Raw genomic sequence first — 115,343 nt, forward strand, 5'->3', positions numbered from 1 at the left:
TTGTGCGGATCATAGCTGACATTTTTGACCTTGGTGAAAGGCTTGATCCAGTCAATGCGTTTGCCGTGTTCGCCCCAGAAGCCTTCCGGATCCTCGACCGATTGTTTGTACATGGCATCGTATTTGGCTTTGTCGATCAAGGCGCCTTTGGCGGTTTCCTCGGAGACGGGATAAACGTTCGCAGACATTGTTAAGCCTCTTGTTCGTTTCCTGTTGTCTATGCGTTCGCACCGCATACCCGCCCGCGAAGATCAGGGTATGTGCACCGGTGCGAAAATTCGGTGCGGTTCAGTTTCCCGCCTGGCTGTGCCTGACGGCCTTCCGTTACGGAATGCCGGTCAAACGAGACCTGTCGCTTGCGCCCTATGCTAGTGCGCAGAACATATTCAGGGAATACAACTTAAGACGGGTGCCGCAAGACAGCGAAAGCTGCCTTTCAACTTTGGAATGTGGTTGTGGTTACGCCGTTTAGGTGGACGGTCCGGAGCGTTTTGCACCCGCTGGCGTTTGTTGTTTTTAAAAAGCCGTTTCCTGAATAGATGCTTGAAGCATAGTCACAATTTTCGGGTTTCGCCAGTGGCGCGGGCGAAAATGGCATTCTTTTCCTTTTTCGGTCGCAAATCGTGCTTGCCCTGCGCTAAACCGGAAATAGTCCCACGAACAAGGTTTTATCATGACACCGGAACTTACCGCGCCTGTTGCCGTCTTTGATGCGGGAATCGGCAGTTATTCGATTGTTGCCAAAATTCGCGAAAAATGGCCGCAAAAGGATATCGTCTATTTCGCAGATCGCGCCAGTTTCCCCTATGGCCGTAAAAATGCAGCATCGTTGCTGGCCGTCATGCGCCAGACCATCGATTATCTGAATGGTTTTAACCCGTCAGGCATTGTTATTGCGTCCAATGCCCCCTCGATCATGGTGTTAAACGATGTGCAGAAGCTGACATCAACACCGGTTAGCGGGGTTTTACCACCCGTGCAGGCCGCCATCGCGGCATCAGCCAGCGGGCATGTTGCCGTGATGGGTGTGGCATCGTTAATTGATAGCGATATGTTTGCACAGTTTATCGCGCCATTTGCAGGCCGGGCGACGGTTACGGGCTTTAACGCATCGGGCGCAATTGACCATGTTGAAAACGGTGATTTCCTGTTCAAACCTGATGAAACTCGTGTCACCGTTGAAAAACTGATGGCTGATATTTTGGCCGTTGACCCGGAAATTGATGTGCTGACCCTTTCAAGCACCCATTTGCCGTGGTTGCGCCGATATTTTGAGGAAGCAGCCCCCAATTGCACCTTCCTTGATCCTGCAGATGACGTGGTAAATGCCCTTGATATTGGCCCGATGGGCAAGGGCATTACCTATGGCGTGGCAACTGAAGCCCCCGGTTTTGAAATTGCCGAATTTGAAGAAATGCTGCGCCAGATCGGCGTGGATTTGCCCATCCATAAAGCCGTCCTTTGACGGCTTTATCGGCCCTGCCGTTTGCGTGGCTGGATTTATAAGAACAAAACAGATACAACCGAATTGTCCTGTAATCAGATGGTGTGAATATGGATCCGGTTTCTTTGGCCGTTGGCGGCATTGTGGTTTTGGTGGTGTCGCTGGTTTTCAGTACGCAACTGGTGAAACGCGCGCGGGAATCGGCCCTGGCCGAGGCGGAATCGCACAATGCGTTAATCGCTGCGCAGCTTGAACAGGCCGAAGCCACGCGCCGCGAACTGGCAAGTGAACTGGCCCAGTTGCGTGACCGGTTTGATGGCGTTGCCGAAAAACGCGCCATTGCCGAAACCACGGCCAACCGTGTGCCGGGGCTGGAAACCGAAATTCGCGAATTGCGTGTTTCGCTGGAACACTGGCGCGAAAAAGGGGCGGAGCTTGAAACCGCGCTGGAAAAGGAACGCGAAGCTGCCCAGGAAAAGCTTCAGATGCTGGATGATGCGCGGGTCAAACTGCTTGATAGTTTCAAGGCGCTGTCGTCCGATGCGCTGAAGGTCAATAACGACGAATTCATGAAAATGGCGCGTGAAAGCTTCTCGCGTCTGCAGGAAGGGGCCAAAGGTGACCTTGAAAAACGCCAGCAGGCAATTGACGGGCTGGTAAAACCTATCCGTGAACGGCTTGAGGCCTTTGATGTAAAGGTCAATGAACTTGAAAATTCGCGTAAACTCGCCTACGGCGAATTGCGTGAACAGGTTGGGTCACTGGTCGCATCGCAGCAGCGCCTGTCGCGTGAAACCCAAACGCTGAGTTCCGCGCTGCGGTCCAGTTCGTCGGTTTCCGGTAAATGGGGCGAATTGCAGCTTAAACGCATTGTCGAACTGGCCGGGATGGTCAACCATTGCGATTTTGAAGAACAGGTTCATTTCAAAACCGATGAAGGCGACCAGAAACCCGATATGGTCATTCACCTGCCGGGCGGCAAAAACATTGTGGTTGATGCCAAGGCACCGACATCGGCCTATCTGGAAGCGATCGAAGAAAAATACGACGATGACCGCCGCGAAGCCCTGATGGGAACTTATGTTGCCAATGTTCGTAAGGTTATAGCTGGCCTTTCAAAGAAGTCTTACTGGAAATCTGTAAATTCACCGGAATTTGTTGTGTTGTTTCTGCCTGGTGAAAGCTTTTTTTCTTCCGCGCTGGAACGCGATCCCAGCCTGATCGAAGACAGTTTCCGCGATGGGGTTATTCTGGCAACGCCGACCACCCTGCTGGGCCTGCTTAAGGCGGTGGCCTATGGCTGGCGGCAGGAAGCCCTGGCCGATAATGCCCGTGATATCAGTGAAATTGGCCAGCAACTGTTTGACCGTCTGGGATCGCTTGCCAAAAACTTTACCGCCATGGGCAAATCCCTTGAAGGAACGGTAAAGCATTACAATAAAACGCTGGGGTCGCTGGAAAGTTCGGTCCTGGTGTCGGCCAAGCGGCTTAAGGAAAAGCATATCGTGGCCGATGACCGCGATATTGACCAGCCGGGGCAGTCGGAAACCCATGTTCGCCAGCTTAGCAAACCCGAACTGACCGCCCATATGCTTGAAGATCGAAGCTAAAGCACGTTGCGCCCATCTTGCCGCCATCTGGCTGCTATGCGACGGACTTCTTGACTCCCATAACTTGCGGTCTTATCTCCAAGCCCGACTTATATTATATTGAAGCCGTTCCAAGGGGGACGGTTTCTTCTTTTGACCCGGAAAATCTGACATGGCCTTGCGTGAAATTCTTATCGTTCCTGATCCCCGCCTGAAACAGGAATGCGAACCGGTATCCGAGGTGAATGACGAGATTCGCCAGATTCTGGATGATATGCTTGAAACCATGTATGACGCACCGGGCATTGGCCTTGCCGGCCCGCAGATTGGCGTGATGAAGCGCGTGATCGTGCTTGATGTATCCGACGACAAGGAAAAACCGGCACCGATGAAAATGGTGAACCCGGAAATCATCTGGGAGTCCGAAGATTTTTCGGTCTATCAGGAAGGTTGCCTGTCGATCCCCGATCAATATGCCGATGTCGAACGCCCTTTGGAAGTTGGCGTGCGTTACCTTGATGAAAATGGCACGGAACACGAGATTGAGGCCGATGGCCTTTTGGCAACCTGCATCCAGCATGAGATCGACCATCTTGATGGTGTGCTGTTTACCGATTATCTCAGCGCGCTGAAACGCAACATGATCCTGAAAAAGGTCATGAAATTGCAGAAAGCCAAAAAGTCGGCCTGATATAAAACCGCTTGATTAACCAGGTGGTTTCGACGTTTACCATTGCATATATTGCGCGCCGCGCCGGTAGCGCAACAAAGGGGCTGGTTTACCGGCCCTTTTTTATGGGCAATCGCAGGGCTTAACTGGCAGGCAGGTTGGCAAGCTGGCCAATAATCCAGCCTTCCTGATCGCGGATCATTGCCGTGTCTGGCAGGTTTTCCGCCCGTTTCCCCATTGCAATCATGATCAGGCCAATCACACCGATAAGCGCGTCAAAGGCATCATCCTTGCCATTGGCATTATCGATGCCGTTGGCAATGCGCTGGTAAAGCGATGGTTCCATCACAATGCCCCTGCTTTCAAGTATTGGCATTAACTGCGCAATGGCATCCCGGCGGGCGTCCTGCCGGGATTTGGCAAAGCGGCCCGATGGCAATGTCATCTCATGCAAGCCCAGCCAGCCATAAATCTCGGCCGGGTAGGTTTCGATCAGGGTGGTGCCGGGTGTTTGCGAAAGACGGGCAAGATCCCCATCAAACGGCCAGATGTGAAACCCGCGATCCCGACCGGCCAATAACAGGTTTTGCCAGCCATGCAGCATCGCCTTGCCCACCTGGTTTGCGCCTAATGTCCAAAAAGGGACGGCGGCTTCATTGCGGGTTGCTGTTGCCTTTTCACAGGCGCGGTGCAGGTCGGAAAAGGCATCAACGCCCAATCCACTGGCAAGATGGGCGCGTTTTACGCTGCCTTTCGCACCGGCACGTGCGGGGTAAAAGGGGCGGTTGGGGGTGATCTGTGTTTGGTCATCGCAAATATCAAAAAAGCCCTGTCCTTGCGGGGTTGAAAGCCAATCCAGCACCGATGCGAAATTTTCAAACCCGGACTTTTCATACCATGCCCGACATAACCCCAGCGGAAAATCCAGCCCCAGCCAGATGGTTTTTGTTTGCCCGTCCTGGCAAAGCTGGTTGATGAACGGGGCGATATCCCCCACGGGTGACATATCATCAATGCACCAGCCTTCATCACGATCATTGATGCGACGGGCATGTACTTTCCAGCGGCCCTTTGCCCCTACAGACCAGTCAGCATGGTAAATTTCATCAATATCAAAGGGCATGGTTTGGCATTCAGGGCTGTGTGGCTGGGCAGGGTGATGGCAGTTGCCGGTTTGCGGGTTGTATTTTCGCGATCATACCGCCAAATTGCGCAAACATCAGTTTGCCTCTTACGATGAAATGGTTTGGTCATGACGAAATTGCGAATTGCCTTTATGGGAACGCCGGATTTTGCCCTGGTGGCGCTTAAGGAACTGGTTAAGGCAGGTCATGACGTGGTGTGTGTTTATTCCCAGCCGCCGCGCCCCGCGGGCCGCGGGCACAAGGAAACACCAACCCCGGTTCATGCCTGGGCGCACGATCAGGGGATCGAGGTGCGCACCCCCGTTTCCTTAAAATCCGATGCCGAAAAGCAGGCCTTTGCCGATTTGAACCTCGATATCGCTGTGGTTGCCGCCTATGGCCTGATTTTGCCAAAGGCGATTTTGGATGCGCCGAAAATGGGCTGTTTGAACATTCATGCATCCCTGTTGCCACGCTGGCGGGGGGCTGCGCCGATTCAGCGCGCCATTCTGGCCGGTGATGCCAAAACAGGTGTCACCATCATGCAGATGGATGTGGGCCTTGATACCGGCGACATGCTGCTGATCGATGAAATTGCCATCACTCCCGAAACCTACGCCAGCGGGCTGCATGATGATCTGGCTGATATGGGCGGTCGTCTGATTGTTGATGCGCTTGAAAAACTGCCCGCCGGGCTGCTTACGGCGACTCCCCAGCCTGAAGATGGCGTCACCTATGCCGCCAAGCTGGAAAAGACCGAAGGCAAGCTGGACTTCACAGAAGATGCCGCGCTGCTGGAACGTAAAATCCGCGCTTTTACGCCCTGGCCGGGGGCCTATTTTGATTTGGGCAAGGAACGCATCAAGGTGCAGGCCGCCCAGCATATTGACAATACCGACGCCAATATCACCGGTCACCCCGGCGAGATTATTGATGACCAGCTGACCATCGCCTGTGGCAGTGGTGGTGCCCTGCGCCCAACCCGTATTCAGCGCCCCGGCAAGGCCGCGATGGATGCCGATGCAGTTTTGCGCGGTTATGACAAACTGGCAAAAGGCGTTATCGTTTCCTGATTTTGCCGCTATCGTGGTGGCAAAGCCTTAATGTGCCAATTGCCACCATCGGCTCCTGCCCCACAGGAACGCCACAGATACGCTACAGGAAGAACGCATGACGGAAATTCGCCTTGCCACCAATCGCGATGGTGACCAGATCAGCGATCTGATTGCCAAAGTATTTGCCGAATATCCCGGTTGTGTTTTTGACCGTGCGGCTGAGTTTCCCGAACTGGATGCCATTGCCGATGATTTTGCGCCACAGGGCGCGATCTGGGTGGCGGAAAATGCCGATGGGCAGATTATTGGCTGTCTGGGCATCAAACTTTCCGATGATCAAACAGTGGCCGAACTGCACAAGGTTTATCTGGATAAATCCAGCCGTGGGCAGGGCCTGGCCCAGCGTCTTTTGGCCCATGCGCGGGACTGGCTTTTGGCGCAATACCCCGCCTGCCAGGAATTGGTGCTTTGGACTGATACCCGCTTTGTTGCCGGGCATCATTTTTACCGGAAGTGTGGTTTCATCGAAACCGGCCAGACCCGCACGTTAGATGACCTTAGCAAATCGGCGGAATTGGCCTTTCGCGCCGAACCGGCAATGGTTCTGGCCGCAGCTTAACTGTTTGGCCTTGGTGGCCTAATTCACCTTGTTGAGACGGTTTTAACGCCAGATACACAAACAGCCTGACCAGCTTGATCAGGCTGTTTTTTATTATCCTGTGTCGAAAGTCCCGGCTTAGCTTGCCTGCCCTTTGGCGGCGGCTTCGGGGTTCAGGGCTTTTTGGTTTGTCTGGATCGGGCGGCCATCTTCGCGGCGGACCGAACGGGCATCGCGCATGCCCAGTTCCCATGGCGGGACCGGGGTGAATTTTTCGGCCAAAAAGTCCACAAAGGCGCGGACCTTGGGGGAAAGGTGCCGTTTATGCGGATACACCGCCGAAATCCACGCGCGGTCATGGATAAAGTCGGTCAGAACCGGGGTCAGGCGACCGGCACGAATATCTTCATGGACCAGATATTCCGCGAGGCGGGCCATGCCCAGCCCGGCAACAACGGCGGCATGCAATGCATCACCGTCATTGGCCGAAAAACTGCCCTGCGCGCGGAAGGACATATGGCCTTCAGGTGTTTCAAAGTGCCAGTCGTTAAAGCTTTCGCGCGATGACAGATGTAAACAGTTATGGTTCACCAGATCCTGCGGTTTGCGCGGAATGCCGTTTTTTTCAAGGTAATCGGGCGATGCGACGATAAAACGCCGGTTTACGGCATATTTGCGTGCAATCAGCGATGAATCCTCAAGTTCCGACAGGCGAATGGCCAAATCGTAGCCATCGTTGACCAGATCGGTGAATTTATCATCAAGTGTGAGTTCCACCCGCACATCCGGATACATATTGAGGAATTCCGGGATCAGTGGCACCACCTGGTATTTGGTAAAGGCGACCGACGCGTTAATGCGCAAGGTGCCCCGTGGTGCGGCATAAAGCTGGGTGACGACTTCTTCGGCTTCTTCAATTTCATTAAGAATGGTGCGCGCACGTTCATAAAAGGCGCGGCCTTCCTCGGTCAGGCTAAGCTGGCGTGTGGTACGCATCAGCAAACGTGCCCCCAGCCGGTCTTCGAGGCGCGAGATATATTTGGAAACCGCAGATGGCGACAGGCGCAAAGCCCGCGCTGCTGCCGAAAAGCTGCCTTCTTCAACAGCATAGACGAATATTTCCATTTCTGCAGCGCGATCCATCGGCGTTTCCTCAGACCAATTTGGTTATTTGTGATGGTTGTTCATAAGTAATGTGCATATTGAGGTAATTCCCCTTCGCAGTAAAGAGAATTAGATTGTTTTTCAGACGACGCGGCGATGTTGCCGCAGAAAACGAAATTCAAGGAGGTCCGATATGAGGACGTTTGCTGACATCAAATTGCTGACGATCGAAACCAGCGAGATCGAAGCTGGCGTGCGTAAGGGCCAGCAGCTTCGCGCTGAATTCATCAGTGGCTTCTTCCGTAACCTGTTCAAAGGTTCCGATGCCAAGTCCAGCCACGATGCGACCCCGGCCGGCACCGTTGGTGGTGCAGCCTGATCACTGATCAGAATTCAATCCGTGAGCGCGTCACCCGCGCTCCGGTATCTACCCGAGTTTTACTGTAGCGTCCTTCCTCCCAAGTTATGACGCTGTTTTCCCGACTGGCCCGGACACCTTTGTGTTCCGGGCCGTTTTTTTTGCCGATTTTACCCATTTATGCCCCATCAGAACAAATGGGTCGCATTTAATGTATCCCGGCATATTGTCCGGGATGCGCTGGTTGATTGGGTTGGATTACCCGGCTTAGCGACATTCCCGGGGTTATCCCTGCCGGATTGCGCTTAACCAACCCGCGCTGCTTGCGGCTGCGTCATATGCGGTGGGCGATAAAAACCCGGGCGTTCAGCCAGCCAGGATAGCAGTGTTGCAATTGCCATGGCGCTGACGGTGCCAATCAGGATACTGGGTAAATTGACACTGGCGGCAAACAGCCAGCCATATATGGGCGGGCCTGCCGATGATGCCAGCACCATAATCGCCGTCAGGCTGGATCGCACCGACCCGATTTCATGTAAAGGCACCAGTTCGGGCACAATGGCGGTGCGCAGCGTGGTGGCAAAGCCGGTAGTGAAGCCCGCCAGCGCCATATAAACCGGAATAATCTGTGCCGTGCTGGTCATTGCCAGCACGATAACGGCCATCATCAATGGCAGTAAATGCCAGGGGAACAGCCGCCTTGCGCCAAATTTATCAATCAGCGGGCCACTGCCAAAGGCCCCGATGACCGACGTAATGGCAAAAAGGGTAAAGCCCGCAGCAAACCAGCCAAGGTCGATGTTTTTCTGGCTGGCAATAACCGACTGATGAAAGAACAGCGCGGTTAACACCAACGGTTGTCCTGCCAGCATGGGAATCGAAAGCCAGATATAAACCGACCTGAACAGCTTGGGATGTGGCGATCCGTTGGTTTGATGCCTGTCTGCCTTTACCGCATCAGTCGCATTATTTGTGTGGATTGGTTCGATGTTATCTGCTGGCTGTTCTTTGGCGATGGAGGATGGACCATTGGTTTTGTCATCTGCCGCAGCGCTTTTGGCAGATGCACTATGCGCGGGTACGGCCCGAAAACCGGCATTGCCCCGCACCAGCCAGCTGGCCAGCGGTACCATGACCAGCAAAATCACAATCCCGGCCGTAACAAATGCACCGCGCCAGCCCAGCCCGGCAATCAGGGCCAGGAAAATGGCGGGCATGATAGCCTCGGCCATGGGAAAACCAAACGCGGCAATCGCCAGCGCCCGGCCGCGATTGCGATCAAAATATCGGGCAATGCTGGTCATGCTGACATGGCTCATCAGGCCCTGACCGGCAAATCGCAAAATAAACAGCCCGGCAATCAGCACCGGTATGTTTTCCGATGTCGAGGTAACAAAACAGCCCGCAGCAAGAAAGACCATCACCAAAAGGCTGTAACGCAGCATGTCGATCCGGTCGATCATTCGCCCGATAAAGGGCAGGGCCGCCGCACTGGCAATGGTGATGCCAGCATAAATATTGGCAAACCCGGTTTCGTTAATGCCCAGGCTTTGTGAAATGAAGGGAACAAATAACGCGATTAAAAAAGTCTGCCCAAAGGCCGAGCCAAAGCTGTGCAACGCACCAAACGCCAGCGGGCGGGGTGATTGCCGCAAAAGGTGGAAAAACTCCATTTTGAAACTTGCTGGTTTGAGTTTGAAAAAGAATACAAAATTGTATCGATTCAAATGGTCGCCGTCTACTGCGCGACTGGATAGGGGATGCAGGCCAAACGCCCAATGTCCAACACCAACCCACCATGCTGTTATCACCAAAAAAAACGGCACCGCCGAAACGGTGCCGTATCAAAGCCAATGACAGTGACATGCCTTTATCGCTTCCCGGTTAAATCGGGTTGGTCATGAAGGCTGTGCGCGTTGCATGAAAACCGGTTCACACAATCCCGCCGTACCATCGCGGCCACGGCACCTGGCGATGCTTAACCGTGGCTGTGTGTGGTAACCGTGCCTTCCGGCCCCTCAGCATCACAGGGGCGAACCTTGATGGCAGCCTGTGCCTGTTCGCCCAGATCAAGGCAATCCTTCATTTGCGGGCTGCAAACATGCCAGCCGCCGCCGGTTGCCCCGGATGCGGCAAGGTTAAGTTCGGGCAGCGCCCCCAGATGCGGGGTATAAACCCACCAGTCATTTTTCAGGATCGCGTCGGGCGGGGGTTCCATTCCGGCCCCGCCGCCCTTTACACGGGCTTCTACAATTTTAAGCCCGTCTGGCACGATATGGTAATCTTCCTGCCAGCCGGTATGTTCCACCGAATGCATCCACGACAGGGTAAATGCCGTGATGGCAAGGCTGATGGTTTTACTGGCTGTCAGTATGCAAAGGCCCATTGGATCAGGCCCCTGTTGCTTCTTTGATTTTGCGCAGCCGCAGCATATGCATGACAACAAACAGTGCAAACAGTGCAAAACCCATCACATCGGTAACCGGATAGGCCGCAATCAGGGTAAAAGCTGCTGCCACCGCAATCAGCCGTTCCGGAACGGTCAGGCGAATGTTCAGCGCACCAATCACCGCCATGCCCCACAGGCCAATGGCAATTGCCGTTTTGGTAAAGATATAGGCAACCGCCGGCACATAGCCGATTTCATCGGCCATCGGCCCGCCATCCTGAAGCATCAATGCCGGGGTATAAACCGACATGAAAGGAATCAGGAAGCCCGCTGCCGCCACCTTGATGGCTTCAAGCGAGATTTTAAGCCCGCTTGCCCGTGCAATTGGTGCTGCTGCAAAACAGGCAAGCGCGACAGGCGGTGTCAGATCGGCAAGGATGCCGAAATAGAACACGAACATGTGGCTGACAATCAGCGGCACACCAAGCTGCAACAGTGCGGGACCAGCAATAGATGATGTGATGATATAGTTGGGAATGGTCGGAATACCCATGCCCAGCACGATGCAGGTGATCATGGTCAGGATCAGCGACAGGAACAGGCTTTGCGATCCGACATGGACGATGAAGGCACCAAAGGTATTGGCAACACCGGTCAGCGTCATGGTGCCGATAATGATACCGACAACCGCACAGGCAACACCGACAGGCAAAGCTGTTTTTGCCCCTTCGGCCAGGGAATCCCGGCAGATCAGCAGGGTTTCGCGCCCGCCCTTGGAAATCGCATTCCATGCCATCAGAATGACAATCGCCGTGACGATAACGTGAATGCCAAATTCAAGAAACGCTGCCGAAACCAGACCAAGGCCGATCCAGAAAATGGTGCGGATAATGCCCTTGGGCAGGCCCAGCACGATCGAGCTTCCCAAAATCAGCAGCACGGTCAGCGACAGGCCGACAGTCCCGGCGAAAAGCGGGGTATAGCCGCTAAACAGCAGATAAACCAGCACCGCAAGCGGCAGCAGTAGATACCAGCCCTTGCGAATGGCAGCACGCGGCGAGGGCAGTTCGGATTTGGCAATGCCCGAAAGGCCGTATTTGCCTGCTTCCAGATGCACCATCCAGAAAACCGATGCAAAATACAGAATGGCGGGAATAAGGGCGGCCTTGACGACCTCGTAATATTCAACGCCAAGCGTTTCGGCCATGATAAAGGCCACAGCCCCCATCACCGGCGGCATCAACTGCCCGCCCATGCTTGATGTGGATTCAACACCACCGGCAAAGGCCGGGCGGTAGCCAAACCGTTTCATCAGCGGGATGGTGAACTGGCCGGTTGTGACGACGTTGGCAACACCGGAACCCGAAATGGTGCCCATCAGGCCCGATGAAATAACCGAAACCTTGGCCGGGCCACCGCGCGCATGGCCGACAAGGCCCATCGAAACATCGGTGAAAAGCTGGATCATCCCGGCCTTTTCAAGAAAGGCACCAAACAGGATGAACAAAAAGATATAGGTCGAAGACACATAAATCGGAATGCCGTAAATGCCTTCGGTTCCATAGGTCATATGGTCGATGACCTGGGTGAAATCATAGCCACGGTGATTAAGCGGCGACGGCAGATATTGCCCGAACAGGCAATAGGCCAGGAAACAGGCCGCAATAATTGGCAGGGCCGGGCCCATCAGAACATAGGCACCTGCAAACACCCCAATCAGCGCGACAATGCCAAAGGCAATATCGATGGTGTTGGGGTCCCCTGCGCGCAGGATCAGGTCGTTATATTCGACCCACTGATACCCCGCGACGGCAACACCGGCCAGGGCCAGAACCCACGCCAGCGTTTTACCCGGCAGGCCAGATTTGCGACCAATCGCGATTAACGGAAAAATCAGCACCATCAGGAAGCCGACATGGATGGCGCGGGCAACCTGGCTTGGAAAATCAATCAGGTGCGCAGCCGTGGAGATCTGGAAAACCGAAAAGGCAAACGCAATCCAGAACAGCAGGCGCCCTTCAAAATTGGGGGCAAAGCTGTCGACCAGCGGGTCATGAAGGGCCAGATCTGGGGAGTCGGCAGGGACATGGTGGGTGGAATGGTCTTGTGACATTTAGGTTCCCCGGCAATGTCGGCAACAGGCAAAGGAAGGGATTTCATTTGTCACGAAAGGCGTATTCGCCCTGTGCAAAAGCAAATCCCGGCCGGGGCGCAAACCCCGACCGGTGAGAAAAATGCTACGGGCAGATTGGGTTGTGGGTCGCAAACCAGCCCGTGCAGGGCAATTACATGATGCCTTTTTCTTTGTAGTAGCGTTCTGCACCCGGGTGCAGCGGCAACGGCATGCCTTTGATTGCGTTTTCGAGTTTGATTGCCTTTGCTGCATTGTGTGCAGCTTCAAGGGTCGGCAGGTTTTCGAAAAGCTGTTTGGTCATCTGATAGGCAGTTTCGTCCGAAACACCGGAATGCGAAACCAGGAAGTTGACGATGGCAACAGTCGGGACATCATCAGCCTGGCCTTCATAGGTGCCAGCCGGGATGTTACCGGCAACATACGGTGCGCCCAGCTTTTCGGCAACGTCAGCCGGAACCGAAACAATGGTGACTTCCATCGAAGAAGACAGGTCTTTCAGCGATGCAACGCCAAGACCAGCCGACTGCAGGGTTGCGTCAAGCTGACGGTTTTTCATCAGTTCAACGGATTCAGCAAACGGCAGATATTCGACTTTGCCCAGGTCCTCATAGGACATGCCGGCAGCTTCAAAAATCTTGCGGGCGTTGAGTTCGGTACCGGATTTCGGTGCACCGACGGAAACGCTTTTGCCTTTCAGGTCAGCCAGCGATTTGATGCCGGATTCCTTGGAAGCAACGATCTGAATGTAGTTCGGGTAAATCGCTGCAATGCCGCGCAGTTTATCAAGCGGCTTTTTGAAGCCGACTTCTTCGTTGCCTTCCCAGGCCAGTTTCACCGAATCGCCCAGTGCAAAGCCGATTTCCCCACGGCCAGCCTGCAGCAGATTAAGGTTTTCAACCGATGCCTTGGTGGACTGCACCTGGGTGCGTGCCCCGTCGATTTTCTCGCCATATACGTTGGCAAGCGCCGCGCCCAACGGGTAATACACACCCGAAGTACCGCCGGTCAGAACGTTGATAAATTCGTCAGCCTTGGCCATCGACATGGTGCCAAAGCTCAGTGCTACCGCCATTGCGCCTGCAAGTACGGATTTCGCACGAATGGATGTCATCAGGTCTTCCTCCCTTGAAGATATGAATTCGTCTGCGCCCGGCCGCCGCCTTGTTCACGGTTCTTTCTTCGCGCTTTCGTGAAGGCAGCTTAGGGGACTTCCAAAGAATAGGCTAGCCTATATCTGTGGTGGATATACATATTGTCGTACCGGAATCTGTTTGGCATCGCATTCAGTGCATTGCAACAGTGATTTGAGGGGGTGAAAAAATCTCAAATATGCCGCATCTGGTTATTTTTTCGCCACAAAGCAGTGTTTTTTGTATAGTCCACGTTAAGTAGTTCAATTTTTGAAACGAGGATCCAGGTGAGTAAAATAGCGCTTGTGGATGACGACCGGAATATTCTGACATCGGTTTCGATGGCCCTGGAAGAAGAAGGCTATGAAGTCAGCACTTATTCCGACGGGTCCGAAGCTCTGCACGCCCTGACAAAGGACGAGCCGGACCTGGCCGTTCTCGATATCAAGATGCCGCGCATGGACGGGCTGGAGCTTCTGACCCATTTGCGCAAAAAAACCCAGATGCCGGTTATTTTCCTGACCTCGAAAGATGACGAAGTCGATGAACTGACCGGTCTGCGTCTTGGTGCGGATGACTATATCAAAAAGCCGTTTTCACAGCGCCTGCTGATCGAACGTATTCGCACATTGCTGCGCCGTTCCGAAATTATCCGTGCCGGTGGCGTTCGCCCGACCGGGTCGGATGATGTGATCCAGCGCGGTGATCTGGTTCTGGACCCGTCGCGTCACATGTGTAGCTGGAAAGGCCAGCATGTGAACCTGACCGTGACCGAATTCCTGCTGATCCAGGCACTGGCAAAGCATCCCGGCCACGTCAAGAACCGCGACCAGCTGATTGATGCGGCCTATGGTGAACATATTTATGTCGATGACCGTACCATTGACAGCCACATCAAACGCCTGCGTAAAAAATTCCGCGAAACCGACAAGGAATTCAAGGAAATCGAAACGCTCTATGGTGTGGGCTATCGTTACCGCGACACGGCGGCGGCTGTTGTGGCCCCTGGCGCTGTTGTTTCGGAATAAGCAGGACTTCAACAACCCGGCATTCGGCAATCTGCCGGGATAAAGTACGGTTTGCATGAGCGATAAAGTTGCTACGGCACCCCAGCAGGGAGGAAACCAGACCGAACCCCGCTCCGGCGAGACGCGCTCTGTGCGTCTTGAGGAACGGCACGGCCTGTTTTCTCCGCTGACATGGCGCATTCTTGCTGTGAATGCACTGGCCCTGTTTGTGCTGGTGGCAGGTATTCTGTATCTGGGCCGCTACAAACAGGAACTGATCCATTCCGAGCTTGAGGCCATGGCCGTTCAGGCGGAAATGTATGCGGCCGCCCTGTCAACTGCGGCTGTTGGCCGCGGTGATGATGCAACCGAACGCGTAAAGCTTGAAACCGCACGCGAAATGGTGCGTCGCCTGGTGGGGATCACCGGCGCGCGCGCCCGCCTGTTTGGTGCAAACGGGCAATTGATTGCCGATAGCCGCAATATCCAGTCATTTGGCGCCGGTGCGGTGCAGGCCGAAGAACTCCCTGCACCGGGCGATGATGACGAGCTGGCCGAAATCATGCGCAATCTGACCGAAGGGGTTTTGTCACTGTTTGAAGGTGACCAGCCCCTTCCGCTTTATGTGGACCCGCCGATTGCCAGCGCATCGGATTACCCCGAAGTCCGCGCAGCCCTTGCCGGTTATTCGCGCGGCGTGGTGCGGGTTGACGGGCGCGGCCGCAGGGTTCTGTCGGTATCGGTCCCTGTCCAGCGTTTCAAGCAGGTGCTGGCCTCGATCATGTTGACCAAAAATGGGGAAACGATCGAATCTGCTCTGCATGCGGTGCGGCTGGATATCCTGAAAATCTTTGTTTTTGCCTTTGGCATTACGGTTTTGCTGTCGATTTATCTCGCAGGGGTGATTACCCGGCCGCTTAACCGCCTTGCCCGTGCAGCCGAACGGGTGCGGCGCAGTAAAAACCGCCAGTTCACCATTCCCGACCTGTCAGATCGCAATGATGAAATCGGCGATCTTTCCGGCACGCTGCGCGCCATGACGGAAACCCTGTGGGACCGTATGGATGCGATTGAACGTTTTGCCGCTGACGTGGCACATGAAATTAAAAACCCGCTGACATCCCTGCGCAGTGCGGTGGAAACGGCAACCCGCCTGAAAGACCCCGAACGCCAGCGCCGGTTGATGGAAATCATCGCCGAGGACGTGCAGCGTCTGGACCGTCTGATCAGCGACATTTCCGATTATTCGCGCATGGATGCCGAACTGTCGCGCGCGGAAACCGAAGAAGTTGATTTGCGCATTTTGCTGCAAACCCTTTCCGAACTTTATAATGCCGGTGAAGGTGGCCCGCCTGTAAAGGTTACCGCGCCTGAAAACCTTGTGGTGCCAGCCCTTGAAAGCCGGCTGGTGCAGGTTTTCCGCAACCTGATTTCCAACGCCCTGACCTTCAGCCCCGAACATGGCGAAGTGCGCGTACGGGCGTGGCGCGATAAAAACCAGGCCGTTATCACCATCGAGGATGATGGGCCAGGTATCCCGGCAGGCAAGGAAGAAGCGATCTTTAACCGCTTTTATACCGAACGCCCCTCAAGCGAGAAATTTGGTCAGCATTCGGGCCTGGGCCTGTCGATTTCGCAGCGAATCGTTTCGGCCCATAACGGCCATCTCAGTGCATCAAATCGCACCGTCGAAGGCGAGGTCAAAGGGGCGGTCTTTACCGTTCGCCTGCCGCTTGAAACCGGCAGCCGCTAACCGGCAAGGCATTTTTTGTGCAGTGCAGGCATTTTAGCGCAATTCCCCGTTTGACAAGCAGCCCTGCGCCGCGCATCGTTTTGCCGATATGACACAGCTTCACGCAAATTGTGTCGCATTTGACGGGCAGGGCATTTTGCTGCGTGGTCCCTCAGGTAGCGGCAAATCGGACCTTTCCCTGCGCCTTGTTTCGCGCGGGGCACAGCTGGTTTCCGATGACCGCACCGATATTTCCTTAAAAGATGGCCTTTTGCTTGCCAGCGCCCCGCAAACCCTTGCCGGGCTGATCGAAATTCGTGGCATGGGTATTGTTGCGGGAATGGCGCATTGCCGCCATGCAGAAATTCGCGTGATTGTCGATCTGGTCGAACCCGGTACAAATGATATAATTGAACGAATGCCTGACCCTGCAACCGAAACCCTGCACGGGATTGATGTGCCGGTCTGGAAGGTCAACGCATTTGAAACCAGTGCACCTGAAAAGATTGAAACGGCCCTTGCCGTGGCAACCGGGAAGATGCGGATTGTATCATGACAGACCAGCCCCAAAGGCCCGTGATGCCCGAAAATGATGACAGCCGGTTTTCGCCAGCGCCCCTTCCCGCCAGCGGCGATAATGCCCGTCTGGTGCTGGTCACGGGGGTTTCCGGTGCCGGGCGCACCACCAGTTTGAAAATCCTCGAAGATTTCGGCTATGACGCGGTGGATAACCTGCCTTTGCGCCTGCTGCCCAACCTTTTAAGTGGCGATACCGAATTAAAGGTGCCCGTCGCCATTGGCCTTGATATTCGCACGCGCGATTTTGGCGTGGACCAGTTTGCCGAAATTATTGCGTCCCTGCGCGCGCAGCCGGGCCTGGATTTGACGGTGGTTTTTGTCGATGCCGAAAGCACGGTTTTGCAGCGCCGCTTTACCGAAAGCCGTCGCCCGCATCCGCTGACCCAGGACCGCCCACTGGTCGATGCCATTGCCCATGAAAAACGCCTCATGGCACCAATTGCCGCCATGGCCGATATGCAAATTGACACATCGCGCCTGAAGGCAACCGAACTTCGCAAAATTTTGCAGGACCAGTTCGCCAGCCCGTCATCCGGGCAAATGGCGATTTTCGTTAAAAGCTTTTCGTTCCGCCAGGGCGTTCCCGGCGAGGCAGATCTGGTTTTTGACGTGCGCTTTTTGCGCAATCCGCATTATGATCCCGATCTTCGCAATCTTACGGGCATGAACCCGCAGGTGGGTGCCTATATTGCGCAGGATCGTGATTTCGCCGGTTTTATGGACCGGTTAAAGGCCCTGATCGGGCCGGTACTGCCCCGCTATGCCGAAGAAGGCAAAAGCTATCTGACCATTGCGGTCGGTTGCACTGGCGGGAAACACAGGTCCGTGTATATTGCGCGCCTGCTTAATGACTGGATATCAACACTGGGATATGACGTTCATCTCAGTCATCGTGACAAACCGGCCGAGCCGGATGAAACCAAGCCGGGGGAAATGATTTGATGGAGAAAACTGCATGATCGGGATGGTGCTTGTCACCCACGGCGATCTCGCACGGGAATTTGTCGCTGCTTTGGAACATGTTGTTGGCGCGCAGGACAATATTGCCGCCGTGTGCATCGGGCCGGATGACGACATGGAACAGCGTCGTGCGGATATCCTTGCGGCTGTTGAAAATGTCGATACCGGCAAAGGCGTGGTGCTGCTGACAGACATGTTCGGTGGAACGCCGTCCAACCTGGCCATTTCCATTATGGAACAGGCCCATGTCGAGGTAATTGCCGGTGTGAACCTGCCATTGCTGATCAAGCTGGCATCCGTCCGGGTTGAGGGAACCCTGGCGCAGGCAGTCAATGCCGCGCAGGATGCAGGCCGCAAATATATCAATGTCGCTTCGCGTCTGCTAAGCGGTGAAGAATAAGAACATCAAAGGCGCGGCAGGCAGGAAAAGTGGTCCTTCTGCCGACGGGGAACAGAATGTCGCAAACTGAAAAGCGTATTGTCACCATCGTCAACCAGCGTGGTTTACACGCGCGGGCGGCGGCAAAGTTTGTTAAACTGGCTGGCGAATTTGAATCCCGCGTTATGGTGCGCAATCGCGGCACCGAGGTTTCGGGTGTGTCGATAATGGGGCTGATGATGCTTGCTGCATCAACCGGCACCGAAATTGAAATCGAGGCGACCGGCAGTGATTGCCAGCAGGCAATTGCCGCATTGAGTGAACTGGTTGAGGCCAAGTTCCACGAAGAATAACGGTAAAAACCGATCAGGAAGCGTTTGCAAGTTACACCGCAGGACACGGACCAGAGCAAGGATGCCTCGGTAACCGGTCGGCGCATGATTGCCGGCCTGGGGGCATCTGGCGGCATCGTCATTGGCCGGGCCTTTGTTCTGGACCGTCAATATATCCATGTTATCCGTCAGACCATTCCGGCGGACCGCATTGAACAGGAAGTCACCACCCTGCATCGCGGGGTTGATGACAGCATCGAACAGCTTCGCCGCCTGAAATCGCAGTCAGGCGCGCTGGAGGCCTCTGCCTCCGACGAGCTGGGCTTCCTGCTTGATGCCTATATCCAGATGCTGACCCAGTCACGCCTGCTGCGCGGTGCCGAAGACCGTATTCGCCAGCAGAAAATGAATGCGGTATGGGCGGTCAGCGATGTTATTGACAGCATTGCCCAGCAATTTAGCGGCATCAAGGACCGCTATATTGCCGCGCGCGCCGCCGATATCCGCGAAGTTGGCCTGCGGCTGATGCGCTGCCTGATGGGCGAAACCGACCGGGCGCTGGATAATGCCCCGCGCGGCGCCATCCTGATTGCCGAAGAACTCAGCCCGGCTGATATGGCGCGTTTGCAACCCGGCAATGTCGGTGCCTTTGTGACGGCCATTGGCGGGGCCGAAGGGCACACAGCCATTATGGCGCGTGCGCTGGGTATCCCGGCTGTATTGGGGGCGGCTGATATCATCCGGGGTATTTCGGGTGGTGATACCGTCATTGTCGATGGCATTCGCGGCGAGGTCATTTTACGGCCCACCGATGCCGACCTGAAATTATATGGCAAACGCCGCGAAGACTGGCTTGCTGCACGGACCAAACTTTTGGGCCTGCGCAGCCTGCCATCGGAAACCAAGGACAAGGTGCAGGTGGACCTGCACGCCAATATCGAATTACCCGTCGAAGTCACGACCGTTTTGCAAAACGGGGCTTCGGGTATCGGCCTTTTGCGCAGCGAGTTCATGTTCATGAACAAGAACTACCTGCCCGATGAAGAAGAACAATATCAGGAACTGGCCGGCATCGTCAGCCAGATGAATGACCTGCCGGTAACAATCCGTACCCTTGATATTGGTGGGGAAAAGCTGGCTGTTGCCCTGCAAAATGAAATGGGAAGCGGCCCGAACCCTGCCCTTGGTTTGCGCGGTGTACGGCTGTCGCTGCGCCGTGAGGATTTGCTGGAAGCCCAACTGGCTGCCATTTTGCGTGCATCCCTGCATGGGCGGGTAAGGGTGCTGGTGCCCATGGTGGTGACTGTGGCCGAAATGGTGCGTGTGCGCCAGATATACAATCGCGTGGCAGATCGCCTGCGGGCCAATGGCCACAAAATTCCCAAAACCCTGCCGCCATTGGGTGCCATGATCGAAATTCCCGCTGCTGCACTTAGTATTGATGCGCTGGCGAGGGAATGCGAATTTTTTGCCATCGGCACCAACGATTTAACACAATATACCCTGGCCATTGACCGCAGTGATGACCAGGTTGCGCATTCCTATGACCCGTTGCATCCCGCGATTTTGCGCCTGATCCACGAGGTTTCTAAGGCATCGTTGCGCAATAATGTCCCGCTAAGTGTTTGTGGTGAAATGGCCGGTGATCCGCGCTATACGCCGCTATTTTTGGGAATGGGGCTGCGCAATCTGTCGATGTCGCCGGGCAGCCTGTTGCCAGTCAAGCAGCGGGTACGCCGCCTGGATAGCCGCACGTCGGAATATCAGACCCAGCAGATCCTGGATCAATGGGACCCGGCCCGCATTGCCGTGATGCTCGATGATTTCAACGACCTTGCCTGACATGCGTAAAAAACTAGCGGGGAAACCGGAATTTCCCCGCTGTTTCATATTGATCAATGTTGATCAATACATTAGGCGTGTGCCGATAACGAAATAGGTGGCATCCCGATCGCCGCCATCATCGCGGGCAAAATTGGCGGTATTGCCAAATTTGCGTTCATGGCTGATGCCGATATAGGGCGAAACGGCCCGATCAATCAGGTCGTAGCTTAGCCGCAGGCCAAGTTCGACCTTTGAAAGGCCCTGTCCGGTACCAATTTCCTGGTCATCTGAAAAGGCAACATTGGTTTCAAATGACGGTGTCAGGATCAGGCGGTTGGTCAGCAGCGCTTCATATTCGATATCCAGTCTTGCGCTGCTATCGCCGGTTTCGCTGACGAAAATATCAGCATCAATTTCAAACCATTGTGGCGCAAGGCCACTGATACCAACAGTGCCATACCAGCGATCGGTGCCTGTCGGGGTATCAAGCCGCACACCAGCCTTGGCATCGAAAAAGTCCGTGATCGGGGTTTGCAAAACCAGCCGGTTTTCCAGTGTGCCAAAGCTGTCATTGCGCAGGTCGCGTTCGCCTTTGCTTTGCCAGCGCAGCTTCAATTCATCCGTGCCGATAAAGGCATCACCGTCCCATGCGGCAGCTTGTTCGTTTTCATCGCCATAACGATATTCAAGCTGTTCGATTTGCACGCCGTAATAAAGGTTTCCTTCCATCGCCAGTGCAGGCAATGCGGCCAGGCCAACGACAAAGCCTGATGCCAGACCAATGGAAAGGGAAATCGGGTTCATTTTTGTTGGCATGGATCAGCTCCCTTCCGTACCGGTTGCCTGGGCCGATTGTGGGCCGCCTTCGACAATGACTTTGCGGAACATCCCCGATGCCATGTGATAGCTGAGATGGCAGTGGAACGCCCATTGGCCGGGTGCGTCGACTTCGGTTTCAAATGAAACGGTCGTGCCCGGATTAACATTGATGGTGTGTTTAACCGGGTTCCATTTGCCGTTGCCGTTATCAAGTATCGACCACAGGCCATGCAGATGCATGGGATGGGCCATCATGGTTTCGTTGACATAGGTGAAGCGGACCCGTTCGCCGTATTTCAGGCGGATCGGTTCGGCATCCTCGTATTTCACGCCGTTGATCGACCAGACATAGCGTTCCATGTTGCCCGTCAGGCGCAATGTGATTTCCCGCATCGCCGGGCGTCCCGGGTAACGGGGTTTCTGGGCTTTCAAATCGGCATAGGACAGGAATTTGCCGCCATTGGCTGCTTTGGGGGTAAGGCCGCTGCCCGGGGCATAAAACGGGTCGCTGCTGGCATCGGTGCCCATATTCATGGCTGCTGGGTCCATGTTGCCCATGCCCGGCATATTGCCATGATCCATGTTGGCCATATTGTCTTGCGCAGGCATGTTCATCATGCTGCCCATATCGCCCATTTTCTTCATTTGGGCCATGTCACCCATGTTGCCCATATCACCCATTTTTCCGGTGCTATTCATGCCCTTCATGTTCTTCATGTCCGGCGTGGTGTTTGTTTCGGCCATGCCCAGTTTTGTTGGCATATTCGGTGTCATGCCCGGCATGTTGGCGTGGTCCATGTTCATATTCATGTTCATGCCCATGTCGGCCATGGTCAGCAGCGGGCTGTCGGTGCGCAGGGCGGGCATTTCGGCGCGCATGCCTTCGCGCGGGGCAAGCGAGGCAAAGGCATAACCTGACCGCCCCATGGATTCGGCCATGATCCCATAGGCCTTATCTTCTTTGGGCTGTACGATCACGTCATAGGTTTCCGCAACGGCGATGCGAAATTCATCGACGGTAACGGGTTGCACATTGTTGCCGTCGGCCTGCACCACCGTCATTTCAAGGCCGGGAATGCGGACATCAAAATAGGTCATCGCCGATGCATTGATGAATCGCAGGCGCACACGTTCTTCCGGTTTGAAAATGCCGGTCCAGTTCTGTTCGGGTGATTTACCATTAATCAGGCCGGTAAAGCCCTGGATATCCTCGATATCGGTTGGCATCATGCGCATGCTGCCCCAGGCCTTGCGGTTAAACAGCGTGGCGGACAGGCCGTCGCGAGCAGCATCATCAATGAATGTGCCCAGGGTGCGCTGCTGGCGATTGTAATAATCGGGCATCATTTTCAGATTGCGCATGATGCGTGCCCCGGAATGGGGATGTTTGTCCTTCAGGACCACGACATATTCGCGATCATAGCGAAACGGGTCGCGGGTTTTGGGTTCAATGATGATGGAACCATAGGCGCCATCGGGTTCCTGAAAACCGGAATGGCTGTGAAACCAGTAAGTGCCGTTTTGCTGAACCGGAAAACGGTAGGTAAAGCTTTGGCCCGGTTCGATCCCGGGAAAGCTGATGCCCGGTACACCATCCATCTGATAGGGCAGGATCAGGCCATGCCAGTGGATGGATGTTGTTTCATCAAGGTTGTTGGTCACCCTGATTTCGGCTTCTTCGCCTTCGCGAAAACGCAAGGTTGGTCCGGGCGATGACCCGTTATAACCAATGCCCGTTGTTTTCATTTTGCCGGTATCGATATCGACATAATCAACGCTTAGGTCATAGGGTTTGGCCATTGCCGGCAAAGACAGCACAGCAACGGCAAGGGCAGCAACAAGCATGCCCCAGGCATTTTTAAACTTCATGACATGAATTCCGTTTGGCAGGCTGGCAGGAAACCCGGCTTGCCGTATGGTGGGGCCAGGTTTCCTGCTTTACTGCGTGCTGTTACTGAAACTTGACCTGGCCCATCATGCCGGACTCGTAATGGCCGGGGACGTTGCAGGCAAATTCAAGGTCGGCACTGGCCGGAAATGTCCAGATGATTTCGGCAGTTTTGCCCGGTTCGATCAGCGCGCTGTTGGGATCGTCATGTTTCATCGACATGCCATTGCCCATATTCATTTTCATGGCCTGCATGTTGATCCTGTCGGCCTCCAGCACCCCGTGTTCGACCATCAATTCCATTTCTTTCTGATGGGCGGCATGCATAGCCACGGTGCCGAGGTTAAATTCGTGAACGAAATCACCTTCGTTGCGGATAACAAACCGGACCGTTTCACCGCCCTTTACAACAACCTTTTCAGGCTCGAAAAAGTTGTCCCGCATAATGATTTCGACTGTTTTTTTCGCTTCAGCACGGGTGCCGGGTTTGCCGATATTGGCAGCGTGTGCGCCATTTTTGTGGCCGGCATCGGCATAGGCCGCGACGGGCGATATCATGGCTATCCCCCCGGAAATCACGGCAAGGGACAGGGCTTTGGCAATGGATGATTTAAAAGCGGGCATAAAATGCTCCTGAAAGAGAGAATATTTTCAAAATCTTCTCCCGCCGGGCATGAATAGCCGTCCTGCCTGAAACTTGCGGTATGCGCGTGTCAGGGTTGGGGTTTACCGGGTGTGATTACACCTGTAACCGGGCCGTCATGCAAAAAGCGGGAAGGGAAAATGGCCGGCACAAAGCCGGTTCTCTTTCAAAGGCGCGGAGGTTTGCCGCTGGGGTCTTCGTTAAGCGAGCGCACCAGGTCATTTGAAACCAGATAGGTTACCGGTTTCAGGTCCAGCTTGCGGGGCGATGCACCAAGGGCCAGGGGCATGAAAGGGCCACACAGGATCATGCCGCACATATCGGAATGTCCGGCACCAGGCATTGCAGCCTTGTGTGCTGAATGATCCATCAGGGGTGACTTTGCCGCATCCTGGTAAGCAATGCCCTGATCGGACATGCTGTGCGCTGGCATATGCGCCATTTCCATTGCCATACCGTCATTCACGCTGGTCAGAATAACTGCCAGTGAAAAAAGAACGCTTAGGAAAAGGGCGAGTGTCCGCACGGAAATGGATCCTTGGTGATTTCTCGCACAAGCGATATCCGAGACCGCGATGCGGATCAAGTGGCAAGATTGTGGCCTACTTCATATGCGCGTGATCAGCCGTGAGGCACTGGGAATATTTCCTGCGGGATCATGCAGTTAAACAAAAATGCATTTTTATGCGTGCAACGGACCGCCCCTATACCGATATGTGCGGTGGGCGCGGTCGTGGTTAAGGCGATACTGGTGTTTGTTGCAACACTTGTACCCGGGGATGTGTTTGGGCATTTGCGCTGCGGATCATGGCTGTTGCGTGACAAGTTTGCAGGAGGAGCAAGAAAACACTTGATGTCGATATAAACATATCTTTATATATGCGGCAGGCGAGGGTGGCAAAGCAGGCCACATGCACAAATTTCACGGCGGTTTCATTTCCTTTTTCGGCAACGTCCGGCAAAGGATATGAAAGCGCCATATCTGATTGATGGAGACGACATGTCGAACTTTACCGATTACAAGGTCGCAGACATTTCGCTGGCCGAATGGGGCCGCAAGGAAATTGCGATTGCTGAAACCGAAATGCCGGGCCTGATGGCACTGCGCGAAGAATTCGGCGCAGCCAAGCCGCTTGCCGGTGCCCGCATTGCTGGTTGCCTGCACATGACCATCCAGACCGCCGTTCTGATGGAAACCCTGATCGCCCTGGGTGCTACGGTTCGCTGGTCGTCCTGCAACATTTTCTCGACCCAGGATCAGGCTGCTGCTGCCATGGCTGCTGTTGAAATCCCGACTTTCGCCTGGAAAGGTGAAACCGAGGAAGAATTCTGGTGGTGCATCGAGCAGACCATCGAAGGTCCGGACGGCTGGAAGCCGAACCTGATTCTGGACGACGGCGGCGACCTGACCCAGCTGATCCACGAAAAATACCCGGAAATGCTGGCCGACATTAAGGGCCTTTCCGAAGAAACCACCACCGGTGTTCATCGCCTGTATGAAATGGCGAAAAAAGGCACGCTGAAGGTTCCGGCCATCAATGTGAACGATTCGGTTACCAAATCGAAATTCGACAACCTGTATGGCTGCCGCGAAAGCCTTGTTGACGGCATCAAGCGCGCAACCGACGTGATGGTTGCTGGCAAGATCGCCGTTGTTGCCGGTTATGGTGATGTGGGTAAAGGTTCGGCTGCATCGCTGCGCAGCCAGGGTGCCCGCGTTCTGGTTACCGAAATTGACCCGATCTGCGCGCTTCAGGCCGCAATGGAAGGTTACGAAGTTACCACGATGGAAGATGCCGCCCCGTTTGGCGACATTTTCGTAACCACCACTGGTAACATTGACATCATCACGCTCGACCATATGCGTGCGATGAAGGATCGTGCGATCGTTTGTAATATCGGCCATTTTGACTCTGAAATTCAGATCAATTCGCTGCGCAATTACAAATGGGAAAACGTCAAGCCGCAGGTTGACGAAGTCGAATTCCCCGATGGCAAACGTCTGATCGTTCTGGCCGAAGGCCGCCTTGTGAACCTTGGTTGCGCAACCGGTCACCCCAGCTTCGTGATGTCGGCTTCCTTCACCAACCAGGTGCTGGCCCAGATCGAACTGTGGAAAAACCACGCCAATTACGAAAACCAGGTTTATGTCCTGCCCAAACACCTTGATGAAAAAGTTGCAGCCCTGCACCTTGACCGTCTTGGCGTGAAGCTGACCAAGCTGACCGCTGCACAGGCTGAATATATCGCCGTGCCGCAGGCTGGTCCGTTCAAGCCGGATCACTACCGTTACTAATCCTGCCTTATTGGCATGATGATGAACCGGCCCGTGTTTGACGCGGGCCGGTTTTTTGTTTGCGCAATACGATATTCGCGGTAACGAGGAAGTATCAAAGACCATTCCTTACAGTCGGGGACGCACCGTGCCGCAAATCGAAATTGAATATTCCGCCGCCCTTCCCATTGCCGGTGCCCTGCCCAAGCTTGCCCTGGCGATGCACCATGCCCTGGCCCCGATTGCCGATACGGATGTTGCCAGTTTTAAAACCAGGCTATCGCCGCTTGCCAACCTGGTGATTGGCGATGGCAACGCGCGCGAAGCGATGGTGCATGTGGATGTACGGTTGCTGTCGGGGCGGACGGACACTGTCAAACAGGCGGTCGGGCAAAAGGTACAGGAATTGCTGCTGGCCCATCTGGCGGACCAGGTTGATGGATATTCGGTGCAGTTCACCACCGAAATTCATGATCTCGATCGCGGTAATTACCACAAAACCGTTCTGTGACCGTTCTTCGACCGGCGGGATAATTGCCGGTCAACCCGCCTTCAGGATGGAATTGGCAGTTTGAATATTTTACCCGCCGGGCCAAGGTTATGGACCGGCGTTTGGCCGATCCTGCCGCTTTGCCCCCAGGCCGCATGAATATGCCCGCATAAATGCAAAATTGGCTGTTTTTGCATGATGGCGGCATAAATGGCGTGGCTGCCAGCGTGAAAGCCGTTCTTTTGCTGGTCGGTAATGCCATGCGGTGGTGCGTGGGTGACCAGGATGGCCCGTTCCGGGCAGTTTGATAACATGATGTCGGCTTCGTCTTCATCCAATGCGCGGTTCCAGCTTTCATCGTTGGATACCGGGCATTCATAACCCAGTCCGAAAAACGCCAATCCCAACAGTTTGATGCCAGTGCCATGCAAAACATGGATATGGGGCTGCCCGGCACAATGATGGCGCAGGTCGTCAATATCATCGTGGTTGCCCGCCACGATGATCATCGGGCAGGGGATGGCGGCAAAAAATGGCATAAATTCCGCAAGACCCTCGCCCTTTTGGCCGAAATCACCCGCACCAATAACAATATCAGCCGATTGCGCCTGATGAATGATGTTTTCAGCTGCCTTTTGGTTCAAATGCAGGTCGCTGAATGCCAGGATATTCACAAAATCCGGGGTGGTTACAGCAGTTGCGGTGATGGATGACGCTGGCTTGGTGGTGTGGTTTTCCATGATGTTATCCTTGCAGTCCTAAACGGCTTTAGTGACCCAAGCGTGACAGGACAACGCCCGTTGCAATCAGCGATACGGCCAGCATGCGGTGGCGGGTGATTTCTTCTTTCAGGACAAAACGCGCGATCAAAATGGCAAACAGAATGCTGCTTTCGCGAAGGGCGGATACCAGCGCAATGGGGGCTTGCGTGCAGGCCCAGATGACAATCGCATAGGCGCAAAAGGATCCGGCCCCGCCAATGGCGGCGTTAAGGGGCGACACGGTACGTAATTCGCGAAACAGGCCGGGTTTGAAAATCGCCATGTAAATGACCATCAGCACGGCATTCAAAATGGAAAGCCAACTGTAAAAACCAAGGGCGGTGCCAGCAATGCGCGCCCCTGTGCCATCCACCAGGCTGTAACCCATAATGAAACAGCCCGTTGCAAAGGCCAGCAGGAAGGATTGCGCATTCTGGTTTTTCCAGGCTGATCGCGCCTGCATGGCAATGCCCGTGGCGATAATGGCAATGGCCGAAAGCTCGATCCCGTTTAGGGAAACATTTAAAAACAGCAGGGAAATGATGGTGATTAAAACCGGCGAAAGCCCGCGCGCCAGCGGGTAAATTTGCGAAAGATCGCCATGCATGTAGCTGCGCATTAAAAACAGCTGATAACCAACATGCAAAACCGACCCGGCGGCAAGATACCCCATACTCGCCATATCGGGTGTGGGCGACAGCATGATGCCGATAATGGCAACCGGCACATGGGCCAGCACAATTGAAAACGTCGCCAGATCCTTGCGGGCAGACCCTTTGACGAAACTGTTCCATCCTGCATGAAGCAGGGCAGAGCATAAAACGGCACTAAAAACGACAGGCGACATCATTCTCCCTTTCTGGCTGGCAGCAGGAGAATTGCACCCTTTTAAAAGATGGAATAATTTGTATTTCTAGTTTTATTCGTAAGGAAAATTATCGTTGGATACGCGCTTTCTGGAAAGTGTGATTATCGTTGCCGAATTGGGCTCGGTCGCGGCGGCGGCGCGCCAGCAGGGTTTGACGGCAGCGGCCATTTCACAACGCCTGAAAACCCTTGAGACCGAACTGGGTGTGGTGCTGTTTCGCCGGAATGGCAAAACAGTTCAGCCAACGGCGGAATGTTCGCGCCTGTTGCCCCATGCCCGCAAAATGGTGGCGCAGGCCGCATTGCTAAGCGGCGCACTGGATGAAGACAACCTTGCGGGGACCCTTAAAATCGGTGCGATTTCAACGGTTATGACCAGCCTGTTGCCGCTAACTTTAAAACATTTGCGCCAGGTTGCACCGCTTCTGGTGCCCGAAATTTACCCAGGCACGTCCGTAAACCTGCATGACCGCATCAGCAGCCAGGAACTGGATGTCATTGTCGCCATCGCCCCGCCGTTTGAACGGTCCAAATCGCTTGAAGCCCGTAATTTGCGTTCGGAACCCTTGATGTTGATGACGCCCGCCAGTGTCAAACCGGTTGGTGACAATGACTTTGCTGCCATTGCCGGTATTTTGGCGCAGATGCCCTATATCCGTTATGACCCGTCATCCTGGGGGGGGCGGTTGGCCGAACAGTTTTTGGCCCGGCACAATATGGTGCCGCAGCTTTTTTGCACCATCGATTCCCAGGAAACCATGGCCCGGATGGTACATGAAGGGCTGGGTGTATCGCTGGTGCCAGACTGGATGCGGGTTTACGATACCGGCCTCGACCTTAACTGGCACCGCGTTGCCGGGGATGATTTTAACCGCAATATCGACCTGGTTTATCCCGGTGTATCGCCCAAGGCACCGCTGATAGCGGCCTTTTGTCAGGCGATTACAAATATTCACGACCAATTATTGCCGAGTGGCGGTAACGGTTAAGGCACACCCTGCCTGCGTTACATCAACAATGCTTCGTGGATCGGATGATCCGGGCTGTAGCGATGTTTTAAAAGATCGATCAGTTCGCGTGAAAACTGTTTGCCATCATCAAGAAGGCTGCGCAATTCCGGGTGGTTGCGGTCATTCTGGTCAATTTTTTCCAGCCGCTGGCGCGTTTCCGGGTCATTCAGGCGCGACAGGAAATGGTCATAAAGCGTAAGTGCGGCCAGGCTTTTATCGCCAAATACGGTTTGCAGGCGTGTAATAGGCGGCAATTGCAGCAATTCCGAAAGTTTCGCCCGTTTGCCAACATAATCAAAGCCAGCCGTTTCTGCCGCGGCAATGATACCGCCGAAATAGAGCATCTTGCGCGAAAAAACCAGTTTCAGGCGGCGCGGCGCCCAGGCCTTGGCGCGGCCTTCGCGGGTTTTGATTTCAAAATCAACGCTGATGGTGCGGTAATAGCGGATAACGTCATTAACCAGAAAGCGCGCGATTGAATCGCGCGTGACATTTTCGGTGACGTAATTGGCGATCAGTTCGTCAAAAAACGCGCGTTTTGCCGGTTCGTTATACAGCCATTCACATTCCAGCAAAAACAGAAGCCTTCGTGTGGTAATGGAATTGGTATCGCCATCCAGGCCAATGCGATTAACCAGTTCTTCGGCGGGTACATAGGCCGAAAACGGGCCACCAATGGCAGGTTTTTTGGCAACCATCGCACCTAAAATATCGCCCACCGCTTCATAGGGGGCAAGGTTGCGGTCTGCCTCGCGGCCAATCAGAAAATAATCCAGATCGGACTGGTCCGATGCCTCGTGCCGGCCAAAGGACCCGGTTACCACCACACAAAAGGCGCTGCCATGCAAATGCCCGCCTAGGGCCTCGCGCATGTTTTGCAGGTGTTGGGCGGAATATTCCTGGTTTTGGCGAATGCAGTCAGGCAGCACAACCGGTTCCGTGTTGTTTTGATTGGTTTTACTTTTGTTATTATTGGCACAACCATCTGCAATAAAAAACCGGCATTCCTGCCTGTATGCGCGCATTTTTACGTAAAACAGCAATATTTCACTGCCAATGACTGGTTTTTAACCGGCTGGTGAATAGATTAAGCCCATAACACACAAACAGGACCGCCCAACGCGGCCTGAATGAAAAAGAAGTACCGCCAAGGCACACGGTACATGGTTGGTTGATCGCACAAGCAAACAAAGGATGCCTGTTAAAGTGCAGCTTCGTAAATTTTTGATGGTATTGCCCGTCATCGGCGGTTTGGGGGCAATGGCAACGCATGCATATGCCGAAACCGAACAGACCTTCAATGACATGTCGGCACAGGAAATTCGCGACCATATCGAAAACAAACACCCGGCTGCCTATTATATCCTGGCGCAAAAACTGTTTAACGATGAACAGCGCCAGGAAGCGGTTTTCTGGTTTTATGCCGGGCAGTTGCGCTATCGCGTTTATTTGACCTGCCATCCCGATTTGCCTGCGGATGGCGATCCGGCCCTGTTTGGATCGCTGACCGAACAAATCGGCCGTCCGCTTAATGTTTATGCCTTTGGCGATGTCGAAGCCCTGACCACGACCATTGATCGCGTTCTTGATTGGGACCAGCAAACGCCAAATGGCTATACCCCCAAAACGCAATGTGTTGATGCGGTAAAGCTGCAACGGGCGGGGCTTGATGACCTGCGCCGCATGGTCAGTAGCCGCGCAGATGACATTCGCGAGACCCGCCGCGAGAACGGATTGCCAAACCATTAGAATCCAATGGATTTTAACGATTCGTTCACATTTTGACCCCAGCTTTATCCACCGCGAAAATGCCTGATTTCCCGTCTTTTTCACATTTTATCCACAGGATTCTCCACATGCCCTGTTGGCAAAATGGGTAAATTTTACGGGTGAATCACAGGCTGTGCGGGGTGGTGTGGCATTCTATCTATGCTCATTAAGGCTGATCCAATTTTGCCTGCATAAACGCCCACAGGCCGGGAAATACCCCGGCCTGTGGGAATGGTGTGGTGTGTCGGCAGGTGTTTCGTCTTAAATTTAAAGCCGCTCAAGCCGTGAAATTGCGTTTACTTGGCAGCGCAGGTGGCATTGCGGCGGCGGATTTGCCCGGTCAGGGCAATGGCGGCAAGGGCGATCAGGATCATGCCATAGCCGTTTGCCGTATTGATCAACCCGGCGGCGCGGACCATTGTACCTGCCAGCAGGGCCGGGACACTGAATGCCAGATAGGACATGATATAAAAGGCCGCCATCAGGCCAGCGCGCTGATGGGGAGCGGCAAGCGGAACCAGCGTGCGGACCGCGCCAAGGAAGCTGGCCCCAAACCCGATACCGGCTACCAGAAAACCGGCAAAAACCAGCCATAACTGCGCGCTATTGATGGCCACCAGAATAAGGGCGATGCCCGTTGCCTGGGTGACAGTACCAAACCGCAAAACAGGTTCGGGGTTTTTGGTGCGGAAAATCATTACCGATGCCGCACCTGCCAGTGTCAGGACTGCAACCGCAATCCCGCCATTAAGGGATGATGTTGACCCCGTTGCCGTTGCAATCAGCGACGGTGCAAGCGACAGGGCAAAGCCACCCAGCGCCCAGGACGCAATATTGGAAGGCACAATTTCCAGCATGGCCTGGCGTGCGGCAACCGGCACCGATATGCGCGGCATCAGCGATTTCAGCGCGCCACGCTGGCGTTTTGCGGTTTCAGGCAGGCCCCAAACCATCAGCGCCTGAATGGCCATCAGGGCGCTTAGGCACCAATAGCTCAAATGCAGGGGCATCGGCGCATATTCGACCAGAATACTGGAAATCAGGGCGCCCGCTGCCAGGCCAATCAGGGGGGAAATGCTGTTGGCAAGCGGACCTTTGTGATGGTCACTGTCAAAAAGGGCCGCGGCCAGTACGCTGGTGGCAATGCCCGTGGCAAAACCCTGCACAACGCGCGCCAGTAGCAAATCGCTGACCGAACCGGCATTGATAAACAGGGCCATCGACAATATTTCCAGGATCAGGGCCGCAAAAATAACCGGTTTGCGCCCGATATGGTCTGACAGCGAACCAAGAACAAGCAACGAAATCAGAAGTGTGAAAGGATAGATGGCAAAAATCAGCGTCAGCATCGTGGCCGAGAAATGCCAGTCTTCCTGGTAAAGATGGTACATTGGCGTTGGCGTTGCCGATGCAGCAAGAAAGGTCACAAGAACCAGAGACAGAAACCACCGGACGGCAGGATTGGGCGCCTCTGATACAGGGGGATTTGCCGGGGTGCTCATATGCATCTCCATAAAAGCAAATTATTTGCGTTAGGCGCAGTGTGGTATAAAAACTCGCTTAACGCAAATAATTTGTGTTAAGGTATTTTTCATGACGATTCACAAAGGCATACGCACCGGTGGCCGTAGCGCCCGGGTTCAGCAATCCATTCATGACGCGGTGAAAGACCTGCTGGCGAGTCATGAGCGCTCGGATGTGACCGTGCCGATGATTGCGCAAAAGGCAGGGGTAACCCCGTCAACGATCTATCGGCGCTGGGGTGATCTGGCGACATTGCTGGCCGATGTTGCACTGGAACGCTTTGAACCCGATGAAAAGCTGGCCGATACCGGCAGTTTTCATGGTGATGTGCTGGCTTATGCCGAACAGTATTTAGATGAAATGGGTTCCAGCCTGGGCCGGTCGATGTTGCGTGATGTCACTGCCACCGACGATAACCAGTGTGCGCGGCGCTGTGCGGAAATGATTACCACCCGTTTGCAGGTACTGGCCGAACGCGCCACAGCACGCAATGAACCCTACCCGCCGATTGACCGGGTGGTGGATATTATTTTTGCCCCGATGGTTTATCGCATCCTATTTTCCGAAAAGAACCCCGATACCGATTATGTCCGCGATCTGGTGGATCGCTGTATGGCCGAAAATTCGGCCGGCTGACAACGGCATCAGGCGAGGGTCCGGGCAATGGACGATAAGGGTTTGGCAGATGAAACAGCCCGTCATGGTCAGAATGCCGATGGCCCCGCCATTGTTGCCATTGGTAATGGCGAATGGAAAACAGCAAGGCTGACATTGCGCGTCCCGCAGCAAGATGACCTTTCATTCCTTCAGGATATGTTTTCCCGCCCCGAATTAACCCGCCACCGACCAAACCCGACACCAGATGATGCCAGCACCACCCGCGACAGGATGGCGCGTGATAGGGCGCATTGGGCCGAACACGGTTTTGGCCGCTGGGCGGTCCTGGTGGATGGGCGGCGCATCGGTTTTGGCGGGGTGACGCAGTCCTTGCAATTTGAAGGGCTTAATCTTTCCTATCATCTGCATCCTGATTATTGGGGCAAAGGCTATGGTCTTGAAATTGCCAGGGCCGCCATTGCCTTTGCGATCAATGACCTTGCTGCGCAGCGGATCATTGGTCTGGCCCGGCCAGCCAACCCGGCCTCGCAACGGGTATTGCTTCGCGCGGGGCTGGTTTATCAGCGTGATGTGCCCCTGCATGGTGCCATGACCGGGCTGTTTGAACTGCGCTGCTAACCCGGTGTTGGCGCGAAGGAATGCTGGCCGCCTGTGAATAAGGTCACCGGTTTGGGGGCCAAACCTGAAACAGGGATCGTTTTATCGCCCCGGTTGGTTGACCCCTTCGCCGTTACGGGTTTCAATATATCCCTTGGTATAATTTGGGGCAAAAGCCAAACGGCATGGCATGGGGTGCCAGGCGTGGTTTGGCAGGGGGTATTCAATGCAGAAAACGGCTATTGGGGGGCTGTTGCTGGCAACGGCCATGTTGCTGGCGGGCTGTAGCGTTACGGGCGAAGAAGCACATCAAAGCCTGGTCGAAGAAATCCAGTATCGCGGGCATAACCCGTTCATCAAGGCGGCCGAGGTCAAGGAACTGGAAAAACGCATTCAGGCGATTTCACTGGCGCCAGACCTTTATGATGATCCGTTCGGGGTGCAGTTTAATCCGCGCAATATGGCCATTCTGGACAATTTCAAGGATCAGTATGATCATCCCGGCATGATGCGCGATATCAACCTTGCGCGGCAGGGTTTTGATGCGGCCGTTGCCGCCCATTATCCACGCATTGGTCTTGCCACGAATTGCGACCTGGCTTCGAGCGATGGTTATTTCATGAATAATGATGACCAGCCCCACCAGTTTGACTGGCAATTCATTCAGGGGGATTGCGAAGATGGTCTGGTGCAGGGTGTCGCCCGCGTAACGGCAACTAAACCCGCCAAAGCCGATTTTGTCGGCCGGTTTGACCGTGGCACCATGCTCGAAGGGGTGTTTACCACCACCCAGCCCGATGGCGCGCGTATCATCCAGATTGGTGGTGTCAGCTTTGATGGCCGGGTGGCGCGCCTGCTTTCCAGCAAATTTAATGTCAATGGCTATCAGTGGCATCGCTTTGGCGATTTTGCCGCCAATAACAAGTTTGATGGCTTTGGCATCAATGTCTGGGGCTATACCAATAAAATGATGGTTCGCGCCGTCGGGACCTTTGAAAATGACGAATTGGAAGGTTTTGCCGGAAAGCAGGAATTACGCACCGTTGGTGATGGTAAATTCTGGGCCACCTGGCTTGGCATGTATTCCAAGGGCACGTTAAATGGCCTTGGTGCCTGGACCAACGGCATCAGCCACATCAAGGTCGGCCAGTGGCAGGATGGAGAAATGAACGGTGTGGGGTATGGCCAGTTCGCATCCTATGAAAGCGACTATCACGAATTTTATGCGGGCCGCTTTGAAAAGGGTGAACGCCAGGGGGCGTTTCAGGTGCTGGCACAAAACAGTTTTGGTGAAGGCACCAAGGTCGAACAGTATCAGAACGGCAATTATATTGATGATTCCGAAGATGATTTTGATTTCGGGCAGCTTTTTGCCGTTGCGGCGGGGGCGGCGATCATTGGGGGGGCTGATATCCCCGATGCTGCCAAGGTCGATATTGGCACCGCCTTTATGGCCGATGTCATGAGCGATACCGGAACCACCAATATGCAGTCGCTGCAAAATACCTATCAGCAGCAATTGCAGCGTAACAATAATGTGCCCGCCGTTGCAGGAACGGCACAACAGGCAAGTGCCACCGCCAAACCTGCCGGGGGCTTGAAAACCTATAATGCCAAAATCACCTGCGAGGATACCGGCGTTACCAATACCATCCCGGTGCCCTATCGCACCGAAGCCTGCCGGATCGCGGCAATCGATTTCGCCCAGACCTTTGCCTGCAACAAACTTGACCAGGACCGCGTCACGCGTAATTGCCAGTCTGCCTGTGGCGACCCGCAATGTTTGCAGCAATAAGGGCCTGATGCCAGCAGCGCATCGCTTCGTGATGCGTTAAAGCAATGTAAAACCCGGCAGGTTTAACCTCTGCCGGGTTTTGTTTTGGGCGCATCAGGGGATAACAGATGCGGCCGTTACCCCAGGTAAATCTGGCTGGATGGGTAGCGAATGCGCGGTGGCATGCGGGTGGCAAGGAAAAAGCCCAGCGTTAAAGGCCCGACCCGGCCAATGAACATGGTGAAGATAATGACGGTGCGGCCAATGGTATCAAGCTCGGTCGTGATACCGCGCGACAGGCCAACAGTGCCAAAGGCCGATGCGACCTCGAATAACAGGTCCAGAAAATCGCCATCATGGGCGATCGTCATTAAAAACAGGGCGGCAGCAACAATCAGCATGCTGATCATGGTTAGTGCCAGCACCTTAAGGACTTCTTCAAGGCCAATGGAACGGCCAAAGGCATGAAGCTGCTGACGGCGTTTGAAAAAGGCCACCGTTGCCAGCAACAGAACAATAAAGGTGGTAACCTTGATGCCCCCAGCGGTGGATGTACTGCCGCCGCCAATCAGCATTAACAGGATGAAGGTTAGCGTGGTGCTGTCATGCATCCCCGCAATATCAGTGGTGTTAAACCCGGCTGTACGGGTGGTGGTGCCCTGAAACCAGCTGATTTGCAGCTTGTCGAGAATATCGGGCACAGCACCCAGCGTGGCGGGATTATTCCATTCCAGAATGGCAAATGAAGCAACCGACCATAAAATCAGCGCGGCACTACCGCTTAGCATTAATTTGCTGTGTAGCGAAAATTTTTGCCAGCGTCGGACATAGTAAATGTCAGACAGCACACTGAACCCCAAGCCCCCGATCAGCAACAGGCCCGGAATGGTGAAATTGACCAGCGGGTTGGTGGCATAACGTGTCAAACTGTCAGGAAACAGAGAAAAACCGGCATTGTTAAAGGCCGATACGGCATGAAACAGCGATAGCCAAATGCCTTCGGCCCAGCCAGCATCGGGGATGAAAACAAAACCCAGCAATATCGCCCCGATCAATTCGCACAATAAAACAACGCGCAAAATCACCTTCACCAGACGTAACAGGTCGCCAACGGATGTCTGGTTTAAATCTTCGCGCAGATAGGTGCGGTGGGGAATATCAATTGGCAGGCCCAGAACCGAAAGGACAAGGGCGGCAAATGTCATTAACCCTAACCCGCCCAGCTGGATCAGGACCAGCACCACGATCTGGCCAAACAGACTGAAATGGCTGCCAACATCCACCACCGACAGGCCGGTTACCGTGACCGCCGATGTGGCAGTAAACAGCGCATCAGACCAGGCCAGCGGTTGCGACACGCCAGGAATTTTCAAAAGGCAGGTGCCCAGAATGATCAGGATGGCATAGGTCGCAGCCAGGACCGCCGGGGGCGGAACCCGAAATTTTTGCGACGAAATACTGGGCAGCGAAATTTGCATGGGCGGGACTGTTTACCTGTGGGTCAACTGGCAGGGGTTCGGTGGTCGATAACGGGCGGGCAGCAGAATGGGCAATATCCTGCCTAAAGGGTATCGCCAAACAGGCGCAATTCGGTGCGCCGGCCCAGAACCATCATCTTGTCGTCTTTCTTAAGCGCGATATCATCCTCGCAGCCCAGAAATTCGCTGCCGCGCATCACACCAAGGCAGCGTGTTTCGTATTTTTCGCCAATTTTAAGTTCGGCCAGTGTTCTGCCTTCAAGTTCCTCGGGGATATTGATGTTGATGACATGGAAATTGTTCCCCAGGCTAAGGTAATCCCGCACCACCGGGTTATGGAGCATCTGGGCGATGTGCTGGCCCATTTCCTGTTCGGGCAGAATAACCCGGTCTGCCCCCATTTTGCTGAGGATACGGTGGTGGGTTTTGCTAAGCGCCTTGACCCAAACCGTTTTGATCCCCAGCAGCTTCACATTCATGGTGCACAGGATATTGGCTTCCAGATCCTCGCCAATGGCAACAACGGCAACGTCGTAATGGTCCGCGCCAGCCTGGCGCAGGGCCTCTTCATCGCGGCCATCGGCAATTACGGCTTCGGCAACGGTATCGGCGAGGTCGCTGACATTTTTTTCATTCACATCAATGCCCAGAACCCGGTTGCCAAAGCGGGCCAGTTCGGTGGCAATGGTGCCGCCAAATGTGCCCAGACCAATGATGACAAAGCTGCGTTTAATCTTGTCTTTGGTTTGTGCCATGAAAGGGACGATCCTGGTTTTGGGAAACGAACGGGACGGGCCATTTGCCACAAGGGAATGGTGCCATTGGCGAGTTTTGCCAATGGTATTTTAAGGGCCAAACGCACAACGCGCCGTTAAGGCGACTTGTTCCGTCCTGCGCGCCGGGCAGCGCGGGTGTTTCAGTTAATTTGCCAGTGGTTCAGTCAAACAGGCTGGCAGCAGCGGCCTGCTGTGCGGGGTCGGCCAAATTGCCAACGCGGCGCAGGAAGCTGTTTTTTTCTTCGTAATAGCGTTTGCCAAGGTCGGCAAAGCTGCCAACGGTGACATCGGTATTGATGTGAAATTCGCGTTTGGGAACCTTGGTGGCCTGGTCCGCCCCGGCAAGGTCCGGGCGGTCGCTGTCGATAACATCGGCAACGCCATCAAGTTCGATGCGGTTTTTCAGGCTGTACAGGAATTTGCGAAAGGCCGGATGGCGGCGCAAAAAGGCCGGTTCGGTCAGCAGGAAGTCATTGGCGGCAAAATCCGGCGCGTTATCGACAACAAATTCGCGACACAGATGGTCCGTGGCAAAGCACATCGGCCCGAAAATGAAATTGCGATAAATGTCTTCCTTAAGCTGCCAGAATTTATCAAGGCGCTGCAGGGATTCGTCATCAAGCTTTACGGCTGCTTCGAGCAGCAGGCGCGGATGGCAATGCACATAATGGGGATGCACATAAGTTTTGGTACGGCTGATTCCTTCAAGCGTGTCGATATTGACCGGCCCGGTAAACAGGCTTGCATGCGGGTGGTCGGATTTCTTGGATAAAATCGCAATCACGGCTTGCGGGTCAACATTATGCTTTTCCAGCAAATGCCGCACGGACAGGTCAAGGTCCACCTCGCCCAATATGATTTTATTGGTCAACTGATGGTGGTTCAGGTTAAAGCGCCGGGCAAATTCCGGTTCCAGGGTATGGGAAAAGGGCCCGTGCCCGATATCATGCAGCAGGGCCGCTGCGCCCAGCAGGTCACGATCGGATTCGGAAAGGCCCGTTAATCGGCAATATTGCTGCGACAGCAGGGCAACGCCAATGCTGTGGTCATAACGTGAATGGCGGATATTGGCCGGTTTACCATTGGGGTGGAACAGGTAATCAATGGCCCCAAGGAACGAAATTTCACGCAGCCGTTCAAAGGCATGTGATGCGATCAGGCGTTTATGCAGCGGCCGGTCAAAGGCCGAACTGATCTGCGCACGCTTGAAATGATAGCTGTATTGCGGGGCCTTGGGAAAAAGCTGGTTCCATTCCCGGATATCATCGGCGTTGAAGTCGCTGTCAAACAGGTCTTTCATGATCGGCGCGGCAGGGGATTGGGCAGGTGTCAGGGAATCCTTGTTCGGCGCGGCCGGCTTGGAAGCGGTGCGCGGTGCAAAAAGATCCAACTGCGGTTTGACACTCATACTGATACTAACTGCGTCGATTTCTGGTCACTGTAAAGGCATTGGCAGACATAGCCCGATTTCCCCCTTATGTCATTGCGGATTTTCCCAAAATCATCGAAACTGCGCCCAGGGTCAGGACCTGTTAATATGTTGGCAATGTTCGCCGATATGCAAAGAAAGACGCACCATAATCCTGCATGAAGCCACACTTCTGTCAGGATATTATGGCAGGGTTGGTCTTTGTGATTTGGGCAGATGGCCAGACAACAGTTTTGAGAGCGAAGTTATAACCCCGTTTCCGGCAGATTGACGGCGCTGTTAAAGTGCCAGGCGCCTTGGAAATTATGGTTTGTTTCGTTGTCATAATGGTTGTTGTCCCGGCTGGCAGGTGCGGGACCTGACCCTGTAACATGGTTTTTGGACCACGCGTAAACGCGCATAAATATAATTGGATGATTGGTTGTAAATACGTGGCAGGGGTTAGGTCTACATACCGCAAGGCATGTTGGCGGTTTCGTCGTAACGGGGCGATACGGAACCGTTTTCGCATGTCTGGATGGCGCGGTTTTGCTGCGTTTTTAGGGGGTGGCACGGCTCTTTCCGGGCTTTTTGCACCTGCTATTGCCTTTGCACAGGCCCAAAGTGCCGCCCTGCAGGGTGAGCCGGAAATTTCGGTACCGGGCAATGGCCTTTTTACTGCGATTGGCAATCTTGGCTCCCATGATTTAACCGTTATCGGGCTTGCGACCCTGGGTGGGGCGGCAATTGCCGGTGCAATTGGCTGGCGCCTGGCTGTGCGCATGCGCCGCCATCTTGACGAGGCAGAAGACCTCGAATCGCAGATGGAAGACACCGCCACCCTGTTTACCCACCTGTTTTATGCGGCACCGGACCCGGTTTATTACTGGGCGCATAAGGGCTTTGTCGATGGTGGCAGCCCGGCATTGATGCGCTGTTTTAATCTGGGTGCGGATGCGCGTTTTCCCGACCTGCTTGAACAATTGCGCGAGGAAGACGCCAAAACCCTGCAGGAACGGGTGCGGACCCTTAAATCCACCCATGACCGATTCGCAGTTTGGGTGACGTCGGTCGATGGGCGCAAATTCCATGTTACAGGCACGGTGGCACGGCGGGACCGTAAATCGTCGGTGCTGGGGCATGCCGTGTGGTTTCGTGATGAAACCCGCCATACCCGCGAACGCGAAAGCCAGATTGGCGATTTCGCCGCCTTGCGGCAGGATGTTTCCAGCCTGCGCCATGTGATGGATGAATTGCCCTTCCCGGTATGGCGTCGCGATAGCGATTTGAACCTGACCGATTGTAACGCGGCCTATATCGAAGCGGTCGAACAAAACACGATGGCCGAAGTGATCGAGGCCGGAAGCGAACTGGGCGCTGGCGTTATTCAGGACCAGGGGCGTGCCCTTGCGGCATCGGCCCTGCGCAATAGCGAAACGGTCACGCGTGATTACCATGTTGTCATGCATGGTGACCGGCGTTTGCTGCGCATTACCGAATCCCCGGTTTTTCATGGCGATGATGTCAGCGGGCTGGTCGGCTTTGCCATTGATTGCACCGAACTTGAAGAAAAACAGGCCGATCTTTCGCGCCATGTGCGCGCCCATGCCGAGGTACTGGAAAATCTGGGCACGGCGATTGCCATTTTTGGCGGCAATAAGCGCCTGATTTTCTTTAATGCAGCCTTTGCCGCCCTGTGGGACCTGGATGAGGAATGGCTGCTGACCGAACCGGCACTGGAAGATTTGCTGCGCCGGTTGCGTGATGAACGGAAATTGCCCGAAGTCACCGATTTTGGCCAGTATCGCGACCAGGAAAACCAGCGCTTTACCGATCTTCTCAAACCCATCGAAGACCTGATGCATCTGCCAAGTGGTGTGACATTGCGCCGGTTTGTCTCCCCGCATCCGTTTGGCGGGCTGATGTTTGCTTATGAGGATGTGACCGACAAGCTGGTTCTGGAAAGCAGTTATAACACCCTGATCGCGGTTCAGCGCGAAACGCTGGAAAACCTGCATGAAGCGGTGGGTGTGATTAGTGGGGATGGCCGCCTGCGCCTGTATAACCATGGCTTTGGCGACATGTGGGCGCTTGATGATGTGTTTTTGGCAGCAGCCCCGCATCTGTCCGATGTGATCGAAAAATCCCGCGATTTCTGGACGGTTTCGGACGATTGGGCAAAGTTCAAAAGCCGTATGGTCGCGCGCATCACCAACCATGAACCAATGTCTGGCCGGTTGGAACGCAGCGATGGCAGCATCATTGATTTTGCCGTTGTGCCACTGCCTGATGGCGCGGTGATGATGTCCTATCTGGATGTAACTGACAGCATCCGGGTCGAACGTGCCCTGCGTGAACGGAACGAGGCACTGCGCACCGCCGATCAGATGAAGTCCGATTTTATTTCGACTGTTTCACGCGAACTGACCCGGCCGCTGGACCATATCAATGGCCTTGCGGATCGTATGTTGCCGCATCTGCATGGCAATGTGTCGCAATCGGTGGAAATTATCCGTACCGAAGCCCAAAGCATGCTGGCGCTGGTTGATGACATGCGTGATCTGGCAACGCTGGGGTCAGGCCAGGTGGCGCTGGAACTTGATACCGTTGATCCAAGGCGTTTGCTGCGCTCGCTTGAGGCGCTGACCCGTGCACGGCTGGCAGAGCTTAACGTGTCCTTGCGGCTTTATTGTTCGCGCAATATCGGCTGGATGGTGGCCGATGAACGCCGCCTGAAACAGGCATTGTTCATTCTGGTCACCAATGTTTTGCGCACCGCGCCGGAAGGCAGTGAAGTATCCGTCGTGGCGCGGCGCCGGGGCGATGATATCGACATTACCATTGGTCTGACCGATGAAACCCCGCAGCCGATGCTGTTTGAAGGTTTGCGTGATGGCGAACCGGCATCGGCCCGCCGCGCCTTGGGGATGGCCATGGTGCGGGCTGTGGTCGAAATACATGGCGGGCGTGTGCGCATCAGCCGTGATGGCCGTGAAATTTCCTGCATTCTGCCAGCGGGTGAGGAAAGTGATCTGGGATAATCCTGATCTAGCCGGATAAACCACAACAAAGCCCCCAGTGCCGGGTGAAACGGCAAGGGGGCTTTGTTGTTTCAAACTGCCGTGTGATCAGGCGCCAACGGCAAAGGGCACGTCTTTGCCCGCCAGGCAGGCATCAATATTATCCAGCGCGCGGGTGCCCATGGCGGTGCGGGTTTCTTGCGTGGCTGATCCCAGATGGGGCAGCAAAAATGTGTTGGGCAGGCTGCGATATTCCGGTGCGATATTGGGTTCACCGGCAAAAACATCCAGCCCGGCTGCGGCAAGGGTGCCCGCCTTTAAGGCTGCAATCACGTCACCATCATTGACGACATCACCGCGCGCCGTATTGATCAGGATTGCGCCTTTGGGCAGTTTCGCCAAAAAGCTGCTATCGACCATGCCTCGCGTTTCTGCCGTTGACGGGCAATGTAACGACAGGAACTGGCAATGGGGCAGCAGGGCATCGATGCTGTCATGATATGTCGCGCCAAATTCCAGATCGGCAGAAAGGCGCTTGCGGTTGTAATAATGGACTTCCATGTCAAACCCGCGGGCGCGCCGTGCCACGGCCTGGCCAATGCGGCCCATGCCGATAATTCCCAGTTTTTTGCCGGTTACCTGCGTGCCGATCAGGTGGGTGGGGCGCCAGCCGCTCCAGCTTGCGGTGCGAATTTCCGCTTCGCCTTCGCTGGCCCGGCGTGCAGCGCCCAGCATCAGCAACCAGGCAATATCGGCGGTAGCATCGGTCAATACCCCCGGTGTATTGCCAATGACAATGCCCTTGCGTGCAGCAGCCTGAAGGTCGATATGGTCGGTCCCCACCGAAAATGTCGCAACAATTTTAACCGAAACGGGCAGTGCTTCAAAAAATGCTGCGTCAATCGGGTCCCCCACCGAAACCAGCACGGCATCGGCCCCTTCTGCCAGTGCCAGGATGGCGGCGCGGTCCAGCGGTTTGTCACCTTCATTGATGCGAACGTCATAATCGGCATGGGCGCGGGCTTCGATATCGGCGGGCAAGCGGCGGGTAATGGCAAGAACCGGTTTCATAAACTTATCCAGATGCAGGGAAACGAAACAGTTGGCGTGGCAAAGCCTAATCGTCCCCGCCCCCGAATGGCAAGCTGGTATTACCATTTTGCCATTTCGTGGTTTGATTGCCCAATCCGACCGGGTCGGCGCGGCGCGGCATGTTTATTGCGGGGGCTGTTTATTAGGGCGTCATGGTCCCAGGCTGCATCAGATCGGGCGGGCAGCAATTATCGCTGGTCGTGCGAAAAGGTCCTTCGCCGTTGTTGTAATCCGCAGTCTTAAAATAGCTGATGCATGGCAAGGCGCACGCCAATGACGGTGATGGTCAAGGACAGCAGAAAATCAAGCAGCACAATGCCAATGGCGGTGAAAACCGGCACGGCCAGTGTCAGCATGACGATATAGCCGCCATAAACCATCATCGCGATGACAGCGAGCATGGCAAACCCGCCTGCGCCCAGCCCCGGAAAGGCAGCGCCTAACAGCAAGGCCAGCAGATACACCGCCATTTGCAGGACGCTGGACCAGTTATAAATGGTGATAAACGGGATATAGCGCACTTGCCGCCCCATCATGTCGACGACGTGATGCATTACCAACGGAAACGCGACCCATTTGATAACAAAGGCGATGGTTTCCACCAGCAGATAACGCAGGGTCGGGAAATCAGCCGGGGCACTGCCCAGATCGTGCCAGCGCAACAGGGCAAAGGCGGGGAAAACCAGTGCTGCCGCCAAAAAAGACCGCCAGAATCCATCAATGGTAAAGGTAAAATAACCCACGCCGCGGGTGTCACCATGGGCAATGCGCCATGTGCCATACAGGGCGCGCAGGGTTTCTTTGGCGATCGACATTGTAAAGACTGTTTTCCGCTTTTCTGCCAGCAGGCTGGCGTTATTCCATGGCCTTCAACATAGGGCGTTTCTTATCTGCTTGGAAAGGGGGCAGCGCACGAAATATGCCCTGCTTCACACCTGGTCGATGTGACGCCCAACTATTTGTTACTGAAGCTGCAAAGCGGCGCTACCGAGCTTTGGGTTTCATCACCGTGCATCCGTCTTTCCCGCTTCATTCCATTCTGCCTTTCTTGCGATGCGGGCAGGGGGTGCGGGGTCTATGGTTGATTTGCACGCGGGCGAACCGTGCTTTGCCCAACAAGAATGGCGACCCGTTCGGGCCGCCATTGATTGATTGCAACGGTGAGGCGATGCAAAGAATAAGGATTATTCGTCGCTGTGAACCGACCAGCGCAGGGTGGTTTCCTTGCCTGCGGGCAGTTTGATCTGCCATTTCACCTGACCAGCTTCCAGATTCTGGTGCTGGCTGCTTTCCTTGATGATTTTCCAGTTGGCTGGCAGGGTTTCTTCGATGGTGACGGTTTCATCACGCGGGCCACTGTTTTTCAGTTTCCATTCAAGGGTGGCGGCAACTTCATCGGGCAGGTTTTTACGCGGCTGACGGTCATAATCAACAACGTGGCGGCTGCCGATAATGTCGCTGGCCTGACCAAGGATCAGATGGGCTTCCTGGCCTGCTGGCGTCAGGTTTAACTGGTCTTCGCCCAGGAAGGTGGCGATACCATCGGCATCATTTGCATAAATGCGAATCTGCCCTGCGGGCCACGGGCTTTGTTTATCCGTGCCGCCGTCATTTTTAAGCGTCAATTGCAGTTCCGGGCGGATAAAATCCTCCCGCGTGCCTTTACCGCTGTAATACATCGACGTGTTGCCATAGAAGGTCATTTCACGTTCGACCTTGATCTGGCGGTTTTCAAGCAAGGGCAGGGTTACGGCGTCGCCATCCTTCATGTTCAGGTCGTTATAGGGGCCATAAACATGCAGGTTTTCAAATTTGCTGCGCCCGGCACCGCCGCTGCTATCGGCACTGGGGGCTGCCATCATCATTTCGGCGCGCATGGTTTTTGCCATCGGGCGCGGTGAATTCTGGTTCGGGTCACCGGCAATCAGTTGCAGGTTGGCATTTTCAATATCGCCACCGCTGTTATTGACGATGCGGGCCCGTGCACCCAGGTCCAGGGTGCCGGTTTTGCTGTCATAATGGCCGACATAGGCCGTTTGCCAGCTGATACCGCCAATCAGATAGGCCAGCGAAACATGGTCGGTTGCTGCCGATGTGCGAATGGCCGCATCCAGCGACGGGCGTGCGGTATATCCATCGGGCAGGGACGGCATGATTACGTCCTGTGTCGGGACATATTCAATGCCATCGGCGGTTTTTACCAGGGCCTGCCCATCAAGCGAAATCAGGGTGGCGCTGATCAGGTCATCATCGCGGCGGATTTTGACTTCCTTGCCGATGAACTTTTGCAAAAGCGCATAACCACCGCGCGGGGCGGTTGGCTCGGTTGTCGAGATAAGCTGCAGGTTGGCAGCTTTATCCGCACCGATCAGAAGCGAATCATCAATCAGGGTTTGTGGCAGATCCATGATTTTAAGCGTCTGGCGACCGGCGCTTATCGCGGCCTGGCGCTGCTCGGCGATCATGGTCAGGTTGCCGGGATAGACCGTCAGGCGCATTTTGCTGCGGTCAGAGGCGGCAAGCGGTACGGATGCCTCTGCATTGTCGGCGGCATCGGCGGCCTGCGCATCGGAAATGGACAAATCGGGTGCCCCAAAAAGGGTTGCACCCAGGATGGTTGCAAGAACAAGGCGATTGCGCAGTTCTGATGCCATGAAAGGGTCCTTTTTACTATGTGACAGCCGGTTGGGCCTGTGCGTTTCGATGATGCGTATTCTGGCGGGCAAAGATGGCATCAAAAAGGAAACAGTCTTAAATTTTGTCACACATCCGGTAACAAGTTTTTGAAATCTCTGAGTCAATCACGATGAAGCTTCCAATGCTGTGTTTGCGCCTGTGTGCCCCCGTGCCGTGCGTTTGCGCAACAAAAAGGGCCGCTGGTGTTTCGCAGCGGCCCCAAATGCATTGTTGTGGATATGCGATGATAATGCTCGGTTTGGTGCGCCTTTCGCCTTATGCCGTTAGCGGATGGCGATAATCGTATTGCGGTTTGTTCAGCCGGATCTGAAAGGCGGTTTGCCGTGCCGTATCGATCAGGATGGGCGCACGCATATTAACGGTCATTTCAACATTGTCTTTCCCGTCCGGTTTTTGCAGCGTCACGATTAGAACAATCGCCAGATTTTCCGGAGCGATACCATGCGTGGCAACGGCGGGGTTGATATCCTCGGCGGCCAGCAGATTGCTGTCGGGGTTATAGGGCGCAACGATAAAGGCCAGTTCCGGATCGGTCAGGCATTGCAGCAGCTTGAAGGAATTGGAAATCTCGCTGGGGAAGTTGGCCAGGGCAAAGATATTGTTATCGGAAAAGCCGCTTAATCCGGCGGGCATGTAGATGGCTTTGTCCCAGCGAAATTCGCGATCTCCCATCAGGGTCGCGATCCTGATCGTCTGGGGAATGTTGTTCTGGTCGAGTTCCTCACGAATGATATCTTCTAACATGCCTCGCTCCGATATCGTTTTAATGTGTTTTGGATATTCAACCACATATTGGCGCGCCGGGCGGGCAGGTAAAGCAACCAGATCAATTTTTTGAAAAATAATATGGTAATTTATCGCTTTGGACGTGTGTTTTACACCGCATTGGCCGGTGCGGCCTGCCGGCGCGATTGGAAACGTACAGGAATGGGGGCGGTAAAACCCTTCACCCGGATGGTATCGTGGCTATGCAGGGATTGCAGCAGCATCCGACCGATTTCGGGCAGTTCTTTTTCAAGCTGGCAGGCGAAATCCTCGCTTACGACGATTTCGGCATTCAGGGTACGGGTCGCCCGTTCCAGGCGGCTGGCAAGGTTAACGGTGGCGCCAATAACAGCCGGTGTTACGGATTCGCCCTCGCCAATATCCCCCACCACGGCAGGGCCGTAATGCAGGCCCACACCAATGCGCAGCGGGCGGGTCCGGTCTGTCGGGTCCTGGGCGTGCCAGTCGCGGATGCGTTCAATCATGGCCTGTGCGGCCGAAAGGGCATTGGCCGCCGGGCAGGACATGGCGTCAAAGGCGCCAAAGCTCGCCATCATGGCATCGCCAATATATTTTTCGACAATCCCGCCATAGGACGCGACCTGAGTGGTCATCGTGCCGTGAAAGCGGTTTAACAGGCGCATCACATCCTGCGGGTCGCGGTTTTCGGCATAACCTGAAAAACCGATAATATCGGCAAACAGCACAACGCATTCGCGCCTTTCGCCAATACGAATGGGTTCGTCGCGTTCGGCCAATTGGTCGGCCAGGGCTGCCGGGAAATAACGTGCCAGATTGCCATGTGCGCGTTCGGCCGCGGCAAATTGCCGGATCAAAATGCGCAGCCTTGCCACCATCACGGCACAGGCAAGGGTAAAGACAACGACAATCACCACCTGTTCGGCAAGTGCGGAAACATCGAGATATTCCGGCCGGTTATATAGGGGCACCTGCCCGCTTTCACCGGGGCTCCACTGGTCGCCGAAATGCTGCGAAATCAAAATGCCCGGCCGGTTGACCAGCCAGGCGATGCCCAAAATCCATGCATTGAACAGCCACAGGCCAAACCACAGGATCAGGCGGGGTGAAAAGGTCAGGATAACCAGCGCCATCATGATCATGGAAAAGACAATGCCACGGTCGCGCGTGACAAAGCTGTAAACCCAGGCTTCATGGTCAATGAACGGGTGGCGCGGGTCGGGCACCACGGAAACATACACAATCAGCAGCGCATCGGTCACGGCCAGCACATACAGAAGCCAGCGCCAGTTATGGCCGCGATAGGCAACAAATATCTGAATGACAACGCCGGGAATAAACCAGGTCAGAACCTCCAGCAGCGAATAAAGCTCGCCGCTGGGGGTGTTGGATTTGCTGAAAAGCAGAAGGATGAAGGCCAGCATGGCGATGCGCAAAAACGCAACGACAAACAGCCCCCGCCGTTCTTCACGGTCAACAAGGCGGTCAAATAGCGTGGGTTTTTCAGGACTTGCTTGCATTGGCGAGTAAATCTGCCAGTCCGTCCTTGTCGCGAATGACGAGACGGCCATCGCGTCGCGTAATCAGCCCTGCCTTTTCCAGTTCCCGCAGTTTTTTGTTTACCGCTTCGCGGGTCACGCCCAGCATATAGCCCAGCTCCTGCTGCGATAGCGGCAGGGCAATGCGAATACCTTCCGGGTCCGGGCCGCCGTGCCGTTCTGCCAGCCACAATAACCGTTTAATCAGACGCGCGGTCAGATCAAGGAAATTGGCATCCTCCAGCAGGGCACTGACCCAGCGAAGACGACGGCACAGAAGGGCGGTGATGTGACGGCGCAGTTCCGTTTCACGGTCAAAAATTTCGAAGAAGTTTTCGCGCGAAATATACAAAAGCCGGGTTGGACCAACGGCACGCGCACTTGCAGTGCGTGGTTCACTGTCCAGCAGGGCGATTTCGCCAAAAACCGCACCGGGTGCCAGTACGTTCAGGACAATTTCCTTGCCCGAACCCGACAGGCTGGAGATGCGAATTTTGCCAGCTTCAACGGCATAAAGTCCGTCGGCCGGATCGCCCTTTTCAAACAACAGATCGCCATCCGCTAACCGTTTTATGGTAGCAGATTCAGATAGTTGCTCCAGCAGGGCCGGATCAAGATCTTCGAATAAAAAGCTGCCTGCCAGGATGCGCGAGGCGACTTTTGCGAATTGCGGTGGTGTTGTGAAACTGTTCACTGCGTCCTCAGGGGAGAAGGCGTAACGTAAGGATCGGAGACTACCGAGTTCCAACGTATCACGAAAAGGTACATATGCGGCAAGCCTTTTGCCCGGTCTTTCTGTGGCTTGCACGAAAAAGTGTACTTTTGGACTGATATTTACCCGGATACCGGTGTCTTCTGGCGGTAACTGGACTCCCCGGGTTGCCGCCGGTGCCGGAATGTAAAGCCCGCAGCATTTTCCCCGAGATGCTGCATCGGCAGACAGGGTTCCGGCAAGCTCGATGTTATCAATCTTGCTTTTTCCCCGGCCTCACTGTTTTGCAGCGAGGCCGGTTTTTTTTGTGCAAAAAGAAGGTTTAACTTCGCGCCCGCAGGGCAGCGGTCAAGGTGCCATCATCAAGATAGTCCAGTTCCCCGCCGACGGGCACACCATGCGCAAGCCGGGTGACTTTGACACCGGTTTCCACCAGCCGTTCGGTAATGTAATGCGCCGTGGTTTGGCCATCGACCGTCAGGTTGGTGGCAAGGATAACCTCGTTAACGCCGGTTTCGCGCACCCGTGTCACCAGTTGGTCAATGCGCAAATCATCGGGGCCAACCCCATCGAGCGGCGACAGGGTGCCACCCAAAACATGATACAGCCCCTTAAAGGATGAACCGCGTTCCAGCGCCCACAAATCCTGGACTTCCTCGACCACGCAAATCATATCGTGCTGGCGGCCTGCCCCCGCACAGATATGGCAGGGATCGGTTACATCGATATTGCCACATACATGGCAGGTGGTCATGGCTTGCGCGGTATCTTCCAGTGCCTTTGCCAGGGGTAGCATCAGGGTTTCGGGTTTTTTCAACATCTGCAATACCGCGCGACGTGCCGAACGCGGGCCAAGGCCGGGCAAACGCGCCAGCAATTTGATCAGATTGTCTATTTCCCGTCCGGTCATGATGGTTCCGCCCGTCAAGTGCGATCAAAGGTGAAGTGCAATCTTTGACACAATAACAAAGGGCGGCGCAATGCCGCCCTTTCAAATCTGTTTTGCTGCTGGCAATCGCCCGTCGGGCGCAGCCCTCAAAACGGCAGTTTGAAACCTTCCGGCAGGTTCAGCCCACCGGTGACTTCTTTCATCTTTTCGGAAACCTGTGCCTCAACCTTGACCTTGGCATCGTTATAGGCGGCAACGATCAGGTCTTCGAGGACTTCGGTATCTTCCGGGTCAACAATGCTTTTATCAAGTTTCAGGCCGCGCATTTCGCCTTTGCCATTCAGCATGACCTTGACCATGCCGGCACCGGACTGCCCCTCGACTTCCATTTCCATCAGCCGTTCCTGCATTTCCTGCATTTTGGACTGCATTTGCTGGGCTTGCTTCATCATCCCTGCAAGGTTCTTCATAGCTCGTCGTCTCCTTCGAGATAAAACGCATCATCATAAACCGATCCGCTGTCATCGCCTTCGGCCAGTTCCGGCATCTGGTCTGCCGGTAAATGGACCGCAACGATTTTTGACGTCGGAAATCCTTCAAGAACGGCTTTTACCAGCGGATCCTGCGATGCATCCGCCTTGCGCCGTTCAAGTTCTTCAAGTTCCTGTTCCTTCAGGGTGGGGGCACCCTGTTCGCGTTCGGACACCGAAACAATCCAGCGCTGGCCGGTCAGGCCGTTCAGGGCCTTGATCAACTGGCTGGAAAGGTCGGTATTGGCACCGCGCGCGGGACGAAAATCAATGCGCCCCTTTTCAAATTTCACCAGATGAAGATAGTTCTTCACCTGAATGGCAAGGCCGGTGGTTTCGCGGTCTGCCGATAACAGGGCGACGACTTCCTCCAGGCTTTCGGGCATTTTGGCGTAAACGGGTTCTTCAGCGCGCTGGGGGGCCGGGGCATATTGTGCGGAAACGGCCTGTGCCGCACCGCCGCCATTGACCACCTGCATGCGCGGGCCACCCCCGCCGCCATTGCCGCCGCCCGCCGGTCCACCATTACCGGCTTGCGGGCCATTCAGGCCCGATTTCAGCTTTTTGATCAAATCGCCAGGCGATGGCATTTCTGCCGCATAGGCCAGGCGGATCAAAATCATTTCGGCCGCCTGGATAGGCGATGGCGCAATGCGGGTTTCTTCAAGGCCCTTTAGCAACATTTGCCAGGCGCGGGTAAGCTGCGGCATTGCCAGCTTGGCGGCAATTTCGCGGCCACGTTCGCGTTCGATTTGCGAAACACCGGGGTCATCGGCGGCATCAGGTGCCAGCTTCACACGGGTTAACCAGTGCGTCAGGTCCAGCAAATCCTGCAGCATCACGGCCGGGTCACCGCCCAGGGCATATTGCGCGCCCAAAAGCTCAAGCGCCTCGTTGATCTCGCCCTTCATGGTCAGATCAAACAAATCGAAAATGCGGGACCGGTCGGAAAGACCCAGCATGTCACGCACCTGTTGGGTGGTGACCTTGCCCGCGCCATGCGAAATCGCCTGATCCAGCAGGCTCATACCATCACGGACCGATCCATCGGCGGCGCGGGCAATCAGAGCCAGCGCCTCGTCTTCGATCTCGGCATTTTCCAGCCCGGCAATGCGCCGGTAATGGGCGACCAGTTCATCGGTCTGCACCCGGCGCAAATCAAACCGCTGGCAGCGCGACAGCACGGTAATGGGAATTTTGCGAATTTCGGTGGTCGCGAAAATGAATTTCACATGCTCTGGCGGTTCTTCCAGCGTTTTCAAAAGCGCGTTAAACGCACTTTTTGACAGCATGTGCACTTCGTCGATGATGTAAATCTTGTAGCGGGCTGCTGTGGGGCGGTAACGCACCCCCTCGATCAGCTCGCGAATGTCATCAACCCCGGTGCGTGATGCAGCGTCCATTTCCATCACGTCCACATCGCGGTCTTCGGCGATGGCGCGGCAATGCTGGCACACCCCACAGGGTTCAATGGTGGGGCCGCCCTTGCCATCGGGGCCAATGCAGTTTAGCGCACGGGCAATAATACGCGCTGTCGTGGTTTTACCAATGCCGCGGACCCCGGTCAGAATAAAGGCATGCGCCAGTCGGCCGCTTTCCAGGGCGTTGGAAAGGGTCTTGACCATCGGCCCGTGTCCGATCAGTTCGTCGAACGATTTCGGGCGATATTTGCGGGCCAGCACCTGATATTCGCTTTTGGGCGTTTCAGGTGTGGTTGCTTGATCTGGGCTGGCGGTCTGGGTTTGATCCGTCATTCATCCGGTCCGGCAAGTTTGTGATGCGCGTTTGTGTTTTAGCAGCATCAGGCAGCGCGGGCAAAGGCCAGATATGTATCCATGCCGCATTTGCGTTCAGGCCCGGTCAATATGATGCATTTGTTCGGACCATATAGGGGCGCATCCCGCAAAATGCGATGGGGTAACCCAACGGTTCACCTCGACTGGTTATCATCGACTGCCCGGTGGTTTTTGACCCGCTATCTTCACTGGTCAATGATGACAAGCAGGGCGGTCTGGTTAGTCGCAAGGTTTTCAAGCATCGCATATGTCGCCTCGCGGGTGGCATCGGCAAGATGCATTGAAGCAGGGGCATGTAAAAACTGCTGTAAAACAGCAATATCATGCGGCAGCAAAATGCCTGCCTGTTCGGGTAGTGTGGCGCCCACTGCGATATGCGGGGCGGAAAAGCCAGCAAACAGAGCATCATCAAGTCTTCTACCGCGTGCCGGGTTGGCGTGGCCTGGCAAGCCGCCGGTTTTGTCAGGTTTCAACCATTCCACAAGGGGGCCCATCCCATCATTTGTCAGGTTCGGCAATGATTTAAAGCCGCCAAGTGATGCCAAAAACGCACCATAGGGCGTGGCGGTATTTTGCGCGACAATGTCGCGATCAACACGCAGGGCTTCAAGAATGGGTGTGACAGAAGGCAACGCAAATAGCCCGCGCAACATTTCATGGCGCGTTGCTTCAGGCAGGTGCAGCCAGTGTGCCATCCCGCCATGCAGGGCGTCAGGGTCAAACTGATAGGCGAGATGGCATATGGTCATCGGCGTGTTTCCATCAATTGCAGTTATTCAATGTACCATTCACAACCCGGTCACGATTGGCTTGGGCGTATTCGGAAACTGCTGCTTTGGCTGCGTCCGCGTTAACATTGGCGGGATGCGCAATACCCCAATGACCTGCGGGGTTATTGTCAAATGTGGCGGTATAGCCTTCCAGACCAACAACCGGTCCTTGATCCCCCACTACGGGATCATGGAGCAGTGTTACGGTAAAGCGGAAGTTGCACCTTTTCTGTACCGGGGCAAGTGCTGGATCATTGAATGTTGAAAGATCAGGGTTGAAACGGAACTGGCTGGGGGAAAGGGTTGCCCGTCCGTTGGCGTTGGCATCAACACCGCGATAAATATCGACATCAGCCAGTGCCGGGGTTGTCATAAAGGCAATGGCAAGCAGGCAGGAAGCTGTCAGTTTTGCTGTAAGGTGCCGCATGTTTTTTCTCCTGTTACGATGCGTGTAAGGACAAAGGCGGGCCATTTTATGATGCCCCTTTTATCCTGGGGAACATGTTTTCGGAAAATGCCGGGTGCTTGCACGGGCACCCTGCCCTTACATTTGCGCAAGCAGACGATGGGTTTCAGGCATGCAAACAGGCTGATCACTGATCAGTATGGGAATACGAAATGTGTAGGGAAAAGGTGAGAGACTGGACCGCGACCCGGAAAAACTCGTTACGGCTGCTACCTTCCGGTCCTGACCGGGTTGGCGAGCGGTCCGTCCACGACCAGCCTCTCGCCCCCTATATCGCGCAGGGCGTTTAAAAACGCAAGGGCCGATTGGGATTTTTTACAAACACAATGTTCGCGCTTTGCCTGGGCGGTGCTGGCGGTCTAATGTCGGGAAAATTCACATCACGGCTTCGGACACATTTTGTCGATCAATGCGGGCCAGATATTGCAGGTAGGAAATGGAACAGTTGTTTTATGCGTCAGTCGGGCTGGACCGGGACGCAGAAATTCGGGCGTCATCACGCTGGCGTCAGCAGGTGCTGCGCGAATCCAATGTGCGTATTCTGGTTTGCCATGGCGGTGACCCCCTTTTTGCCCGCCCCGAAGAAACCGGTGAACATGATATTGTCCTGCTTGATGCTGCCCGTTTGCTGCAACTTGATTTTGACCACGAAGCGGCAAACTGGGCCTATTTGGGCCGGCATAACAATGCCCCGGTCCTTGCCCTTGATGTGTCGCCGCTAGAGGCCGATCGCGACCAGGCAGCGATTATTCTCAACGGGGCTTTTGGCGATATGCGTACCCGTATGGCCGCTCTGCCCCATGATGATGCCGCCCTGGCTGCGCAGGCTCGCGCCCTGTTTTTATGGCAATCGCGCCATCGTTTTTGTGGCGTGTGCGGGCATCCCAACCATGTGGTCGAGGCGGGCTATCGCCTGCAATGTTCAAACCCGGGCTGTGCCACCCCGCATTTCCCGCGGACGGACCCGGCGGTGATCATGCTGGTGCATCATAATGACCAGGTGCTGCTGGCCCGGTCACCGCAATTTTTGCCCGATATGGTGTCTGTCCTGGCCGGTTTTGTGGAACCGGGCGAAACCCTGGAACAGGCCGTTCAGCGCGAAGTGTTCGAAGAAGTTGGCATTCGCACCAAAACACCGCGGTATATTGCCTCCCAGCCCTGGCCGTTTCCCGGTTCCCTGATGCTGGGCTTCATTTGCGAGGCTGAAACAACCGATATCGTGATCGACAATAACGAAATCGAATATGCCATGTGGGTGCCGCGCAACGAGGTCCAGGATCTTGGCAATCGTGGCATCCGTCTGCCCCGCGAAATTTCCATTGCCCGCTACCTGCTGGAAAACTGGGTTGCCGGTAAAATCTGAAAGCGACGAAGCTTGGGATTTCACTTGATTCGTCGTCTTGGGCTTGGGGGCGCGACGAGAACATTTTTGTTCCTGTCGCGTTTCGGAGTCCATTTACGTTTTTGGCTCATTTCCATTGTTTCCTTAGGATCTGCAGCCGGAATTTTTCCGCCCAATTCTTCATAAAGATCTTTTGCTGCTTCACGCTCAAGCATTTGCCTTTGCAATCTTATTTTTGGCACTTTTTCTTTGGCTGCTTTTGTTTCCTTGAAGACATTTTCGGCCATAATTGGGGCGATGAAGTAGTTTGTTGAATATTCGATGCTTGCCTTTACGCCTTCTATTACGATCTCACTGGCATTCATGTCTGCTTTGATTGCTCTTTCGATCGCATCTTCAACGTATCTTTTTCGTTCGTTATCATAGAAAGCGTGTTCGGACCTTGTTTCCAAAGGATCCGCAAACAGGGCTTTTTCTGCGTTGGCAGGGTGTTGCATGACCTTGTTTTCGTCCACCACATTTCCTGCGCCTTCTGTCGACATCCTTGCTGCTGAAGCGATATCAAGCAATTCGGAAAGATGTTTTTTTTCCTGAGATGTCATTTCGGAATATTTTTTTTTGCTTTCGATGCCTTTGATTAGTTCGCGTGTGGTTGCCGTGGAAAAGAATTCATCCTGTGCGTCCCAAGCCTTTCGATAAAAATAGTCAATTTTTTTATCTTCTCGGAGTTCCCCATCTTCAAAAATTCGGGGGAAGAAGTTCTTTTTAATCTTTTTGTTCATTGTTATTTTGGGAAGGACGCTCTTTGGATCCAGGCGGCTTGCAACTTCTTCGCCAAACCCGGCGACCCGGGCATTTTTAACCTTCCTTGGTACAATCGTTTTGGTGGATCCATTTTTGGTCTGCACCAATTTCTTTTTGATTGTCTTTGTTGCGGTCGGTTGTTTCAGTAAGGGGGGACGCGATACCACACCCTGATTTCGGAGACGACTTGAACGTCGAGGTCCTGCTGCTTGGGAAACGGTATTTTTAGGCATCGATGCCCTCTATGCGACATGCAGAAACAAAAATTAGTGTCACGCAGGAGAGAGCAAATAAATGCTCTTGCCTGCTGCAATATGTTAAGATTCGCCAAGAGCGATGGCGAGCAACGTATAAGAAGTGGATTGGCTGCTATCGAGTGGAACAATGTTGATGACGATTTGATTCGTGCCGACAATAAGATAGTCGTGAAAATTAAGGCTGGTGAAGTCACGGTTACGTAAATCAAGTGACGAAACGTTGTTTTGTCCGCCTTCCCCTTCTTTTGTGTCGACATAGACGATATTCGTCCATTTTCCATTGATGTTGAATGTCAGTTTGCATCCATTGCCGTTTGGGCCGATCCAATGTTTTAAAAGTAAAGAATACTCTTCGGTAATGTCAGCGATCTTGAAGCTGACGGTCAGTGCCGTCGGTTCCGAGAAATCACTCGTCATGCTTTCATCAAACCCACTGCCTGTGACCTGCAGGTTATTGGCAGCAGATAGAATTTTGAAAGAGGATGTCGGGCTGCTTGGACCGTATATGAATTGGCCGTCGGTGAAACTGATCGCAGCACCATTAATGCTGGTAGCATTGGGTACTGTTGCAAGCGCATAGGCGCTGAGATTAATGGATCCGGAATTGTAAGTTGCCCGTGCGGCGGTGCTCGACGATTGTAACGAGGCTGAGATCGAGCTTCCATTGGCGGCGTGACTGGCCGTAAAATAATGAGTTTCGTGATTAACCGTAACAGATTCATCACTGGAAATACCGTCAGTAAAGTCAATTAGCCAACCAGCGCGCATCGTAAAATCGAGACCAAAAAGTGAAAGCTGGCTAGGCGGCAGGACGATAGAACCACTCTCCGCAGGTGTTAAGAGGCGATCCTGTATGAATTTTGGAAGATCGACATGGGTTCCGTCCGAAGTCTGGTTGTATTGAATAACATCCCACGGATAGCTCTGACCCCATATCCATGTTGGCTCAAGACCCGTCTGATCGACATATCCAAACGAGCTCCAGTCTTTGATGCTCATGCTGGTTTCTTCAACATTTGAAGTCTGGTGGTCATAGGCATTACCAGTGCTTTGACTTTGGGAAGTTCCTTTGTCCCAAGTGTGGCTATAGTCCGCACCAATATTAAACATCGGTGCAGGGCCGAACATTCCACCTGAAATCTGTACACCAAAGGTGTTGATATTATTCGATGTTGACCCGCTTGTATGTTCGCTTGACGAGGATTGACTTTGACCATCCGAACTACTTTGGGCCGTATTTACTGACGAATTTAGCGTTTTGGGAAATATTCCCCGGAGTTTTACTGTGGCACCTGATCCGGCAGTGACAGACACATTGTTTGTAAGAATTGCTGGATAGTTTTCATAGCTGTCGGTGGTCGAAATACCTGTCTGATATTGGGATTTTGACGGGATAACAATACGTTGCGTCATAAGCAGAAGATAGCCGGGATACCCGCCAAGGTTGGCAACATCCTGATATTTCATGATTTGATACTGGATGTTGGTTTTGCCGAACTGCACATTGTTCGAGATATTTGTGAGATCAAAGTCCTTAGATGCTGTGAAATAGTCTTTGAAGTTCTTCATGGTTTGCTGTCCCTGTTTTGATTTTTGCGTCGATGATACTGCATCAATTGTTGCGATAGCTCACATGGATGCTGGCAGCTTTGCGTTTTCGCCCGTTTTTGCCACTAATGCCGTCAGAACCTAGTGTGGTTTTGCCCATGCTTTGCGGTGGATGGTTGGGTATCACCTGTGTGAAATTGCGAATGCAGCCCGGCTTGCCCGGCATGCCGCCTTTTCCGCCTGCTCCGCCAATGCCAGGCTCGCTGTCCAGGGCTACAGTGTTGATGCAGGATTTATAGACCTCGGGGATTTCGACAAAAATATTCGAAGCAAGGCCGCCATTGCCGCCGGTACCGCCATTGCCACCATTCCCGCCATTTCCGCCTTGTCCAGCGAAAATGGGAAAATCGGTACGATCCTGTACAAATTGCTCGGGAACACATTCTCCGTTCCCGCCATTCCCGCCATTTCCCCCATTTCCGCCATTACCACCAGGGTAGCCCTTCCCTGCCTGGGAGAAGATTTTCAAAGATCCAGGTGTGAAATTGATCAGGTTTCCAAGTCTGATATCTGCAAGCATTGCCATGCCGCCATTTTGACCCGCTGTACCATCTGTTCCGTTTTGGCCGTCGCGTCCGTTCGTGCCGCAGTTCTGCAACCCGGTATTTCCGACAATGCCGCCAAAGATACTTGCCTCAACAACAGGTGGTGAACCATCGTTGCCAGTTGCTCCGGCTATGCCCTGTGTGCCGTGTTCGGCAGGTTCCCGCCGCGCCGCGCTAAATGCAGGGTGGGGCGTCCCCAAAACTTCTATCGTTAAACCCGCTGATTTTTCGGTAGTTTTAACACCCGCAGGTAGCAGTTCAATTTCGTCGCACTGGAGGATAAAAATATTCCCGCGAACGGTTATTTTTGCACCAGCCTCAACAACAAGCCGATCGACATGAACGAGAACATATAATTCTTCGCGAAAATGCAGGCCCGGCCAAATTTTGTAGGATGAGGTAACATCCAGTGGCTTCTCTGCAGTTAGATGAAGTTCCTTCATCCGCAGCACTTTCAAATGCATGGGCAAGTGTCTTTGTTGCCCGGAAAGGTCACTTTCGTGAAGTATGCCATCTGCAAAGATATATTCTTCGCCCCGGTCATGCATTCCCAGTCGCAGTCTTGTCCTGGCGCGATGTGGCAGTTCTTCGAAATAAAGCTCGCTGCGTGCTTTCCGCGTATTGCTGTTCCTGGGGCCCATAATTTTGCGTGCAAGTTCCATCGTGGGAACTTCGCAATAATGCACGCCTTGCGGCCAATCTTCTTTTTCGTTTGGAAGGCCAATGAATGAGAGGTTCATATCGTTGGCAATAGAGGTGTTCAGACCGGGTATCCCGGTCTGAACAGATTGATTAACTGGGGGCGCTGCTTGCTGCCGTACCAACGTTTTGGATGCCATTTTTCGCACCCTAGTTCACGGGAACGAAGTTGAGCGTCCCTGGCGCGCCGCTTGATGAGCCAGAATCGCCGGATATACCGGGCTGGCCAGTGCGTCCAGGGCTACCGGAGACACCGTTGTCGTGATGTTTACCGCCCTCTCCACCGGCACCACCTGATCCACCTTCACCGCCATTACCGCCGGTACCACCGGCGCCTGGTGCTGCGGATTGCGAAGTGGGTTGATACATGGTGGCGTACTGGCTGGGAAAATAGACGAAGATGTCGTTTCCGTCCGTGCCATTTCCGCCTTTGCCGCCAGCACCGCCATCGCCACCGGCACCGCCGCTGCCGCCATTTCCGCCATTTTCGCCTTCACAGCCGGAATCGCAGCCTTTTCCACCTTTGCCTCCATTCTGGCCTTTGCCGCCCGTGCCACCAGTACCGCCCTGGCCACCTTCACCGGACATGGTTGCCACAACAAAGGGCGAAATATTTGACGGATCCCAAGCGCGAATTGTGATGGTTGCCGGCAAGTTTGCAATGCCATTTGCGCCTGTTCCACCCGTGGCGCCGGTACCGCCGGCACCGCCTGTTCCACCTGTTCCGCCAACGTGCGAACTTGTACAAATGCCCGGTGAAGCCTCGCCACCATTGTCGCCTTGTGCTGCGGCGGAGCTATACGATGATCCAGTAGCACCTGTCGTGCCAACTGTCCCTTTTGCTCCCATAATGCCGACATGATAGGTATTGGTGCCTCCCCTGATGACCACAAGGTTATCTGCACTTAGGGTAAACTGTGTCGTAATGGCAGTGAGTGAACCGCCGTTGAATGTCAATGTGCCTGCGTTTACAACCCATGGTGCTGCTGCGGGGCCTTCTGACATATCGGTCGTGACTTCAAGGTTGTCTGCGGCAGTAACGCGGACGCGAACTGGGAAAAGATGTTTGGAGAAGCTTCTTTCATCATCGGTCAAGCTGTGGGTGCCGTAAATATAGTCCATCAGCTTGAACATCTGGTCTGCGTTGTAATATCGCTTTTCGGCCAAGAAGCTCTTTGATTGCAGGCTTTTTGAAAATTTTGAGCGCTGTTCGTCTGGGATGTCGGGCGCGAAAAGGTCCCTGTATTCTTCAAGTGATGTAACCAGAATGGTTGTATCAACCGTTTCGCCACGTTTCAGCGCAGCGGTATCAAGCCCCATTTTTTCAGCACGTTCCAAGTAACCCATGATTTTTCCCTGACATTTGAATGACTGTCTGTCGATGTGGTGCGTCCCCCAAGACGTTTGCATCGGTACATAAGGTAACTCTGAAAAAGCAATTTATAATATTTATGGTTTCTTATTTTTCACCTTATGATCGTTTTATTTAATATTTTTCATCTTTAACGAGTCAATGATTCAAATTGTATAATTTATGGTTGTGTATGGAATGATGATGAAATCTCAATTACACAGTTTTTTTGTTGTTTCATGGAAAAACAAAGCGGACATTGGCGTTCATTGTCGTGGCAGGATGATGGATGTCAGCTTTGTGAATAATTTTGGGTGTAGGATTTTTGATGCCTATACACGCAAAGCGTGTGTCAAATAGGGTGCGTTCGTGGCAAAAAGTTTTTCGAATCGACCTTTAAGGCGAATTTCTTTGCATACTAAATACGTAATAATGATGCACTGTGTTAGACAGCAGCGTAAAAGTATCAACATCGCTATTTTCTAGTGCGAATGCTGGACGGCGGCTCGTAATTAGGCTGTAATATCCCCAAATACAGTCAGATAACCAAAATGAACTGACTTGCATGTGGGGATAATGGACGCGTTCTTTTTGCGGATTTTTGTATTTGTTGCCGTTATTTTTATGGCAATTCCGGCCCGGGCCCAACAAAGGCCCGATGTCATGGTCGGGGTGTATGAATATAGTGTGGTTCATTTTTATCATGATGGTGTTGAAACCGGCTTTGCCCACGATCTGGTTGAACGCCTGAACCGTATTCAGGGCGATTTTCATTTCGTCACCATCGAAACCTCGTCGCGTCGTCGTTATGAAGACATGGCGACAGGCAAGATGGACATGCTTTTGCTGCAAAATCCCGACTGGAACTGGGCGGGTCGGGGTGTGGATTTTTCAACACCCATTGTTTGGGAGCATGACATTCTGGTGGCCCGGCGTGACCATGTGCCTGGCCCCGGTTATTTCCACGATGTGCTGGAACACAGCATTGCCGGTGTTTTGGGTTATCATTACCGCTTTGCCGGTTTCATGGATGACCCGCGCCAGTTAACCCGGCTTTTGAATATTTCGCTGCTGTATAACGAATCCGAAGTTCTTGAAGCCGTCATACGTGACGATGCCGAGGTTGGCGTGCTGTCGGCTGGTTTCATGTCGCGCAAATTCCGCCAGGTGGCGGATATGGGGGACAGGGTAGCAATGGGGCCGCGTGCCGATAATAGCTATCCGCTGGCAGCGGCCATTTCGCGCCGTGCGCCCATAACAGTTGATCGATTTAATCGCTATCTTGATGATTTGCGCGCCGAAAACCAGATCGCGCCGCTTTGGTCACGCTGGCATCGGGGCGTTTTGCCCTAAACCCGCCCTTTGTGGTCGGTCCTAAAACCTGGCCTTGTAAGGCCTGCGCTTTCCCGTTTCCCGTTAATGCAAGTTTTTGCCCCAACAGGGTTATGCCCGTCGGGGCAGAAAGACCATGTTCTCAGCCATTCATTGGCGGGATGCGGGCAATAACGTTGCGGCGAACACTTTCGGGCCGTTCGCGCCAGGGGACGATGCCATCGCTGCTTTGGGCATAGGCATTGGCAAGTTTCAAAATATCGTCACGATGGGTTTCCGGCGTCAGATTGCCATAAACATAGCCCCATTTCCCCGGTGCACTCAGGGATAGCGAACAGCCGGATTTACAGTTGCTCAGGCATTCGACCGGGACAATTTCGACATGCGTTTCACCATCGGTACTGCCATTGGCAGCCTTGTGTTCGGCAATCAGGGCATCATGCAGGATTTTGCCGTCGCGTTCGTCCGTCTGGTTATTGCCGGGCTCAGCACCTGTATTGCGGCAGGTGATGCAAACATGAAGGCGGGTGGTGGCGGGCATAAATTGTGCTTTCGGTTTGGGGCTTTGGCGCGTTCTGACGCCGGGTTTGGACCAGATACCGGGATATCTGGCAAAATGTCAAAGTTTGTGCCGGTATTTTTGCCAGAAAATGGGAGGCGAAATGTGTGTTTCCCTCATGATCCGGGGTTGCCGGTTTTAACCCGAACCGGCGGCGTTACGCGGTTTTGCGGGTGGTACTGGCAGGCGCAAAAGTACTGCTGACGCGGTGCTGGATGGTACTAGCAAGCTGGCGGTTCACCAGCGGATGCGCGGCCTCGTTGATTAAAAGGGCAATTCCCACGGCGGGCAGGGGTGGGAAGCCATCGCGATGATCCAGGGTTTGCAACCCGTCACTGACTGAAATGGCAGCAAGTGCCGCAACACCCAGCCCATCACGCACCAGATGCAGCAGGGATGCTGCCTGCCGCGTGGTTGCCACAAGCTGGAATGGCCGGCCCGATTTTGAAATGGCATCAATCGCCCAAGCGTGAAACTTGCAATCCTCAGCGGGCAGTACCAAACGCAGCGGGTCGGCCAGGTGCTGGCGATGGATGGGCGATGTCACCCAGACACCATCTTCCTGCAGCAGGAAATATCCTTCCTCGCCCTTTTCGGACCGGCTGATAATGCTGAGGTCAAGTTCGCCCTGGTCAACCATGCGCCGTAAAATAATGGTTGGGTTAACCGAGATGAAAAACTGCACCGCCGGGTGAATTTCGCTGATGGCGCGCAACACCACGGGCAGGATCTTTTCGGCATAATCATCGGGGCAGCCAATGCGAATGGGGCGTGACAGCATTTCGCCGCGGATGCTTTCGCGGGCTTCATCCTGCAACGATAAAATACGCCGGGCATAACCAACAAAGGTGATGCCTTCATTGGTCAGCACCACATTGCGGCCTTCCCGCGTAAACAGCTTTTGATCCAGCGTTTCTTCCAGCCGTTTCATCTGCATGGAAAAGGCCGATGGCGTGCGACCGACACGGTCTGCCGCGCGGTTGAAGCTGCCGCATTCCGCAAAGGAAACAAAACTGCGCAGAAGGTCGGTATCCATGGCGCTTTCCTGTGTTTTCGGGGTGAGGATAACCATAACCCAAAAATGGTCAGAAAAAATCATCAATGAAATTGAAGAATATGGTCAAAACTATTCGATTGTTTGCCACCTGCCCAGCGGCAAATATATCGGCACGGGGCCGGCCCGAAATTGGAACAGAGCGTTTTTCAGGATCGAAATAATGATTTTGCACGATTTTCTGCCTTCGGGTAACGGCTATAAAATCCGTCTGATGCTGCGGTTTTTGGGCCGGGAATTTTCACTGGTCGAACATGACATCACCAAGGGTGAAACCCGCACCGATGATTACCGCAAAAATGTAAACCCGGTGGGCCGCATTCCCGCCCTGGATACGGGCGAGGGGCATGTTCTGGCCGAAAGCAACGCCATTTTGCTGTTTCTGGCCGAAGGCACCAAATGGTTGCCTGCGGATAAATGGGAACGCACGGCGGTGTATCAGTGGCTGTTTTTTGAACAATATGAACACGAACCCAACGTTGCGGTTCTGCGGTCGTGGCTAAGTGTCAAAGGCACGCCGGATTACGGCCATGCCCTTTTGCCAATCAAGCGGGCCGCCGCCCATAATGCCCTTTCCGTGATGGAAGACCGCCTGAAAGACCATGACTGGCTGGTGGGCAGCGATTGCACCATCGCCGATATTGCCCTTTATGCCTATACCCACGTCGCTGATGAAGGCGGCCTGGATATGGCGCTTTATCCTGCCATCGGGCGCTGGTTAAAACGGTTTTCCACCTTGCCAGCCTATGTGCCGATTACCTGGAAACCGGAATAATCCGAAATCTGAAATGCAACAGGCCGGTGTAAAAACCGGCCTGCGATGTTCAGGATTGTTTACTTTTTCATCGCCAGTGGTTGCACCGTGCCCCGGTGTTTTGCCATCATTTCCTGTTCCTGGCGCGCGCCTGCCGCATCGGTCAGGAAGGTGAAAATGCCAAACCGTTCGCCTTCGGTAACCGGCATGGCTTCATGCAGAAGCGAGCACGAGAATATAAGCGCGCCACCCTGCGGCGGGGCATACAGCGCCTGGCCATATTCGGGGAAATTAACCTGCCCGCCCTTATAGGTCAGCGGATTAAGGTTAAGCGATACGGCAAAACGGCGATGGGCGGTAAAGGTTGTTTTATTGTCGCGATGGCGGCCGAAAAACCCTTTATCCCTGCTGTGGTAATTGCCAATGCGCAGGGCTTCCATGCTGGCCGTCTGGAACTGGAAGGCCTTGGCAATTTCGGGCAGAACCCGTTTGACGATGCGGTTTTTAACCTCGTTAAACAGTGTTTCATCAAGCAGCACGACATCATTGCGCACTTTCATGGCCATATCGCTAGCCTGGTTGCTTTCGCTGCTTTTTGAAACGCCATTCGCCCGCTTTTCGCCCTTGCGCCAATAGTCCAGCAACTGGTCGCATAATTCGGGTTCCAGCACATTATCAACCAGCAGCACCGGTGCCTGGCGTTCGATCACTGAAAAGGCAACGCTATCGGCATGGGCCTGGCAATAGGCAACCGCCATTTGAAACCCGTCAATCGGGGCTGCGGCCGATGAAAAAACACCCCCCAGCCGCCCGTCCGGGCGAATAACGATAAATCCCTGGTCGCGAATATCAAAAACCGGCATCAGGCGGTTTTCCGGGTCAAACATCACCGTAACGCAATCGGGAAGCTGGCTTTTCAGTTTTTCATCAAGGCTGCCTTTGTGGCCCGGCACCACCAGAAAAAGCCGCATCCGTGCTTTTTGCATCTGTTCGGCAAAACGTGCCGCCATTTTCAAATCATCGGCGCCAGGCAGTTTTTTGCCGGTCCATAAAATAAGGCTGTCGCCCGCAATGCGCTGATCGGTCAGGTCAATGGCCCGGTCATCAAGGCCGGGCAGGGCAATGCGCGGAACAACGTCCCCCTTTTTGCAGGCAGGTACAGGTTTGGGGCTGTTTGCGGCAGGGGTGTTTTTTGTCATGTTCTGGAAATCCGGCAATGCAGGCGGGCGGGTATGTCATGCCGGATCATGCAATCTGCCACCGGCCGGGTGATCATAGTCACGCCAGCCGGTCATTGGCAAGACGGGGCTTTGCGCGGGCCAAAACATAATCCCCGGCAAAGCCCGTAAAATGGTTTATCGCCCGATCAAACAGGATCAGGCAAAAAAGCGTGCCAGGATTTCATCATAAATCAGAACAAGATTGTCGATATCCTCGACCATCGCATGTTCATCAACCTTGTGCATGCTTTGCCCGATCAGGCCAAATTCCGCAACTTCGCAATATTTGTGAATGAAACGGGCATCGGATGTGCCCCCCGTGGTGGACATTTCCGGGCGGTGGCCGGTGATTTTTTCCGACGCATCGGCAATCAGCCCGGCCAGTTTCCCCGGCGCGGACAAAAATGCCTCGCCCGAGATTTTAACCTTCAGGTCGTGTGCCCCGGCATGTTCTGCACAGGTATCACGGATCCATTTTTCCAGCTCATACCCCTGATGCAGGTCATTAAAGCGGATGTTGAATGCCGCGCTGATTTTGGCTGGTACCACATTGGTTGCCGGGTTGTTGGCATCGATGGTCGTGACTTCAAGATTGCTGGGCTGGAAATGCTCGGTCCCGGTATCCAGCTCGCGCGAGGTTAGGGCATCAAGCACGCGAATAAGCCGGGGAACAGGGTTGTCTGCCAGATGCGGATAGGCAACATGGCCCTGTGCGCCATAAACCGTAACCCAGCCGGTAATGGATCCGCGCCGTCCCACCTTCATCATCTGGCCCAGATATTTCGGGTTGGTCGGTTCACCTACCAGGCAGGCGTCAAATTTTTCGCCATGTGCATCGCACCATTCCAGAAGCTTGATGGTGCCATTCACGGCATCGGCTTCTTCGTCCCCGGTGATCAGCAGGCTGATGCTTTCATCAAAATCGGGGTTGGCGGCCAGAAAACGGTCCAGTGCGCCGACAAAACAGGCAATGCCGGTTTTCATATCAACCGCACCCCGGCCAAACAGGCGGCCATCCATCACATCGCCGCCAAAGGGGGCCACCGTCCATGCCTTTTCATCGCCAGCGGGCACCACGTCGGTATGGCCGGCAAAACAGAAATTCCGGCCTTTGGTGCCGCGGCGGGCATAAAGGTTGTCGATGCTGTCCCAGCCATCTTCTTCGAAAATTTTGCGCTTAACGTCAAATCCGCGTTCTTCCAGGGCTGCCTGCAAAACATCAAGCGCGCCGGCATCGGCTGGCGTAACGGAAGGACAGCGGATCAGCGACTGGGCAAGGGTCAGGGCAGCGGAAGACATGGGGCAATCTCTTTTGCGGGCAGTTGGGCGAATAAACCGGGCCAATTAAGGATACGGACATGGAAAGGGACGAAAATGCATCCTGCACTTTCGTCCCTTATAATCAATCAAATCACGGGCTGACAGCTATCAATCGCGCAGCAATTCGTTGATCGAGGTTTTTGAACGGGTCTTTTCATCAACACGCTTGATGATGACCGCGCAATACAGGCTCGGGCCGGGTTTGCCATTGGGCAGCGGTTTGCCCGGAATTGAACCCGGAACCACAACCGAATAGGCCGGAACGCGGCCAACAAATACTTCGCCAGTTTCACGGTCGATGATCTTGGTTGATGCACCAATGAAAACGCCCATCGAAATGACGGCACCTTCTTCAACGATCACGCCTTCAACAATTTCCGAACGTGCGCCGATAAAGGCGTTGTCTTCAATAATCACCGGGCCAGCCTGCAGCGGTTCAAGAACGCCACCAATACCGGCACCACCGGAAAGGTGAACGTTTTTGCCGATCTGGGCACAGGAACCAACGGTGGCCCAGGTATCAACCATCACGCCGCTATCAACATAGGCACCAAGATTGACAAAGCTTGGCATCAGAACGGTGCCTGGCGCGATATAGGCCGAACGGCGCACAATGCTGCCCGGAACGGCACGGAAACCGGCCTTTTTGAATTCTTCCTCACCCCAACCGGCAAACTTGGACGGAACCTTGTCCCACCAGTTGGTGTTTTCGCCCGGACCACCAGGAATGGTGGACATGTCATTGAGGCGGAAAGAAAGCAGAACTGCTTTTTTTGCCCACTGGTTGACGGTCCAGCCGCCTTCCTTTTTCTCAGCCACGCGCAAGTCGCCGCTATCAAGGGCATTCAGGGTCTGCTCGACAGCTTTGCGGGTTTCCCCCTGGGTGGCCGAGGTAATCTGGTCGCGGTTTTCCCAGGCGACATTGATCACGCCTTCAAGTTCAATCTTGTCCATCTTTGGTCGTCCTTGCGGTGTGGCTGGTTTTTTTCTTCGCGGCGGAGAATGGGCAATGCCCGGCGTCAAGTCAACTCTGCCAGTCTGCGTATTTTGACTGAGCTGCAATTTCGGCGTTTTTTCTGCGTTTGCGTGGTGAACCGGCAAAGGGGTGTTTGCCGGTTTCACGCGATAACGACTTTATCCTATCGGGCGGCACGCTGTGCCAGCATTTCAAGGAAGGCTGGCAGATTATCGGTTTCATGGTCGATGCGCGGGTCATCGCGGCCTTCGTGCGCCCAGTCGGAATCGCTATGCACCCAAACCGTTGTCATGCCCATATCCTTGGCCGGTAGCAGGTTTTTGGCCATATCCTCGAAATAGATCGCGCGTTTCGGATCGATACCATCGCGCGTCAGCAGCTTGTCATAGGGCTGCTGTTCGGGCTTGGGGACATATTCGGCATCAACAATGTCAAAGATCGTTTCAAAATGATCGGCAATTCCCAGGCGCTCCATCACCCGGCTGGCATGGCCGCGCGAAGCATTGGTGAAAATCACCTTGCGGCAGGGCAGGCTTTTAAGGGCATTTGACAATACCGGCGAGGGGGCAATAACGGAAAGGTCAATATCATGAACTTTATGCAGGTAATCCGCCGGGTCGACCTTGTGTTCAAGCATCAGGCCGCGCAGCGTTGTGCCATAGCGCCGGAAATATTCCTTCTGGATCAAAAATGCCTGTTCCGGCGGCATGCCCAGATAATCGCTGACATATTTCTTGATCAGCACCGATACCTGCGAAAACAGATCACAGCTTGAAGGATAAAGCGTATTGTCGAGATCAAAGATCAGGATGCTTTCTTCGGTAACCACCGGCAGGGTGGCGGGATCTGTCGGCAGGACGGCTTTATTCATGGGATGGTTTCCATTATTCGGGGGCGCGGTTGCAAACCGGCAAAATGGCCGGACTTGCAAAATGGGGACTTATTCATATCGTGCCTTGGCGCGATGATGAAGACTCAATCACGATTCTATCGGGTCAGGGCTGCGCAATGTCCGGTTGCACGCGAAATTCAGGCTGGCATAATCATATAAACCAATGGCTGATGGCCGCTTATGCAGATAAAATTCGACAAAACACGCTAAAGGCGGTTTTAATTGTCAGAATGACAGACTGGGATTAAACGGTTGCAGAAATGCAGTGACCGCCAGAACGGGGGCTTCCGGGGAAATGTTCTGTTTTCACGGATTGATCAAAATGACAGTGCCGTTTAGGCGTGCGAGGGGCAATTGAATAACAGCCTTAAGAAACATGCGTCATCCTTGCGCAATGAACGTAATCGTTTTGCGGCGCTGGCGTTTGTGTGGGGCGACCTGTTGCTGGAACTTGATGAAGAGTTCCGGATTGTGTTTGCCTCGGGTGCGTCGGAAGGAATTCTGGGGTTAAGCACCCAGCAGATCGAAGGCATTCGTTTTGTTGACCTGCTTGCCAACCATTTTCGCCCGCTTGTTAGCGAAATGCTGCATGTTGCCCGGCGCCGCGGGCGGATGGACAATGTCCTGGTGCGTTTTGTCCGCCCGGACGAAAGAATCAGCCCGCCGGTATCCCTGACTGGTTATTTCCTGCCTGATCTGGGCGGGCATTTCTTTGTTGCCTTGCGGGTGACGGTCAATTCGCTGCCCCATGATGTGCTGCAATCCATCCGCCGTGATGGCCCTACCGGCCTTCTCGATGAAGAAAGCCTGTCACGCGTGGTGACCGAACGCCTGATGGCGCAGCGTGAAACCGGCCAGAACCAGAAATTTTCGCTATTTACCCTGAATGCGTTTGAACCCCTGTGCGAACGCATGGAAACCGTTGCCCGCGACGAAATGCTTTCGACCATCGGGTCGTTTTTCCGGGCGCATTCCATTGCTGGCGATACGGCAGGGCGCATCAATCGCAACCAGTTTGGCATGTTGCATAACCCCGAAGTGCGCATTGGCGACCTGGAAGAACGTATTGCCCAGTGCGCACGCGATGCGGACCCCGAGGGCAAAGGCGTTATCGTGCGGACATCGGAAACCGATTTTACCGCGCATGCCATGCCACCGGGTGATCTGGCGCGCGGCGTTTTATATTCCATCCGCCGTTTTTGCGACAAACAGGAACATAACTTTACCTTTTCGCGCCTGACCGGGCATATGCCCAATCTGGTCAATGATACCTTTGGGGCCATGCGCGATTTTGGCCAGCGTGTCGACCGGCTGGAATTTGATGCTGTGTATCAGCCGATTGTGCGTTTGCCATCGGCCGAAATTCACCATTTCGAGGTGCTGGTTCGTTTTTATCGCGAAGATGGCGAACTGATTCCCACCGACAAGCTGATCATGTTTGCCGAACAGGTCAATATGATCCATCGGCTGGATCTGGCGATGTTGCGCCGGACCCTGAAATGGATCCGCCAGCAGCTGGACGAAGGCATTGATGCCCGTGTGGCGGTCAATGTGTCGGGGATCAGCCTGTCCAACCCGGATTTCTGCCGGTCGGTTATTGCGCTGTTTGAACGCAGCAAAGAATCCCTGTCGCAATTGATGATCGAGATTACCGAAACCGCGGAAATTACCGATCTGGAACATGCGGCCAACTGGCTGTCGCGTTTCCGCCAGTATGGCGTTGAAATCTGCCTAGATGATTTCGGCACGGGGGCGGCGAATTTCAGCTATCTCAGCGCGCTGGAGGTCGATTACGTCAAGATCGACGGCCCTTCGATCCATCAATCCCTGAAAACGCAAAAAGGCCGGGCGTTCCTGCGGTCGCTGGTGGGGCTATGCCATCAGTTGGGTGTCGAGGTGGTGGCCGAAATGATCGAAACCGATGACATGCGCGATCTGGTGACCAAGGCCGGGTTTGATTTTGCGCAGGGCTATCTTTTTGGCAAACCGGAAAAGGATATTACCAGCTACTGGCGCAAATTGCGGTCGCGCCGTGGGCGCAAGCGGTAAAACATTTCGGAACTTGAAATAGGAAAATGGCGGTTTTTCGCCGTTTTTTGCATTTGATGGCAGCCCTTTTTTACGGGCTGCCATTTTTTTTGAAAAAAATGCGCCAGTTTTCCCTGTCCCGCGCGTGGATACCTGTACCGGCCGGCATTCCGGTCGGCTGGCAGGTATGTCAGATCCACCAATTCCATATAGGAGACAGGGTCATGCCCAGTATCAATACCAACATGTCGGCCACGCTGGCAGTATCGAACCTGAACAAGACGAACGACGAAATGTCGTCTGTCCTGACCGCAATGTCGAGCGGCAAAAATATCAACTCTGCTGCCGATGATGCATCCGGTCTTGCTGTTTATACGGCCATGTCGGTTGACTATGCCGCCTGGGAACAGGCCGGTGATAACGCCGATATCGCCAATGCCATTCTTGAAACCGCAGATGGCGGCCTTTCGGCTGTGTCCGATATTCTGCAGCGTATGTATGAACTGGCTTCGGAAGCGGCATCAGGTTCCGTGACCGATACCGAACGCGGATATCTGGATTCCGAATATCAGGACCTGATCACGCAGATTTCCTCGACCGTGGCATCGACCACCTATTTCGATACCCAGTTGCTTGATGGCAACTATGACGAAGGTTTTCTGGTTTCGGCTGATTCATCGGATGCGAACGCAACCATCCAGGTTACCCTTGCAACCGATTTCAGCGCCCTGACCCTGGTTGGTACGGACCTGACCGATTCCACCAATGCCACAGCCGCGCTGACCGCGCTTGATGCCGATATCAAAACGGTTTCCACAAGCCGTGCCGAAATTGGTGCGCTGGAATCCCGGTTTGATTTTGCCAGCGACGTGATCGACACCGCGTCAACCAACCTTGAAGCGGCAATGGGCGTTTACATGGATGCCGATGTCGCCGAACTGAGCGCACAGCAGACCGAACTGGGTGTGAAACTTGATTCCGCCATTCAGGCCCTGTCGGTTTCCAATTCCAATCTCGAAAAGCTTAGCCGCCTGATGCAATAGGCCGCGTTCTGACAGGATCGCGCCTTATGGCGCGGTCCTGAAGGCGCTGTTTGTTTTCACACGCGTTGTCGGGGAAACAGGTTATGTCGACCGTCAATTCTGCCACATCATCAAGCTATATCTCATCGTCTTACACTTCGGGCCTGACGGATATCGATACCGCCGCCCTAGTGCAGGATGCCTATGATGCGAAAATGGAGCAGGCAGACGTTATTGATGCGAAAATTGACGATATCGACCTGCAAATTGCCGCCTATGAGGAATTGCAGGACCTGCTTGGCACCCTGGAAGATGCCGCCGAAGCCCTGACGGCAGATGCCGAACTGGCCAGCACCCGTGATGACGTATGGGTGGGAAAAACGGCATATCTGCAATCGTCTGATTCATCGGTCAGTGCCAGCGATGTTGTTGGCGTGCTGGTGGATGATACGGCCACAACGGGCACCTATGAGCTAGAAGTCACCCAAATTGCCACGGCCCATAAAATAGCGGGCGATATCGCCACCAGTGCCACTGATGCGGCAGGTGTTTCGGGCGATCTCAGCCTTGCATTGGGCGATGGCGACAGTGTCAGCATCACGGTTGATGCCGATATGTCGCTAAACGATATTGCCGATGAAATTAACAAGCAGAAATCCGTCAGCGGTGTTTCGGCATCGGTGCTGCAAATTTCCGATAACCAGTTCATGCTGGTCTTATCGGCGGCGGATACCGGCGAAGAAATCAATTTTTCCAGCAATGGCGCGGATACATCGCTTGCCCAGTCTCTGGGGCTGATTGATGATACCGGCGCCTATGGCAATGAACTGATTGCCGCCCAGCCTGCCATTTTTTCCGTCGATGGTGTCGAAGTAACGCGTAACAGCAATACCGTCGATGACGTGATCAGCGGTGTAACTTTGTATCTGTATGATGCCGAGGAAAACACCAAAATCACCCTTGAAGTCGATAATGATGCCAGTTCGGCCTATGACGCGATCCAGGCCTTTGTCGATGCCTATAACGATTTTCGCAGTTTCGTTCTGACCAACCAGTCCTACACCGTTGGCACTGGTGCCGATGATGATGCGGTTCTGTTTGGTGACAGCCTGTTATCGTCCGTCTCGCGCGATATGTATGACGCGCTGGGTTTTCGCAGTGACAGCAGCCTGTATCAGTCGCTGTCTTCTATTGGCATTTCCTATGACGACAGCAACTATCTGGTTATCGACAGCGAAACGCTTGAAAATGCACTGGTATCGGACTTTGACAGTGTTTCATCCCTATTTTCGCTTCAGACCGACACCAGTTCGGATGACCTGCTGGTTTATGATGCTGATGGGTCCTATAGCGGCAGTTTTACCGTTAATATCACGGTTAATGATGATGGCAGCCTGGCCTCGGCCGATATCGATGGCGATGACAGCCTGTTTACCGTTAGCGGCAATAAAATCATCGGTGCCGAAGGCACGATTTACGAAGGCGTGACCCTTTATTACGGCGGCAGCGAAAACCAGTCCGTCGATGTCACGATCACGCCCGGTCTGGCCTATGGCCTTAAAAACAGCATCGATACCTATACCAACACCAGCGACGGTTTCTTAAGCGACCGTATCGAACGGCTGGAAAAACAGACCGACGATCTGGAAGACGAAGTCACCAAGATCACGCAGGACGCCGACGATTATGCCGCCAAGCTGATCGACCGTTATGCCGATCTGGAAACCAAAATGTACCAGCTTGAATTGCTGCGTGATCAGCTTGAAGCCCTATGGGGAAATAATGATGACTAAGATGAAGCTTAAAAACCGGTCCCGCACCCGCGAGGCACAGGCCCCCCGCCCGGCGCTTAATCAGTTTGTCGGTGCCAGCAGCCTTTATAACAATGCCCTGCGTACCACATCCCCCATGACCATGATGGTGCTGGCGATCACGCGTGTCCGTCAGCATTTGCGCCTGGCCCTTAAATTCCATACCGATGGCCAGTTTGACGAGGAGACTCGGGAACGGGCCATTGTGCTGGGCAAGCTGCGCGGGCTGCGCGCGGTGGTCGCCCCGGTGGATGCCCCGGAACTTTCGCGCGATCTGATGGCGTTTTATACGCGCATGTTGCGTGTCCTGACGCGCAGCAACCGCGATATCCCCCATGAAACACGATATTCTTATGTAGACCGGCATCTTGAGGCTATGGCCCGGCAGTGGAATCAGGTAGCTTTGGGCAACACGGAAACGTCCAATCCATCGCAATTACCGGAAAAATCCCGGTTCAATCAGGTTTTGTGAGGCATCGTTGGACGCAGGCCTTAGCCAGAATATGACAACAGCAAACCATGCCCGCGAGGCGGTACCGCGATCACAGGCGTTATCGACCTTAAGCGACGAGGCATTGGTCGCGCGCGTTGTGGCCGGTGACAAGGCCTCGTACCGTGTGCTGGTTGAACGTTATTATCGCGGCATCCAGGGCATTGCCCGGCGCATGGGCCTTGCCACGGGTGACTGCGAGGATGTCGCGCAGGATGTTTTCGTTCGCGTCTGGCTGCACCGGGAGCAATGGCGCCCCGATGGGGCCAAATTTAAAACCTGGCTGTATCGTGTGGCGGTTAACCGGGTGATTGATTTTAAACGCCGGGTGCGCCCGGTGGAGAATGTGGAAATTGAAGAAACCCCCGATGACGCCCTGTCACCGGTGGAAAAACTGGCCCAGCACCAGGACTTTGTCAGACTTCGGGCTGCGGTGAAAAAGCTGTCTGACCAACAACAAATTGCCATCAATCTGTTCTATGACCGTGAATTATCAAATGCAGAAGCAGCCGAAATCATGGGAATATCAGTCAATGCGATGGAATCTTTACTAAAAAGGGCCAGGAAACGCCTGAGGGAAGAATTGAAGAATATTCTTTAGGCGGTATTCTTATTGAGGATGTTCGAACAGGTAAGTTCGTCCTATGGAAAAAGCGGTGACCAGTGAATATCAGCGAATTTGAAAGCTTGCTGGATCAATATGGTTGGGACATGTCGTCCTGGCCGGAACCGCTTCGCCAGGAAGGCAACAGGTTCGTTGCGCAGAATGACGAAGCAGCCGAACTGATCCGGCATTTACACAGTCTGGAAGATGATTTTGCCGCCGACCCGCTACCGATGGGCCGGCACAAGGCGATTGACGATATTTTTGGCGCCATTGAAGCCGCCGAAAATACCGCCCGGTCCGGCACTGATGAAAACGACGACCCTGATGACCACGGCGCACGGGGAAGGCACCCCCATGCGCACAGCGCGGATGAAGACCCCGCACAGGACCATCTGGCACAGTTGTTTGAACGTGCCGGGGCTGAAAATATGCGCCGTCATATCCCGGCCGGGTCCCCGCGCCAGGATACACGTCGTCCCCATGCCGCGCAGGCCCCGGCTTATCATCATGCGGCATCGGACAGTCCGGCACCCGAACGTCCCCCGTTTCCTCAAACGGGTGAGACACGGCGTACCTTTATGATACCCGCAGTCGCCATGCTGCTTTGTGTGATTTTTGGCTTTGTCTTTGGCGTGGCATTTACCGCCCAGCAGGGCATTTCCAGCTCGGCCGAGGCCGATGAACTGCCTGTTGCAAGGATCGTGGATCGGCATCTTTACGACCTTGCAATGCCTGAAAATGAAACAACCGGGTCTCAAACCGGGCCGAATGCCGCCGAGGAAAAACCGAATGATCAATGATCGTCGCAAACCCACATCCACCGGCCTGATTTTGATGGCGTCGCTGGCCCTGAACCTGTTTGTCATGGGAGCGCTTGCGGGCAATTATTTTGCCGGTAATGGCTCTATCCTGCCATTTGAACGTCAGCCCCCCAGTTTTGATGATCGCAGGCCCGGCCCGCCGCCGGTGCGGATTTTGTTTAATCTGCGCGAAAACCTTTCGCCCGAAGGCCAGGCCGTTTTTGACGAGGAAATGGGGCCGATCATGGATGTGATTGGTAAAAACCGCGATACCGGCATGTTCCAGCGCATGGCAAAGGTGCTGCTAAAGGAACATCCGGCTGACAGTGAAATTACCGATGCCTTCCGCACGGTTTCGGAAACCATCAATGACGAGGTCGATCTGGTTCTGGATCATATGGCGCGTATGGCGGTGCGCCTGTCACCTGATGACCGCTACCAGCTTGCCATCAATACGCCGCCGCTTTCCCGTCCGGGGCATCCCGGGCCGTAAGGGTAACGGGGTTAACTGACTGTATGTATTTGATAAAAAGGGTGCCCCGGCGCCCTTTTTTCGTTTTCTGGCAAAATAATTGAAATTTGTGCGCCAGTTTTTTCCTGCCCGTCCGTGAAATCAACAAAACGATCCCTGATCATGTTATTTCCCGGAGGCGGTGATGAGTTTCCTGAGCGGTTTGACCACCAGCACCCTGAGTGCCGCAACATCGAGTGCGACGACATCTTCGTCCACATCGAGCACCAGCAGCAGTTCGGCTTCCAGCGCGGCCTCGTCGACCTACGATACCTATATGACGCTGCTGCTGACCCAGTTGCAGAACCAGAACCCCACCGATCCCGAAGATACCTCGGAAATCACCACGCAGCTTGCCACCTTCGAGCAGCTTAACCTGGCTGAGCAAAATAACAGCCTGCTGACCGATCTCAGCAGTTCGCTGCAATCGTTGCAGGGGGTTGTCGAAAACTCGGCAGCGCAGTCCTATCTTGGCACCGATATCGTTGCCCTTGGCGATAGCGCCCCGCTCGAAGATGGCGAAGCCGAGTGGTATTTCGTCCTCGATGACGATGCTGCCAGCGTCAATCTCAAGGTCACCGATGATGACGGCAATGTGGTTTATCAAACCACCACGACCGGCAATGAAGGCTCCAACAATTTTGTCTGGGATGGCACCCAAAGCGAGGGAACGGTAGCGACGTCGGGTGTTTATACCCTGTCGGTCACGGCAACGGACAGCAGTGGCAATGCCATTGATTCCCAAACCCTGATGACCGGCGTTGTATCCGCCCTTGATCTGACCGGCGATGACGCCGTGCTTTACGTCAATGGCGTTGATGTCGATCTGGACGATGTCCAGGGTGCGCAAACCGTTTCCTGATGTGAAGGATTGATATCATGAGCCTGAGCAGCGCATTGAATTCTGCCGTATTGGGGTTAAATGCCCAGTCCACCTCGCTGGGTGTTATTTCCGGCAACATCAGCAATAGCGGCACGATCGGTTACAAGGATAGCAGCGCATCCTTTTCCTCGCTGGTGACCAATCCCGGTTCATCGACCCAGGGTTACGCCAATGGTGTAACCACCAACACGCTTACCAATATCAGCTCGCAAGGTTTGCTGCAGTCGGATTCCGATGTGACCAGCCTGGCGATTTCCGGTGATGGCTTTTTCGTCGTCACCGATGCCAGCGGCGATGTGTATTACACCCGCGCTGGTGATTTTGATACCGATGACGAAGGCAACCTTGTCAACAGTGCCGGTTATTACCTGATGGGCTATGCCGTCGATGAAAGCGGCAATCCGGCATCGGGCACCGTGCCCAGTTCCACATCGGCCCTTAGCACGATCAACCTGAATGAACTTACCGGCACGGCAGATGCCACATCGAACATCTCAACCGTGATGAACCTGCCCGCCGATGCCGAAGTCGGTGACAGTTTTTCGGTCGATGTCGAGGTGTTTGATTCCCTCGGTACCAGCAATACCGTGACCTACACCTATGAAAAAACTGGCACCAATGAATGGCAGCTTACCTATGGTGACCCGGTTCTTACATCGGATGGCACCACGGTAACCGGCACATCATCGGGCGGGCCGCTGACCATTACCTTTGATGGTAACGGCAATCTTTCCGCCGTGACCGATGGCACCGGCACAGATGTAACGGGCACCTCAACGCTAAGCATTACTGGTTGGACGTCGGGTGCGAATGACAGCACGATCACCAATGATTTCGGCACGGCAGGCAGCACGGACGGATTGCAGCAGTCGGCCTCGAAAGACGGTGATGGCGATATGACGCTTTATTCCGTCACCAGTGATGGCAGCAATTACAGCGAGGTTGAATCGGTTTCCGTATCTGCCGATGGGCTGGTGTCCGTCACATTTGAAAACGGTTCCACCATGCCGATCTATCAGGTGGTTCTGGCCGATTTCACCAACCCCGATGGTTTAACTGCCTATTCCGACACGGTTTTTAAACAAAGCAACGTGTCGGGCGATTATGTGCTGAACACTCCCGGCAATGGCGGTACGGGCGATATTTCCAGCTATTCACTGGAAAGTTCCACCGTCGATACCACCACCGAATTTTCCAAAATGATCATCGCCCAGCAGGCCTATTCGGCTGCGGCCCAGGTGGTTTCAACCACCTCGGATATGTATGACACGCTGATTTCCGCGGTGAACTAGGCAACCAAAGGCCCCTGACATGACCCAAAATTCTGAAAATTCACAGGCCAGAGTTATAGCCGCTGCCGCCACGACGCAGGGCGCATCACAAATGCAGGCCGAAGGTGCAGGGGATGACCTGCGTGATATCCTTTCGCGGTTGGATACGCTGCTGGATGTTGAATGGCGCATTCTTGAACAGGCGCAATATGACCTGCTGCCCGATATCACCAGTGAAAAGGTCGTTTTGCAAAAACGTTTGCAAATCGCCATGCGGGCCGAATTTGCGCAAATGCCGGCCAAGGGGCCGCTGGCCTGCTTTAACGACAGCTATTTCATGGTTTCCGAACTGAAAAAGAAGCTTGATCGCAACAATAACCGGCTGGTTGCCCGGCGGGATGCCTGTCTGAAACGCATCCGTGCCGCCTGGCAGGCCGTGCGCCCCGATAGCGCAACCATCTATGGCCGTGATGGCGGCCTTGCCGGTGATTTTTCGCACATTCTTCTGAACATGAAACTGTGATTACCGGCTTTCCCGTTATTCCCGCTTTTCTTTTCGCGTATTGAAGGCTGCAACCATGTCCATCCGTGCCGCACAGTCAGCAGCGCTAAGCTCGCTTCAGGCCAGCCAGTCCGGCATTGCGGTGGCGTCGAACAATATCGCCAATGCCTCGGTCGAAGGGTACACCGCCAAAAGCCAAAGTCTTGCAACCAATACGCTGGCGGGGGCGACAACGGGCGTTACAGTTACGGCAACCGGTTCAACGGTTGATAGCTATCTGTTGAAATCGATCAGCCAGTCCGCCACCGAAAGCGGCTATGCCGATGTTTTCACAAACCCGCTAACCACGGTCAGTTCCGCCTTTGGCACGGTGGGCGAGGATAACTCGCTTTCGACCATGATCACGGATCTGGAAACATCGTTGGCAACACTGGCAACCAATGCCGGCAGCACATCGCAAAAATCGCTTGTTCTGGGTGATGCCAGCGAGATCGCCGATAACCTGAATTCCCTGTCGCAAACCGTGCAGGATGAACGCGGGAATGCCGATCAGAAAATCGATGAAACGGTCGAACAGGTAAATAACCTGCTTTATCAAATTCAGTCCTACAATGAACAGTTAACCGGCCTTGCCAGCAATACGGTCGCGGCAAGCGAACTGACCGATGCCCGCAACCAGGCGATCAATGACCTTTCAGCCTTGGTCAATGTCACCTATTTCACTGATTCGACCAATCAGACCCAGGTCTATCTGGGCGGCACCCAGCTGGTGGGAAGCCAGGTGAACGAACTTTCCTATACACCATCCGGTGCGGTTGGGGCCGATACCACATTTGGCGATATCACGGTAAATGGCAAAGCGGTTACCGGTTCCATTACGGGCGGCACGCTGGGCGGATTGATCGAACTGCGTGATGAAACCCTGCCCGATATCCAGGACCAGCTTGATAACCTTGCCGTAACCCTGATGGACAGCGTCAATGCGATTACCAATCAGGGTACGGCCTATCCCGGTGTCAGCGATCTGACATCAAGCCACGATGTTGCCGCGACAGATGCCCTTTCGGGCAGTGGCACCGTGCGCCTGATCGCAACGGATGACAGCGGCAATGCCGTTGAAATTGTCGATATTGATTTATCAACGGTTTCAACCGTGCAGGACCTGGCCGATGCCATCAATGCCAGCGGTAATTTGACCGCGACCTTTAACAGCGATGGCACGCTAAGCATTGGGACCAACAGTGACGATGTTAATCTCGCCATTGCCAATATGGATGCCGCGATTGGCGCTGATGACCAGGGTTTTTCCGATTATTTCGGCCTGAACGATATGTTCACCGGCACCAGTGCGGCCGATATTTCGCTTAATTCTGCCTGGGCGGATAACCCGTCCCTGCTGCCATCGGGCAGTGCATCGTCCGATGCGACACTGGCGGTGGGCGATAACGTTATTGCCGTTGGTACGGCTGATATCGCCACCAGCCTTTCCGATCTGTTTGACGATAACCTGTCATTTGACGCGGCCGGGGGCATGGGGGCGACATCGTCCAGTCTGTCGAATTATGCTGCCGAAATCCTCTCGGATGTGGCGCGCCAGGCATCCGATGCCCAAACAAATTCCGATGTTGCCAGCACCGCCTATGACGACCTGGTGGAAAGCTTTTCCAACCAGTATGGCGTCAATCTCGATGAAGAGGCCCTCACACTCAGCAATCTTGAAAGTGCCTATAGCGCCGCCGCTTCCGTTATCGATATCACCAAATCGATGATGGATACCCTGTTGGAAATGGTTCAGTAACGGTTTGATAACATGAGAGTTTCCACATCCGCCATGCAGCAATCCCTGATCACTCAGATGCGCAATGTCCAGACCCAGCTTAATACCGCGTCCGGGCAAAGCACGACGGGCATCAAATCCACCAACTATGCCGGTGTTGCCGATCAGGCCTATGTGCTGACCAGCCTTTCTGCCGAAATTTCGCAGGCATCAAGCTATGCTGATCTGGCTGAAAACATTCAGGGCCGGGTGGATGTTTATTATGACAGCCTTAACAGCATGACCGAAGTTCTGACCGAAATGCTGACCGATATTTCCGCAGCCCAAAGCAGCGGCACGGGCAGCGTGATTGGCCTTAATGAATCGGCACGTTCCGTCCTTGATACGATGGCGACCCTGTTAAATACGCAATATGAAGGCCGCTATCTTTATGCCGGGTCGGCAACCGATACCCTGCCGGTCAAGGTTGACAGCACCAGTTATGGGGCCATAACCTCGCCATCCAGCGCGGATTATTCCTATTATTCCGGTAATAGCGACGTTGCATCGGCCCATGTTGCCGATGGCATGAATGTGGAATATGGCATCACGGCCGATATGGATGCCTTTGAAAATGCATTACGTGCGCTCAACATCGTTGCCAATGTCAGCACTGATCCCATTGATACCGATGTCCTGGCCGAAGCAACCGACCTGATCAACAGCGCCCTTGATGGCATTGGCGAACAGCAAACCCGGATGTCATCGGTGCATACCGAACTGGAATCTATCATCGACATGCATACCGATTTCCAACTAACCGCCGAAGGCATGGTTTCGGACCTGTCCGAAGTCGATATCGCCGAGGCCATGGTCCGCCTTGATACCCTTTCAGTCCAGCTGGAGGCTTCGTATTCTGCCGTCGCCAAGGTCGCCGATCTCAGCCTGTTTGATTATCTGCATTAATAACGCAGGCTTAGGGGCTGTTGCTGCGTTACCTAGTTGGTCCAGGATGTGGGTTTGAAATCGGCGGCTTCGGCGACGCCGTATTTCTCCAGAATGCTATGATAAACCCCGTTGGCGCGAATGGTATTGATCCCGCGATTAAGGGTTTCCAGCAGGGAATAGGCATCATCAACCTTGCGCGAAATGCAGCTGTAATAGGGTGCCTGGCTCAGCTCGTGATATTCCAGGGCGAAGGGCATGTTGCGGTCTTTTTGCGCAACAAGAACCGGTTCGCGGAAGGAATAGATCATGTCGATGCGGTTGTTATAAAGCATTCCCAGCAGGATCTGTTCGCTGGTGGCCGTGGTCACGCTTAACCCGGCTTCTTCGGCTGCTTTTTGCAGGGTATAGCCACCAACAACGCCAACGCGGAAATTGCGCGCCCCGGCCAGTTCGGTGATATGTTGCGGCACATGGCCCGCAATTGAAAACAGGCCAATGCGCACCCGGCCCAGTTCGGCGGAATACAGCATGTCGCGTTCACGTTCCACCGTGTAGGAACATGAACAAAGCCCGTCTACCCGGCCTTCTTCGGCCAGCAGATAGGCGCGTTTCCACGGGTAAAATGGCGTGTGAACGGCAATATTGCCCACAGCAAAGGCCGCCCGCAAAATTTCCACGTCATAGCCGGGCATGGCGCCATCGCTGTCAATTTTTGACGGTGGAAAGGGATTGCAGGCCATTGTGACCGAACGGCGGGGTTTGTCATCGGCGCGGGCGGAAATGCCGGCAGCACAAAACAGGATCGTTGCCAAAAGGCCGATCCCCAATTTCCAGGCCCGAAACCATGTCATCCCAGTTCCCCCAAGCAGTCGGTTTTTCGCTTTTACGTTTTTAAGTCCCTGTTGCCGGTTTCTTTGTGAACCGTTTTTTATTTTGGCCCGTTTCGCACCATAAAAAAAGGGCCGGCCCGATTTGGGACCGACCCTTTCGGTGCTAAACAAAGCAGGTGTTATTCGGCAGCTTTGACTTCGGCGCTGTTACGAATAGCAATTTCTTTGACTGCATCATCCACATGTTCTTCGAACTTGGCAAAGTTCTTTTCAAAACGTGCGGTAAGATTTGCGGCTGCCTTGTCGTAGGCGGCCTTGTTCGACCAGCTTTCACGCGGGTTCAGAACGCTTGCCGGGACGTCGCCGCATTCGGTCGGATAGGACAGACCAAAGAACGGATCGGTCGCAAACGGAACGTCGTTCAGTTCGCCGTTCAGCGCTGCGTTCAGAAGGGCACGGGTATAGCCGATCTTCATGCGGGCACCTTCGCCAAAGCCACCACCGGACCAGCCGGTATTGACCAGCCAGCAATCCGAACCGTGCTTTTCAATCAGTTCGCCAAGAAGTTTGGCATAAACTGACGGGTGACGCGGCATGAACGGCGCACCAAAGCAGGCGGAAAACGCAGCGGTCGGTTCCTTGACACCCTTTTCGGTGCCAGCAACCTTCGCGGTGTAACCCGACAGGAAGTGATACATCGCCTGTGCCGAGCTGAGCTTTGCGATCGGCGGCAGAACGCCAAAGGCATCGCAGGTCAGCATGACAATGTTTTTCGGGTGGCCGCCACGGCCATTTTCCGATGCATTCGGAATGAATTCAATCGGATAGCACGAACGGGTGTTTTCGGTGTGGCGCTGGTCGTCAAGGTCAAGCTCGCGGGTCTGCTTGTTCATGACAACGTTTTCCAGAACCGTCCCAAAGGTTTCGGTCGTGGCATAGATTTCCGGTTCTGCTTCGCGCGAAAGCTTGATCACCTTCGCATAGCAGCCGCCTTCAAAGTTGAAGACACCATCTTCACCCCAGCCATGTTCGTCGTCACCAATCAAGGTGCGCGATGCATCGGCAGACAGGGTGGTTTTACCGGTGCCCGACAGGCCAAAGAAAATGGCGGTGTCGCCGTTCGGGCCGATATTGGCCGAACAATGCATCGGCAGAACATTTTTGGCTGGTAGAATGTAGTTGAGGACCGAGAAGATCGACTTCTTCATTTCGCCCGCATACCAGGTGCCACCAATCAGCACCATTTTGCGTTCAAAGCTGACCATCACGAAGATTTCTGAACGGGTGCCGTCCACTTCGGGGTCGGCCTGCAGGCCCGGGGCATGCAGGATGGTAAAGCCGGGGTCGAAATCGCGCAGGTCTTCTTTCGGCGGCTGAATGAACATGTTGCGCACAAAAAGGTTGTGCCATGCATTTTCATTGATGATGCGCACCGGCAGGCGGAACTGCGGGTCGGAACCGGCGTAACAATCCTGTACGAAAAGTTCGGTTCCCTGGAAGTAAGCGCGGAATTTCTGGTACATGCGCTCGAAAACTTCGGCGGAAACCGGGCGGTTGATGTCGCCCCAGTCAATATCGGCCTTGATGGAATCTTCTTCGACGAGATAACGGTCCTGTGGGGAACGGCCGGTATGTTCGCCGGTCAGGGCGACAAATGCGCCACCCTTGGCAATTTTGCCTTCCGAACGGCGGATGGCATGTTCATAAAGGCCAGCGGCGTCCAAATTCCAGTGAACGGCGCCAAGATTTTTGAGGCCATGTTTATCAAGGCCTACACGGCTGACAACGGGTCCTGATTGCAGCACGGATCTCTCCTAGTGGGAACTAAGTCTGGGGTTTAACGTGATATGAAAGCAACCCGTGGGGTGGGTCCCTGACATTGCGACATATTGTTACAATGACATGGCAAAAGCAACCGCTGCTTTGGGCAAATAACCCGCAATTTGCCCCCTTTTCCCGAATGTGAAAATGGCATGTTCACATATGCAAAAAACGCCGGAAATCTGCCGTTTTATGCCGGGGTTTCGTTCCCTTTCTGACCTATTTTCACCAGAATGTTTTGCGCTTCTTCAACCCTGCCAATTGTATGAGGAAAATCGATTCGCCAGACTGTATCGTTACAGGTGAAATTTGCCCCGTCACAGTCGATTGCCACCACCTTCCACCCGGTTTCGGAGTCGCCCGCACCGGGCAAATGCAAATGTGCGATTTGTGCAATCAGTGCCGACCGGGTTTTGTTCAAATCCGCAATCAGGGCATCATGGCCGGTAATCAGGTCTGCACAATCGCTGCAACATAACTGATCGCCGCGTAAACGCCGCTGCTTGCCAAATCCCCCCACCCAATAGGCGGCCTCAATATCAACCCGGTAAAATCCGAAATCGGTAAAACCGGCATAAAGCCCCGCTTCGGGTTGGATCGCAAGGTAACGGTTTTTGATGCGGGTATCCTTTACCCTGCTTGCACGGCCAAAAATGGTCAGGCGCTGGGTATCGGTAACGGGCGGGGCATTGGGGGCCGGGGCCGGGTTTTGCGACACTGTTGGGGCCGTGCTGGATGCTGCGGTGCAGGCGATTGCACCCTGTTGTATCGGGCCCGGGCGAAACATCAGCGATATGCGCGGATCATGGTGAATATGGCGGGTATGGTCGGCCAGTTCTGAAATCAGAATGATCGGCGTGCCATCAATATCGATAACAGGCTGCACCATGGATGCGACCGGCCAGCCATTTTCAACCTGCCCGTGGTCATGGGCGATGGTGGCAAGGGTGGCTTCGGCTGCCTGGCGCATCAGGCGGCGCAGGCTGGCGGCATCATTGGCGGGGGCGGGGGGCTTTTGTTCCATGATCGGCGATTTCCGTTGCACATGCGAAGGCGATTGCAGGTTTCTGGTAAATAATTAAAAATTTTAATCAAATTGGTGGTTGTCAACCGCAGGTATCGTCCCGATCTCACATTAGATAAACCTTTTATCCAAATGGGATTGCTGGTCCGGAACAACAATCCGGGGGGTAACCAGAATGTTCCACAAAAGTCTATACATCAAAATCGGTGGAGAAACTTAAAGGTGTTTTGATTTGTGCTTTTCCCGTCATAGTATCGTGTGATGATATGAATGAAGGGGAAAGCGGTCTGGCAGGTATGTCGGGACTGACACACCATATCCGGACCATTTGTTAAGCGTACGGGTGAAGGATTGCGGGGGGCAATTTTTCATTTCCTGAAGGACCATTCCTTCAGCCGTATGTGTGAGGCATTAAGGGGATCGGATTAAAGTGGCCAGCGATGAAAATGACGTTATCCAGATATTTGACGGTTCCGGTGATGACAGGGATCAGCCTGATCATATAGATGCGCCAGCGCAGCCTGCGGCGATTTCGTCCTGGAAAATTCTGGTTGTAGATGATGACCTTGACGTGCACGAAGCTACCGAATTTGCCCTGCGTAAAGTCAGCATTCTTGGCCGGTCACTTGAACTGATCCATGCCCATTCCGGCCAGGAAGCCGACCGCATTTTCAATAAACATCAGGATATCGCAGTGGTGCTGCTTGATGTCGTGATGGAGGAAGAACATGCCGGTCTTCATCTGGTGCGTAAACTGCGCGAACAGGGCCATTCCAAAACCCGCATCATCCTGCGTACTGGCCATCCCGGTTATGCCCCCGAAAGCCGCATCATCCGGGATTATGATATCAATGATTACCGCACCAAGGATGAATTGACCCGCACCCGGCTGATTACAACACTAACGGCATCCATCCGTGCCTATGACTACATCAATACCCTTGAACAAACGCGAAGCGGCCTTGAACTGATCATTCAAAGCACACGCGATCTTTATAGCCGCCGCAGCTTTGATTTGTTTGCCCAGGGTGTGCTGGTGCAGCTTGCCGCCCTGTTGCATCTGGAACCCGAAGGGGCCATTTGCGCCATCGGCCCGGCACAGGAAGGCAGCGACACTTTGATGCGCCTGCCGATTATTGCTGGTCTTGGCCGTTTTAGCGAACAGATCGGCCTTGATATCGCCAGCGTGCCCGGTATCGACATAAATTCCCTGTGCACTTTGCCCTTTGACAGTCACGAACCCGTTCTAATCAACAAAAGCATTGCCATGCGGTTTGCGGCCAATCGGGACCGCGAATTGCTGGTTTATTTTGAACATGCTGGTGGCGTCGATAATGATGCCCTTTCGCTGCTGCGGCTGTTTTCGGGCAATCTGGCGCTGTGTTTTGAAAACCTGGCCCTGATCAAACGGCTTGATGAACTGGCATTTGTTGACCAGAAACTGGGCATTCCCAACCACAATGCTTATTTCCGCAAGCTTTCCGATATTATCGACATCCATGACCGGCATTGTCATGTGGCGCTGGTTTCCATTGACGAGGCACCGCAATTTGCCGTTGCCTTTGGCATGGACTTTGTCGACCGGCTGATCATGGCGGTTCATGCGCGCATGAAAACCATGATCGCCGACAACATCTTTGTCGCCCGGCTGGGGGAATTTCGCCTTGCCGTAATCGATGACAGTTGCCGTATTGGCGAATCTATCCTGTCTTCGATTTTTGAACATGCCTTTATCCTGGATGATAACAGCATCACCCTTTCTGCCACCATCGGCGTGGTGCGCGAAGGTGTTGAAAGCCGGGAATCTGTCGCCGTGGACCGGGCCGTGCGCACCACATTGTTGCGTGCCGCGCAAAAAACGCCCGGCAAGGCCATGCTGTATACCCCCGATCTGGAAGACAATATTGCCCGTTCCGTGCACCTGCGCAGCGGTTTGCACGATGCCCTGCGTAATGGCGATATTATATTCCATTTCCAGCCGCAAATCGCGCTAACGACGGGCACCATTATCGGGGCGGAAATTCTCGCCCGCTGGACATTTGAAGGCGAACCGGTATCCCCGGCAATGTTTATTCCGCTGGCGGAAAAAAGCGGCCTTATTTCCGATCTGACCTTTCAGGCAGTGGTGGCGGCAGGGCGCTTTGTTGCGCGGCGGAAACAAATGTTACTGCCCGAATTGCGGGTTTCCCTGAACCTGTCGATTTCCGATATCAACCAGAAGGGCTTTGTCCCCCGCCTGCTGCGCCATGTGCAGGAAGCCCGCCTTGGGCCCGATAACCTGCAATTTGAAATTACCGAAAGCTTCGCCATGCAAAGCGCAAGCGAGGGCGCCACGGTGATTTCCCAACTAAAGGATGCCGGTTTCCGCCTGTCGCTGGATGATTTTGGCACCGGTTTTTCCTCGCTCAGCTATCTGGACCGCCTGCCGATTGACGAGGTTAAAATTGACCGGTCCTTTGTCAGTCCGCTTCAGGTGGTTACGGCCCGGCAAAGTATTGCCGCCTCCACCCAGACCATTGCCGATAATCTTGGACTGGAGGTTTTGGCCGAAGGCGTTGAAACCGTCGAACAGCACCAGATCCTGCGGTTTATTGGCGTGAAATATGTGCAGGGCTTTCTTTATGGGCGGCCCATGCCTGAAAACGATTTCATATCCTGGGAAAAAGACTGGGATATGTCCAGGGTCATCACCCAATGACAGCCGCCCGTCGCGCCATGATCAAACGGGCCCAGGATGGCCTTCTTTCGGGTGCGGGCAGTTTGCACAACACCTTGTTGTCATTGCATTTCTGGTGGCTGTTTGCCCTTATTTTCATGTTGTGTACGCTGCTTTTGGGGGCGGGCATTTTCGGTTGGTATCAGGCAGAGCAGAAATCCCTGCGCGAGGACCGTGAACTGGTTCTTGAACGCATTGTTAATCGCCGGGAAAACCTGCTGTATAATTCATTCATCAGTTTCGAGCAGCAATTGCTGATTGCCGCAGAAACCGACGATATCCGCGATTTCCCTGCCAGCGAAGATGCCGCGGCCAACCACCTTTCCGTGATCGTCAAACAGCTTCCCAACATTTTTCAGGCCCGCATTCTTGCCAATGATGGCATGGAAATTGTTCGGGTGGATCGCATTGGCAACCGGGTTGCCCGTATTCCCGAACAGGATTTGCAGGATAAATCCGACCGCTATTATTACCAGCGCGCCACCAAAATCATGGCGAACGAGATTTATATCTCGGCACTGGATTTGAATGTTGAAAACGGCATGATCGAGGTGCCCTGGCGGCCGACGGTGCGGCTGGTAACGCAAATCCTTGATCATGATGGGAAGAAGGAAGGCTATCTCGTTTTCAATATTGATGCGTCACAGATGCTGACGGAATTTGGCTATTTCGGTTTGCGTGATGTCGATACGGCCTTGCTGAATAATGATGGTTACTGGCTGGCTGGCAAACCCAAACAGGATTTATGGGGTTTCATGACCGGAAGCGGCATTACCCTGTCAAAAAGCGACCCTGCCTTGTGGAAAAAACTGAAAGACGAGGCAACGTCTGGTGTTTTTGAACATGGCGACACACTTTATACCGTGCGCCGCCTGCCGCTGTCGGGCATTGTGGCGGGTGGGGCGCTGGTCAATCGCCGGGTCGAGGATAACAGCCTGCTGATTTTGGGCAGTGCCAATTTGCAAAGCCGCCTGACAGCCTTTGAAAGCCGCGATTTCATTTTTATTGCCATGTGGCTGGTGCTTAGCGGGTCTTTATCCTGGGTGGGGGCATATCATTCCATCAAACGTCGCCAGGCGCGAGATGTGCAGCAACGTGTTGACGAACAATTGCTGGAGGTGCAGCGCATGGCATCGTTGGGGCGTATTGTGGCGGGTGTCGCCCATGAATTGCGCACGCCGATTGGCAATGCCCTGACCACGGTTTCAGCCCTGTCCGAAGATGTCGATGAACTGGGAGCGGCGTTTAAATCCTCGCAAATCCGGCGCAGCACCGTTGATGAACATCTTGATCATCTCAAGGGCGGCTGTCGCATTGTGCAGTCCAATATCGAACGCGCCGTTGCCCTGATTGGTCATTTCAAACGCACCGCCATTGATCAAAGCACGCAAAAACGCCGCAAGTTTGATTTGGCGAATGTCCTGAATTCACTGCTGGAAACGGTCCGTCCCGAATTTCGCAAATCCAGCATCGTTGTGCGCAAGGACTGCCCCCCCGGGCTGATGATGGAAAGTTATCCCAGCGCGATTGACCAAATCATTCTTAACCTTCTGCAAAATGCCAAAATTCATGCTTTTACCGGTCGTAAATCCGGCACGGTATCGGTGCGCGCCTTTGCACTGAATAATGAAACGATCTGTATCGAGGTTGTCGATGACGGGGTTGGTGTCCCCGCCGAATTTGCCGACCGCATTTTTGAACCCTTCTGGTCCACCAAATGGAATAGCGGCGGCAGCGGCCTTGGCCTCAGCGTGGTGGCAAATGTGGTTAACCGCGTTTTGATGGGCGAAATCACGGTCAATAGCGTGGAAAACGAAGGTACAACCTTCCGCATCGTCATTCCTGTTACCGCTCCGCTGGCCTCGGTCCAGACCGATGCGCAATATAAATCGGATTGATGGCTTGATCCCGTTTTCGCTCAAACTCACCAGTCAATATATCGTGGTTTAATGGCGATGCGGGTGACGCGGGCGATGCGGCCAAAGCTGGCTGTATTGCCTCAGCTTTTCTCAAGCTGTTTTTTACGGTCCCGGGCCATTTTCAAAATCCGTTTTTTCTGGCCATCGCTTGCCGTGCGCCAGGCACCGATTTCATCGATATGGCGAAAACACCCGGTGCAAACCTGCTTTTGCGCATCAAGTTCGCATATGCCAATGCAGGGTGATGAAACAGCCATGGTGAAACCCGAAATCCTTATCTGCGGTAATATGCCCTGGTGACAGGCTGGCTGATTTTTAACATTCCGTTTTAATCACGCCAGCATAAATTCCAGTCATCATTTCATGCTGTGCGTTCGTCGCAGCCTGGCGGGGCGCATTTGGCGCATACGAAAAACCCCTTTTCACGCCGGGAGGATGCGTAAAAAGGGGTTGGTATCGTGCCGCAATCAGGATTGCGGTTTTGCTTTTCCGGCCAGGACTGCATCTGACCGGAAAAACGGGTATCTGTTATAGCCGGTCAAACCAGGCGCTGACCTGGCGGTCGGCTTCTTCGCGTTCAACGCCATAGGCTTCCTGCAACTTGCCCACCAGGCGGTCGCGGCTGCCATCAATGCGGTCAAGATCATCGTCTGTCAGTTTGCCCCACTGCTGTTTGACGCTGCCGCGCAACTGTTTCCATTTGCCTTCGATTTGATCCCAATTCATCGTGGATCTCCTGTCCTGTCATTTAGGATTATGCGTTTTTATTCAGCGTAGACCGCGGGAATTTTCGCGCTGGGGGAAGGGCGTCATTCCCGCCGGGCCAACTGTTTTTAGAACGATCCATATGTGCATATGTTCCCGTCATGCGGTGGCGGGTTGCCTGTATTTGCCATTTCGGGCTGTCATGTTTCCGTTATTTGGTGGCTTGATCCGTGCGCTTTACGGTGTGTGTTTTTCAGCTTTTGCCGCTGGGCAAAGCCGCCAAATACCTGCCAAAGGCGCAAAACGGCGCTTTTGCGCGGCCCTTTGCTTGATCCGCCGGGGGCTTCGGGCTATAGCCGGGGGGCAATTTTTTATTTTGGAGTGTGTGAAAGCGCACAAGGCGTGCAGCACGGAGGAATATGATGCGCGGTTATTTCGGGATCGGGATTGAAGGTGCAAGCAAGCCTTTGAATGTTGGCACACTGTTTCGCTCGGCCCATGCCTTTGGTGCCAGCTTTGCCTTTACGGTTGATGCCGATTTTCAAACGGATGAAGCACATGCAACCGACACCTCCAAGGCGTCCGAGCAAATGCCCTATTACCACTTTCCCAACCTCGATAACATGATGCTGCCAACCGGCTGCACCCTGGTTGGTGTGGAACTGACACCCGATGCCATCGAACTGCCCAGCTTCAAACATCCGGCGCGCGCAGCCTATGTTTTTGGCCCTGAACGCGGTGATCTGTCACCCGAAACCCAGGAACATTGCGAATTCATCCTTAAAATCCCGATGAAATTTTGCATCAATGTCGCCATCGCCGCCAATATCGTGATGTATGACCGCCTGATCACTTTGGGCCGTTTTGCCCCGCGCCCGGTACGTGCCGGCGGCCCGACCGAGGAAAAACCGGTGCCGTTTCATGGTCGCCAGCTTTTCCGCACCATCCGCGAGAAGAAAAAGGGCAATCCCGAAGCCTTCCGCCGCACCCCGCCGCCCGATTACAGCGTGGTTGATGGCACCCTTGGTGATGACGAGGATTAAGTTCACCTGCCGTCAGGTTGCACCTGCTTTGCTGCCTGGGGTGGTTTGCCTTTATAAAAGCCTGTCTTTGATAAAAAAAACGACCATGCATTGACTGCATGGTCGCTAAGGGAACCACCGGATCTACGGGGGAGAAGCCGGTGGTCAGGGGAGGCAGTGGTTAAATGCCAGCAAGATGCGGGCAGAATTTCAGGTCATCCTTAGGCCGCTTCGCTGCCTGCTGTTGCGGTGGTGGTGTTTGCGTCAGTGTCGGCTTCTTTCCCGCCCGGTCGGCCCAGTGGATTGCGCAACAGGTTGGCAATCATGTGCATGCCCGCTTCACCCTGAAGGGTCAGAAGGCTTTCGGGGTGGAACTGCACCGCGCTGATCGGCAATGATTTGTGGCGAATACCCATAACCACGCCATCGCTGCTTTTGGCTGTGATCAACAGGTCGGATGGCAATGTTTGCGGGTCGGCAAACAGCGAATGATACCGCCCAACCACGATATTTTCCGGCAGACCGTCAAATAGCGGGTCGCCCGTTTGCAAATGCACCTTTGATGGCTTGCCATGCATTGGCGTATCAAGCTGGCCCAGCGAGCCACCAAAAAATTCGACAATGCCCTGCAAGCCAAGGCACACCCCAAATACCGGCAAACCATGTGCCAGGGCGCGTTCAATATTGCCGCGCAGGCCATAATCATCGGGTCGGCCCGGGCCGGGCGACAAAAACACCAGGTCGGGTTTGAATTCGTCAAATACCGCATCGGGGAAACCCGGCCGCATGGTCAGGGTTTCGGCCCCGGTCGCACGAATATAACTGGCAAGGTTCTGCACAAAGCTGTCTTCATGATCGACCAGCAACACACGTTTGCCAATGCCGGACCGGGTTGGGTCATTACTGTTTTGTTCGCTATCAGGCCGGGTGATGGCATCAATCATCGCGGATGCCTTCAGGACGGTTTCGGCTTCTTCGGCGGTGGATTCTGAATCATAAAGCAACGTTGCCCCAGCGCGGACTTCGGCAATACCCTGTTTCAGGCGCACGGTGCGCAGGGTCAGACCGGTATTAAGGTCGCCATTACATAGAACCGCACCAATTGCCCCGCCATACCAGGCGCGCGGGCTGCGTTCGACATTTTCAATATGGGTCATGGCCGCCCGTTTGGGCGCACCGGTTACGGTAACGGCCCAGCAATGGGTCAAAAAGGCATCAAGGGCGTCAAACCCTTCGCGAAGCCTGCCTTCAACATGGTCCACGGTGTGGATCAGGCGGGAATACATTTCAATCTGGCGACGGCCAATAATGCGGATGGAACCGGGGTTGCACACGCGCGCCTTGTCGTTGCGGTCAACGTCGGTGCACATGGTCAGTTCGGATTCTTCCTTGGTCGAATTTAAAAGGGTGCGGATATTTTCGGCATCCTCAATCGCATCGCGCCCCCGTGCGATGGTGCCTGAAATTGGGCAGGTTTCCACCCGTTTGCCCGATACGCGCACATACATTTCCGGCGAAGCACCAATCAGATGTTCCCCATGCCCCAGATTGATCAAAAAGCCATAAGGGGCGGGGTTACGGCGTTTCAGGCGGTGGAAAATTTCCGACGGGGGTGTGGTGCAGGCGGTGCGAAACACCCGTGATGGCACCACTTCAAACAGCTCACCACGGGCAAAACGTGGTTTGGCATCATCGACAATGCGGGCATATTCGCCTTCGCCCATGTCGTTTTTGGCTTCGTAATTCGCGCCGCGTGAAGGCGGGTGGGCGGCTCCATTGCGGGCCAGGCCACGGGTATTTTCCCCGCTGGCAACGGCAAATTCATAATCCAGGCGTACCGCACGGCGCGCGGCATGGTCCACGGTAATGATGCTGTCGGGCAGGTATAAATGCAGGTCTTTATGGTCGGCGGGGCGGTCCTGTTTCAGGGCAATCTGTTCAAATTGCAGGGCCAGGTCATAACCGAAGCTGCCATAAAGCCCCAGCCGTTCGTCACCCGCATGGGCAAACAGGTCACGCAAAATCCGCACAACGGAAAACAGGCTGGGCTGCTGGCTGCGTTCTTCCTCGGCAAACCATTTGGCGGGCTGGCCAACAGTACCAAAAATGCCATCATCGCCCAGGGTCAGACCTTCGATATGGGGGTGTTCTTCCAGTATCGGGGCAATGGCGGGCAGCAGGATACGGCCGCGATCATTCAGGGCATGAATGGCAAATCCCCGGTCCCGCCCGGTCACTTCGAGCGGCGGCTGCGAAAACCCCATATCCCAGCGCGAATAACGCCCCGGAAATTCATAGGACGATGACAGCAAAACACCCTTGGCCGTATCAAGGCTGTCAATCAGCCCGGCGGTGGCGTTTTCATAGACAATGTCGGTTTCGCGGCGCGAAATGCTGATGCCACCATCGGTGACATACTGGTAATCGCGCGTGGTATCGTCGCTATGTTGCGCGAAATGCGATGAAGGGCGGGTCGGCTGGGTCGGGGTGGTCACGTGTCGTCTCCTGTTGTGGGGCACAGCCACAGACGGAGATCGTTTTTCAGATGGGATAGCAAAAGCCTGAAAACAAAAAACCGCCTGCAAAATCAGGCGGCCGGTAGAATCATCAAGACATGGGTTTGGCCGCCCGCTTTAAGCGCGCCACCACCAACGATTTGCAATGCGGTTCGGGGTCATGTCCTGTGTTTTCATGCGCAAAATATGCGCGGCCTTTTTCCCCGCGTCAAGGCTTTTGCATTTAAACCTGCAAGTTGTGCCTTTACCTTGGGCGGGTGCGGTCCGAAACCTCGATGCGCAAAGCTTTGCGGCAATGCGGGCAAAACAGGGTGTCATCAACAATATGGCCGCGATGAACCTCGCGTACATCATTAATGATCAGTTCGGCCTGTTCATCGGTCAGGCCCAGTTCGTCCTGGTGGTCCTGCAGGCGGGCGCGCATGGCATCGGTCAGGTGCAGGCCGCCCTGCATGTGTTGAACGGCTGTCTGGCGGTAGGTTTCCTCGCGGCGGCGTAATTCACTGCTAAAGGCCGATGCCAGAATACCGGCAGGCACGGCAATCATGACAATGCCGCTAAGGGCGATGATCGCGGCCAGTATTTTGCCGCCAACCGTTACCGGCACAACATCGCCATAACCGACGGTGGAAAGGGTAATGATCGCCCAGTACAGCGTTTTGGGCAGGTTGCCGAATGTTTCGGGCTGCACCTGGTGTTCAAGCAGATAAATCGCGCCGGAACTGAAAATCAGAAAGCAGGCCAGGGCCGCGGATGTTGCCCCAAGCATGCCCAATTGCTGGCGAAAAACGATGACGATCAGATCCATACCGCTGGAATAGCGGGTGAATTTCAGCAATCGCAAAAGCCGCATGATACGAACGAACCGCAGGTCGATGCTGGTCAACAGCAGCAAAAATACCGGTAAAATCGACACCAGATCGATAATTGCCATCGGGCTTGCGATATAGCGCAACCGTCCGAACCGACCGGCAAAGCGTTCGTCCGTCGGCGCGCTCCAGATTCTCAGCAGATATTCGATGGTAAAGGCTGTGGTGCAGATAATTTCAATGCCCCAGAACCAGTCGGCATAGTCACGGGCAAAGGGTTCCACCGTATCCATTACCACGGATGCCACATTCACAATGATCAGCAGCGACAACATCACATGCACTGCCACCGTTAACGGTTCGTTGCGGGCTTTGGCGCGCAAAACATCCGAACAACGTTGGCGCAGGGGCTGATCCATCAGAAAGGCTCCGTCCATAACAGGGGGGTTATCAACCATGATATCCCGGTTGGTATCAGGCAGGGTACGGTTTCATAAGCCGTATGGGGCCGGGCACCCCGAAATCTGATCTCGTAAATAAAATTGTGCCCTGGCGTTATGGGGCCAGGGCACGGTCTGTCATTTTATCGCAGGGATGCGTTTAGTATCCCTTGGCTGCGCGAATGAAGGCATTGATCTTGCGCGCATCCTTGACACCGCGTGTGCGCTCCACCCCGGATGAAACATCGACCCAGGGTGCGTTGGAAATTTCAACGGCTTCGGCGACATTGTTGGGGTCCAGGCCACCGGCCAGCATCCAGTTGCTTTTCCATTCACGGCCCGAAAGCAGCGTCCAGTCAAAGCTGACGGCATTGCCGCCGGGAAGGGTGCTGTCTTTGGGCGGTTTGGCATCAAACAGCAGGAAATCGGCAACCCCGTCATAGGTGGCCGCCGCCCGGTCCAGGTCTTCTGCTGTGCTGACGGAAATGGCCTTCATCACGCGCAGGCCCAAAACATCCTGCACTTCCTTGACGCGGTCGGGTGTTTCGCTGCCATGCAATTGAATGACATCAAGGTTGCCAGCCTTCACCGCATTGGCGATGGCTTCGTTTCCCGCATCCACAAACAGGCCAACCTTCAAAATGCTGTTGGGAACACGTTCGGTCAGGGTCGCGGCACCATTAAGCGAAATATGCCGGGGGCTTGGCGGAAAAAACACATAGCCAAGGGCATCTGCACCGGCACTCATGGCTGCAATAACAGCATCCTCGCTGTTGATCCCGCAAATTTTAACCATACAGCTCATGGTACGTCCTGTTCTTGAAGGTTTGAAAGACAAGGTGTGTTTTATTTTTCCTTAGCAGAAACATCCCCGCTTCAACAGGATATTTCTAAAAACTGCCGCTTTCCACTGGCGGGCTGGCGGCGGCTGCGCTATTTTCCGGCCATGAGCAAGCATCAAGGCCCAGCCGCGGGCGAAACCGGCGAAAAAACAACCCACTTTGGTTTCCGCGATGTGCCGGAAAACCAGAAAGCATCAATGGTGCGCGAGGTGTTTGACACGGTCGCGTCCAAATATGATGTGATGAACGATCTGATGAGCGGTGGCATCCATCGCTTGTGGAAAGACAGCTTTATCAACGAGCTGAAACCGCGCCCCGATATGCATCTGATCGATGTTGCCGGTGGTACGGGCGATATTGCTTTCCGGTTTTTGAAAAATGGTGGTGGCGCTGTTACGGTGTGCGACATCAACTATGAAATGCTTCATGTCGGCCGGGACCGCGCGGCGAATCATGGCCTTTTGAAAAATATCAACTGGATGGTGGGCGATGCGCAGAAATTGCCGCTGCCCGACCAGTCGATGGATGTTTACACCATTGCTTTTGGCATTCGTAATGTCACCCGTATTGACGAGGCATTGCGCGAAGCTTACCGGGTGCTCAAACCGGGCGGGCGTTTCATGTGCCTTGAATTTTCCAAGGTCGTGGTGCCGGGCTTTGATAAAATTTACGATATGTATTCGTTCAAACTGCTGCCTGAAATTGGCCGGTTTGTTGCGGGTAACCGCGAGGCATATCAGTATCTGGCCGAAAGTATCCGCCAGTTTCCCGATCAGGAAACCTTTGCCCAGATGATCCGCGATGCCGGATTTGGCCGGGTACGCTATCGCAATCTGTCTGGCGGGATCGCCGCTATTCATTCCGGCTGGCGAATCTGAGGTCCTGGTTAAATGATCCGCTTTGTTCGTAACAGTTTCCGCCTGATCGGCATGGCGCGAACCTTGGCGCGCCATGATGCCCTGTTCCCGCTTGATCTGGTGCCGGGCGGCAAGTTTCTGGCTGTACTGGCGCGGTTGACTGCCCCCTTTTCGGGTGGCTCCAGCCTGCCGCCGGGCCGCAGGTTAGCCCGCGCGCTCGAGGAACTCGGACCGGCCTTTATCAAACTGGGCCAAACCCTTGCCACCCGTGCCGATCTGATCGGCGAGGATGTGGCGGCTGATCTGTCATCGCTTCAGGATCGTTTGCCACCATTTTCGGCCGATATCGCCAAGCGGGTTATTTCCCGCCAGCTTGATGCGCCGTTTGAAACCCTGTTTGTCGAATTTGACGAAACGCCGGTTGCCGCAGCCTCGATCGCGCAGGTGCATTTTGCCAAAACACCCGATGGTCGTGAAGTCGCCATCAAGGTTTTGCGCCCTGATATTGCCGTGCGTTTTTCGCGCGACCTGGACCTGTTTTACTGGGTTGCAGAAATTGTCGAATGGACGCAGCCGCGTCTGCGCCGCTTAAAACCGCTTGAAACCATCAAAACGCTGGAAGACAGCGTTAAAATGGAAATGGATTTCCGGTTCGAGGCCGCTGCCGCATCGGAATTTCGCGAAAACTTTCGGGATGACCCGACCTATTACATTCCCGAAATTGATTGGGAACGTACCGCCCAGCATGTTCTGACCATGGAACGTGTGCGTGGTGTTCGCATCGATAATGTCGAAGCACTTGATAATCTGGGCATCAACCGCACCGAATTGCTGGCAAAGGCGGCAGCCGCCTTTTTCCAGCAGGTTTTCCGCGATGGTTTTTTCCATGCCGATATGCATCCGGGGAACCTGTTTGTCGATGAAAACGGCCGCGTCAGCGTGGTTGATTTCGGCATTATGGGCCGCGTAGACCGCCAGACGCGGCTTTATCTTGCGGAAATGCTGCTGGGCTTTTTGACCCGCGATTATCGCCGGGTGGCTGAAATTCATTTTGAAGCCGGTTATGTGCCGCGCCATCAGTCGCTGGAAAATTTCCAGCAGGTTTGCCGGTCAATTGGCGAACCGATTCTGGGCAAGGAACTGGCCGATATTTCGGTTGGCCGTTTGCTGGGCCAGTTGTTCCAGGTTACTGAAACCTTTGGCATGGAAACCCAGCCCCAGCTTCTGATGCTGCAAAAAACCATGATCGTGGCCGAAGGTCTTTCACGTATCCTCAGCCCCAATGAAAATATGTGGAACCTCTCGCGTCCGCTGATCGAAGAATGGATGCGCGATAATCTGGGGCCGGAAGCCAAAATTGCCGAAGCCACCCGCCAGGCCGGTTCGATGTTGCGCCGCCTTCCCGGTGTGATCGAGGCCGCTGAACGGGCATCCGGTGTACTGACCGAACAGGGCCTTAAACTTCATCCCGATACCGTCGCCTCCATGGGGCGCCGGGGCAAGGGGCGGGGTTTTCCGTTGAATGGTCTGTTATTGTGGTTGGCCATTGTCGGGCTTACGGTGGCGCTGGTTCTGAAATAACGGCAGGGGCGGTTTTGTTCTCGCCCCTGTTTGCAGGCATCATTCAAAAGCCGGGCCGGTATCATGGAAATGCAAAATCCCGTTGAAATCACCTGTGAGCGTGATCGTGTCGATATCGATTACTGCTATGGCTTTATTGGTGCGGCCTATTGGGCCATGAACCGGTCGCGCGGTGAATTTGAAAATGCGGTGGCAAAATCGTTGTGTGCCAGTGCCTTTTGCGATGGCCGCCAGGTTGGTTTTGCCCGCGCGGTGACCGATAATATCGCCGTTGCCTATGTCGCCGATGTTTTTGTTGATGAAAATTACCGTCGCCGGGGCATTGCGCTGCAACTGGTGTCAGCCCTGCATGACCACCCGGAAATGAACCGGGTGCGCCGCTGGCTGCTGGCCACGCGCGACATGCAGCCGATTTATCGCAAACTGGGTTATGTCGAACTTGATGACATGATGATGATGCGCATCGCCGAGGATGCCGTAAACCATCCGCCGCTACGCTGATTGCCCGTCTTCCCGCTGTAATCTGCCTGATTCCAATGAAAAAGGCACCCCGTGTGAAGCAGGGTGCCTTTATGGTGACCGGGCTGTCAGATGTGGTTTTTAATCAGCTTTCGCGCACATCCTGCAGGAAATTGCTGACTTCATTGCGCAACGTGCCAGATTGCGACCCCAGCTTTTCCGACGCATCAAGAACCTGCCGGGCAGCCAGACCAGTTTGGCCGGCGGCATCCTGCATTTCCTTGATATGGGCAGTAACCTGCTGGGTGCTGCTTACGGCCTGCTGGACAGAATGCGAAATTTCGCTCGTAGCACTGCCCTGCTGGCGCACAGCCGCCGCAACCTCGGCCGAAATGGCATTCAGGTCATTGATGATGCGTGCAATCCCATCAATCGCGCCCACGGCATCCTGGGTGGAACCCTGAATCCCCGAAATCTGGGCCGAAATGTCTTCGGTTGCGCGCGCGGTCTGGTTGGCAAGGTTTTTCACCTCGTTGGCCACCACGGCAAAGCCCTTGCCGGCATCACCTGCACGGGCGGCTTCGATGGTGGCGTTCAGCGCCAGAAGGTTGGTTTGCTCGGCAATTGCCTGAATGATCTGTACAACCTCGCCCACTTTCTGTGCCGAAACATCCAGCCCCTGCACCATTTCATTGGCACGGTTGGCTTCGGTTGCGGCACGTTCGGTGATGTTTGACGTGTCATTCACCCGCGCGCTGATTTCCTGAATCGACATCGCCAGTTCTTCGGCGGCACTTGCCACGGTTTCAACGCTGCTATTGGCCTGGTCCATGGCGCTGACGACTGCCTGGGATCCCGATTCATTCTGATGAACGGCGGCAACCATGCTTTGGGCAACCTGCTGCATTTCGGTCGATGCGCCTGAAACGCCATCAACAACACCCATCACGGTGCGTTCGAACCGACCGGCAAGGTCCTGCATGGCGTCGTGGCGCTGCTGTTCGGAAAGCTGGCGTTCGCGTTCGCGTTCCCGGTCAAGCTGGCTGACGCGCGCGGCATTTTCCTTGAAAACCTGCACCGATCCGGCCATTTCGCCAATTTCGTCACGGCGTTTAAGGCCGGGAATTTCGATCTGCTGGTTGCCATTGGCAAGTTCGGTCATCACACCATTGATCTTGCGAAGCGGCAGCAAAATCTGGCTGCGCAGCACATACCAGGTTGCCCCCAAAAGCACGATCAGAATGCCCGCCGCCAGTGCCAGCTGCATGATAACCGCCTGCATCACCGATGCGCTGACATTATCAAGGCTCCATGCTGTTAACAGCATGCCGCGAAAAACGTCTTCGTCCTTGCGCTTGGAATATTTGGTGATAGGCGCTGCCACGATCACTGCGCCATTGGCAACAAAGCTCACGACTTCCTTGTTTTCCAGTTTGGGCAGGTAAGGCTCGATCAATGCCTTCAGGTCATAGGCCTTCATGTCTTCGGCCTGGAATTCGGCAATGCTGGTGCCGTCTGGCATATTGGTTTGCAGGGTGGCAAGTTCGGTATCTGACCTGTCTGTCAGCTTGCGAAATTCCTTTTCAACGGAATTGGCATCCATTGCAATAAAGCCAGCCTGAACGGCAGTTGAAAGCATTTCGGTTTTTTTGACAGATTCGCGATACATCAAATCGATCATGGCATCGCGCTGCGATACTGCCTGGATGCTCATCATTGCGGCAAATCCCACCACCAGCAACGCCACAAGCACCACAATCACTTTACGCCCGACGGATGCGCCGGACTTTCCCTTTGCGGCCATAGATGTCTCCCGGTCCATTAAGCCTGGTCTGTTATTGTTTCCTCCCGGCCGGTTGCGGATTGTGCCGGTTTGTTGTTTTTCCGGTTCATATCCGTCGTCCGGGTAAGCATTTTGATCTTTGCCCCTTTTCCCGGGGCTTTTACGGTCGACCGGTTATTTTTCCCGGTTCGTGAACCTGCAAAAAACCGCTGTCCCTATACGCCGTTCTTTGCATATTCTGCCGCCCTTATATGAAAGGCTAGCCCAAGGCCGCGAATAACTGAAACGTTTAAAGCAAACTTGACAAAAATTGTTTGAAAGGCCGCTTTTGGGTAATTTTACGCTGAAATTCATATTCTGAACCGATCATTGTGCGGCATCTGTACCCTGCTTGCGGGTATGCCGCGAATCGGCGTAACAGTTTTCTGACACCGTTATCCCGTTTGCGTCACGGGCAAGACGGGGTATTTTGTCCCGGCCTGAAAATGGATCGGGGGATACCGGGGGGTATCCGGTGCTATAGGGGATATGGTGATGGCAAAGTCGAAATCAAAGGCCGCAAAGCGTGCATCGCAAACGGCGAAAACCCGCGCGGCTACAAAAACGGCCACGGTGGCCGATGCGCCATCCGCCCCGATCACACCGCCACTGGCCGAAAATGCCCCTATACAATCGACAGGGGCGGTTGCGGCGTCTTCGGTAGCAACAGACGGGGAAGTATCCGGGAGTGTCGCAAAGGTGGCCCAAACCGGCACAACGCTATCTTCAGGTGCGCTTGCGGCCCCGTCCCCTGCACCGGGAAATACCGGTGATGCACATGGCGCGCAAAAAGGTGCAGCAGGAGGCGGAAATAGCGCCCCGGCCGCAACATCCCAGCAGCGCAAATTAACCGTCCATCGGGGTGGGGTACCCAGTGATAATCTGTTTACCCGCGCCGTTGCCGCCCATCGCGCCGGGCGTCTCGACGAAGCAATCACCCTTTACGGTGCAATCCTGCGCACCCGCCCCGACCAGCCCGATATCCTTAATAATCTTGGTGTGGCGTTACGCCGTTCCAAACAGTTTGATGCCGCGATGGTGGCCTATCGGCGCTCGGCGGCGCTGCGGCCTGAAAATGCCGGGCTATGGTCCAATATGGGCAATTGCCTGCGCGAAATGATGCGCTTTGACGAAGCCCGCAGCGCCCACGAACAATCGCTGCTGCGTGATGCAAATGATAAATCGCACCTGTTTAATGCCGGGTTGGTGTATCGCGACCTTAACCGCTTTGCCGAGGCGATTGACTATTTCAACCGCGCCCTGGCGATTGATCCGAATTATACCGAGGCCCTGTGGGACCGCTCCCTTGCCTACCTGGCGCTTGGCCAGTACGAGGCCGGCTGGAAGGCCTATGAAGTGCGCCGGCGGCTGGCCGATAACCCGATCCGCCCACTTCCTGGTGTGCCGGAATGGGATGGCAAGGGTGATTTGCGCGGCAAAACGCTGCTGTTACGGGCCGAACAGGGCTTTGGCGATATGATCCAGTTTGCCCGTTTCATTCCGCTGGTGGCAAAAAAGGCCGCCCATGTGATTGTGGAATGCCGCAAGGAAATGCTGGGTATCATGCAAACCGTGCCCGGTGTTGGCCAGGTGGTGGAAAAGGGCGTAACCCCGCCAAAATTCGACCTGCACGCCCCGCTTCTCAGCCTGCCTTATCTGCTTGATATCGGCGCGCGCGACCTGTTTTCAGCATCTGCCAGCCCCTATATCAGTGCGCCGCGCAAAATGACGCTGGCGGGTATTCCCGGTGATATTGCACTTAAGGTCGGTATCATCTGGGCAGGCAAGCTTAATCCGCGCGATCGTTCCTGCCCGCTTGAAAAATTCATGGGGTTGATGGGGATGCCCGGCGCTGCCTTTTTCAGCTTCCAGATCGATGATCGCCGTGCCGACATTGCCAATCTGGGGGCGTCGGCTTTCATCCATGATCTTGGGGACCGCATTGGCGATTTTGGTGATAGCGCTGCCTTAATGAGCGAAATGGACCTCATCATTACCATCGATAGTGCCCCGGCCCACCTTGCCGGTGCCCTTGGCCTGCCGGTCTGGATGTTGCAGCTTTTCACGACTGATTGGCGCTGGATGGTCGATCGCACAGACAGCCCCTGGTACCCCACCATGCGCATCTATCGCCAGCAACAGCCCAATAACTGGGACGCCCCCTTCGCCGCCCTGCAACAGGATTTCGAAACATTGCTGACGGCACGTAAAGGTGCGGTGAAAAATAGCTGATCTTTTAGAACCTTTTAAAACAATTTGTTTTCAGTGTTTTGAACGGATTTTTGCGGTTTTTATTCAGCTATTGGTTAAATAAAGCCCTGCCAACGGATAGTATTAAATAATCCAAAATTCATGCAAAAATTGAAATAGGTTGCATTGGGACTGCAACCTTAAGAATTGGGGGATTGCATGAAAAATACTGTTTTTGGACGTGGGCCAGTCAGGATAACAGGGCGTTTTCATATGCTGCTTGGGGCCGCATTGATTTTCGCCGTCGCGGTTATTTGGCATGCTGGCACGCCAGCCTATGCTGCGGGAAGCGTGCGTTCCGCAGTCGAAGTCCAGTTACCTATGCTAGATGTGGATCTTTATGATGCGCCTGGGCGTGATCGTAAAATGATCAAATCCATTCCTGGTGCCGAATTTCCTGCTGAAGTCGAATATATCGGCACGGAAATTACGGCCGGGCGGATGCATCATATTCGCCTGGAAAGCCAGCCTGGTGATTACTGGGTAGACGGAAATGAAGTCTGGATTTCTGCCTATGATGGCGAAATCGAGGTCTTTTGCGACGCTGATCAAAGTCGGGCGCTTGGCAATACAGGCCGTGGTGCTGGTGGTCGTTCGACCTGTCGCGCGAAATAAAGGCAGGGAAAACCATGTTTACATTTAAAGGATTGCTGGCTGGATCAGCGATGATGTTTCTGGCTGGCTGCGTATCAAACCCGACAGGTATTAATCTGCCTTTGTGGTCAACGATTCCCGATGATGCCAAATATATCGACACGGTGAAATTACCCGATGCCAAGCCTGAAACGGAAGAAGGCCTGAAAAACGCGCGTATCAAAGTAATGGCATCATCAACGGGTATTGCCGATTTTCCGGAATTGCAGGCCTACGCCCAGACCATTCTTGATCGAATTGTCGCCGGGGCGCCAAGTGGGGCGCCAAAGGCAAAAGTCTATCTTCTGGCCAATGCCAGCCCGGGTGCGATGGCAGTACCCGAAGGTGCCATTTATATTCATTTTTCGGCCTTCCAGTATTTGCAATCCGAAGACCAGTTGGCATTTCTGCTGGCGCATGAATATAGCCACGTCGCCTTGCAGCATTCGCCAGATAATCTGTTGCGCAGTTTAAGGCCCTATCTGGTAACGGCAATGGATTTTGCCGTTTCACAGGCTGGCGGGGATGATCAGCTGCGCAAATCATTTCAGCTTTACGGAAGTGATATCATTTCGCGCGACGTCCTGTTGCCTGTTTGGGATCGTGCAGCTGAAAAAGAGGCCGATTTCCTCGGTCTGGATCTGATGACGAAGGCCGGTTACAACCCCTCGGAATCTTTGCGGTTTCTGGCAATTGTTGGCAAATACGACGACAGCTTTGAACGTTTGCATCTCTCGACGCGCAATCAGTTGGAAAAGCAGCTTGCCATCCAGTTCCAACCAACAGGTGACAGTCCTCTATGGGACAAGTTCACCAGTGAGTTTGGAACTGCGGTTTCTAAAATTCAGGAACAGATTTCCAGTCGTCACGAGGATTCCAAAGATCGGATGGTGGCACTGGTCGGATATATGAAACGTGAATATCCGATGGAACGGCGCCGACCGATTAATAATGCGCTATATGCCCGTACGGTTGACCGAAATGCGGACATGCTGGACCATTATATAGATGCTCATCGCGTCGTTTCAGAATTGCAACAGGCTGAATTCGAGCCTGATTACAAGGTGAATTTTCGCAAACTCGAAGCATTGGCCCGATCTGCTGTTAGCGGTAAAACTTCGGACCATGCCTATACCCGCTATGCCTTTTCCAAGTTACGCGCCTATCAGGGCCAATATAGGCTGGCTTTAAAAAATCTTGATCTGGTTTCCAGTGACGCGGACGGGGATGTACTGCCCTTTCAGTTGGCTTTGCAGCGTGGCGAACTGCAAACCAGTATCGGGCAGAAAAAGCAGGCGATCGATCAGATGGAAGTGGCCGCTGCCTATTATGACTGGCCGGTAGAAGCCTATCATTTTTTGATCCCGTTACTTGAAAATGCGGGCGAAAAAGGACGGGTGAGTGAGCTCAAAATTGGCTGTGTCGCGCGTTACCCGCAACAGCGCGAATTATGTGCCACCCCCAAATAGGTTTGCCTGAAAAACAGGGAAAAGCATCTGCCGGTGGTGGATGCTTTTTTCGTTTCAATGGACGTTACAGGTCAAATTGATGCCCGAAAATCATCAGCCTGGCACAGAAACCCCCATGCCAGAGGAAAACAAAAAACCGGCCGGGCGACGTATGAGGGGGCGTGCGGGGCCAGGGCTGGCTTATCTGAACTGGGCGGCGATTACGTTTTTGCTGGCCTGTTTTATTGTTCTTTTTCAACCCGATGAATTTACCCAGCCCGTTGATGAATACAGCTATCAGCTGTTTAACCGGCTTTTTGGCTCGGTTGTTTATGACGCGCCAAACAAAGACGATATCGGCATCGTCCTTTTGGATCAGAAATCACTTTATGACCTTGATACCAGTTGGCCGCCGCTTTTCATGACCCATGCAATGGTTCTGAAGTCATTTTTACGCAGGAATGCACCACTTCCGCTTGCTGTTTTTATCGACTTTACCCTACAGGATTCACGAAATTCGCAAGCCTCTATATCGCCGGAAGGTGTGAAGGCACCTCAATTTTCCCTGCAGGACCCTACCTTGGACGAGCTGGTGCGGGTCGTGGATGCATATAACAAGCTTGGGATTCCCATTTATGTATCGGCTGGACGTTACGACGATATCAGGTTCCCCGAAATCCTTTCCGACTTGAAGGGCAAGGTTAAATTGGTCGCAGGCTGGGGCGATGCTCGCTCCAGCGCTGATGTCCGGGCTTTGAATTATGCATTGTTTCCCAACCGTCCGGGAAGTGAAGGTCAAAATGAAGGTGCAGATAAAGGCAGTGATGACCAGATAAAAGCCCCGGATTTTTATCCTGCAGCGGCATTGCAAATCTATCTTGATCTATGCGCCCGGCAAGCGGATGCGAAGGCGCAAGGGCGTTTGAAATCTTCGTCTTTTGCCAATCGCAACTGGAATTGTGATGGTGCCCTGATGGGCGATATTCCGGCGGTCGAGGATCAAAAGCGCTGGCAACAGCGCAATCTTGATTTGTGGCGCGGTTATGCTGCCAATCGATCGATGAATCTTGTCTGGCCAGACAGCCAGTCAGATTATGCGGGCTGGCCCGTGATGGAGACCGTGACCACTGATCAGGACGGCAAGAAGGTTAATCAGAAACGCTTTCCCGCAAATTGCCCCTCCGGCAGGGCAAAGGATTTGTCGTATTTTGTGGGGGTAATTCACGATTTTGTTGTCAAAACTGGCTTAGGCCGTAGTGGGGATGCCAATTTTTGCAGTCCCTTTGATGTGGTTACAGCAGGACAGGCACAAAAGGGAACACCAACGGCCGAAGATAGCTGGATTGGTCAATTGGGTGGTCGTGTGATCTTTTATAGCTTTAACCTGCAGGGGCTGCAGGATGTTGTGCATCCTCCCACGCTTGAAAATGACATTTCAGGTGTGAATGTGCATGCGATGGCGCTTGAAAATCTTTTGCATTTTGGTCCCGCCTATTTGTCCAATACAGCACGGACCGACAAATCCCTGGGGGCACTCAATTCTAACAATCTTGAATTGCTGTCGATGCTTGGGCTGTTTTTGATTCGTCTGCTGATTTTGATCGTTGTCCGGCGGTTTGGTGGGCCGGGTTCCGGGGTTGATCAGGGGGATCGAACGGTAGAAGCAACCGGGGCCACGGATCAGGCAGAGGAACGGGTTTGTACTCTCCTCGATGGGGCATTACTTTATTATCGGACAGTGTTCTTTGATTTTGCAGGTTGGCTGAAAAGGCTGCCAGAGCGAGTTGTCTGGTTTTTGAAGGATACATGTTGCACCTTTAGGCAATGGAGGTTGCCGGTATTTCTAATTTTGTTAATCGAGGCGATTGTTATTGTTGCATTTGTTCTTGGAATTGCCTTTTGGCTTGAATTTAGCGTGCTGCGTATTGCACCGTCCAATTGGCTGTCGATTTTGGGACTCGCCGGTTTGACATACCCGGTTTATATCCGCGCCCTGTTTTCACAATCGCCTAGCGAACGCCCAACTGCAAAAATTGCAGACACACCGCTTGCTGAAATTCAATCTGGTGATGCGCAAAAGTAGCGGTGATGAATACAGCCTCCAGGGCGGGTTTTGTTATCGGTTCTGACTTCAGGATGTGCCGGTGACATACTGCAAATTGGCATGATGAAGAATGCGGACCTGCCAATTATGAAAATTCCTGGTGAAATGGGCTATCTACAAGTCCGAAGGCTTGTGTTTCAATCGGACAAGGCGTAGGAAAGCGCCTTGTCATTTTTGGGTGTTTGCCTGGCCATCTGTGCCCAGGGCCGACACAGTGGTTTTTGCAGGAGAAACGTTGTGAGCGAAGCCGCATACAACAAGGGATTCCCGGTTTCCTGGGAACAGATGCATCGCGATGCGCGCGCGCTGGCGTGGCGTTTGCTGGAAAAAGGCCCTTATAAGGGCATCGTCGCCATTACCCGTGGCGGACTTGTGCCTGCTGCGATCATTGCACGCGAACTTGATATCCGTTTGATTGATACCGTTTGCGTTCGCAGCTATTCTGACAAAAGCCGCGGCGATCTGGAATGGCTTAAAGACGTTGAAGGCGACGGCGAGGGTATGCTGATCATCGACGATCTGGTCGATACCGGCAAAACCGCCAAAGCCGTCCGCGAAAAGCTGCCCAAGGCGCATTTCGCCACCGTTTATGCCAAACCGCAGGGCCGCGAAGTTGTCGACAGCTTTGTGACCGAAGTTTCCCAGGACACCTGGATCTATTTCCCCTGGGATATGGAACTTTCGGTTAACGCACCGATTTCCGAACGCGCCCGCTAATCGGCCCGGCAGGTTTTCTTCCGGGTTTGCGCCCAAAGGAGAAAGCCATGTCTAGCGTCTTTAAAATACGCCCGCTTTCATCAACCTTTTTCCGGCATTTTGTCCGGCGGGTTCATGCAGGCAGGCGTTTTTTATGCCTGCCTGTGTCAGGGCAATTCCGCTTTGGCAAAGTTACCTGCGCAGTTGTGTTGCTGCCGGTGATGGTGCTTTTTCTGGCAATACCGCTTTCGGCGCGTTCATTTGCCGATGAAAAGCTCGATGCACTGGAAAAAATCCGATCCCGGCTTTCTGTTGCCGATGGTTATGATCTGTCAGTTTTTGCCGCTATTCCCAACGCCCGCTCCATGGCCCTCGCACCCGATCTGGGCGGTATCTTTGTCGGGACGCGCGGGCGGAACCTTTATTTCCTGCCGGTTGATCAAAATGGCCAGGCAGGCAAGGTGCAAAATATCTCCTCGGCGTTTACGTCGGCCAATGGTGTTGCCTATCAAAAAGGCACACTTTTTGTCGCCGATCAGGGCCGGGTTGTTGCGTTTGATGTCAGCAATTTCAATGGAACCGCGCTGGGCGAACCTGATCGGGTTCTGTTTGATGCCCTGCCTGATAAAAGCCACCATGGCTGGCGCTATGCCACCCTGTCGCCCGATGGCAAAAAGCTGTTTGTGGCCGTGGGGGCGCCTTGCAATATCTGCAAAACATCCGGGCTGGAAGGCACAATCATTACCCTGCCGGTTTCGGGCGGAAAACCTGAAATATATGCGTCAGGCCTGCGCAATTCCGTCGGGCTGACCTTTGCCCCCGATAGCGGTGATTTATGGTTTACCGATAATGGCGGTGATGGCCTGGGCGATGATATCCCGCGCGAGGAACTCAACAAAGCCAGCGCGCCCGGTGGTTTTTATGGCTATCCGTGGTTTGCAGGCAACGATACCCGCGCGCCCGATTTCAAAAATGAAAAGGTCCCGCATAAGGTGACCTTCCCGGCCTTTACCTTTAATGCCCATAATGCGCCGCTGGGCCTGCATTTTTATGAAGGCGATATGCTGGTCGCCCTGCACGGTTCCTGGAACCGGACAGAGCCGGATGGCTATAAAGTGGTGCGGGTCAAATTCACCGCGGGCAAGCCGCAAACTGTCAGCCCGTTTTTGTCAGGTTTCCTGCGCGATAATGGTGCGGTTCTGGGCCGCCCGGTTGATATCAAACCCTTTGGCGAGGATGGTTCGGTGCTGATATCGGATGATCATGCCGGGGCGATCTGGAAGATCACGCCAAAGCAGTAAGGCTGGTGAAATATTTGCAGTCCGGCATGCGTGATTATCTTGCGCCGCTCCGTCAGCCGGGCTATAAAGCGTGCCGCAAAGCGGGTGTAGCTCAATGGTAGAGCAGAAGCTTCCCAAGCTTACGACGAGGGTTCGATTCCCTTCACCCGCTCCAATCTTCCAAACATTTCAGATCAATCATCGTTCCGCTTTCTGCGGGTGCTTTTGCGCGTCCGAAAACAAGGGCTGGCAATGTGGGCACGGGACAAGGCTGCGTGCCGTTTACGGTTAAACGGCAGCAACAGCCCGTGTTCTGCCCGGCTTATTCCTTCGGTAAATATTCCAGTCCGGACTGACGGGCTTCTTCGTCGCTGCACGGGGTGGCGGGAGCGTCTTTGCGTACAAAATTGACAAAGCGCGAATCAAGCGGGCTGACATAGTGGCCCATACCATCGCCAACAAACAGGCAGCGCTGTTTTTCGCCTTTCAGGCGTTTGCCTTCGCGCCATTCGGCAGGTGGGACCATTTGGGTGCCAAACAGGCCAATGCCCGCATTGGCCGCCTGTTTTGCCTGGTCATCGTAATCAAGCGAGAAACCGGGAATGGGCAGGGCTTCGCCATCTGCGATCATGGCTGACCCGATGTCGCGATCACCAATCGAGCATTCCACCCGGGGCCAGTTTTTACCATCCTGGCCGCTATCCTTGCTGCCATCATTGCGCTGGTCATCGGCCAGCACGCATTCGGCGGGGAAGGGCGACATGATGAAATATTTCTGCAACTGCATCCCGGCAGACAGGCCACAATCCTGTAAATTATCGTCATGCAGGCATTGCTGGCCCAGTTCGGGTGCGTCAATCCCGGCAATGTCAAACACATGCCCGTCAATCAGGATGGTATCGCCATCAATGGCAAATACCTTGTGCCCGTCGGCCTCAAAGGCGGTCTGGTTGCTGACATCGGGCGGGGTTGCCGGTTTGGTGGTTTGTGCGGTTTGCGCAGTCTGCGTGCTTTGGGCATTGGCAGGCAAGCCCGCGGCAAACGGGGCGGCCAGCAGGCCCAGCGCCAGAACCGGTACATAAACACGCGATTGCAGGAATCTTCGCCAGAAAGCAGCGGGCAGGATCATGGGTGTTCTCTTTGCTTTTATCTTTGCTTTGGCCGCATCTTTTCATCAGGCCCGAATGGCACCATGGGACGGCACCGGGAAAGGCATGATGTTCCGGGGTAACGGGCAGGGACAGGCCCGGGAAGGCCCCGAAAAGCAGACAATAGCACTGATGATTGGAAAACACGGCGAAAAGATGCCTGTTTGAGGCCAAGTTTGCGATAACGGGATGCACCCGAAGCAATTTGCGGTTATAGAGCATAGGATAAAAGAAGGATCGGGGAAAAGTGCATGGCAAAAAATGGCCATGCAGGCGCTGCCCACGCGATAACGGGTACATCAGATCGTCTCCCGGACCAAAGCCGCGGCACGGTAAATGCCGAATGTACGAACTTGCATGGATGCTGCCTTGTTACGACTGCAACCGATCCTTTTTGTTGTTGGCCTGATGGTGATCATCATCGGTGCGGCAATGCTGATTCCGGCAAGTGTTGATCTGTATTTTGGCAACCCGGACTGGCTGATTTTTACCCAGGCATCCTTTACCAGCATTGGCATTGGCGGTATGACCTGCCTTGCCTGCCGGTCTGATATCGGCCCACGGGTAACCGCGCGTCAGGGCTATGTCCTGACCGGGTTTTCCTGGATCGCGGTCAGTGTTACCGGGGCGTTGCCGCTTTGGTTTTCATCGCTGGATATCAGCTTTTGCGATGCAGTTTTTGAAACCATTTCCGGGCTGACCACAACGGGTTCCACCGTTCTTTCCGGGTTGGACCGTATGCCGCCGGGCCTGCTTTTGTGGCGTTCGATCATGCAATGGCTGGGCGGGATTGGCATTATCGTAACTGCCCTTGCGCTGTTACCCATGATGCGCGTTGGCGGTATGCAGCTTTTCCAGATGGAAAGTTCGGACCGGTCGGAAAAGCTAAGCCCGCGTATGCGCGACATGTGCCTGCAGATTGTGGTGATCTATGCCATGCTGTCGCTGACCTGCATGGTGCTGTATCGCATTTTTGGCATGACCTGGTTTGAAGCCATCAATCACGCCATGACAACGCTTGCCACCGGCGGCTATTCCACCACTGATCAGTCCTTTGGCAAATTTGCCGGAAACTGGCCTTTGCACTGGGTGGGAACGGTTTTCATGTTTGCAGGTGGTCTTCCCTTTACCGCCTATGCCGTCATGGTGCGCAAACGCAGCATCCGCGCCCTGTTTGATAATCAGCAGATCCGGCTGTTTTTGCTGGTTTCGGCCTTTTTTACCGTGCTTCTGACCATCCGCCTGATGCAGATTTCCGATGATGGCCTGTGGGCCAGCTTTACCCTGGCGGCGTTTAATCTGGTGTCGGTCATTACCACTACCGGCTTTGCCTCGGGGGATTATCTGCAATGGGGGCCGGTGGCCGTCATGCTGTTTTTCTTTGCCACCTTTATTGGCGGCTGTTCGGGGTCAACGGCGGGCGGGTTTAAAATGTTCCGCCTTTATGTGGTGTTCAGTGGCCTGCGTGCCCATTTCCTGCGTCTGCGCAGCCCCAGCGCTGTCACCGTCAGCTATATTGACCGCAACGAAATCACCAGCGACATTTATAGTGCGGTTACCGTTTTCGTGTTCCTGCTTTCCATCAGCTATATTGGCGTTACGGTGGCGCTGGGCTTTACCGGGCTTGATCTGATTACCGCCATGAGCGCCTCTGCCACTGCACTGGCCAATGTGGGCCCAGGTATGGGGCCGATCATTGGTCCGGCAGGCAATTTCCAAAGCCTGCCCGATGCCGCGAAATGGGTGCTTGATATCGCCATGGTCCTGGGTCGGCTGGAATTTGAAACGCTGCTGGTGCTGCTGTTACCGGCGTTCTGGCGGGACTGAATTTCAATATCCCGTTTTGCGCTGCTTTCGGTTCGCCGCGGCAAAAACAGGTCTTTGCCCTGTTTTTGCCCCATCTGCTGCTTAGCGTTAAGGTTGAAGATAACCAGAACGGAGGAGCACGATGGGATGGACGCAGAAAATGCTCATCGCCCTTGCCGCCATGATGGTGACATTGACACTGGTTGCCTGCGCCCCCGAGGTCGGCAGTCGGGACTGGTGCAGCAACATGCAGCACACGCCTAAAACCGACTGGACAGCCAACCAGACCAGCGATTTTGCCAAACATTGCATGCCGTGATTGGCGGTTTGGCTGCATTTGAAACCGCGTTACATGGCCTGTTTTGCCCAAATTTGTTGCCTGCCTGACCGGGGCGGGGGAACAAAAAGGGTCTTTGCGCGTTACAGGGACGGTCATACTGCGGGATAACCCGCACGATCCCTGATTTGCGTTATATTTGGAAATCCATATAATGCACGACCCGCGACGGATCGCGGGGGTCGAATTCGACAAAACAAATTACGAGGATAGTCAGATATTATGAGTGCCGAAAATCTCCATGTCGGTGTGATCGGCGCAACCGGTGCGGTTGGCGTCGAGCTGATCAATGTTATGTTTGATCGCAATTTTCCTGTGGGTGAGCTTACCCTTTTCGCGTCCGAACGTTCGGCAGGAAAAACCGTGGAGACTAAATACGGCACTAAAACCGTGGCTTTGTTCTCGGTTGAAGATGCCAAGAAATGCGACATCGTATTTCTGGCCGTATCTGGCGATTTCGCCAAGGAATACGCCCCGCATATCGCCGAGGGCGCCCTTGTGATCGACAATTCGTCGGCTTTCCGTCTGCGCGATGATGTGCCGCTGATCGTTCCTGAAATCAATGGCGACCTTGCCAAAAAGGCAAAGCTGATCGCCAACCCGAACTGCACCACGGCCATTGCTGCTGTGGCCCTGTGGCCGCTGCACAAGGCATTTGGCCTGAAAAAGGTCTTTGTTTCGACCTATCAGGCGGCATCGGGTGCAGGCCAGCCGGGCATGAACGAACTGCGCGAAGGCCTGGCTTCGGGCCTGAAGGGTGAAGAAATCAAGGCGGAAGTCTTTGCACATCCGCTGGCTTTCAACGTTATTCCGCATATCGATACCTTCCAGGAAAACGGTTACACCCGTGAAGAAATGAAGGTCACCTGGGAAACCCGCAAAATCTTTGGTGAACCGGATCTGGCGGTTTCCTGTACGGCTGTGCGTATCCCGACGGAACGGACCCATTCGGAATCCATCGTCGTTGAAACCGAAAAGGCCGTTACCCCGCAGGCTGCCCGTGACGTGCTGGCAACTGCCAAGGGTGTCAAGCTGGTCGATAACCCCGAGAAGCTGGAATATCCGATGCCGATCAACGCGACCCGCCAGTACGATGTCGAAGTTGGCCGCATCCGCACCAACCTGATTTTCGGTGATCATGGCCTGGAACTGTTTGTTGCCGGTGACCAGTTGCTGAAGGGCGCTGCGCTCAATGCCGTCCAGATTGCTGAAGCATCGATTGCCTAAAAAGATTTACCTGTTCGCGGCCATGCTGGCGAACAGGTACTGAAACGAAAATGGCCCCGACCATAAAGGCGGGGCCATTTTTGTATCTGATGACCGGGTGGGTGTTGTTGCGTTGTGCCGCAAGTCGCCCTTTGCCGTGGCGTGGGTCGTTTTTGTTATTACGCCTGCGAAATCTGGTCGCGGCCGGCGTTTTTGGAACTGTAAAGCGCTTGGTCAACGCGGTTGATGATCGATGACAGCGATTCGCTATCGCGATATTCGGTCACACCGGCACTGATGGTCAGCGCGATATTTTCGCGGCCAAAGCGCACACCGTTTTCACGGATCATATCGGCAATGCTGCGTGCGATCTGCATGGCGTTGCCACGGTCGCTGCCCGGCAGCAGGATCACGAATTCATCCCCGCCCCAACGGCACAGGGTGTCTTCTTCGCGAATCTGGCTGCGAATCATGGCTGCCACATCGCGCAGCGCAGCATCCCCACCGGGATGGCCGAAGGTATCGTTGATTTCCTTGAACTGGTCCAGATCCATGCAAATCATGGACAGGGGTTCTTTACGGCGGCGGCAAACCTTTGTGACCTTTTCAAACACCAGGTCAAAAACCTGCCGGTTGCAGGCCGATGTCAGTTTGTCAAACGATGCCAGTTCTTCCAGTCGTCGTTGATAGCTGCGAATGGTGAAATAGGCGGTAAAACCAACCAGAATGGTAATGAACAGCGAAATCGCGATATTGACCAGCAGGGTATTTTCAATGCGCTGATCGCCAATCTTTTCGTGCTGTTCCACTAACAGCAGCCAGTCAAATTCAGGGACCAGACGGCTATTGACGAAAATGGTTTCAGCGCCGTCATTATAGCTAAGCGACGTCCCCGGCGAGGTCAGAATCTGGGTTGCCAGGGGGCGAATGCTTTTATGTGCCTGCAGGGTTTTGTCATCGCCAAAGTCGCTGCCATGCAGGGTGATGTTGCCTTTGCGATCTGAAAAATAGATCGTGCGGCCATAGCGCTGCTGATAGGTTTCGATCAGGTCGGTAACCGAATTTACCGCAAGCCCGACACCCGTTACACCAATGACGCGGCCTTCATAATCGCGCACCTGGTAATTCACGAAAATCGTCAGGCGCGACCGGTCTGCCGTGTCGTGATCGACATTGATTTCATAGGGTTCTTTCAGGTTCAGGGCATGAAAGTACCAGGAATCATCGGGGTCATCGGGCGATACCTGCTTTAGGATACCGCTGGTGTGATAGTAGTTTTTGGTTTTGTTCGAGACGAAAAACGCCGTCACCGTGCCGTAACGTTTCTGGATTTCGCTAAGATAGCGGGTGACCTGTGCGGGGTTTTCTTCGCCATTCAGGGTCCAGTCACGGAAAAACGTGTCATGGGCCATCAGCGATGAAATGAAAATCGGCTGCAGCAGGTCGCGCTGGATTTCCGAATAGATATTGTCGCTGGTAAGCGGCAGCGTGCTTTCGGCGATCTGTTCCTGAAGGGAATCCCGCGCGACATAAAAGCTGACAAAGCTGGTTGTGAGAAACCCTATTCCCAGCAAAACACAAAGGATCAGGGCGAAATGTAGCTTCTTTCCCGGCACGTCGGATTCCAGTTGATTACAGTCGTTCGCGCAAAATAGCAGGCACGGTATCGGAAATTGTGAATATGCAATCTATGTGAAATTGGCTCTTAACACCATGCCCCATTTGCTATCTGTAATGATAGGTTTTCTGCGGGCCGAATATAAAATTCCCGGCCAGACGGAAAGCTGACCGGGAATTTTATCTATAAGATGTAGGCGGGCCGGATTTTACTACCGGCGGAAGATGACGGTTTTGCTGCCATTGCGAAATACGCGGTGTTCACAATGCATCTGGATGGCGCGTGAAAACACAACGGATTCAATATCGCGGCCAATTTCAACCATGTCTTCGGCTGTCATGGTGTGGTCCACACGTTCCACAGCCTGGTGAATGATCGGGCCTTCATCCAGATCGGCGGTAACATAATGGGCGGTGCCACCAATCAGCTTCACGCCGCGTTTATGTGCCTGGTGATAGGGCTTTGCGCCCTTGAAGCTGGGCAGGAAGGAATGGTGGATATTGATGCAGCGACCCTCAAGCGCGCGGCACAAATCGGTTGAAAGAACCTGCATATAGCGCGCAAGCCCCACCAGATCGGCCTTATGTTCGCTTACCAGTTCCAGAAGCTTGGCTTCCTGGGCCTGCTTGTTCTCGTTATTTACGGGCAGGTGGTAATAGGGAATGCCGTTCCATTCAACGATGCCGCGCATGTCTTCATGGTTGGAAACCACGGCCGGGATATCGATGCGCAAATTGTTCGATGCCACGCGG

The 115,343-nt window shown here is 54.2% G+C and carries 103 protein-coding genes, 1 tRNA gene and 1 other RNA gene (2 of these 105 cut by a window edge); 53 read left to right on the plus strand and 52 right to left on the minus strand.

Annotation, left to right across the window (positions count from 1 at the left end):
- A protein-coding gene (gene acs, locus CSC3H3_RS00245; protein ID WP_101282950.1) for an acetate--CoA ligase crosses the window boundary here: on the minus strand, positions 1-188 show its beginning. 1,756 nt of this gene lie to the left of the window's left edge; 188 of the gene's 1,944 nt are visible here — the first part of the coding sequence; its start codon is at positions 186-188; its stop codon lies beyond the left edge, outside the window.
- 485 nt (positions 189-673) lie between these two features.
- Here acs and CSC3H3_RS00250 point away from each other — a divergent pair, with 485 nt between their 5' ends.
- The 3 genes from CSC3H3_RS00250 (at position 674) to def (ending at position 3,724) form a co-directional block, all read left to right on the plus strand.
- Positions 674-1,465 carry a glutamate racemase gene (locus CSC3H3_RS00250; RefSeq protein ID WP_101282952.1) on the plus strand — a complete coding sequence of 264 codons (792 nt, stop codon included), beginning with the start codon at positions 674-676 and terminating at the stop codon, positions 1,463-1,465.
- An 89-nt stretch (positions 1,466-1,554) separates the two neighbouring features.
- A complete protein-coding gene (locus CSC3H3_RS00255; protein ID WP_101267506.1) occupies positions 1,555-3,054 on the plus strand; it encodes a DNA recombination protein RmuC in 1,500 nt (499 codons plus the stop codon).
- A 151-nt stretch (positions 3,055-3,205) separates the two neighbouring features.
- Positions 3,206-3,724 (plus strand): peptide deformylase, encoded by a 519-nt coding sequence (def, locus tag CSC3H3_RS00260; protein WP_101282954.1) that lies wholly within the window; start codon positions 3,206-3,208, stop codon positions 3,722-3,724.
- A gap of 121 nt (positions 3,725-3,845) precedes the next feature.
- On the opposite strand, the gene CSC3H3_RS00265 is transcribed toward def, so the two are convergent.
- Entirely contained in the window at positions 3,846-4,826 is a 981-nt protein-coding gene (locus CSC3H3_RS00265) for a methyltransferase type 12 (RefSeq protein WP_101282956.1), read from the minus strand.
- 129 nt (positions 4,827-4,955) lie between these two features.
- Between CSC3H3_RS00265 and fmt the strand changes: the two genes are divergently transcribed.
- Together fmt and CSC3H3_RS00275 are read left to right on the plus strand one after the other, a co-directional pair.
- On the plus strand, positions 4,956-5,900 hold the full coding sequence (fmt, locus tag CSC3H3_RS00270; protein WP_101282958.1) for a methionyl-tRNA formyltransferase: 945 nt from the start codon (positions 4,956-4,958) through the stop codon (positions 5,898-5,900).
- A 97-nt stretch (positions 5,901-5,997) separates the two neighbouring features.
- Positions 5,998-6,501 carry a GNAT family N-acetyltransferase gene (locus tag CSC3H3_RS00275; RefSeq protein ID WP_101282960.1) on the plus strand — a complete coding sequence of 168 codons (504 nt, stop codon included), beginning with the start codon at positions 5,998-6,000 and terminating at the stop codon, positions 6,499-6,501.
- A gap of 117 nt (positions 6,502-6,618) precedes the next feature.
- On the opposite strand, the gene CSC3H3_RS00280 is transcribed toward CSC3H3_RS00275, so the two are convergent.
- Positions 6,619-7,623, minus strand: coding sequence for a LysR family transcriptional regulator (locus CSC3H3_RS00280; RefSeq protein ID WP_245881213.1), 1,005 nt, complete (start codon positions 7,621-7,623; stop codon positions 6,619-6,621).
- A 154-nt stretch (positions 7,624-7,777) separates the two neighbouring features.
- Between CSC3H3_RS00280 and CSC3H3_RS00285 the strand changes: the two genes are divergently transcribed.
- Positions 7,778-7,963 (plus strand): hypothetical protein, encoded by a 186-nt coding sequence (locus CSC3H3_RS00285; protein ID WP_101267497.1) that lies wholly within the window; start codon positions 7,778-7,780, stop codon positions 7,961-7,963.
- Between the two features lie 284 nt (positions 7,964-8,247).
- On the opposite strand, the gene CSC3H3_RS00290 is transcribed toward CSC3H3_RS00285, so the two are convergent.
- The 4 genes from CSC3H3_RS00290 to CSC3H3_RS00305 form a co-directional block, all read right to left on the minus strand.
- A complete protein-coding gene (locus tag CSC3H3_RS00290; protein WP_101282962.1) occupies positions 8,248-9,615 on the minus strand; it encodes an MFS transporter in 1,368 nt (455 codons plus the stop codon).
- 305 nt (positions 9,616-9,920) lie between these two features.
- Complete coding sequence (locus CSC3H3_RS00295; protein WP_101282964.1) at positions 9,921-10,328, minus strand: DUF1850 domain-containing protein; 408 nt, start codon at positions 10,326-10,328, stop codon at positions 9,921-9,923.
- Positions 10,329-10,332: 4 nt separating this feature from the next.
- Complete coding sequence (locus CSC3H3_RS00300; protein ID WP_101282966.1) at positions 10,333-12,444, minus strand: TRAP transporter permease; 2,112 nt, start codon at positions 12,442-12,444, stop codon at positions 10,333-10,335.
- A gap of 172 nt (positions 12,445-12,616) precedes the next feature.
- Positions 12,617-13,576, minus strand: coding sequence for a TAXI family TRAP transporter solute-binding subunit (locus tag CSC3H3_RS00305; RefSeq protein ID WP_101267490.1), 960 nt, complete (start codon positions 13,574-13,576; stop codon positions 12,617-12,619).
- Positions 13,577-13,882: 306 nt separating this feature from the next.
- Between CSC3H3_RS00305 and CSC3H3_RS00310 the strand changes: the two genes are divergently transcribed.
- From CSC3H3_RS00310 to ptsP, 7 genes are all read left to right on the plus strand, one after another.
- The gene (locus tag CSC3H3_RS00310; RefSeq protein ID WP_101267488.1) at positions 13,883-14,623 is read left to right on the plus strand and encodes a response regulator transcription factor; all 741 of its coding nucleotides are present in this window, start codon (positions 13,883-13,885) and stop codon (positions 14,621-14,623) included.
- A gap of 55 nt (positions 14,624-14,678) precedes the next feature.
- Positions 14,679-16,355 carry a stimulus-sensing domain-containing protein gene (locus CSC3H3_RS00315; RefSeq protein ID WP_101267486.1) on the plus strand — a complete coding sequence of 559 codons (1,677 nt, stop codon included), beginning with the start codon at positions 14,679-14,681 and terminating at the stop codon, positions 16,353-16,355.
- A gap of 88 nt (positions 16,356-16,443) precedes the next feature.
- Positions 16,444-16,890, plus strand: coding sequence for an HPr kinase/phosphorylase (locus tag CSC3H3_RS00320; protein ID WP_101282968.1), 447 nt, complete (start codon positions 16,444-16,446; stop codon positions 16,888-16,890).
- A complete protein-coding gene (rapZ, locus tag CSC3H3_RS00325; RefSeq protein WP_245881214.1) occupies positions 16,887-17,855 on the plus strand; it encodes an RNase adapter RapZ in 969 nt (322 codons plus the stop codon). Before CSC3H3_RS00320 ends, rapZ begins: the two co-directional genes overlap by 4 nt.
- 13 nt (positions 17,856-17,868) lie before the next feature.
- On the plus strand, positions 17,869-18,273 hold the full coding sequence (locus tag CSC3H3_RS00330; protein WP_101282972.1) for a PTS sugar transporter subunit IIA: 405 nt from the start codon (positions 17,869-17,871) through the stop codon (positions 18,271-18,273).
- Between the two features lie 56 nt (positions 18,274-18,329).
- Positions 18,330-18,605 (plus strand): HPr family phosphocarrier protein, encoded by a 276-nt coding sequence (locus CSC3H3_RS00335; protein WP_101267480.1) that lies wholly within the window; start codon positions 18,330-18,332, stop codon positions 18,603-18,605.
- A 24-nt stretch (positions 18,606-18,629) separates the two neighbouring features.
- Positions 18,630-20,426, plus strand: coding sequence for a phosphoenolpyruvate--protein phosphotransferase (gene ptsP, locus CSC3H3_RS00340; protein ID WP_245881215.1), 1,797 nt, complete (start codon positions 18,630-18,632; stop codon positions 20,424-20,426).
- 63 nt (positions 20,427-20,489) lie between these two features.
- Here ptsP and CSC3H3_RS00345 read toward each other — a convergent pair whose 3' ends face one another.
- The 4 genes from CSC3H3_RS00345 to CSC3H3_RS00360 all read right to left on the minus strand — a co-directional run bounded on the left by CSC3H3_RS00345 (position 20,490) and on the right by CSC3H3_RS00360 (position 24,284).
- Positions 20,490-21,224: a copper resistance protein B gene (locus tag CSC3H3_RS00345; protein WP_245881216.1), complete on the minus strand. Its 735-nt coding sequence runs from the start codon at positions 21,222-21,224 to the stop codon at positions 20,490-20,492.
- Between the two features lie 3 nt (positions 21,225-21,227).
- Positions 21,228-23,096: a copper resistance system multicopper oxidase gene (locus CSC3H3_RS00350; RefSeq protein WP_101282974.1), complete on the minus strand. Its 1,869-nt coding sequence runs from the start codon at positions 23,094-23,096 to the stop codon at positions 21,228-21,230.
- 82 nt (positions 23,097-23,178) lie between these two features.
- Complete coding sequence (locus CSC3H3_RS00355) at positions 23,179-23,739, minus strand: cupredoxin domain-containing protein (RefSeq protein WP_101282976.1); 561 nt, start codon at positions 23,737-23,739, stop codon at positions 23,179-23,181.
- Between the two features lie 185 nt (positions 23,740-23,924).
- Complete coding sequence (locus CSC3H3_RS00360; protein ID WP_101267473.1) at positions 23,925-24,284, minus strand: hypothetical protein; 360 nt, start codon at positions 24,282-24,284, stop codon at positions 23,925-23,927.
- Positions 24,285-24,758: 474 nt separating this feature from the next.
- Here CSC3H3_RS00360 and ahcY point away from each other — a divergent pair, with 474 nt between their 5' ends.
- Both ahcY and CSC3H3_RS00370 read left to right on the plus strand, forming a co-directional pair.
- Positions 24,759-26,054 (plus strand): adenosylhomocysteinase, encoded by a 1,296-nt coding sequence (ahcY, locus tag CSC3H3_RS00365; RefSeq protein ID WP_101267670.1) that lies wholly within the window; start codon positions 24,759-24,761, stop codon positions 26,052-26,054.
- A 55-nt stretch (positions 26,055-26,109) separates the two neighbouring features.
- Entirely contained in the window at positions 26,110-26,544 is a 435-nt protein-coding gene (locus CSC3H3_RS00370; RefSeq protein ID WP_245881217.1) for a 5-carboxymethyl-2-hydroxymuconate Delta-isomerase, read from the plus strand.
- A gap of 41 nt (positions 26,545-26,585) precedes the next feature.
- Here CSC3H3_RS00370 and CSC3H3_RS00375 read toward each other — a convergent pair whose 3' ends face one another.
- Complete coding sequence (locus CSC3H3_RS00375) at positions 26,586-27,263, minus strand: metallophosphoesterase family protein (RefSeq protein ID WP_101282978.1); 678 nt, start codon at positions 27,261-27,263, stop codon at positions 26,586-26,588.
- Positions 27,264-27,291: 28 nt separating this feature from the next.
- Positions 27,292-28,134 carry an EamA family transporter gene (locus CSC3H3_RS00380; RefSeq protein WP_215907538.1) on the minus strand — a complete coding sequence of 281 codons (843 nt, stop codon included), beginning with the start codon at positions 28,132-28,134 and terminating at the stop codon, positions 27,292-27,294.
- A 91-nt stretch (positions 28,135-28,225) separates the two neighbouring features.
- On the opposite strand from CSC3H3_RS00380, the gene CSC3H3_RS00385 reads away from it, so the two are divergent.
- Complete coding sequence (locus CSC3H3_RS00385; protein WP_101282982.1) at positions 28,226-29,140, plus strand: LysR family transcriptional regulator; 915 nt, start codon at positions 28,226-28,228, stop codon at positions 29,138-29,140.
- 17 nt (positions 29,141-29,157) lie between these two features.
- Here the strand turns inward: CSC3H3_RS00385 and CSC3H3_RS00390 are convergent, their stop codons facing one another.
- Positions 29,158-30,090, minus strand: coding sequence for a nucleotidyltransferase family protein (locus CSC3H3_RS00390; protein ID WP_101286032.1), 933 nt, complete (start codon positions 30,088-30,090; stop codon positions 29,158-29,160).
- Between the two features lie 277 nt (positions 30,091-30,367).
- Between CSC3H3_RS00390 and CSC3H3_RS00395 the strand changes: the two genes are divergently transcribed.
- On the plus strand, positions 30,368-30,910 hold the full coding sequence (locus CSC3H3_RS00395; protein WP_101282984.1) for a hypothetical protein: 543 nt from the start codon (positions 30,368-30,370) through the stop codon (positions 30,908-30,910).
- A gap of 317 nt (positions 30,911-31,227) precedes the next feature.
- On the opposite strand, the gene CSC3H3_RS00400 is transcribed toward CSC3H3_RS00395, so the two are convergent.
- Entirely contained in the window at positions 31,228-32,433 is a 1,206-nt protein-coding gene (locus tag CSC3H3_RS00400) for an MFS transporter (RefSeq protein WP_101282986.1), read from the minus strand.
- Between the two features lie 91 nt (positions 32,434-32,524).
- Between CSC3H3_RS00400 and CSC3H3_RS00405 the strand changes: the two genes are divergently transcribed.
- From CSC3H3_RS00405 to CSC3H3_RS00420, 3 genes are all read left to right on the plus strand, one after another.
- On the plus strand, positions 32,525-33,091 hold the full coding sequence (locus CSC3H3_RS00405) for a TetR/AcrR family transcriptional regulator (protein WP_101282988.1): 567 nt from the start codon (positions 32,525-32,527) through the stop codon (positions 33,089-33,091).
- A gap of 27 nt (positions 33,092-33,118) precedes the next feature.
- A complete protein-coding gene (locus CSC3H3_RS00410; RefSeq protein WP_101282990.1) occupies positions 33,119-33,691 on the plus strand; it encodes a GNAT family N-acetyltransferase in 573 nt (190 codons plus the stop codon).
- Positions 33,692-33,896: 205 nt separating this feature from the next.
- On the plus strand, positions 33,897-35,465 hold the full coding sequence (locus CSC3H3_RS00420) for a hypothetical protein (RefSeq protein ID WP_157831775.1): 1,569 nt from the start codon (positions 33,897-33,899) through the stop codon (positions 35,463-35,465).
- A 116-nt stretch (positions 35,466-35,581) separates the two neighbouring features.
- Here the strand turns inward: CSC3H3_RS00420 and CSC3H3_RS00425 are convergent, their stop codons facing one another.
- The 3 genes from CSC3H3_RS00425 to CSC3H3_RS00435 form a co-directional block, all read right to left on the minus strand.
- Positions 35,582-36,922, minus strand: coding sequence for a TrkH family potassium uptake protein (locus CSC3H3_RS00425; protein WP_101267455.1), 1,341 nt, complete (start codon positions 36,920-36,922; stop codon positions 35,582-35,584).
- A gap of 83 nt (positions 36,923-37,005) precedes the next feature.
- Positions 37,006-37,677 carry a potassium channel family protein gene (locus tag CSC3H3_RS00430; RefSeq protein WP_101267454.1) on the minus strand — a complete coding sequence of 224 codons (672 nt, stop codon included), beginning with the start codon at positions 37,675-37,677 and terminating at the stop codon, positions 37,006-37,008.
- A 181-nt stretch (positions 37,678-37,858) separates the two neighbouring features.
- Positions 37,859-39,106 carry an HD domain-containing protein gene (locus tag CSC3H3_RS00435; protein ID WP_101267451.1) on the minus strand — a complete coding sequence of 416 codons (1,248 nt, stop codon included), beginning with the start codon at positions 39,104-39,106 and terminating at the stop codon, positions 37,859-37,861.
- Positions 39,107-39,636: 530 nt separating this feature from the next.
- Between CSC3H3_RS00435 and CSC3H3_RS00440 the strand changes: the two genes are divergently transcribed.
- The gene (locus CSC3H3_RS00440) at positions 39,637-42,147 is read left to right on the plus strand and encodes a PAS domain-containing sensor histidine kinase (protein WP_101282996.1); all 2,511 of its coding nucleotides are present in this window, start codon (positions 39,637-39,639) and stop codon (positions 42,145-42,147) included.
- An 87-nt stretch (positions 42,148-42,234) separates the two neighbouring features.
- On the opposite strand, the gene CSC3H3_RS00445 is transcribed toward CSC3H3_RS00440, so the two are convergent.
- The 12 genes from CSC3H3_RS00445 to ffs all read right to left on the minus strand — a co-directional run bounded on the left by CSC3H3_RS00445 (position 42,235) and on the right by ffs (position 53,622).
- Positions 42,235-43,197 carry a 2-hydroxyacid dehydrogenase gene (locus CSC3H3_RS00445; protein WP_101282998.1) on the minus strand — a complete coding sequence of 321 codons (963 nt, stop codon included), beginning with the start codon at positions 43,195-43,197 and terminating at the stop codon, positions 42,235-42,237.
- Positions 43,198-43,457: 260 nt separating this feature from the next.
- Positions 43,458-44,033, minus strand: coding sequence for a hypothetical protein (locus CSC3H3_RS00450; RefSeq protein ID WP_101283000.1), 576 nt, complete (start codon positions 44,031-44,033; stop codon positions 43,458-43,460).
- Between the two features lie 369 nt (positions 44,034-44,402).
- Complete coding sequence (locus CSC3H3_RS00455; RefSeq protein ID WP_101283002.1) at positions 44,403-45,872, minus strand: DUF4139 domain-containing protein; 1,470 nt, start codon at positions 45,870-45,872, stop codon at positions 44,403-44,405.
- 298 nt (positions 45,873-46,170) lie between these two features.
- Positions 46,171-46,659, minus strand: coding sequence for a flagellar assembly protein FliW (fliW, locus tag CSC3H3_RS00460; RefSeq protein ID WP_101267441.1), 489 nt, complete (start codon positions 46,657-46,659; stop codon positions 46,171-46,173).
- 131 nt (positions 46,660-46,790) lie between these two features.
- Positions 46,791-48,179 carry an adenylate/guanylate cyclase domain-containing protein gene (locus CSC3H3_RS00465; protein ID WP_101283004.1) on the minus strand — a complete coding sequence of 463 codons (1,389 nt, stop codon included), beginning with the start codon at positions 48,177-48,179 and terminating at the stop codon, positions 46,791-46,793.
- Positions 48,163-48,891, minus strand: coding sequence for a Crp/Fnr family transcriptional regulator (locus CSC3H3_RS00470; RefSeq protein ID WP_101267437.1), 729 nt, complete (start codon positions 48,889-48,891; stop codon positions 48,163-48,165). The genes CSC3H3_RS00465 and CSC3H3_RS00470 overlap by 17 nt, the downstream gene beginning before the upstream one ends.
- 340 nt (positions 48,892-49,231) lie before the next feature.
- On the minus strand, positions 49,232-49,819 hold the full coding sequence (recR, locus tag CSC3H3_RS00475; protein WP_101283006.1) for a recombination mediator RecR: 588 nt from the start codon (positions 49,817-49,819) through the stop codon (positions 49,232-49,234).
- A gap of 125 nt (positions 49,820-49,944) precedes the next feature.
- Positions 49,945-50,268, minus strand: coding sequence for a YbaB/EbfC family nucleoid-associated protein (locus CSC3H3_RS00480; protein WP_101267432.1), 324 nt, complete (start codon positions 50,266-50,268; stop codon positions 49,945-49,947).
- Complete coding sequence (locus tag CSC3H3_RS00485) at positions 50,265-52,082, minus strand: DNA polymerase III subunit gamma/tau (RefSeq protein WP_101283008.1); 1,818 nt, start codon at positions 52,080-52,082, stop codon at positions 50,265-50,267. The genes CSC3H3_RS00480 and CSC3H3_RS00485 overlap by 4 nt, the downstream gene beginning before the upstream one ends.
- Positions 52,083-52,309: 227 nt before the next feature.
- Positions 52,310-52,873, minus strand: a complete 564-nt coding sequence (locus tag CSC3H3_RS00490) for a hypothetical protein (protein ID WP_101283010.1) — start codon at positions 52,871-52,873, stop codon at positions 52,310-52,312.
- Positions 52,874-52,886: 13 nt separating this feature from the next.
- Entirely contained in the window at positions 52,887-53,321 is a 435-nt protein-coding gene (locus CSC3H3_RS00495) for a hypothetical protein (RefSeq protein WP_101283012.1), read from the minus strand.
- 206 nt (positions 53,322-53,527) lie between these two features.
- An RNA gene (gene ffs, locus CSC3H3_RS00500) (signal recognition particle sRNA small type) lies at positions 53,528-53,622 on the minus strand.
- A gap of 174 nt (positions 53,623-53,796) precedes the next feature.
- On the opposite strand from ffs, the gene nudC reads away from it, so the two are divergent.
- Positions 53,797-54,723, plus strand: a complete 927-nt coding sequence (nudC, locus tag CSC3H3_RS00505) for an NAD(+) diphosphatase (protein WP_101267423.1) — start codon at positions 53,797-53,799, stop codon at positions 54,721-54,723.
- Between the two features lie 20 nt (positions 54,724-54,743).
- Here nudC and CSC3H3_RS00510 read toward each other — a convergent pair whose 3' ends face one another.
- The 4 genes from CSC3H3_RS00510 to CSC3H3_RS00525 form a co-directional block, all read right to left on the minus strand.
- Positions 54,744-55,739 (minus strand): hypothetical protein, encoded by a 996-nt coding sequence (locus CSC3H3_RS00510; protein ID WP_157831776.1) that lies wholly within the window; start codon positions 55,737-55,739, stop codon positions 54,744-54,746.
- Between the two features lie 84 nt (positions 55,740-55,823).
- The gene (locus CSC3H3_RS00515) at positions 55,824-57,332 is read right to left on the minus strand and encodes a hypothetical protein (protein WP_101283016.1); all 1,509 of its coding nucleotides are present in this window, start codon (positions 57,330-57,332) and stop codon (positions 55,824-55,826) included.
- 43 nt (positions 57,333-57,375) lie between these two features.
- Complete coding sequence (locus tag CSC3H3_RS24280) at positions 57,376-58,755, minus strand: hypothetical protein (RefSeq protein WP_157831777.1); 1,380 nt, start codon at positions 58,753-58,755, stop codon at positions 57,376-57,378.
- A gap of 10 nt (positions 58,756-58,765) precedes the next feature.
- Entirely contained in the window at positions 58,766-59,953 is a 1,188-nt protein-coding gene (locus tag CSC3H3_RS00525; protein ID WP_157831778.1) for a hypothetical protein, read from the minus strand.
- 676 nt (positions 59,954-60,629) lie between these two features.
- Here CSC3H3_RS00525 and CSC3H3_RS00530 point away from each other — a divergent pair.
- A complete protein-coding gene (locus CSC3H3_RS00530; protein ID WP_157831779.1) occupies positions 60,630-61,319 on the plus strand; it encodes a transporter substrate-binding domain-containing protein in 690 nt (229 codons plus the stop codon).
- 121 nt (positions 61,320-61,440) lie between these two features.
- Here CSC3H3_RS00530 and CSC3H3_RS00535 read toward each other — a convergent pair whose 3' ends face one another.
- Positions 61,441-61,839, minus strand: a complete 399-nt coding sequence (locus tag CSC3H3_RS00535; RefSeq protein WP_101283022.1) for a DUF1636 family protein — start codon at positions 61,837-61,839, stop codon at positions 61,441-61,443.
- Positions 61,840-62,014: 175 nt separating this feature from the next.
- A complete protein-coding gene (locus CSC3H3_RS00540) occupies positions 62,015-62,893 on the minus strand; it encodes a LysR family transcriptional regulator (protein ID WP_101283024.1) in 879 nt (292 codons plus the stop codon).
- 181 nt (positions 62,894-63,074) lie between these two features.
- Here CSC3H3_RS00540 and CSC3H3_RS00545 point away from each other — a divergent pair, with 181 nt between their 5' ends.
- On the plus strand, positions 63,075-63,686 hold the full coding sequence (locus tag CSC3H3_RS00545) for a glutathione S-transferase family protein (RefSeq protein ID WP_101286033.1): 612 nt from the start codon (positions 63,075-63,077) through the stop codon (positions 63,684-63,686).
- Between the two features lie 59 nt (positions 63,687-63,745).
- On the opposite strand, the gene CSC3H3_RS00550 is transcribed toward CSC3H3_RS00545, so the two are convergent.
- From CSC3H3_RS00550 to CSC3H3_RS00565, 4 genes are all read right to left on the minus strand, one after another.
- Positions 63,746-64,864, minus strand: coding sequence for a 2OG-Fe(II) oxygenase family protein (locus tag CSC3H3_RS00550; RefSeq protein ID WP_101283026.1), 1,119 nt, complete (start codon positions 64,862-64,864; stop codon positions 63,746-63,748).
- A 177-nt stretch (positions 64,865-65,041) separates the two neighbouring features.
- Positions 65,042-66,184, minus strand: a complete 1,143-nt coding sequence (gene dapE, locus CSC3H3_RS00555; protein WP_101283028.1) for a succinyl-diaminopimelate desuccinylase — start codon at positions 66,182-66,184, stop codon at positions 65,042-65,044.
- A 129-nt stretch (positions 66,185-66,313) separates the two neighbouring features.
- Positions 66,314-67,159, minus strand: coding sequence for a 2,3,4,5-tetrahydropyridine-2,6-dicarboxylate N-succinyltransferase (dapD, locus tag CSC3H3_RS00560; RefSeq protein ID WP_101267399.1), 846 nt, complete (start codon positions 67,157-67,159; stop codon positions 66,314-66,316).
- A gap of 185 nt (positions 67,160-67,344) precedes the next feature.
- Positions 67,345-68,052: a pyrimidine 5'-nucleotidase gene (locus CSC3H3_RS00565; RefSeq protein WP_101283030.1), complete on the minus strand. Its 708-nt coding sequence runs from the start codon at positions 68,050-68,052 to the stop codon at positions 67,345-67,347.
- A gap of 44 nt (positions 68,053-68,096) precedes the next feature.
- Between CSC3H3_RS00565 and CSC3H3_RS24285 the strand changes: the two genes are divergently transcribed.
- The 13 genes from CSC3H3_RS24285 to CSC3H3_RS00625 all read left to right on the plus strand — a co-directional run bounded on the left by CSC3H3_RS24285 (position 68,097) and on the right by CSC3H3_RS00625 (position 80,720).
- Positions 68,097-68,321 (plus strand): hypothetical protein, encoded by a 225-nt coding sequence (locus CSC3H3_RS24285; protein WP_157831780.1) that lies wholly within the window; start codon positions 68,097-68,099, stop codon positions 68,319-68,321.
- 106 nt (positions 68,322-68,427) lie between these two features.
- Positions 68,428-70,122: an EAL domain-containing protein gene (locus CSC3H3_RS00570; protein ID WP_101283032.1), complete on the plus strand. Its 1,695-nt coding sequence runs from the start codon at positions 68,428-68,430 to the stop codon at positions 70,120-70,122.
- 203 nt (positions 70,123-70,325) lie between these two features.
- Positions 70,326-71,144 carry a flagellin gene (locus CSC3H3_RS00575; RefSeq protein ID WP_165791851.1) on the plus strand — a complete coding sequence of 273 codons (819 nt, stop codon included), beginning with the start codon at positions 70,326-70,328 and terminating at the stop codon, positions 71,142-71,144.
- An 83-nt stretch (positions 71,145-71,227) separates the two neighbouring features.
- The gene (gene fliD, locus CSC3H3_RS00580) at positions 71,228-72,916 is read left to right on the plus strand and encodes a flagellar filament capping protein FliD (protein ID WP_101283036.1); all 1,689 of its coding nucleotides are present in this window, start codon (positions 71,228-71,230) and stop codon (positions 72,914-72,916) included.
- Positions 72,906-73,406: a flagellar export chaperone FliS gene (gene fliS, locus CSC3H3_RS00585; protein ID WP_157831781.1), complete on the plus strand. Its 501-nt coding sequence runs from the start codon at positions 72,906-72,908 to the stop codon at positions 73,404-73,406. Before fliD ends, fliS begins: the two co-directional genes overlap by 11 nt.
- A gap of 31 nt (positions 73,407-73,437) precedes the next feature.
- Positions 73,438-74,025 (plus strand): sigma-70 family RNA polymerase sigma factor, encoded by a 588-nt coding sequence (locus CSC3H3_RS00590; RefSeq protein WP_101267388.1) that lies wholly within the window; start codon positions 73,438-73,440, stop codon positions 74,023-74,025.
- 62 nt (positions 74,026-74,087) lie between these two features.
- The gene (locus tag CSC3H3_RS00595; protein WP_101283040.1) at positions 74,088-74,831 is read left to right on the plus strand and encodes a hypothetical protein; all 744 of its coding nucleotides are present in this window, start codon (positions 74,088-74,090) and stop codon (positions 74,829-74,831) included.
- A complete protein-coding gene (locus CSC3H3_RS00600; protein ID WP_101283042.1) occupies positions 74,821-75,324 on the plus strand; it encodes a periplasmic heavy metal sensor in 504 nt (167 codons plus the stop codon). The genes CSC3H3_RS00595 and CSC3H3_RS00600 overlap by 11 nt, the downstream gene beginning before the upstream one ends.
- A 163-nt stretch (positions 75,325-75,487) precedes the next feature.
- The gene (locus CSC3H3_RS00605) at positions 75,488-76,204 is read left to right on the plus strand and encodes a flagellar hook assembly protein FlgD (RefSeq protein ID WP_101283044.1); all 717 of its coding nucleotides are present in this window, start codon (positions 75,488-75,490) and stop codon (positions 76,202-76,204) included.
- A 17-nt stretch (positions 76,205-76,221) separates the two neighbouring features.
- On the plus strand, positions 76,222-77,517 hold the full coding sequence (gene flgE / locus CSC3H3_RS00610) for a flagellar hook protein FlgE (RefSeq protein WP_101267380.1): 1,296 nt from the start codon (positions 76,222-76,224) through the stop codon (positions 77,515-77,517).
- A 19-nt stretch (positions 77,518-77,536) separates the two neighbouring features.
- Entirely contained in the window at positions 77,537-78,019 is a 483-nt protein-coding gene (locus CSC3H3_RS00615) for a hypothetical protein (RefSeq protein ID WP_101283046.1), read from the plus strand.
- 55 nt (positions 78,020-78,074) lie between these two features.
- The gene (gene flgK / locus CSC3H3_RS00620) at positions 78,075-79,796 is read left to right on the plus strand and encodes a flagellar hook-associated protein FlgK (protein WP_101283048.1); all 1,722 of its coding nucleotides are present in this window, start codon (positions 78,075-78,077) and stop codon (positions 79,794-79,796) included.
- A 12-nt stretch (positions 79,797-79,808) separates the two neighbouring features.
- Entirely contained in the window at positions 79,809-80,720 is a 912-nt protein-coding gene (locus tag CSC3H3_RS00625; protein ID WP_101283050.1) for a flagellin, read from the plus strand.
- Positions 80,721-80,752: 32 nt separating this feature from the next.
- Here CSC3H3_RS00625 and CSC3H3_RS00630 read toward each other — a convergent pair whose 3' ends face one another.
- The 3 genes from CSC3H3_RS00630 to CSC3H3_RS00640 form a co-directional block, all read right to left on the minus strand.
- A complete protein-coding gene (locus tag CSC3H3_RS00630; RefSeq protein WP_101267372.1) occupies positions 80,753-81,553 on the minus strand; it encodes a substrate-binding periplasmic protein in 801 nt (266 codons plus the stop codon).
- Between the two features lie 158 nt (positions 81,554-81,711).
- Complete coding sequence (locus CSC3H3_RS00635; RefSeq protein WP_101267371.1) at positions 81,712-83,337, minus strand: phosphoenolpyruvate carboxykinase; 1,626 nt, start codon at positions 83,335-83,337, stop codon at positions 81,712-81,714.
- Positions 83,338-83,543: 206 nt separating this feature from the next.
- Positions 83,544-84,377, minus strand: coding sequence for a HugZ family pyridoxamine 5'-phosphate oxidase (locus CSC3H3_RS00640; protein ID WP_101283052.1), 834 nt, complete (start codon positions 84,375-84,377; stop codon positions 83,544-83,546).
- A 430-nt stretch (positions 84,378-84,807) separates the two neighbouring features.
- Here CSC3H3_RS00640 and CSC3H3_RS00645 point away from each other — a divergent pair, with 430 nt between their 5' ends.
- Positions 84,808-87,075, plus strand: a complete 2,268-nt coding sequence (locus CSC3H3_RS00645; RefSeq protein WP_101283054.1) for an EAL domain-containing protein — start codon at positions 84,808-84,810, stop codon at positions 87,073-87,075.
- The gene (locus CSC3H3_RS00650; protein WP_101283056.1) at positions 87,072-88,991 is read left to right on the plus strand and encodes a sensor histidine kinase; all 1,920 of its coding nucleotides are present in this window, start codon (positions 87,072-87,074) and stop codon (positions 88,989-88,991) included. The genes CSC3H3_RS00645 and CSC3H3_RS00650 overlap by 4 nt, the downstream gene beginning before the upstream one ends.
- A 101-nt stretch (positions 88,992-89,092) precedes the next feature.
- On the opposite strand, the gene CSC3H3_RS00655 is transcribed toward CSC3H3_RS00650, so the two are convergent.
- Positions 89,093-89,269, minus strand: coding sequence for a DUF1289 domain-containing protein (locus CSC3H3_RS00655; RefSeq protein ID WP_101267364.1), 177 nt, complete (start codon positions 89,267-89,269; stop codon positions 89,093-89,095).
- Between the two features lie 271 nt (positions 89,270-89,540).
- Complete coding sequence (locus tag CSC3H3_RS00660) at positions 89,541-89,738, minus strand: CsbD family protein (RefSeq protein WP_101283058.1); 198 nt, start codon at positions 89,736-89,738, stop codon at positions 89,541-89,543.
- A gap of 401 nt (positions 89,739-90,139) precedes the next feature.
- Here CSC3H3_RS00660 and CSC3H3_RS00665 point away from each other — a divergent pair, with 401 nt between their 5' ends.
- Positions 90,140-90,760: an RNA methyltransferase gene (locus CSC3H3_RS00665; protein ID WP_101267284.1), complete on the plus strand. Its 621-nt coding sequence runs from the start codon at positions 90,140-90,142 to the stop codon at positions 90,758-90,760.
- A 200-nt stretch (positions 90,761-90,960) separates the two neighbouring features.
- Here CSC3H3_RS00665 and CSC3H3_RS00670 read toward each other — a convergent pair whose 3' ends face one another.
- From CSC3H3_RS00670 to CSC3H3_RS00680, 3 genes are all read right to left on the minus strand, one after another.
- Positions 90,961-93,234: an anthranilate synthase component I gene (locus tag CSC3H3_RS00670; protein ID WP_101283060.1), complete on the minus strand. Its 2,274-nt coding sequence runs from the start codon at positions 93,232-93,234 to the stop codon at positions 90,961-90,963.
- Between the two features lie 265 nt (positions 93,235-93,499).
- Positions 93,500-94,483 (minus strand): ion transporter, encoded by a 984-nt coding sequence (locus CSC3H3_RS00675; RefSeq protein ID WP_101286034.1) that lies wholly within the window; start codon positions 94,481-94,483, stop codon positions 93,500-93,502.
- Between the two features lie 181 nt (positions 94,484-94,664).
- Positions 94,665-95,309 carry a phosphoribosylanthranilate isomerase gene (locus CSC3H3_RS00680; RefSeq protein ID WP_101267281.1) on the minus strand — a complete coding sequence of 215 codons (645 nt, stop codon included), beginning with the start codon at positions 95,307-95,309 and terminating at the stop codon, positions 94,665-94,667.
- A gap of 141 nt (positions 95,310-95,450) precedes the next feature.
- On the opposite strand from CSC3H3_RS00680, the gene ubiE reads away from it, so the two are divergent.
- The 3 genes from ubiE to CSC3H3_RS00695 all read left to right on the plus strand — a co-directional run bounded on the left by ubiE (position 95,451) and on the right by CSC3H3_RS00695 (position 98,285).
- Entirely contained in the window at positions 95,451-96,224 is a 774-nt protein-coding gene (ubiE, locus tag CSC3H3_RS00685; protein WP_101286035.1) for a bifunctional demethylmenaquinone methyltransferase/2-methoxy-6-polyprenyl-1,4-benzoquinol methylase UbiE, read from the plus strand.
- A gap of 12 nt (positions 96,225-96,236) precedes the next feature.
- On the plus strand, positions 96,237-97,784 hold the full coding sequence (gene ubiB, locus CSC3H3_RS00690; RefSeq protein ID WP_101283062.1) for a 2-polyprenylphenol 6-hydroxylase: 1,548 nt from the start codon (positions 96,237-96,239) through the stop codon (positions 97,782-97,784).
- A 63-nt stretch (positions 97,785-97,847) separates the two neighbouring features.
- Positions 97,848-98,285 carry a GNAT family N-acetyltransferase gene (locus CSC3H3_RS00695; RefSeq protein WP_101286036.1) on the plus strand — a complete coding sequence of 146 codons (438 nt, stop codon included), beginning with the start codon at positions 97,848-97,850 and terminating at the stop codon, positions 98,283-98,285.
- A gap of 103 nt (positions 98,286-98,388) precedes the next feature.
- Here the strand turns inward: CSC3H3_RS00695 and CSC3H3_RS00700 are convergent, their stop codons facing one another.
- Positions 98,389-100,047, minus strand: coding sequence for a methyl-accepting chemotaxis protein (locus CSC3H3_RS00700; RefSeq protein WP_101267278.1), 1,659 nt, complete (start codon positions 100,045-100,047; stop codon positions 98,389-98,391).
- Positions 100,048-100,560: 513 nt separating this feature from the next.
- On the opposite strand from CSC3H3_RS00700, the gene CSC3H3_RS00705 reads away from it, so the two are divergent.
- The 7 genes from CSC3H3_RS00705 (at position 100,561) to CSC3H3_RS00735 (ending at position 108,651) form a co-directional block, all read left to right on the plus strand.
- The gene (locus CSC3H3_RS00705; RefSeq protein ID WP_101286037.1) at positions 100,561-102,297 is read left to right on the plus strand and encodes a tetratricopeptide repeat protein; all 1,737 of its coding nucleotides are present in this window, start codon (positions 100,561-100,563) and stop codon (positions 102,295-102,297) included.
- Between the two features lie 231 nt (positions 102,298-102,528).
- Complete coding sequence (locus CSC3H3_RS00710) at positions 102,529-102,930, plus strand: hypothetical protein (protein ID WP_101267276.1); 402 nt, start codon at positions 102,529-102,531, stop codon at positions 102,928-102,930.
- A gap of 14 nt (positions 102,931-102,944) precedes the next feature.
- Positions 102,945-104,417: a M48 family metallopeptidase gene (locus CSC3H3_RS00715; RefSeq protein ID WP_101283064.1), complete on the plus strand. Its 1,473-nt coding sequence runs from the start codon at positions 102,945-102,947 to the stop codon at positions 104,415-104,417.
- 79 nt (positions 104,418-104,496) lie between these two features.
- Positions 104,497-106,479, plus strand: coding sequence for a CHASE2 domain-containing protein (locus CSC3H3_RS00720; protein ID WP_157831783.1), 1,983 nt, complete (start codon positions 104,497-104,499; stop codon positions 106,477-106,479).
- 258 nt (positions 106,480-106,737) lie between these two features.
- Complete coding sequence (gene gpt / locus CSC3H3_RS00725) at positions 106,738-107,217, plus strand: xanthine phosphoribosyltransferase (protein ID WP_101267270.1); 480 nt, start codon at positions 106,738-106,740, stop codon at positions 107,215-107,217.
- 47 nt (positions 107,218-107,264) lie between these two features.
- Positions 107,265-108,497: a PQQ-dependent sugar dehydrogenase gene (locus tag CSC3H3_RS00730; RefSeq protein ID WP_245881218.1), complete on the plus strand. Its 1,233-nt coding sequence runs from the start codon at positions 107,265-107,267 to the stop codon at positions 108,495-108,497.
- Between the two features lie 80 nt (positions 108,498-108,577).
- Positions 108,578-108,651 (plus strand) — tRNA-Gly (locus tag CSC3H3_RS00735).
- A 147-nt stretch (positions 108,652-108,798) separates the two neighbouring features.
- On the opposite strand, the gene CSC3H3_RS00740 is transcribed toward CSC3H3_RS00735, so the two are convergent.
- On the minus strand, positions 108,799-109,605 hold the full coding sequence (locus tag CSC3H3_RS00740) for a thermonuclease family protein (RefSeq protein WP_101283068.1): 807 nt from the start codon (positions 109,603-109,605) through the stop codon (positions 108,799-108,801).
- 388 nt (positions 109,606-109,993) lie between these two features.
- Between CSC3H3_RS00740 and CSC3H3_RS00750 the strand changes: the two genes are divergently transcribed.
- The 3 genes from CSC3H3_RS00750 to CSC3H3_RS00760 all read left to right on the plus strand — a co-directional run bounded on the left by CSC3H3_RS00750 (position 109,994) and on the right by CSC3H3_RS00760 (position 112,994).
- Positions 109,994-111,451 carry a TrkH family potassium uptake protein gene (locus CSC3H3_RS00750; RefSeq protein ID WP_245881219.1) on the plus strand — a complete coding sequence of 486 codons (1,458 nt, stop codon included), beginning with the start codon at positions 109,994-109,996 and terminating at the stop codon, positions 111,449-111,451.
- A gap of 121 nt (positions 111,452-111,572) precedes the next feature.
- Positions 111,573-111,749, plus strand: coding sequence for a DUF3012 domain-containing protein (locus CSC3H3_RS00755; RefSeq protein ID WP_101267265.1), 177 nt, complete (start codon positions 111,573-111,575; stop codon positions 111,747-111,749).
- A 240-nt stretch (positions 111,750-111,989) separates the two neighbouring features.
- Positions 111,990-112,994 (plus strand): aspartate-semialdehyde dehydrogenase, encoded by a 1,005-nt coding sequence (locus CSC3H3_RS00760; protein ID WP_101283070.1) that lies wholly within the window; start codon positions 111,990-111,992, stop codon positions 112,992-112,994.
- Between the two features lie 158 nt (positions 112,995-113,152).
- Here the strand turns inward: CSC3H3_RS00760 and CSC3H3_RS00765 are convergent, their stop codons facing one another.
- Together CSC3H3_RS00765 and purU are read right to left on the minus strand one after the other, a co-directional pair.
- Complete coding sequence (locus CSC3H3_RS00765; protein ID WP_101267261.1) at positions 113,153-114,589, minus strand: sensor domain-containing diguanylate cyclase; 1,437 nt, start codon at positions 114,587-114,589, stop codon at positions 113,153-113,155.
- A 213-nt stretch (positions 114,590-114,802) separates the two neighbouring features.
- Positions 114,803-115,343: the 3' portion of a formyltetrahydrofolate deformylase gene (gene purU, locus CSC3H3_RS00770; RefSeq protein ID WP_101267259.1), read on the minus strand. Its footprint extends 326 nt past the window's final position; only the last 541 of its 867 coding nucleotides appear in the window; its start codon lies off the right edge, out of view — the gene reads right to left on this strand; the stop codon is at positions 114,803-114,805.

Origin of the sequence: Thalassospira marina, assembly GCF_002844375.1 — a bacterium.
GTDB lineage: Bacteria > Pseudomonadota > Alphaproteobacteria > Rhodospirillales > Thalassospiraceae > Thalassospira > Thalassospira marina.

Excerpts from the sequence above, each read along its gene's own strand:
- CSC3H3_RS00420 (WP_157831775.1), top strand. The coding sequence starts at position 33,897 with ATGCAGAAAACGGCTATTGGGGGGCTGTTGCTGGCAACGGCCATGTTG.
- CSC3H3_RS00485 (WP_101283008.1), bottom strand. The coding sequence starts at position 52,082 with ATGACGGATCAAACCCAGACCGCCAGCCCAGATCAAGCAACCACACCT.
- CSC3H3_RS00445 (WP_101282998.1), bottom strand. The coding sequence starts at position 43,197 with ATGAAACCGGTTCTTGCCATTACCCGCCGCTTGCCCGCCGATATCGAA.
- fliW (WP_101267441.1), bottom strand. The coding sequence starts at position 46,659 with ATGTTAGAAGATATCATTCGTGAGGAACTCGACCAGAACAACATTCCC.
- CSC3H3_RS00565 (WP_101283030.1), bottom strand. The coding sequence starts at position 68,052 with ATGAATAAAGCCGTCCTGCCGACAGATCCCGCCACCCTGCCGGTGGTT.
- CSC3H3_RS00290 (WP_101282962.1), bottom strand. The coding sequence starts at position 9,615 with ATGGAGTTTTTCCACCTTTTGCGGCAATCACCCCGCCCGCTGGCGTTT.
- CSC3H3_RS00450 (WP_101283000.1), bottom strand. The coding sequence starts at position 44,033 with ATGTCGATCGCCAAAGAAACCCTGCGCGCCCTGTATGGCACATGGCGC.
- CSC3H3_RS00695 (WP_101286036.1), top strand. The coding sequence starts at position 97,848 with ATGGAAATGCAAAATCCCGTTGAAATCACCTGTGAGCGTGATCGTGTC.
- CSC3H3_RS00465 (WP_101283004.1), bottom strand. The coding sequence starts at position 48,179 with ATGCAAGCAAGTCCTGAAAAACCCACGCTATTTGACCGCCTTGTTGAC.
- fliD (WP_101283036.1), top strand. The coding sequence starts at position 71,228 with ATGTCGACCGTCAATTCTGCCACATCATCAAGCTATATCTCATCGTCT.
- nudC (WP_101267423.1), top strand. The coding sequence starts at position 53,797 with ATGGAACAGTTGTTTTATGCGTCAGTCGGGCTGGACCGGGACGCAGAA.
- dapD (WP_101267399.1), bottom strand. The coding sequence starts at position 67,159 with ATGGACAAGATTGAACTTGAAGGCGTGATCAATGTCGCCTGGGAAAAC.
- CSC3H3_RS00605 (WP_101283044.1), top strand. The coding sequence starts at position 75,488 with ATGAGTTTCCTGAGCGGTTTGACCACCAGCACCCTGAGTGCCGCAACA.
- CSC3H3_RS24280 (WP_157831777.1), bottom strand. The coding sequence starts at position 58,755 with ATGGCATCCAAAACGTTGGTACGGCAGCAAGCAGCGCCCCCAGTTAAT.
- ahcY (WP_101267670.1), top strand. The coding sequence starts at position 24,759 with ATGTCGAACTTTACCGATTACAAGGTCGCAGACATTTCGCTGGCCGAA.
- CSC3H3_RS00435 (WP_101267451.1), bottom strand. The coding sequence starts at position 39,106 with ATGAGTGTCAAACCGCAGTTGGATCTTTTTGCACCGCGCACCGCTTCC.
- CSC3H3_RS00575 (WP_165791851.1), top strand. The coding sequence starts at position 70,326 with ATGCCCAGTATCAATACCAACATGTCGGCCACGCTGGCAGTATCGAAC.
- CSC3H3_RS00350 (WP_101282974.1), bottom strand. The coding sequence starts at position 23,096 with ATGAAGTTTAAAAATGCCTGGGGCATGCTTGTTGCTGCCCTTGCCGTT.
- CSC3H3_RS00535 (WP_101283022.1), bottom strand. The coding sequence starts at position 61,839 with ATGCCCGCCACCACCCGCCTTCATGTTTGCATCACCTGCCGCAATACA.
- CSC3H3_RS00300 (WP_101282966.1), bottom strand. The coding sequence starts at position 12,444 with ATGTCACAAGACCATTCCACCCACCATGTCCCTGCCGACTCCCCAGAT.
- CSC3H3_RS00275 (WP_101282960.1), top strand. The coding sequence starts at position 5,998 with ATGACGGAAATTCGCCTTGCCACCAATCGCGATGGTGACCAGATCAGC.
- CSC3H3_RS00700 (WP_101267278.1), bottom strand. The coding sequence starts at position 100,047 with ATGGCCGCAAAGGGAAAGTCCGGCGCATCCGTCGGGCGTAAAGTGATT.
- CSC3H3_RS00440 (WP_101282996.1), top strand. The coding sequence starts at position 39,637 with ATGTCTGGATGGCGCGGTTTTGCTGCGTTTTTAGGGGGTGGCACGGCT.
- CSC3H3_RS00255 (WP_101267506.1), top strand. The coding sequence starts at position 1,555 with ATGGATCCGGTTTCTTTGGCCGTTGGCGGCATTGTGGTTTTGGTGGTG.
- CSC3H3_RS00455 (WP_101283002.1), bottom strand. The coding sequence starts at position 45,872 with ATGGCATCAGAACTGCGCAATCGCCTTGTTCTTGCAACCATCCTGGGT.
- CSC3H3_RS00705 (WP_101286037.1), top strand. The coding sequence starts at position 100,561 with ATGGCAAAGTCGAAATCAAAGGCCGCAAAGCGTGCATCGCAAACGGCG.
- CSC3H3_RS00730 (WP_245881218.1), top strand. The coding sequence starts at position 107,265 with ATGTCTAGCGTCTTTAAAATACGCCCGCTTTCATCAACCTTTTTCCGG.
- CSC3H3_RS00625 (WP_101283050.1), top strand. The coding sequence starts at position 79,809 with ATGAGAGTTTCCACATCCGCCATGCAGCAATCCCTGATCACTCAGATG.
- dapE (WP_101283028.1), bottom strand. The coding sequence starts at position 66,184 with ATGTCTTCCGCTGCCCTGACCCTTGCCCAGTCGCTGATCCGCTGTCCT.
- CSC3H3_RS00280 (WP_245881213.1), bottom strand. The coding sequence starts at position 7,623 with ATGGATCGCGCTGCAGAAATGGAAATATTCGTCTATGCTGTTGAAGAA.
- CSC3H3_RS00410 (WP_101282990.1), top strand. The coding sequence starts at position 33,119 with ATGGACGATAAGGGTTTGGCAGATGAAACAGCCCGTCATGGTCAGAAT.
- CSC3H3_RS00380 (WP_215907538.1), bottom strand. The coding sequence starts at position 28,134 with ATGATGTCGCCTGTCGTTTTTAGTGCCGTTTTATGCTCTGCCCTGCTT.
- CSC3H3_RS00295 (WP_101282964.1), bottom strand. The coding sequence starts at position 10,328 with ATGGGCCTTTGCATACTGACAGCCAGTAAAACCATCAGCCTTGCCATC.
- CSC3H3_RS00755 (WP_101267265.1), top strand. The coding sequence starts at position 111,573 with ATGGGATGGACGCAGAAAATGCTCATCGCCCTTGCCGCCATGATGGTG.
- CSC3H3_RS00650 (WP_101283056.1), top strand. The coding sequence starts at position 87,072 with ATGACAGCCGCCCGTCGCGCCATGATCAAACGGGCCCAGGATGGCCTT.
- CSC3H3_RS00715 (WP_101283064.1), top strand. The coding sequence starts at position 102,945 with ATGTTTACATTTAAAGGATTGCTGGCTGGATCAGCGATGATGTTTCTG.
- CSC3H3_RS00590 (WP_101267388.1), top strand. The coding sequence starts at position 73,438 with ATGACAACAGCAAACCATGCCCGCGAGGCGGTACCGCGATCACAGGCG.
- CSC3H3_RS00545 (WP_101286033.1), top strand. The coding sequence starts at position 63,075 with ATGATTTTGCACGATTTTCTGCCTTCGGGTAACGGCTATAAAATCCGT.
- rapZ (WP_245881214.1), top strand. The coding sequence starts at position 16,887 with ATGACAGACCAGCCCCAAAGGCCCGTGATGCCCGAAAATGATGACAGC.
- CSC3H3_RS00510 (WP_157831776.1), bottom strand. The coding sequence starts at position 55,739 with ATGCCTAAAAATACCGTTTCCCAAGCAGCAGGACCTCGACGTTCAAGT.
- CSC3H3_RS00640 (WP_101283052.1), bottom strand. The coding sequence starts at position 84,377 with ATGGAACAAAAGCCCCCCGCCCCCGCCAATGATGCCGCCAGCCTGCGC.
- CSC3H3_RS00345 (WP_245881216.1), bottom strand. The coding sequence starts at position 21,224 with ATGCCAACAAAAATGAACCCGATTTCCCTTTCCATTGGTCTGGCATCA.
- CSC3H3_RS00330 (WP_101282972.1), top strand. The coding sequence starts at position 17,869 with ATGATCGGGATGGTGCTTGTCACCCACGGCGATCTCGCACGGGAATTT.
- CSC3H3_RS00335 (WP_101267480.1), top strand. The coding sequence starts at position 18,330 with ATGTCGCAAACTGAAAAGCGTATTGTCACCATCGTCAACCAGCGTGGT.
- CSC3H3_RS00540 (WP_101283024.1), bottom strand. The coding sequence starts at position 62,893 with ATGGATACCGACCTTCTGCGCAGTTTTGTTTCCTTTGCGGAATGCGGC.
- CSC3H3_RS00375 (WP_101282978.1), bottom strand. The coding sequence starts at position 27,263 with ATGGAAAACCACACCACCAAGCCAGCGTCATCCATCACCGCAACTGCT.
- CSC3H3_RS00655 (WP_101267364.1), bottom strand. The coding sequence starts at position 89,269 with ATGGCTGTTTCATCACCCTGCATTGGCATATGCGAACTTGATGCGCAA.
- CSC3H3_RS00680 (WP_101267281.1), bottom strand. The coding sequence starts at position 95,309 with ATGAGCTGTATGGTTAAAATTTGCGGGATCAACAGCGAGGATGCTGTT.
- CSC3H3_RS00675 (WP_101286034.1), bottom strand. The coding sequence starts at position 94,483 with ATGGATCAGCCCCTGCGCCAACGTTGTTCGGATGTTTTGCGCGCCAAA.
- CSC3H3_RS00265 (WP_101282956.1), bottom strand. The coding sequence starts at position 4,826 with ATGCCCTTTGATATTGATGAAATTTACCATGCTGACTGGTCTGTAGGG.
- CSC3H3_RS00665 (WP_101267284.1), top strand. The coding sequence starts at position 90,140 with ATGCGCGGTTATTTCGGGATCGGGATTGAAGGTGCAAGCAAGCCTTTG.
- ubiB (WP_101283062.1), top strand. The coding sequence starts at position 96,237 with ATGATCCGCTTTGTTCGTAACAGTTTCCGCCTGATCGGCATGGCGCGA.
- flgE (WP_101267380.1), top strand. The coding sequence starts at position 76,222 with ATGAGCCTGAGCAGCGCATTGAATTCTGCCGTATTGGGGTTAAATGCC.
- CSC3H3_RS00760 (WP_101283070.1), top strand. The coding sequence starts at position 111,990 with ATGAGTGCCGAAAATCTCCATGTCGGTGTGATCGGCGCAACCGGTGCG.
- CSC3H3_RS00600 (WP_101283042.1), top strand. The coding sequence starts at position 74,821 with ATGATCAATGATCGTCGCAAACCCACATCCACCGGCCTGATTTTGATG.
- CSC3H3_RS00720 (WP_157831783.1), top strand. The coding sequence starts at position 104,497 with ATGCCCGAAAATCATCAGCCTGGCACAGAAACCCCCATGCCAGAGGAA.
- recR (WP_101283006.1), bottom strand. The coding sequence starts at position 49,819 with ATGACCGGACGGGAAATAGACAATCTGATCAAATTGCTGGCGCGTTTG.
- CSC3H3_RS00740 (WP_101283068.1), bottom strand. The coding sequence starts at position 109,605 with ATGATCCTGCCCGCTGCTTTCTGGCGAAGATTCCTGCAATCGCGTGTT.
- CSC3H3_RS00320 (WP_101282968.1), top strand. The coding sequence starts at position 16,444 with ATGACACAGCTTCACGCAAATTGTGTCGCATTTGACGGGCAGGGCATT.
- CSC3H3_RS00710 (WP_101267276.1), top strand. The coding sequence starts at position 102,529 with ATGCTGCTTGGGGCCGCATTGATTTTCGCCGTCGCGGTTATTTGGCAT.
- CSC3H3_RS00480 (WP_101267432.1), bottom strand. The coding sequence starts at position 50,268 with ATGAAGAACCTTGCAGGGATGATGAAGCAAGCCCAGCAAATGCAGTCC.
- CSC3H3_RS00405 (WP_101282988.1), top strand. The coding sequence starts at position 32,525 with ATGACGATTCACAAAGGCATACGCACCGGTGGCCGTAGCGCCCGGGTT.
- CSC3H3_RS24285 (WP_157831780.1), top strand. The coding sequence starts at position 68,097 with ATGGCCGGACTTGCAAAATGGGGACTTATTCATATCGTGCCTTGGCGC.
- CSC3H3_RS00250 (WP_101282952.1), top strand. The coding sequence starts at position 674 with ATGACACCGGAACTTACCGCGCCTGTTGCCGTCTTTGATGCGGGAATC.
- fmt (WP_101282958.1), top strand. The coding sequence starts at position 4,956 with ATGACGAAATTGCGAATTGCCTTTATGGGAACGCCGGATTTTGCCCTG.
- CSC3H3_RS00490 (WP_101283010.1), bottom strand. The coding sequence starts at position 52,873 with ATGACCATATGCCATCTCGCCTATCAGTTTGACCCTGACGCCCTGCAT.
- CSC3H3_RS00355 (WP_101282976.1), bottom strand. The coding sequence starts at position 23,739 with ATGCCCGCTTTTAAATCATCCATTGCCAAAGCCCTGTCCCTTGCCGTG.
- CSC3H3_RS00615 (WP_101283046.1), top strand. The coding sequence starts at position 77,537 with ATGACCCAAAATTCTGAAAATTCACAGGCCAGAGTTATAGCCGCTGCC.
- CSC3H3_RS00285 (WP_101267497.1), top strand. The coding sequence starts at position 7,778 with ATGAGGACGTTTGCTGACATCAAATTGCTGACGATCGAAACCAGCGAG.
- CSC3H3_RS00515 (WP_101283016.1), bottom strand. The coding sequence starts at position 57,332 with ATGAAGAACTTCAAAGACTATTTCACAGCATCTAAGGACTTTGATCTC.
- CSC3H3_RS00430 (WP_101267454.1), bottom strand. The coding sequence starts at position 37,677 with ATGGCACAAACCAAAGACAAGATTAAACGCAGCTTTGTCATCATTGGT.
- CSC3H3_RS00495 (WP_101283012.1), bottom strand. The coding sequence starts at position 53,321 with ATGCGGCACCTTACAGCAAAACTGACAGCTTCCTGCCTGCTTGCCATT.
- CSC3H3_RS00305 (WP_101267490.1), bottom strand. The coding sequence starts at position 13,576 with ATGACATCCATTCGTGCGAAATCCGTACTTGCAGGCGCAATGGCGGTA.
- ubiE (WP_101286035.1), top strand. The coding sequence starts at position 95,451 with ATGAGCAAGCATCAAGGCCCAGCCGCGGGCGAAACCGGCGAAAAAACA.
- CSC3H3_RS00425 (WP_101267455.1), bottom strand. The coding sequence starts at position 36,922 with ATGCAAATTTCGCTGCCCAGTATTTCGTCGCAAAAATTTCGGGTTCCG.
- CSC3H3_RS00630 (WP_101267372.1), bottom strand. The coding sequence starts at position 81,553 with ATGACATGGTTTCGGGCCTGGAAATTGGGGATCGGCCTTTTGGCAACG.
- CSC3H3_RS00660 (WP_101283058.1), bottom strand. The coding sequence starts at position 89,738 with ATGAATTGGGATCAAATCGAAGGCAAATGGAAACAGTTGCGCGGCAGC.
- def (WP_101282954.1), top strand. The coding sequence starts at position 3,206 with ATGGCCTTGCGTGAAATTCTTATCGTTCCTGATCCCCGCCTGAAACAG.
- CSC3H3_RS00550 (WP_101283026.1), bottom strand. The coding sequence starts at position 64,864 with ATGACAAAAAACACCCCTGCCGCAAACAGCCCCAAACCTGTACCTGCC.
- fliS (WP_157831781.1), top strand. The coding sequence starts at position 72,906 with ATGATGACTAAGATGAAGCTTAAAAACCGGTCCCGCACCCGCGAGGCA.
- CSC3H3_RS00315 (WP_101267486.1), top strand. The coding sequence starts at position 14,679 with ATGAGCGATAAAGTTGCTACGGCACCCCAGCAGGGAGGAAACCAGACC.
- flgK (WP_101283048.1), top strand. The coding sequence starts at position 78,075 with ATGTCCATCCGTGCCGCACAGTCAGCAGCGCTAAGCTCGCTTCAGGCC.
- CSC3H3_RS00530 (WP_157831779.1), top strand. The coding sequence starts at position 60,630 with ATGGTCGGGGTGTATGAATATAGTGTGGTTCATTTTTATCATGATGGT.
- CSC3H3_RS00400 (WP_101282986.1), bottom strand. The coding sequence starts at position 32,433 with ATGAGCACCCCGGCAAATCCCCCTGTATCAGAGGCGCCCAATCCTGCC.